The organism is Cellulomonas sp. P1_G12_2 (assembly GCF_056405535.1).
Genome location: NZ_JBFUBX010000001.1, coordinates 732997 through 845513, shown reverse-complemented (window position 1 = coordinate 845513; position 112517 = coordinate 732997). Strand labels below are relative to the sequence as shown.

General features: G+C 72.8%; 111 protein-coding genes and 1 tRNA gene (2 of these 112 only partly in view). 26 read left to right on the top strand and 86 right to left on the bottom strand.

Annotation, left to right across the window (positions count from 1 at the left end; genetic code table 11):
• From AC1DXT_RS04110 to AC1DXT_RS04080, 7 genes are all read right to left on the bottom strand, one after another.
• Nucleotides 1-1125, bottom strand: partial view of a UDP-glucose dehydrogenase family protein gene (locus AC1DXT_RS04110; protein ID WP_477060082.1) — the 5' portion only. It extends 201 nt beyond the left edge of the window; the window shows 1125 of its 1326 coding nt (coding positions 1-1125); the start codon lies at nt 1123-1125; its stop codon lies off the left edge, out of view.
• Nucleotides 1126-1361: 236 nt separating this feature from the next.
• A complete protein-coding gene (locus AC1DXT_RS04105) occupies nt 1362-2612 on the bottom strand; it encodes a hypothetical protein (protein WP_477060081.1) in 1251 nt (416 codons plus the stop codon).
• Nucleotides 2613-2633: 21 nt separating this feature from the next.
• Entirely contained in the window at nt 2634-3713 is a 1080-nt protein-coding gene (locus AC1DXT_RS04100) for a glycosyltransferase (protein WP_477060080.1), read from the bottom strand.
• Nucleotides 3714-3863: 150 nt separating this feature from the next.
• Nucleotides 3864-4622, bottom strand: coding sequence for a glycosyltransferase family 2 protein (locus tag AC1DXT_RS04095; RefSeq protein WP_477060079.1), 759 nt, complete (start codon nt 4620-4622; stop codon nt 3864-3866).
• Entirely contained in the window at nt 4619-5482 is an 864-nt protein-coding gene (locus AC1DXT_RS04090) for a glycosyltransferase family 2 protein (RefSeq protein WP_477060078.1), read from the bottom strand. The genes AC1DXT_RS04095 and AC1DXT_RS04090 overlap by 4 nt, the downstream gene beginning before the upstream one ends.
• A gap of 41 nt (nt 5483-5523) precedes the next feature.
• Nucleotides 5524-6855, bottom strand: a complete 1332-nt coding sequence (locus AC1DXT_RS04085; protein WP_477060077.1) for an O-antigen ligase family protein — start codon at nt 6853-6855, stop codon at nt 5524-5526.
• A gap of 78 nt (nt 6856-6933) precedes the next feature.
• Nucleotides 6934-8412, bottom strand: a complete 1479-nt coding sequence (locus tag AC1DXT_RS04080; RefSeq protein ID WP_477060076.1) for a sugar transferase — start codon at nt 8410-8412, stop codon at nt 6934-6936.
• A 292-nt stretch (nt 8413-8704) separates the two neighbouring features.
• Here AC1DXT_RS04080 and AC1DXT_RS04075 point away from each other — a divergent pair, with 292 nt between their 5' ends.
• The gene (locus AC1DXT_RS04075) at nt 8705-10228 is read left to right on the top strand and encodes a tyrosine-protein kinase domain-containing protein (RefSeq protein WP_477060075.1); all 1524 of its coding nucleotides are present in this window, start codon (nt 8705-8707) and stop codon (nt 10226-10228) included.
• A 369-nt stretch (nt 10229-10597) separates the two neighbouring features.
• On the opposite strand, the gene AC1DXT_RS04070 is transcribed toward AC1DXT_RS04075, so the two are convergent.
• Entirely contained in the window at nt 10598-11119 is a 522-nt protein-coding gene (locus AC1DXT_RS04070) for an LPXTG cell wall anchor domain-containing protein (protein WP_477060074.1), read from the bottom strand.
• A 67-nt stretch (nt 11120-11186) separates the two neighbouring features.
• Nucleotides 11187-13052 (bottom strand): DUF4012 domain-containing protein, encoded by a 1866-nt coding sequence (locus AC1DXT_RS04065; RefSeq protein WP_477060073.1) that lies wholly within the window; start codon nt 13050-13052, stop codon nt 11187-11189.
• Between the two features lie 161 nt (nt 13053-13213).
• On the opposite strand from AC1DXT_RS04065, the gene AC1DXT_RS04060 reads away from it, so the two are divergent.
• Nucleotides 13214-13831: an arsenate reductase/protein-tyrosine-phosphatase family protein gene (locus AC1DXT_RS04060; protein WP_477060072.1), complete on the top strand. Its 618-nt coding sequence runs from the start codon at nt 13214-13216 to the stop codon at nt 13829-13831.
• 55 nt (nt 13832-13886) lie between these two features.
• Here the strand turns inward: AC1DXT_RS04060 and AC1DXT_RS04055 are convergent, their stop codons facing one another.
• The 45 genes from AC1DXT_RS04055 to AC1DXT_RS03835 form a co-directional block, all read right to left on the bottom strand.
• Nucleotides 13887-15386 (bottom strand): NCS2 family permease, encoded by a 1500-nt coding sequence (locus AC1DXT_RS04055; protein ID WP_477060071.1) that lies wholly within the window; start codon nt 15384-15386, stop codon nt 13887-13889.
• A 42-nt stretch (nt 15387-15428) separates the two neighbouring features.
• Nucleotides 15429-16160 carry a CAP domain-containing protein gene (locus AC1DXT_RS04050; protein ID WP_477060070.1) on the bottom strand — a complete coding sequence of 244 codons (732 nt, stop codon included), beginning with the start codon at nt 16158-16160 and terminating at the stop codon, nt 15429-15431.
• A 51-nt stretch (nt 16161-16211) separates the two neighbouring features.
• On the bottom strand, nt 16212-16700 hold the full coding sequence (locus tag AC1DXT_RS04045) for a hypothetical protein (protein ID WP_477060069.1): 489 nt from the start codon (nt 16698-16700) through the stop codon (nt 16212-16214).
• Nucleotides 16697-17059: a response regulator gene (locus AC1DXT_RS04040; RefSeq protein WP_477060068.1), complete on the bottom strand. Its 363-nt coding sequence runs from the start codon at nt 17057-17059 to the stop codon at nt 16697-16699. The genes AC1DXT_RS04045 and AC1DXT_RS04040 overlap by 4 nt, the downstream gene beginning before the upstream one ends.
• The gene (locus AC1DXT_RS04035; RefSeq protein WP_477060067.1) at nt 17056-17541 is read right to left on the bottom strand and encodes a chemotaxis protein CheX; all 486 of its coding nucleotides are present in this window, start codon (nt 17539-17541) and stop codon (nt 17056-17058) included. The genes AC1DXT_RS04040 and AC1DXT_RS04035 overlap by 4 nt, the downstream gene beginning before the upstream one ends.
• Nucleotides 17538-17921: a response regulator gene (locus AC1DXT_RS04030; RefSeq protein ID WP_477060066.1), complete on the bottom strand. Its 384-nt coding sequence runs from the start codon at nt 17919-17921 to the stop codon at nt 17538-17540. Before AC1DXT_RS04030 ends, AC1DXT_RS04035 begins: the two co-directional genes overlap by 4 nt.
• Complete coding sequence (locus AC1DXT_RS04025; protein WP_477060065.1) at nt 17918-18835, bottom strand: CheR family methyltransferase; 918 nt, start codon at nt 18833-18835, stop codon at nt 17918-17920. Before AC1DXT_RS04025 ends, AC1DXT_RS04030 begins: the two co-directional genes overlap by 4 nt.
• On the bottom strand, nt 18826-19947 hold the full coding sequence (locus AC1DXT_RS04020) for a protein-glutamate methylesterase/protein-glutamine glutaminase (protein WP_477060064.1): 1122 nt from the start codon (nt 19945-19947) through the stop codon (nt 18826-18828). The genes AC1DXT_RS04025 and AC1DXT_RS04020 overlap by 10 nt, the downstream gene beginning before the upstream one ends.
• 75 nt (nt 19948-20022) lie before the next feature.
• A complete protein-coding gene (locus tag AC1DXT_RS04015; protein ID WP_477060063.1) occupies nt 20023-21627 on the bottom strand; it encodes a methyl-accepting chemotaxis protein in 1605 nt (534 codons plus the stop codon).
• Entirely contained in the window at nt 21624-22736 is a 1113-nt protein-coding gene (locus AC1DXT_RS04010) for a substrate-binding domain-containing protein (RefSeq protein ID WP_477060062.1), read from the bottom strand. Before AC1DXT_RS04010 ends, AC1DXT_RS04015 begins: the two co-directional genes overlap by 4 nt.
• A gap of 11 nt (nt 22737-22747) precedes the next feature.
• Complete coding sequence (locus tag AC1DXT_RS04005) at nt 22748-24376, bottom strand: methyl-accepting chemotaxis protein (protein ID WP_477060061.1); 1629 nt, start codon at nt 24374-24376, stop codon at nt 22748-22750.
• Between the two features lie 122 nt (nt 24377-24498).
• Nucleotides 24499-24915, bottom strand: a complete 417-nt coding sequence (locus AC1DXT_RS04000) for a chemotaxis protein CheW (RefSeq protein WP_477060060.1) — start codon at nt 24913-24915, stop codon at nt 24499-24501.
• Nucleotides 24912-27209, bottom strand: a complete 2298-nt coding sequence (locus AC1DXT_RS03995; RefSeq protein ID WP_477060059.1) for a chemotaxis protein CheW — start codon at nt 27207-27209, stop codon at nt 24912-24914. The genes AC1DXT_RS04000 and AC1DXT_RS03995 overlap by 4 nt, the downstream gene beginning before the upstream one ends.
• Before the next feature lie 45 nt (nt 27210-27254).
• Complete coding sequence (csrA, locus tag AC1DXT_RS03990; RefSeq protein ID WP_477060058.1) at nt 27255-27527, bottom strand: carbon storage regulator CsrA; 273 nt, start codon at nt 27525-27527, stop codon at nt 27255-27257.
• Nucleotides 27528-27536: 9 nt separating this feature from the next.
• Nucleotides 27537-28625: a hypothetical protein gene (locus AC1DXT_RS03985; RefSeq protein WP_477060057.1), complete on the bottom strand. Its 1089-nt coding sequence runs from the start codon at nt 28623-28625 to the stop codon at nt 27537-27539.
• The gene (locus AC1DXT_RS03980) at nt 28603-30660 is read right to left on the bottom strand and encodes a flagellar biosynthesis protein FlhA (RefSeq protein WP_477060056.1); all 2058 of its coding nucleotides are present in this window, start codon (nt 30658-30660) and stop codon (nt 28603-28605) included. The genes AC1DXT_RS03985 and AC1DXT_RS03980 overlap by 23 nt, the downstream gene beginning before the upstream one ends.
• Nucleotides 30660-31856 (bottom strand): EscU/YscU/HrcU family type III secretion system export apparatus switch protein, encoded by a 1197-nt coding sequence (locus AC1DXT_RS03975; RefSeq protein ID WP_477060055.1) that lies wholly within the window; start codon nt 31854-31856, stop codon nt 30660-30662. Before AC1DXT_RS03975 ends, AC1DXT_RS03980 begins: the two co-directional genes overlap by 1 nt.
• Complete coding sequence (locus AC1DXT_RS03970; RefSeq protein ID WP_477060810.1) at nt 31853-32611, bottom strand: flagellar biosynthetic protein FliR; 759 nt, start codon at nt 32609-32611, stop codon at nt 31853-31855. Before AC1DXT_RS03970 ends, AC1DXT_RS03975 begins: the two co-directional genes overlap by 4 nt.
• A gap of 10 nt (nt 32612-32621) precedes the next feature.
• On the bottom strand, nt 32622-32894 hold the full coding sequence (fliQ, locus tag AC1DXT_RS03965; RefSeq protein WP_056085628.1) for a flagellar biosynthesis protein FliQ: 273 nt from the start codon (nt 32892-32894) through the stop codon (nt 32622-32624).
• 2 nt (nt 32895-32896) lie between these two features.
• The gene (gene fliP / locus AC1DXT_RS03960; RefSeq protein ID WP_477060054.1) at nt 32897-33664 is read right to left on the bottom strand and encodes a flagellar type III secretion system pore protein FliP; all 768 of its coding nucleotides are present in this window, start codon (nt 33662-33664) and stop codon (nt 32897-32899) included.
• On the bottom strand, nt 33616-34113 hold the full coding sequence (locus AC1DXT_RS03955; RefSeq protein ID WP_477060053.1) for a FliO/MopB family protein: 498 nt from the start codon (nt 34111-34113) through the stop codon (nt 33616-33618). The genes fliP and AC1DXT_RS03955 overlap by 49 nt, the downstream gene beginning before the upstream one ends.
• The gene (fliN, locus tag AC1DXT_RS03950; RefSeq protein WP_477060052.1) at nt 34113-34847 is read right to left on the bottom strand and encodes a flagellar motor switch protein FliN; all 735 of its coding nucleotides are present in this window, start codon (nt 34845-34847) and stop codon (nt 34113-34115) included. The genes AC1DXT_RS03955 and fliN overlap by 1 nt, the downstream gene beginning before the upstream one ends.
• Complete coding sequence (locus AC1DXT_RS03945; RefSeq protein WP_477060051.1) at nt 34844-35803, bottom strand: flagellar motor switch protein FliM; 960 nt, start codon at nt 35801-35803, stop codon at nt 34844-34846. The genes fliN and AC1DXT_RS03945 overlap by 4 nt, the downstream gene beginning before the upstream one ends.
• Nucleotides 35804-35947: 144 nt before the next feature.
• Nucleotides 35948-36463: a flagellar basal body-associated FliL family protein gene (locus AC1DXT_RS03940; RefSeq protein ID WP_477060050.1), complete on the bottom strand. Its 516-nt coding sequence runs from the start codon at nt 36461-36463 to the stop codon at nt 35948-35950.
• A 4-nt stretch (nt 36464-36467) separates the two neighbouring features.
• Nucleotides 36468-37379 (bottom strand): OmpA/MotB family protein, encoded by a 912-nt coding sequence (locus AC1DXT_RS03935; protein WP_477060049.1) that lies wholly within the window; start codon nt 37377-37379, stop codon nt 36468-36470.
• Complete coding sequence (locus AC1DXT_RS03930) at nt 37376-38152, bottom strand: motility protein A (protein ID WP_477060048.1); 777 nt, start codon at nt 38150-38152, stop codon at nt 37376-37378. Before AC1DXT_RS03930 ends, AC1DXT_RS03935 begins: the two co-directional genes overlap by 4 nt.
• On the bottom strand, nt 38152-38454 hold the full coding sequence (locus AC1DXT_RS03925; RefSeq protein ID WP_477060047.1) for a flagellar FlbD family protein: 303 nt from the start codon (nt 38452-38454) through the stop codon (nt 38152-38154). Before AC1DXT_RS03925 ends, AC1DXT_RS03930 begins: the two co-directional genes overlap by 1 nt.
• Nucleotides 38455-38599: 145 nt before the next feature.
• Nucleotides 38600-39172 carry a M15 family metallopeptidase gene (locus AC1DXT_RS03920; RefSeq protein ID WP_477060046.1) on the bottom strand — a complete coding sequence of 191 codons (573 nt, stop codon included), beginning with the start codon at nt 39170-39172 and terminating at the stop codon, nt 38600-38602.
• Between the two features lie 26 nt (nt 39173-39198).
• Nucleotides 39199-40377, bottom strand: coding sequence for a flagellar hook protein FlgE (locus AC1DXT_RS03915; RefSeq protein ID WP_477060045.1), 1179 nt, complete (start codon nt 40375-40377; stop codon nt 39199-39201).
• Nucleotides 40378-40398: 21 nt separating this feature from the next.
• Entirely contained in the window at nt 40399-40833 is a 435-nt protein-coding gene (locus AC1DXT_RS03910) for a flagellar hook assembly protein FlgD (protein WP_477060044.1), read from the bottom strand.
• Nucleotides 40834-40870: 37 nt separating this feature from the next.
• Nucleotides 40871-42094, bottom strand: a complete 1224-nt coding sequence (locus tag AC1DXT_RS03905; RefSeq protein ID WP_477060043.1) for a flagellar hook-length control protein FliK — start codon at nt 42092-42094, stop codon at nt 40871-40873.
• Nucleotides 42091-42717, bottom strand: a complete 627-nt coding sequence (locus AC1DXT_RS03900; protein WP_477060042.1) for a C40 family peptidase — start codon at nt 42715-42717, stop codon at nt 42091-42093. Before AC1DXT_RS03900 ends, AC1DXT_RS03905 begins: the two co-directional genes overlap by 4 nt.
• Nucleotides 42714-43148, bottom strand: coding sequence for a flagellar export protein FliJ (fliJ, locus tag AC1DXT_RS03895; protein ID WP_477060041.1), 435 nt, complete (start codon nt 43146-43148; stop codon nt 42714-42716). The genes AC1DXT_RS03900 and fliJ overlap by 4 nt, the downstream gene beginning before the upstream one ends.
• On the bottom strand, nt 43145-44464 hold the full coding sequence (locus tag AC1DXT_RS03890; protein WP_477060040.1) for a FliI/YscN family ATPase: 1320 nt from the start codon (nt 44462-44464) through the stop codon (nt 43145-43147). Before AC1DXT_RS03890 ends, fliJ begins: the two co-directional genes overlap by 4 nt.
• The gene (locus AC1DXT_RS03885; RefSeq protein ID WP_477060039.1) at nt 44461-45129 is read right to left on the bottom strand and encodes a FliH/SctL family protein; all 669 of its coding nucleotides are present in this window, start codon (nt 45127-45129) and stop codon (nt 44461-44463) included. The genes AC1DXT_RS03890 and AC1DXT_RS03885 overlap by 4 nt, the downstream gene beginning before the upstream one ends.
• A complete protein-coding gene (fliG, locus tag AC1DXT_RS03880; protein WP_477060038.1) occupies nt 45122-46123 on the bottom strand; it encodes a flagellar motor switch protein FliG in 1002 nt (333 codons plus the stop codon). The genes AC1DXT_RS03885 and fliG overlap by 8 nt, the downstream gene beginning before the upstream one ends.
• On the bottom strand, nt 46120-47730 hold the full coding sequence (gene fliF, locus AC1DXT_RS03875) for a flagellar basal-body MS-ring/collar protein FliF (protein WP_477060037.1): 1611 nt from the start codon (nt 47728-47730) through the stop codon (nt 46120-46122). Before fliF ends, fliG begins: the two co-directional genes overlap by 4 nt.
• Nucleotides 47730-48038, bottom strand: coding sequence for a flagellar hook-basal body complex protein FliE (gene fliE / locus AC1DXT_RS03870; RefSeq protein WP_477060036.1), 309 nt, complete (start codon nt 48036-48038; stop codon nt 47730-47732). Before fliE ends, fliF begins: the two co-directional genes overlap by 1 nt.
• Before the next feature lie 2 nt (nt 48039-48040).
• Nucleotides 48041-48436, bottom strand: coding sequence for a flagellar basal body rod protein FlgC (flgC, locus tag AC1DXT_RS03865; RefSeq protein ID WP_477060035.1), 396 nt, complete (start codon nt 48434-48436; stop codon nt 48041-48043).
• Nucleotides 48436-48777, bottom strand: a complete 342-nt coding sequence (gene flgB, locus AC1DXT_RS03860; protein ID WP_477060809.1) for a flagellar basal body rod protein FlgB — start codon at nt 48775-48777, stop codon at nt 48436-48438. Before flgB ends, flgC begins: the two co-directional genes overlap by 1 nt.
• A gap of 159 nt (nt 48778-48936) precedes the next feature.
• Nucleotides 48937-49281: a hypothetical protein gene (locus AC1DXT_RS03855; RefSeq protein ID WP_477060034.1), complete on the bottom strand. Its 345-nt coding sequence runs from the start codon at nt 49279-49281 to the stop codon at nt 48937-48939.
• A 1-nt stretch (nt 49282) separates the two neighbouring features.
• A complete protein-coding gene (locus AC1DXT_RS03850) occupies nt 49283-49732 on the bottom strand; it encodes a flagellar export chaperone FliS (RefSeq protein ID WP_477060033.1) in 450 nt (149 codons plus the stop codon).
• 34 nt (nt 49733-49766) lie between these two features.
• Nucleotides 49767-51122, bottom strand: coding sequence for a flagellar filament capping protein FliD (fliD, locus tag AC1DXT_RS03845; protein WP_477060032.1), 1356 nt, complete (start codon nt 51120-51122; stop codon nt 49767-49769).
• A gap of 123 nt (nt 51123-51245) precedes the next feature.
• Nucleotides 51246-52460 (bottom strand): flagellin N-terminal helical domain-containing protein, encoded by a 1215-nt coding sequence (locus AC1DXT_RS03840; protein ID WP_477060031.1) that lies wholly within the window; start codon nt 52458-52460, stop codon nt 51246-51248.
• Between the two features lie 109 nt (nt 52461-52569).
• A complete protein-coding gene (locus AC1DXT_RS03835) occupies nt 52570-53433 on the bottom strand; it encodes a sigma-70 family RNA polymerase sigma factor (RefSeq protein WP_477060030.1) in 864 nt (287 codons plus the stop codon).
• Between the two features lie 412 nt (nt 53434-53845).
• On the opposite strand from AC1DXT_RS03835, the gene flgN reads away from it, so the two are divergent.
• From flgN to AC1DXT_RS03805, 6 genes are all read left to right on the top strand, one after another.
• On the top strand, nt 53846-54325 hold the full coding sequence (gene flgN, locus AC1DXT_RS03830) for a flagellar export chaperone FlgN (RefSeq protein ID WP_477060029.1): 480 nt from the start codon (nt 53846-53848) through the stop codon (nt 54323-54325).
• An 8-nt stretch (nt 54326-54333) separates the two neighbouring features.
• Nucleotides 54334-55791, top strand: coding sequence for a flagellar hook-associated protein FlgK (gene flgK, locus AC1DXT_RS03825; RefSeq protein WP_477060028.1), 1458 nt, complete (start codon nt 54334-54336; stop codon nt 55789-55791).
• Nucleotides 55792-55796: 5 nt separating this feature from the next.
• Nucleotides 55797-56681, top strand: a complete 885-nt coding sequence (gene flgL / locus AC1DXT_RS03820; protein ID WP_477060027.1) for a flagellar hook-associated protein FlgL — start codon at nt 55797-55799, stop codon at nt 56679-56681.
• Complete coding sequence (locus tag AC1DXT_RS03815) at nt 56678-57112, top strand: flagellar assembly protein FliW (RefSeq protein WP_477060026.1); 435 nt, start codon at nt 56678-56680, stop codon at nt 57110-57112. The genes flgL and AC1DXT_RS03815 overlap by 4 nt, the downstream gene beginning before the upstream one ends.
• 76 nt (nt 57113-57188) lie before the next feature.
• A complete protein-coding gene (locus AC1DXT_RS03810; protein WP_477060025.1) occupies nt 57189-58409 on the top strand; it encodes an EAL and HDOD domain-containing protein in 1221 nt (406 codons plus the stop codon).
• Nucleotides 58410-58439: 30 nt separating this feature from the next.
• The gene (locus AC1DXT_RS03805) at nt 58440-58715 is read left to right on the top strand and encodes a DUF2530 domain-containing protein (protein WP_477060024.1); all 276 of its coding nucleotides are present in this window, start codon (nt 58440-58442) and stop codon (nt 58713-58715) included.
• Here AC1DXT_RS03805 and AC1DXT_RS03800 read toward each other — a convergent pair whose 3' ends face one another.
• The 3 genes from AC1DXT_RS03800 to AC1DXT_RS03790 are packed head-to-tail and all read right to left on the bottom strand — an operon-like array spanning nt 58716 to nt 63219.
• Entirely contained in the window at nt 58716-61814 is a 3099-nt protein-coding gene (locus AC1DXT_RS03800; RefSeq protein ID WP_477060023.1) for a sacsin N-terminal ATP-binding-like domain-containing protein, read from the bottom strand.
• Nucleotides 61811-62833, bottom strand: coding sequence for a DUF3027 domain-containing protein (locus AC1DXT_RS03795; RefSeq protein ID WP_477060022.1), 1023 nt, complete (start codon nt 62831-62833; stop codon nt 61811-61813). The genes AC1DXT_RS03800 and AC1DXT_RS03795 overlap by 4 nt, the downstream gene beginning before the upstream one ends.
• Before the next feature lie 2 nt (nt 62834-62835).
• On the bottom strand, nt 62836-63219 hold the full coding sequence (locus tag AC1DXT_RS03790) for a cold-shock protein (protein WP_056085661.1): 384 nt from the start codon (nt 63217-63219) through the stop codon (nt 62836-62838).
• Nucleotides 63220-63337: 118 nt separating this feature from the next.
• On the opposite strand from AC1DXT_RS03790, the gene AC1DXT_RS03785 reads away from it, so the two are divergent.
• Nucleotides 63338-63691: a TraR/DksA family transcriptional regulator gene (locus tag AC1DXT_RS03785; RefSeq protein WP_477060021.1), complete on the top strand. Its 354-nt coding sequence runs from the start codon at nt 63338-63340 to the stop codon at nt 63689-63691.
• Nucleotides 63692-63721: 30 nt separating this feature from the next.
• On the opposite strand, the gene AC1DXT_RS03780 is transcribed toward AC1DXT_RS03785, so the two are convergent.
• Both AC1DXT_RS03780 and AC1DXT_RS03775 read right to left on the bottom strand, forming a co-directional pair.
• Nucleotides 63722-64543, bottom strand: coding sequence for a HEAT repeat domain-containing protein (locus AC1DXT_RS03780; RefSeq protein ID WP_477060020.1), 822 nt, complete (start codon nt 64541-64543; stop codon nt 63722-63724).
• A 75-nt stretch (nt 64544-64618) separates the two neighbouring features.
• Nucleotides 64619-65839, bottom strand: a complete 1221-nt coding sequence (locus AC1DXT_RS03775; RefSeq protein ID WP_477060019.1) for a M20 metallopeptidase family protein — start codon at nt 65837-65839, stop codon at nt 64619-64621.
• Between the two features lie 142 nt (nt 65840-65981).
• Between AC1DXT_RS03775 and AC1DXT_RS03770 the strand changes: the two genes are divergently transcribed.
• From AC1DXT_RS03770 to AC1DXT_RS03755, 4 genes are all read left to right on the top strand, one after another.
• Complete coding sequence (locus tag AC1DXT_RS03770; protein ID WP_477060018.1) at nt 65982-68384, top strand: helicase-associated domain-containing protein; 2403 nt, start codon at nt 65982-65984, stop codon at nt 68382-68384.
• Nucleotides 68381-70042, top strand: a complete 1662-nt coding sequence (locus tag AC1DXT_RS03765) for a DNA repair helicase XPB (protein WP_477060017.1) — start codon at nt 68381-68383, stop codon at nt 70040-70042. Before AC1DXT_RS03770 ends, AC1DXT_RS03765 begins: the two co-directional genes overlap by 4 nt.
• Before the next feature lie 62 nt (nt 70043-70104).
• Nucleotides 70105-72087 carry a TPM domain-containing protein gene (locus tag AC1DXT_RS03760; RefSeq protein ID WP_477060016.1) on the top strand — a complete coding sequence of 661 codons (1983 nt, stop codon included), beginning with the start codon at nt 70105-70107 and terminating at the stop codon, nt 72085-72087.
• A 61-nt stretch (nt 72088-72148) separates the two neighbouring features.
• The gene (locus tag AC1DXT_RS03755; protein WP_477060015.1) at nt 72149-72913 is read left to right on the top strand and encodes a PspA/IM30 family protein; all 765 of its coding nucleotides are present in this window, start codon (nt 72149-72151) and stop codon (nt 72911-72913) included.
• A gap of 55 nt (nt 72914-72968) precedes the next feature.
• Here the strand turns inward: AC1DXT_RS03755 and AC1DXT_RS03750 are convergent, their stop codons facing one another.
• On the bottom strand, nt 72969-73721 hold the full coding sequence (locus AC1DXT_RS03750) for a type 1 glutamine amidotransferase (protein WP_477060014.1): 753 nt from the start codon (nt 73719-73721) through the stop codon (nt 72969-72971).
• 182 nt (nt 73722-73903) lie between these two features.
• On the opposite strand from AC1DXT_RS03750, the gene AC1DXT_RS03745 reads away from it, so the two are divergent.
• The 5 genes from AC1DXT_RS03745 to AC1DXT_RS03725 all read left to right on the top strand — a co-directional run bounded on the left by AC1DXT_RS03745 (nt 73904) and on the right by AC1DXT_RS03725 (nt 78038).
• Nucleotides 73904-74623 (top strand): response regulator transcription factor, encoded by a 720-nt coding sequence (locus tag AC1DXT_RS03745; protein WP_477060013.1) that lies wholly within the window; start codon nt 73904-73906, stop codon nt 74621-74623.
• A complete protein-coding gene (locus tag AC1DXT_RS03740; RefSeq protein ID WP_477060012.1) occupies nt 74620-76152 on the top strand; it encodes a sensor histidine kinase in 1533 nt (510 codons plus the stop codon). The genes AC1DXT_RS03745 and AC1DXT_RS03740 overlap by 4 nt, the downstream gene beginning before the upstream one ends.
• Before the next feature lie 43 nt (nt 76153-76195).
• Nucleotides 76196-77020 (top strand): HD domain-containing protein, encoded by an 825-nt coding sequence (locus AC1DXT_RS03735; protein WP_477060011.1) that lies wholly within the window; start codon nt 76196-76198, stop codon nt 77018-77020.
• Nucleotides 77021-77441: 421 nt separating this feature from the next.
• Nucleotides 77442-77732 carry a WXG100 family type VII secretion target gene (locus AC1DXT_RS03730; RefSeq protein ID WP_477060010.1) on the top strand — a complete coding sequence of 97 codons (291 nt, stop codon included), beginning with the start codon at nt 77442-77444 and terminating at the stop codon, nt 77730-77732.
• Between the two features lie 30 nt (nt 77733-77762).
• Entirely contained in the window at nt 77763-78038 is a 276-nt protein-coding gene (locus AC1DXT_RS03725) for a DUF4031 domain-containing protein (protein ID WP_477060009.1), read from the top strand.
• Between the two features lie 17 nt (nt 78039-78055).
• Here AC1DXT_RS03725 and atzF read toward each other — a convergent pair whose 3' ends face one another.
• The 8 genes from atzF to urtA all read right to left on the bottom strand — a co-directional run bounded on the left by atzF (nt 78056) and on the right by urtA (nt 89277).
• Nucleotides 78056-79822: an allophanate hydrolase gene (atzF, locus tag AC1DXT_RS03720; RefSeq protein WP_477060008.1), complete on the bottom strand. Its 1767-nt coding sequence runs from the start codon at nt 79820-79822 to the stop codon at nt 78056-78058.
• Complete coding sequence (gene uca, locus AC1DXT_RS03715; RefSeq protein ID WP_477060007.1) at nt 79819-83424, bottom strand: urea carboxylase; 3606 nt, start codon at nt 83422-83424, stop codon at nt 79819-79821. Before uca ends, atzF begins: the two co-directional genes overlap by 4 nt.
• A 299-nt stretch (nt 83425-83723) precedes the next feature.
• Nucleotides 83724-84407, bottom strand: coding sequence for a GntR family transcriptional regulator (locus tag AC1DXT_RS03710; protein WP_477060006.1), 684 nt, complete (start codon nt 84405-84407; stop codon nt 83724-83726).
• A 40-nt stretch (nt 84408-84447) separates the two neighbouring features.
• Complete coding sequence (urtE, locus tag AC1DXT_RS03705; protein WP_477060005.1) at nt 84448-85143, bottom strand: urea ABC transporter ATP-binding subunit UrtE; 696 nt, start codon at nt 85141-85143, stop codon at nt 84448-84450.
• Nucleotides 85136-85969: an urea ABC transporter ATP-binding protein UrtD gene (gene urtD, locus AC1DXT_RS03700; protein WP_477060004.1), complete on the bottom strand. Its 834-nt coding sequence runs from the start codon at nt 85967-85969 to the stop codon at nt 85136-85138. Before urtD ends, urtE begins: the two co-directional genes overlap by 8 nt.
• Nucleotides 85966-87054, bottom strand: coding sequence for an urea ABC transporter permease subunit UrtC (urtC, locus tag AC1DXT_RS03695; RefSeq protein WP_477060003.1), 1089 nt, complete (start codon nt 87052-87054; stop codon nt 85966-85968). Before urtC ends, urtD begins: the two co-directional genes overlap by 4 nt.
• Complete coding sequence (gene urtB, locus AC1DXT_RS03690; protein ID WP_477060002.1) at nt 87051-87935, bottom strand: urea ABC transporter permease subunit UrtB; 885 nt, start codon at nt 87933-87935, stop codon at nt 87051-87053. The genes urtC and urtB overlap by 4 nt, the downstream gene beginning before the upstream one ends.
• 82 nt (nt 87936-88017) lie before the next feature.
• Nucleotides 88018-89277, bottom strand: coding sequence for an urea ABC transporter substrate-binding protein (urtA, locus tag AC1DXT_RS03685; protein WP_477060001.1), 1260 nt, complete (start codon nt 89275-89277; stop codon nt 88018-88020).
• Nucleotides 89278-89491: 214 nt separating this feature from the next.
• On the opposite strand from urtA, the gene AC1DXT_RS03680 reads away from it, so the two are divergent.
• Nucleotides 89492-90718, top strand: a complete 1227-nt coding sequence (locus AC1DXT_RS03680) for a pyridoxal phosphate-dependent aminotransferase (RefSeq protein WP_477060000.1) — start codon at nt 89492-89494, stop codon at nt 90716-90718.
• 249 nt (nt 90719-90967) lie between these two features.
• Here AC1DXT_RS03680 and groL read toward each other — a convergent pair whose 3' ends face one another.
• Complete coding sequence (gene groL / locus AC1DXT_RS03675; RefSeq protein ID WP_477059999.1) at nt 90968-92593, bottom strand: chaperonin GroEL; 1626 nt, start codon at nt 92591-92593, stop codon at nt 90968-90970.
• 232 nt (nt 92594-92825) lie between these two features.
• Between groL and AC1DXT_RS03670 the strand changes: the two genes are divergently transcribed.
• A complete protein-coding gene (locus AC1DXT_RS03670; protein ID WP_477059998.1) occupies nt 92826-94319 on the top strand; it encodes a glycoside hydrolase family 15 protein in 1494 nt (497 codons plus the stop codon).
• A gap of 51 nt (nt 94320-94370) precedes the next feature.
• Here AC1DXT_RS03670 and AC1DXT_RS03665 read toward each other — a convergent pair whose 3' ends face one another.
• The 3 genes from AC1DXT_RS03665 to AC1DXT_RS03655 form a co-directional block, all read right to left on the bottom strand.
• Nucleotides 94371-94574 carry a cold-shock protein gene (locus AC1DXT_RS03665; protein ID WP_056085684.1) on the bottom strand — a complete coding sequence of 68 codons (204 nt, stop codon included), beginning with the start codon at nt 94572-94574 and terminating at the stop codon, nt 94371-94373.
• Nucleotides 94575-94700: 126 nt separating this feature from the next.
• Nucleotides 94701-95294, bottom strand: coding sequence for a LytR C-terminal domain-containing protein (locus tag AC1DXT_RS03660; protein WP_477059997.1), 594 nt, complete (start codon nt 95292-95294; stop codon nt 94701-94703).
• A gap of 106 nt (nt 95295-95400) precedes the next feature.
• Complete coding sequence (locus AC1DXT_RS03655) at nt 95401-95715, bottom strand: DUF3263 domain-containing protein (protein ID WP_477060808.1); 315 nt, start codon at nt 95713-95715, stop codon at nt 95401-95403.
• Nucleotides 95716-95878: 163 nt separating this feature from the next.
• On the opposite strand from AC1DXT_RS03655, the gene AC1DXT_RS03650 reads away from it, so the two are divergent.
• Nucleotides 95879-96556, top strand: a complete 678-nt coding sequence (locus AC1DXT_RS03650) for a uracil-DNA glycosylase (RefSeq protein WP_477059996.1) — start codon at nt 95879-95881, stop codon at nt 96554-96556.
• A gap of 6 nt (nt 96557-96562) precedes the next feature.
• On the opposite strand, the gene AC1DXT_RS03645 is transcribed toward AC1DXT_RS03650, so the two are convergent.
• Entirely contained in the window at nt 96563-96967 is a 405-nt protein-coding gene (locus AC1DXT_RS03645; RefSeq protein ID WP_477059995.1) for a hypothetical protein, read from the bottom strand.
• Nucleotides 96968-97151: 184 nt separating this feature from the next.
• On the opposite strand from AC1DXT_RS03645, the gene AC1DXT_RS03640 reads away from it, so the two are divergent.
• Nucleotides 97152-97949 (top strand): SGNH/GDSL hydrolase family protein, encoded by a 798-nt coding sequence (locus AC1DXT_RS03640; RefSeq protein ID WP_477059994.1) that lies wholly within the window; start codon nt 97152-97154, stop codon nt 97947-97949.
• Nucleotides 97950-97953: 4 nt separating this feature from the next.
• Here AC1DXT_RS03640 and AC1DXT_RS03635 read toward each other — a convergent pair whose 3' ends face one another.
• The 4 genes from AC1DXT_RS03635 to AC1DXT_RS03620 form a co-directional block, all read right to left on the bottom strand.
• Nucleotides 97954-98796 (bottom strand): hypothetical protein, encoded by an 843-nt coding sequence (locus AC1DXT_RS03635; RefSeq protein WP_477059993.1) that lies wholly within the window; start codon nt 98794-98796, stop codon nt 97954-97956.
• Nucleotides 98793-99404 (bottom strand): S24/S26 family peptidase, encoded by a 612-nt coding sequence (locus tag AC1DXT_RS03630; protein ID WP_477059992.1) that lies wholly within the window; start codon nt 99402-99404, stop codon nt 98793-98795. The genes AC1DXT_RS03635 and AC1DXT_RS03630 overlap by 4 nt, the downstream gene beginning before the upstream one ends.
• Before the next feature lie 22 nt (nt 99405-99426).
• Nucleotides 99427-99837, bottom strand: coding sequence for a hypothetical protein (locus AC1DXT_RS03625; protein WP_477059991.1), 411 nt, complete (start codon nt 99835-99837; stop codon nt 99427-99429).
• Between the two features lie 209 nt (nt 99838-100046).
• Nucleotides 100047-101219, bottom strand: coding sequence for a sensor histidine kinase (locus AC1DXT_RS03620; RefSeq protein WP_477059990.1), 1173 nt, complete (start codon nt 101217-101219; stop codon nt 100047-100049).
• 112 nt (nt 101220-101331) lie between these two features.
• Here AC1DXT_RS03620 and AC1DXT_RS03615 point away from each other — a divergent pair, with 112 nt between their 5' ends.
• The 3 genes from AC1DXT_RS03615 (at nt 101332) to AC1DXT_RS03605 (ending at nt 104792) form a co-directional block, all read left to right on the top strand.
• Nucleotides 101332-102003, top strand: coding sequence for a response regulator transcription factor (locus tag AC1DXT_RS03615; RefSeq protein ID WP_477059989.1), 672 nt, complete (start codon nt 101332-101334; stop codon nt 102001-102003).
• A 1-nt stretch (nt 102004) separates the two neighbouring features.
• A complete protein-coding gene (locus AC1DXT_RS03610; RefSeq protein ID WP_477059988.1) occupies nt 102005-102595 on the top strand; it encodes a pentapeptide repeat-containing protein in 591 nt (196 codons plus the stop codon).
• Nucleotides 102596-102710: 115 nt separating this feature from the next.
• Nucleotides 102711-104792, top strand: coding sequence for a PhoX family protein (locus tag AC1DXT_RS03605; RefSeq protein ID WP_477059987.1), 2082 nt, complete (start codon nt 102711-102713; stop codon nt 104790-104792).
• A gap of 2 nt (nt 104793-104794) precedes the next feature.
• On the opposite strand, the gene AC1DXT_RS03600 is transcribed toward AC1DXT_RS03605, so the two are convergent.
• Together AC1DXT_RS03600 and AC1DXT_RS03595 are read right to left on the bottom strand one after the other, a co-directional pair.
• A complete protein-coding gene (locus AC1DXT_RS03600) occupies nt 104795-105715 on the bottom strand; it encodes a PfkB family carbohydrate kinase (protein WP_477059986.1) in 921 nt (306 codons plus the stop codon).
• Between the two features lie 237 nt (nt 105716-105952).
• Nucleotides 105953-108184: an esterase-like activity of phytase family protein gene (locus AC1DXT_RS03595; protein ID WP_477059985.1), complete on the bottom strand. Its 2232-nt coding sequence runs from the start codon at nt 108182-108184 to the stop codon at nt 105953-105955.
• 119 nt (nt 108185-108303) lie between these two features.
• Here AC1DXT_RS03595 and AC1DXT_RS03590 point away from each other — a divergent pair, with 119 nt between their 5' ends.
• Nucleotides 108304-109230, top strand: coding sequence for a Ppx/GppA family phosphatase (locus AC1DXT_RS03590; protein ID WP_477059984.1), 927 nt, complete (start codon nt 108304-108306; stop codon nt 109228-109230).
• Nucleotides 109231-109239: 9 nt separating this feature from the next.
• Here the strand turns inward: AC1DXT_RS03590 and AC1DXT_RS03585 are convergent, their stop codons facing one another.
• The 7 genes from AC1DXT_RS03585 to AC1DXT_RS03555 all read right to left on the bottom strand — a co-directional run.
• A complete protein-coding gene (locus AC1DXT_RS03585; RefSeq protein ID WP_477059983.1) occupies nt 109240-109509 on the bottom strand; it encodes a hypothetical protein in 270 nt (89 codons plus the stop codon).
• Nucleotides 109510-109572: 63 nt separating this feature from the next.
• A tRNA-Thr gene (locus AC1DXT_RS03580) sits at nt 109573-109649 on the bottom strand.
• A gap of 57 nt (nt 109650-109706) precedes the next feature.
• A complete protein-coding gene (locus AC1DXT_RS03575) occupies nt 109707-110603 on the bottom strand; it encodes a DsbA family protein (protein WP_477059982.1) in 897 nt (298 codons plus the stop codon).
• Nucleotides 110604-110646: 43 nt separating this feature from the next.
• Nucleotides 110647-111144 carry a hypothetical protein gene (locus AC1DXT_RS03570; protein ID WP_477059981.1) on the bottom strand — a complete coding sequence of 166 codons (498 nt, stop codon included), beginning with the start codon at nt 111142-111144 and terminating at the stop codon, nt 110647-110649.
• Nucleotides 111145-111185: 41 nt separating this feature from the next.
• The gene (locus tag AC1DXT_RS03565; RefSeq protein ID WP_477059980.1) at nt 111186-111602 is read right to left on the bottom strand and encodes a hypothetical protein; all 417 of its coding nucleotides are present in this window, start codon (nt 111600-111602) and stop codon (nt 111186-111188) included.
• Nucleotides 111599-111769: a hypothetical protein gene (locus AC1DXT_RS03560; protein WP_156387817.1), complete on the bottom strand. Its 171-nt coding sequence runs from the start codon at nt 111767-111769 to the stop codon at nt 111599-111601. Before AC1DXT_RS03560 ends, AC1DXT_RS03565 begins: the two co-directional genes overlap by 4 nt.
• Nucleotides 111770-111855: 86 nt before the next feature.
• On the bottom strand, nt 111856-112517 hold the 3' end of the coding sequence (locus AC1DXT_RS03555; protein ID WP_477059979.1) for a serine/threonine-protein kinase. 1042 nt of this gene lie beyond the right edge of the window; only the last 662 of its 1704 coding nucleotides appear in the window; its start codon lies off the right edge, out of view; it ends in the stop codon at nt 111856-111858.

The window sequence follows — 112517 nt, the reverse complement described above, 5'->3', positions numbered from 1 at the left end:
GTGCAGGTCCGGCCACTTGGCGGCGGCGTTGGGGACCGCCTGCGGGTCGGTGACCGTGACATGGGCGCCCTGCAGCTGCATCTGGGCGGCCACCGAGAGGGCCGGCGAGTCGCGCACGTCGTCGGAGTCCGGCTTGAACGCGGCACCGAGCACGGCGACCTTCTTGCCGACGATCGAGCCGTCGCACACCTCACGCGCCAGGTCGACCATCCGGACCCGGCGGCGCATGTTGATGGAGTCGACCTCCCGCAGGAACGACAGCGCGTCGCTCACGCCGAGCTCGCCGGCACGCGCCATGAACGCGCGGATGTCCTTGGGCAGGCACCCGCCGCCGAACCCGAGGCCGGCATTGAGGAAGCGTCGACCGATCCGAGCGTCGTACCCGATCGCGTCCGCCAGCCGCGTCACGTCCGCCCCCGTGGCCTCGCACAGCTCAGCCATGGCGTTGATGAAGGAGATCTTGGTGGCGAGGAACGAGTTGGCCGCGACCTTCACCAGCTGCGCGGTCGCGTAGTCGGTGATCACCAGCGGGGTGTGCTCCGACAGCGGGGTCGCGTAGACCTCGTCGAGGATGTCCTTCGCCTTCGCACCCTCCGGCGTCGGCTCCCCGTCCTCGTCCGTCGGGACCCCGTAGACCAGCCGGTCAGGGTGCAGCGTGTCCTTCACCGCGAAGCCCTCGCGCAGGAACTCCGGGTTCCAGACGAGGATCGCGCCCGTGCCCTGAAGCGACTCCGCGATGGCCTCCGCCGTGCCGACCGGCACCGTCGACTTGCCGGCAACCACGTCCCCTGCCCGCAGGTGCGGACGCAGCGCCTCGACCGCCGAGTTCACGTACGTCAGGTCCGCGCGGAACTCCCCGTGCACCTGCGGGGTACCGACGCAGATGAAGTGGACGTCCGCTCCGTGCGCGTCCGCCATGTCCGTGCTGAAGCTCAGCCGACCCGTCGCGCCCGCCTCGGTGAGCAGCTCCGGCAGGCCCGGCTCGTAGAACGGCGCGCGGCCTTCGCGGAGGGCGTCGATCTTCTTGGTGTCGACGTCGATGCCGATGACGTCGTGGCCGAGCTGGGCCATGCTCGCGGCGTGGACGGCACCGAGGTAGCCGCAACCGATGACAGAGAGGCGCATGTCGTCTCTTCCTGTGGGCGTGGGATCTGTGGGAACTGTATCGGCGGGGCGCACTCCACCGCGGGTGACATGTTGCGAAGGCCGGCGGCCGAACCGCGCCCCGGTTCCCACCTCCGGCGTCGATCTCGGCGTGCCCAGCGGGCCCGTCTACGCCCCCGACGTGACCTGGGCGGGGACCTGGTCCGCGGGCAACGGGAGGTCCTCATCCGACCGAACACGCCAGCTGGCGATGCACCTCATGACTTGCGAGCCCGCGAAGCAGCGCGCAGCTGCGCACCGAGCACCGATGCTTCAGCCAGCACTTCGCCGGCCATCCCTCCTGCGGCACCGAACAGCGCGGCTCCCACCGGAATCGCGACGACCCCGACCGTCAGGCCCAGATAAGCGCTTCGGGCGATCGCGGGGACACGAGAGAGAGCCACCAGCACCAGGCCCCCAACTCCCCTCGAGACGCTGGTCAACGAGATCACCAGGAAGCTGAGCCACACGACGATGTGGGGCACATCGATCGTGCTTGAGAAGAGCACTCCGATCACTACCGGAAACACAGCGACGTAGACGAGAGCGGTGCCGATGCCCACGATCGCCATCACCTGAGTTGCTCGGGTCGCGCGCCGAGTCCGCTCGTCGCGTCGAGATGATGCGCCCACCCAGGGCTGCGCGACGTTCGGCAGCACCTGAAGGCCCGTGAGAACCATCCGTTGGAGTCGCTCGGCGGCTGCGAACACGGCAACGCTCTGGGGGCTGGTCAGCGCGACAAGGGCGACGGGCAGAGCGATGTACACGGAGCTCGCGAGCCGTCCGCTCGTCGCGTGCCCCTGAAAGGCGATGACGCCGAACAGCCGACGCGGCCCGAGCCGAAGTCTGAGCCGAGGCTCACCTCTCGAGGCCCACCTCCCTCCGAGCAGCGGAGCCAAGACGCCTGCAACGCCTATCGACAAGGGATAGGCCCACAGTGGAGCGCCGTTGTTCAGCGAGACCGCAGCAGCGACCGTCAGGCCGACTCGAGGGAGGGTGTCGCAGAGGAGGAGGGCGAAAGGTCGCCCGGTCCCGACAAAGAACCACGTGTTGGCGAGGCCGAGGGCCGAGAACGCTACGGCCGTGGCCGCGGCCTCGGCCTTGAAGTCCGCGGCCAGGGCAAAGGACAAGGCCGCCCCGAGCGTTGCCGCGGGAAGGAGGGCCAGGACGCGCGCCCGCAGCGAGATCTGGAAGGCCGCCAGACGAGCCCGCCCACGCGCCCGCGAGATCATCATCGGCCCGGAGAGTCCGTAGCCCAGCTCGCAGATCACTGCAGCCGCCGACCCGATGGACATCCCGATAGCGATGCTCGACCATCCCGCTGCGCCGAACCGCGATGTCAGTGCGGGGAGGACGACGAGGGGCGCGACCGCCCCCGCGACGCTCACGAGGACGAACCCGAGGGCGCGGAGAGCCATCCTGCGGGAGCGCTCGACCTCGGGCGAAGCGTCGTCGGGCCGCGCCGTCACGCCGTCCTCCGGCCGCACCGGTCAGGCACCGACGAGCCCCATCGAAGAGAACGCCTCGACGTATCGCCGCTCCACGTACTCCTCGAGCGCGGCGCCCGCACCCACGGGCCCGCGAGCAGACGCGGTCCGGATCTCGCCGAGCGCACGCCCGATCGCCGTCGCATCCTCCGGTTCGACCTGCACCAGCCAGGCATCGGCAACGGCTGCGATCTCCCCCAGGGCCTCGGACCGACGGGTGACGACCCAGCGATCCATCGAGAGCCCCTGCCACACCTTGTTGGCGATGACGGACGACGCCTTGGTCGAGCCTCCGAATATGCCCGCCACGACATCGTGCTCCTGCAGCAGCGGACCCAGCTCCCCTTCGGGCACGGGGGGGAGAAAGACGAACCGATCCCGCGCACTCCCGAAGGTGTCGACGAGCTCCTCGATGCGCTTCCTCGTCTCGCCGTCGCCGACGAGCGTCAACTCGACGGGGAACTCGACGTCACGGACCGCGCGCACGAGATGCTCCACACCGTGCAGCGGAATGTAGTTGCCGTAGTAGAGGACGCGCATTCTCTCCCCGAGAACGATCGGCGACCCGGTGCGCGCCCACGCTGGTGCACCTACCGGAAGGGTGAGGACGCGACGTGCCGATGCCCGACCCCGAGCGACGACGTGCTCGCGTCGGAGATCGGTGTCGACCAGCACCCAGTCCGCACCTCGGAGGGCAACGTCGTCGAGGGCCCGGGCAACCATGCGACGGATCGACGCCCCTGAGCTGTCCCCTGCGCGGTCGTCGACCGTCTCCTCCAACCCGACGAAGTTGTCTACGACAAGCTTCGCCCCTCGGATCCTCACGATCAGTACGACGATCGCCGCGTAGCGGATCTGCAGCTCGGCCAGAATCACGTACTTACCGCGTTGCGTCAGCATCCACAGCTGCCGAAAGTCGTCGAGCAAGTCCTTCACGCTTCGCATCCCAGCGAACTTGCGCCCGACGACGGTGCTCACGGCTATGTCGTGACGCGCGAGAAAGTCGCTGATCCGCTGGCTCCTGGGGTACGGGGGGGTAGGCACCCGGAAATACACGATCTGGGGACGCTCGGGGTCCCTCATGGCTTCACGCCTCACGAGGCCACCTCTCACCGTCTCGCTCACTCCTCGCCTGACGCCGAGGTCGCGTGTCGTGCAAGCGTTCGACGACATGCGCTCGCACCGGGCACCTCATCTCACCGCGGAGGGCTGGATCAAGCGCCTCCTCCGCGGTCACCGTAGGTACGCGCGAGCGACCAGGCGCGCCGCCGCTCGCGGATGACGCAGGAAGCTGCGGCGATACCGCTTGAAGATCGTGCGCAAGGCGGCCGCACGGACCGTCCGCGACCCGTGCGAGATGCTGTCGGGCATCCTGCGTACGTCGACGAGCACTTCATCGACGTGGACGAACTCCACGGTGGGGTCTGCCCGAAGGTGCAGCCAGAGATCCCAGTCCTGGAAGCGCCGCAGCTCAGGGTCGAACGCACGTTGGCCACGGAGAAGGGCCGCGTCCACCAAAGCGGTCTGCGTCGAGATCGGGTTCCGATAGAGAAGCTCGGTCCGGACATGACTGACACGGCCCGCCGGCACGACCAGCTCGGCCCCGTCCAGGCCGTGCAGCGAGTGCGAGCAGAACGCAACCACCCGGGAACGCCTGGCCACGGCGGGGAGCAGAGTCTCGACGAATGCTGGACGCCAGGCGTCGTCGCTGTCCTGGAAGGCGATCAGCTCGCCGGTGGAGCGTGCGACGCCGATGTTGCGTGCCGCGGCCGCGCCACCCGAGGTGGCCAAGAAGATCGGCACGACCCGCGCGTCGGCCAGCGCCAGATCCCGCAGGTACTCCGCGGTGCCGTCGGTCGAACCGTCGTCGACGACCACCACCTCAGCGACGGGGACGGTCTGCTCGAGCACAGAACGCACGGCGCGATCAAGCGTGGCCAGGCGGTTCTTCGTCGGGACGACCACGCTGATCCTGGGGATCTCCTCCTTCACGACGCGCTCCGCGTCAGCCGGCGCACCAGCGCACCGGCCGCGTTCGAGGCCCACACGAGGAGGAAACGCGTCCAGATCCCGGTGCGGATGACGGCGTCCGCGACGAGGTTGCCGTTCGACTGATGCTTTGCGTAGAACATCGCCATGCTGCGGTGGAAGTGAAAGTTGAGCCGGAGGGGACGCGCCCCTCCCACTGCTCCGCCCTTCAGGTGCAGGGCCGTGACCCGTCCGTCGTAGACGACCCGCCAGCCCGCGGAGCGGAATCGCACGCACCAGTCGAGGTCCTCGCCGTACATCCAGAAGGCTTCGTCGAGGAGCCCGACCTGGTCCATCGCGCTCCTCCGCACGAGCATGAAGGCACCGTTCACCGCGTCGACATCACCGAGCCCGTCGGGTTCGACGTCCGGCGCCACATATCCGCTTCCGCGACGACCTACTGCACGGAGCATGAAGTAGCGAAGGGCCGTGAGCGGTTCGGGAACGTTGCGCTTCGCGGCGTGGTCGAGAGATCCGTCGGCCAAGACGAGTCGGCACCCGATGACGCCGATGTCCGGAGACTCGTCAAGCACGCGCACGAGGTGCTGGAGAGTCCCAGCGGCCAGCTCGGCGTCAGGGTTGAGCAGGAGGACGTACTCGTCGCGCACCGTTCGCAGCACCACGTTGTTGGCGACCGAGAAACCCGGGTTGTCGGGCCGCAGGTGGAGATCAACCTCGGGGTGATCGTGCGCGACCCGCGCGGCCGTGTCGTCCGGTGACCCGTTGTCCACCACATGGATCGACGCAACGGTCGATCCTCCGTGAAGCTGAACGGACCGTATGCAGCCCAGGACCATGTCCGCCTGCCCGAAGGCGACGACCACGACGGCCACTCGACCGGCAGCTGGCGCCGCAGGGGCCGCACTCACCGGGTGACCTCAAGGACGCGAGCTGCGGGCATCGCAGGCTCAGCGTCCCGGGCCTCGTCTGCCGATCCGGACCGGCTGGGTGGCGCTACCGCCTGGCGCGGTTGCACCCTCAGCGCGACACCGAGCGCGATACCGCCCAGCGCAGCGGGCCAGGCGTACACGTCGAACAGGCATGCCTGGACGGCAACAGCCAGCAGGACAAGTCGGCCGGCCATGGCTCCCGGGCGCACCATCGCAGCGAGCAGCAGAAAGACGAACGCGGCCGTGGCTACCAGCCCGAAGTCGTTCCACAGCGTGAGGTAGCTGTTGTCGAAGACGTTGGCGAGCCCATCCCCGACGCGGTACTGGGTGAAGAACTCCGTCGTCGCCCCGGGCCCATGTCCCGCGACGAACGTCGCGAGACTCTCGGTGATGCTGTCCCAGGCCGCGTCGATCCGCACGGTCCTTGCGCCCGCAGACGCCAGGGACTCCGATGACGTGAGCCGGTAGACCACCGTCTCGACGACGCTCCGGGCAACGTCCGGAAGCGCCTGGACGGCGACAACCGCAGCGAGAAGCGCCGCGCACACTGCCAGGATGCCTCGCATGCTCGTCTTGCGCCGGGTGACCAGGTACCCGACCACGACTGCGATCGCGGCCCCGAGCCACGCGCTGCGGGCGCCGCTGAGGACCAGGCCCGCGACGTTCGCCGCTGCAAAGATCCACGAACGCCGCTGCCCGTCGAACAGCGCCACCACGAGCATCACCATGCAGAACCCGCCGTAGACGATGGGGTGCGACATGATCGTGGCCGAGCGGCCGGGGAACGTTCCGTAGTCGAGTGCCGGGATGAGGGACTGGACCGGGTTGATCCCGGTGACGCGCTCAACCGCGGCCAGACCTGCGAGCACCACGCTGACGCCGAGGAGGACGTTGACGGCGCGCGTCAGTGACTGCGGGTGTGCCTGTGCGTCTGCCGCCGCACCCCAGGCGATGAACAGGGTCGCCACGAGGGGGAAGGCGACCGTGAAGAAGTTCCCGAAGCCGCTCCAACCGAGAAGGGTGGCCGCCCCGAGGGCGAGCACAGCAAAGACTCCCGCTGAGCTCCAGGGGGCGGGTGCGCCCCGCGCCACGATTCTTCGCACGGCGCCAGAGGCAACGACGACCGTCGCGGAGACGATCACCCAGTCGACGACGCGGCCGGGGACGTCGACCATCACCTTTGCCGGAACGAGGAACAAGGTCGTGAACAGGACGACCATCGAGACGGACGGCACGAGCCCGGCGGCTACCAGAACAGCGAAGCCGATCACGAGCAGAGCGACGAGCGGTGCGGTCGCGGCGACCACACCGCCGCAGAGCGCGGCGACGATCCCCAGTACCCACCACCCGGTGCCGTCCTCACCCAGTCGTCGCGACCCGCGATCTCAATAGGCACCACCCGACGAGACAACGACCTTGACCGTCCGCACGAGGATGAGCAGATCGCTGAACAGCGTCCAGTTCTCCACGTAGTTGACGTCGAGGCGGATCCCGTCCTCGGGCGAGAGCCCCGACCGGCCCGAGACCTGCCACAGCCCGGTGAGCCCCGGCTTGACCAGCAGTCGGCGGTGGGCGGTGCGGTCGTACTGCGCGACCTCCGCGTCGATCTGCGGGCGCGGACCGACCAGGCTCATGTCGCCGATGAGGACGTTGAACAGCTGCGGGAGCTCGTCGAGCGAGTACTTGCGCAGCACGCGCCCGACCGGCGTCACCCGYGGGTCGTTCTTGGGCTTGTAGAACAACCCGACGGACTCGATGCCCTGCTCGGCGAGGATCTCGACGAGCCGCTTGTCCGCCCCCGCTTCCATGGTTCGGAACTTGAAGATGCGGAACCGACGGCCGTCCTTGCCGATCCGCTCCTGCCGGTAGAGGACCGGGCCCGGGCTGGTGACCCGGACGAGGATCGCGACCACCGCGAGCACCGGCAGCAGGACGATGGTGATCGCTGCGGCGAGGGTCCAGTCGTACAACGACTTGGCGATGTACTTGGCGCCCGTGAATCGCACCTCGTCGACGTACATCAGCGGCAGGCCGCTGACCGGCTGCATGAGGACGCGCGGCCCAGCCACGTCGACCAGCGAGAGCGTCAGCGCAAGGTCGATCCCCTTGCCCTCGAGGTCCCAGCCGAGCTGCCGCACCGTGTCGGCGGTGATCGCGTCGGCACCGGTGACCGCGACCGCAGACGCGCCCACGCGCTCGGCGATCTCAGCGGCTCGGTTCATCCCCCCGAGCACGGGGACTCCGCCGATGAGCTCACCCTCGATGATCTCGCCGGTGGGAACGCAGACTCCGAGTACGGCGAACCCGACGCGCGGGTTCTTGTGAAGCTCGGCGATCAGCCCGGCGGCCTTGTCGCGGTGCCCGATGACGAGGATCCCGGACTTGTAGCCGCCCGCATCGCGCCGGGTGTGCACCCAGTGTCGCCACCATGCCCGACCGGCGAGGATGAGGCCCAGCCCGAGCGGTGCGGCGAAGCCCAGGTACCCACGGCCGATCTCCATGCGCAGGAGGTAGGCGACGACGGCGACGGAGGCGAACAGGCGCCAGGTCACGTTGAAGACGCGCGAGAACTCGGTCGGCCCGCTGCCGAGCACCCGCCGGTCGCGTGTGCGTCCTACCGCCAGGGCAGCAAGCCAAGCCAGGGCGAGCGCGACGGAGACCGAGAGGTAGGACGGCGAGAACTCGCCGGAGACGGAGGCGAGCCCGGTGTGGTCGAACCGCACGACGTAGGCGACGACGACGGCGACCATCACGGCGGCCGCGTCTGTCACCCAGAGGCGAACCGCGAGATCGCGCCACCGGGGATTGGTGACGATGGTCGGCACGACCGCCGAGCGCCCGAGCTGCTGCGGCACAAATGGCACAGCTCGGCTCGTCGCGGGCGCTGACGCGTCCGGTTTCATCACATTTCCCCCCGATGTCCGTTTTCGCAGCGCTGAGCGCCGATGAAAACGAGTAGGTCGAATCGTACATCGGCATGTCGGGGTCACCATTCGAGGAACAGTGCATATAGGAGGACCGGCCCGCGCTCAGCGCTTTTCACCCGAAGATCCGCGTGATCACGGGCTATGAGAGACTGGCGCCCGCGTATTGACGAGCAGGGGAGAACGGGCAGTGGAGCTTCAGGATTATTGGGTCATTCTGCGCAAGCGATGGATGTCCATCGTTGTGCTGGCCGCCCTCGGAGTCGGTGCCGCTTTCGCGTGGTCGCTGGTCACCAAGCCGCTCTACGAAGCCACCACCCAGCTCTACGTCTCGGTCAAGTCCGGCGACTCCTCCAGCGACCTCCTGCAGGGTGCCAACTTCACGCGCCAGCAGGTGACGTCGTACACACAGCTGGTCACCAGCCCGCTCGTCCTGCAGCCGGTCATCGAAGAGCTGGGCCTGGACGCGCGCACGGAGACCCTGTCGTCGCGTGTCAGCGCCAGCTCCCCGCTCAACACGTCCCTCATCGACGTCACGGTGACCGACGAGAACCCTGCGATCGCCGCGGCCACGGCCGATGCGATCGGCAAGCAGTTCAAGACCGTGATCGCCGACCTCGAGACGCCCAGCGGTGGCGGTGCATCGGCGGTCAAGATCTCGATCGTCCGCGACGCGGTCTCCCCCGAGGGCCCCTCATCCCCGAACCTCAAGCTCAACGTCGCGCTCGGCCTGCTCGTGGGCCTGGTGATCGGTGTCGGCATCGCGGTCCTCCGCGAGGTACTGAACACCCGTGTCCGCTCCGACGCCGACGTCGCCCGCGTCACCGACGTCTCCGTCATCGGCATCATCCCGAACGACGAGGATGCCCCCGAGCACCCCTTGATCGTGCAGAGCAGCCCGCACAGCCAGCGCTCCGAGGCGTTCCGGCGGCTGCGCACGAACCTGCAGTTCCTCGACATCGCCGACCGCCCGCAGTCGATCGTCATCACCTCGTCGCTGCCCGGCGAGGGCAAGTCGACGACGTCGATCAACGTAGCCATCACGCTGGCCGACGCCGRCACGCGGGTCGCGCTGATCGACGCCGACCTGCGCCGTCCGTCCGTGGCCAAGTACATGGGGCTCGAGGGCAACGTCGGACTCACCACGGTGCTCATCGGCCGCGCCAGCGTCGAGGATGTCATCCAGCCCTGGGGCAACGGCTTCCTGCACGTGCTGCCGGCCGGCCAGATCCCGCCCAACCCCAGCGAGCTGCTCGGGTCGCTGGCCATGGCGCACCTGCTGGACAAGCTGACCTCGCAGTACGACGTTGTCATCGTCGACACCGCTCCCCTGCTGCCCGTCACCGACGCGGCGATCCTGTCCAAGCTCACGGGCGGCGCACTGCTCGTCGTGGGTGCGGACAAGCTGCACCGCAGCCAGCTGGCTGAGTCCGTGGGCGCACTGGAGACGGTTGGTGCCCGCATCCTCGGCATCGTGGTCAACCGCCAGAAGCGCAAGCAGAGCGACCAGTACGCGTACTACGACTACACGCCCACTCCGGCCACGTCCGCCGACTCGGGCCGGACCAGCCGCAAGAAGCGCAAGACGCCGTCGACCGGCCGCACCCAGCAGGTGCAGGAGTCGACGTCGCCGACCGCCGTCACCGGGCCCACCACGCTCTGGCCTGGAGACTCGCTGAGCGAGACACAGCTGCAGGACTTCCGCCGTCAGCAGGCGCAGAACGCTCCGGCCCAGCACCAGCGCCCCGGGAGCTGACCCACAAGCACCGTCACGACGGCCTCGGACCTCAACGGTCCGGGGCCGTCGTCATGCGTGGCGGGCCTCGACAGCCGCCGGGGGACGTTCGAGGTCCGTGATGCCGACTGGAACGCCTGCGTGAGCGAAGCCCGGCCGCTCGGCACACCACCGCCCGACGTCAGCCATGCGGCGGTCCTCCAGGCGTCGCACCGGAAGGCCTTCCAGCCGCTGTTCTGCCGACTGCACAGGCAGCGGGAGCGGTGCCCTGCGGCCGCTACCTCAGTACGGGATCTCGGGCCCGCAGTCGGGGGCGCGCAAGAGCGCTCCCGGACGCACGAGAGCCCCGCACCATCCGGTGCGGGGCTCTCGTGTGAGGTGCTAGGCCATTCAGGCCGCGGCGCCAGCCTGACGACGGCGGGCGACGACGACGCCACCGGCGCCGACGAGGACCAGCGCACCGGCGCCCAGGGCGATCGGCAGCGCGTTCGAACCGGTCGAGCTCAGGCTGCCAGCGGCGCCCGCAGCGGCAGCGACCGAGACGGTCTGGGTGCTGATGACGGCGCCCGAGGCGGTGTCCGTGGCAACCACCGTGAAGGTGCCGGCCTGGCTGAGCGTGACGGTGAAGACCGCGGTGCCCGAGGCGTTGGTGACCTTGGACAGCGACTTCGTCCCGGCGATGGTGATCGACGAGTCCGGCAGCGACGCCGGGTTGCTCGTGACGGTCAGCGTCACCGAGGCGCCGGCGGGGCCGGTCACCGTGACGGTGAAGCTCTCACCGGCGGCGGGCGTCGTGTCCGACACGGTGCCCTTGTTGGAGAAGTCGCCAGCGCCATAAGAGAAGGCGGCGGACGGGACGAGCGCGAGTGCCACGGCAGCAACAGCGACCAGAGCGGTGCGACGAATCTTCATTGTGTGTGTCCCCCCGGACGGTCGTGTTACAGGTGTGTCGAGATGTGACTAGAGGCAACCGTACCCGCTAGTTCACGCACGCGGAACCCACGATTACCTCACCCTTTTGGCGGGCGGTCGGGGTCGATCGGATATGCACGTTTCCGGCTTGTTTCTTGCCGGTCACGATCTGCATGTCCAGCGTCCCACTCTCGCCCGGTTTGAGCGTAAATGTGCGGGCCCCGACACCCAGATCGTCGTGGACCTGAGCATTCACACCCTGCGGATCAGGTTTCACCCGAACCGATTCGATACCGCCGCCGTCGGGAGCGTAGATAAGGAGGTTTGTCCTAATTTCTCCCAGCGGCACAATGTTGTCCAGCCCCACCAGGTACGGGGGCAGCGCGGCAGCGTCGGCCGGTGCGTCGTAGGTCAGCGTGACCACGGCGTGCACGATCTGCGAGCCGTCCGGGCGGCACGTCGTGGCCTCCGCGTCGATGCTGAGGTCCAGGTAGTAGCCCACCTTCGCCTGCGTGCCGTCGTTGAGGTAGACGCCGATCACGGCGGAGTCGCCGTCCACCCCGCGGAGGGCTCCACCAAGCACGGTGGGGGCGAGTCGATCCTGCTCGTCCTCGTCGGCCGACCACACCATGAGGCGGCCCTGGCGAGCGGCCTCCGCCAACGCGTCCATGACCGCGGGGGTGTCTCCCTGGCCCCCCACCACGGCGGCGAAGACCGAGCGGGAGGTGTCCGAGAAGAAGGAGTCCTGGTCCTTGTTGTCCTCGAGGTCGAGATAGACCTGGTTGAGGAGCCGCTGCGCGGCGTCCTCGCCGTCGAGCGTGGAGCCGTCGGAGAGGGTGACGGGGCCGGTCGCCTTCAGGACCAGGCCCAGCGCGACCGGATCCATCGAGAGGACGCCGTCGATCGTGCCCCCGACCTCCTGCTCCCAGATCGCCTTGGCCAGTGCCCCGGTGCGGGGAAAGTCCGGCGTGAACGTGACGTCGCGCATGTCGGTGCCCAGCAGCGGACCGAAGAGCGCGTACTCCGCGTCAGTCAGGGGCAGTGCCGGCTCGGGCAGTCCGCTGAGCGAGCTGCCCGCTCGCTCTTCGACCACCGTGACCGCGCCGCCCTCGGCGTGCAGGTGCAGGACCGAGCCGGGGATGCCGCCGGTGGCGCGCTGCTCGGCGTTGTTCTGGACGAGCACCAGGTAGTCGCGCGGGCCGTCGGCGCCCATCATCGCGGGCACCAGCAGTGCCGCGCGGGCTGCAGTCGCCGTGGTCACCGCGACGTCGGCCACCTGGTCGCGCAGGGTCTCGACGGGCTCCGCGACGAGGGCGAGCAGCGCGGACGTGTCGAGGTCGTCCAGCTGCTGGGCCGTGATCTGCACGGCGTCGTCGGCCGCGACGATGGCGGGGGCGGCCTCCTGCAGGGGCGCCAGGTCCACCCGCCCGTCGACCGGGGCGAGCGCCGTGGGGTCCACGAGCGTCGTGGCCTGCATGAGCGACGGCAGCGCGTTCTGGGCGAGGTCGTCGACCGCACCCGCCACCGTCTGGACCGCGCGCACGTTCTGCCCGGCCCACGGCAGTGAGCGCGCGAGGGTCCAGACGGGTCCCGTGGTCGAGCGCGCGGCCGTCGACGAGTGCGCCTGCAGCTGCACCAGGGTCTTGTCGGCCGCCGCCGAGTCGCCCGCGCGCACCTGCTCCTGGAGCTCCTGCACGTCGCCCCGCGCCTCCTCGAGGGCGTCGGCGGCGCGCAGCGCGTCGGTGACCAGCCAGACGCCGAGCCCGATCACGACGGCGAGCGCGAGCCCGCACCCGACGAGCACGCGCTTGAGCACCCGTCGACGCCGCGCGCGGGCGTACGAGGTGCGCCGGCGGCGGACCGTCTCCGGGTGCTGCGGCGCCTCCGGGACGGGCTGCGCGTTCCAGCCGTCCCCCCATCCCGGGTGCGTCACGACGTCTCTCTCCCCCTGGCCCACCCGCCGCCCGGGAGGGCGACCGCGGTCGGAATCGTACCGGCGCGTCCTGAGTCCCCTTGTCGGAGCGGGTGGAAACTCTGCGCCGATCGGGTCACTCGATGCCGGGATGTGCGCCCGGGGACCGCAAGATGGTCCCCATGACCCCCTCTGACCTGGCCGGGCCCTTGCGCGTCCTCGTCGTCTGCACCGGCAACATCTGCCGGTCGCCGGCGGCGGAGCGGCTGCTGGCCGCCGGACTCGGTGCGGCGTACCGCGGCCGCGACGCCACCGGCGGGCTGGCGCCGGCGATCGAGGTCGGCTCGGCCGGCACTGGCGCGATGGTCGGCCACCCGATGACCGACGAGATCGCGGCCCTCGTGGCGGCGCAGGGTGTCGACCCCCGCAACTTCGAGGCGCGGCAGCTGGTGGCCGGCATGGTGCAGCAGGCCGACCTGGTGCTCGCACTGACGCGGCGGCACCGGTCCGCCATCGTCGAGCTGGTCCCCGCCGCCGTGCGCCGCACGTTCACGCTGCGGGAGCTGGCCCGGCTGGCCGCGGACGTCGACCCCGCGACGCTCCCCGGCTCCAACGCGACCACGGCCGACCGCCTGCGGGCGCTCATCCCGGTCGCCGCGGCCCGCCGCGGCCTGTCGGCGCACCGACCGGCCGACGACGACGTGGTCGACCCCTACCGTGGCGACGCGGCGCTCTACGAGAAGTCGTTCGGGCAGCTGCTGCCCGCCGTCGAGACGATCGTGGCCGCCGTCCGACGCTGAGCGGACGCACGAGGGGCCGGGTCCGTCACGGACCCGGCCCCTCGCACGTGAGCTGTCAGATGCCGAACGCAGCCTTGATCGGGCCGATGAGGAAGTAGGCGACGAACAGGGCCGACGCCAGCCACATGAACGTGTGGATCTCGCGGACCTTGCCGACGGCCAGCTTGATCACGACGAACGTGATGATGCCCGCACCGATGCCGGCCGTGATCGAGTACGAGAACGGCATGATGATGATGGTGAGGAACGCCGGGATGGCGACCTCCCAGTTGCGCCAGTTGATGCCGGCGATCTGGGTGACCATGAGGAAGCCGACGACGACGAGCGCCGGGGTGGCCGCCTCGAACGGGACCAGCGCGACCAGCGGCGACAGGAACGTGGCCAGCAGGAACGCGATGCCCGTGACGACCGCCGCCAGCCCGGTGCGCGCACCGTCGCCGACGCCCGACGCGGACTCGATGTAGCTCGTGTTGGACGAGACGCTGCCCGCACCGCCGGCCGCCGCGGCGATCGAGTCGACGATGAGGATCTGCTTGGTCTTCGGCGGGTTGCCGTCCTTGTCGAGCAGGCCGGCCTCGCCGCCGACGGCGACCATGGTGCCCATCGTGTCGAAGAAGTCGGCCAGCAGCAGCGAGAACACCAGCAGGATGACCGCGACCAGGCCGATGGACTCGATGGAGCCGAACAGCGAGAACTGGCCGACCAGCGAGAAGTCCGGCTTCGCGAAGATGCCGCCCTCGGGCCAGTGCGGGACCTCGAGCGACCAACCGGCGGGGTTGACCACGGCCCCGGTCTCGTCGGTCTTGCTCCCGATGTTGCCGACCAGCTCGATGACGAACGCCAGCGCGCTCGCGGAGACGATCGAGATGAGGATGGCGCCCCGGACCTTGCGGACCATGAGGATGATGGCGAGCAGCAGCCCGAACACGAACACCAGGAGCGGCCAGCTGGCCAGGGAGCCGGCGATGCCGAGCTCCACCGGGGTGGCCATGCTGGCGGGGATCCGCACGAAGCCGGCGTCGACCAGGCCGATGAAGGCGATGAACAGGCCGATGCCGACGCTGATGGCGGTCTTCAGCTCCAGCGGGACGGCGCGGAACACAGCCTCGCGGAAGCCGGTGAGCACCAGGACCAGGATGATCAGGCCCTCGAGGACCACCAGGCCCATCGCGTCCTGCCAGGACATGCCCGGCAGCGAGGCGATGGAGTAGGCGACGACGGCGTTCAGGCCGAGCCCGGCCGCGAGCGCCAGGGGGAAGTTGGCGACGACGCCCATGAGGATCGACATCACGCCGGCGACCAGCGCGGTCGTCGCCGCCACGGCTGCCAGGTTCGGGGCGTCGCCGCCGCCGAGGAACAGGCCGTCGCCGGACTGGACGGTCCCGATGATCAGCGGGTTGAGCACGATGATGTAGCACATCGTGAAGAAGGTGACGAGACCACCACGGATCTCGGTACCGATGGTCGAACCGCGCTCGGTGATCTTGAAGTAGCGGTCGACGGCGTTCGTCGGGGGCGCAGGACGCTCTGTCTGCGTGGAGGGGGTCGAAGACATGCGCGCAGTGTGGCAGAACTGTGTGACCCGGATGTTGCGTACTCAGCCCAGGAACACCTGCGCGCAGAGCTGACCCTTCGGGCTCGGGGTACAGGCGACGCCGATCTGCGTGTACGTCGGGTTGAGGATGTTCGCGCGGTGCCCCTCGGACCCCATCCACCCCGCGACCACGGCCAGCGGCGTCGGGTAGCCGAGGGCCAGGTTCTCCCCGACGGCACGTGCCGCGCACGCCTCCAGCACGGGCTCCAGCGGGTCGTGCTCGAACCGGTCCTCGGCCACGAGCAGGGCGGTGCGCGCCGCGGCCTGCTCCGTCCCGCACGCCGAGACGGCCAGAGGTGCCAGGCCGGCGGCGGTGCGCTCTGCGTTGGTGCGCGTGACGATCTCGTCGCTGATCGTCGGGGCCGGGGCTGCGGCGGGCGCCTGCGACGCCGCGGGCGGTGTGGCGGCCGTCGGGGCTGCCCCAGGTGGGGTTGCCGGCGGGGTGGTTGCCGGCGCGGTGGCCGTCGGCGCGCTGGTGGTCGGCTCGGTGCTCGTCGGGGCCCGGGCGCCCGACCGCGTGGCCGGGTCGTCGTCCCGCAACGTCAGCAGCGCGGCGAAGTCCCCCGGCGCGACCGGGTCCGGGGCCGAGCTCAGGGCGATCGGCATCGTCACGAGCGCGAGCGTGCTCAGCAGGACCAACGCGGAGCGGCGGGGCCAGCGACGGCCACCGGCACGACGTTCCCGCAGGTCCCGGCGGTTCCAACGCTCACGCGGGACGGGCGTGAAGGGATGCACCCGAGGGACGCTATCGGCTTCCGGACAGATCGGACAGTCCGTGCCGGGTCCTCACAGGACCAGGAGGGAGAACCTGCCGGCTCCGTAGCCCGCCACCTCGACGTCCAGGTCGGTGCGACGCACGTACGCGAGCACCCAGGTGGCGACGTCGGCCGGCAGCGGATGACGGGGCTCGTAGAGCACGTCGAGCCGGACGTGCGGCGCACCCTCGGCGTTGAACAGCGACGCCATGACGTTGAGCACCTCGCCCGCGTTCTCGGACAGCGCCGGCGGCAGGACGCCCTCCGTCACGGCGTCGGCGGCCACCCGCACGGGCACCAGCCCGAGCGCCGCACCCATGTACGCCGCGAGCGGCAGGTCGAGCAGGACGAGCGCGGACAGGGCGCGCCGGTTGTCGACGTAGACGCCCACGAGCGTGCCGTCGCCGTCCTTCGGGTCGAGCATCGCTCCCCCGGTCGCCACCTGCACGTCGCGGCCGATGAGCCCCTCGACCAGCTCGCGGACGTGCTTCGCGGACGGCAGCGGTGTCTGGGCGCTCATGCCAGCACCGGGTCGATGACCGCGCGGAACGCCTCGGGCGTGAACGGCTTGGCGATGAGGAACAGGGCGCCCGCCGACTCGGCCTGCGCCCGCATCTCCGGAGAGCCCTCGGACGTGACGAAGCCGAACGGCGTCCCGAACCCCTCCGCACGCAGCCGGCGCAGCAGGTCGATGCCGTTCATATTCGGCATGTTCCAGTCCGACAGGACGACGTCGGGCTCGTCGGCCCGGATGGCCTCGAGGGCCTCGGCGCCGTCGGCCGCCTCGCGGACGTCCCACTCGTAGCCGGCCTGGCGCAGCGTGCGGATGACGATCTGCCGCATCACGCGGCTGTCGTCGGTGACGAGGACTCGGATCATGAGAGTCGGGTTCCTTCCGGGAGAGCGGGCTGGGCGAACGCCCACACGGCGACGACCAACGGGTGGCCGCGCCAGGACAGCGGGAGCTCCTGCACGAGCCGTGCGCCGGGCACGGCCGGAGCGCTGGGCGCCACCTGCGGCAGGCCGAGGCTGCCCTGCAGCGGCAGGAGCGACTTCACGTTGCCGCCGACGACGTTGGCCACCTCGCCGAACGCGTCGACCAGGTCGAGCGACGTGACGACCTCGTCGTCGCCCATGCCCAGGAGGGCCCGCGTGAGGTCGCTCGCCGTGGCGCCGGACGTCGTCAGCTCGGCGCGGCCCGGCCACGGGCCGTGCAGGTCCACCCACGCGACCACGCCGTCCTCGATCTCCGGCAGCTCACCGGGCCACGGCTGCAGCAGACCGACGTCGCCGTCGACCATGGCGGCGAAGACCTCCTGCGCGATGGCGAGGACCTGGTCGTGCTCGACGAGCGTGGTCATGCGGGCTCCTCGACCGCGACGAGCCCGAGCAGGTCGAGCTTCCCGCGGATGGCGTCGGGCGTGAACGGCTTGATGAGGTACTCGTGGGCGCCCGCGGCGAGCGCGCGCACGATCTGGCCCTGCTCGCTCTCGGTGGTCACCATCATCAGCGTGATGCTGCGCCACGCGGGGTTGGCGCGGACCTCGGAGACGAACGTGAGCCCGTCCATCACGGGCATGTTCCAGTCGATGCACGCGAGCTCCACGTGGAGGCCGTCCTCGAGCAGGTCGAGCGCCGCACGGCCGTGCTCGGCCTCGTACGTCTCGAAGCCGAGAGGGTGCAAGGCCCCGGACACGATGCGTCGCATCGTGCGCGAGTCGTCGATCACGAGCGCTCTCATCGTGGTGCTCCTCGGGTCAGCACGGGGGCCGGGACGGCGGGTGTGGGGGCGGACCACGTCGCGGTCCGGGGTTGCGGGATGCCGAGCGGGTCGGGCACAGGTCGGACGGGGCGGTAGATCGAGCCGGCACCGGCGGGCATCCGGACCCAGTCGTCGTCGACGCCGATGGTCGTCTCGGCGGCGCCCAGCAGCAGCGCGCCGTCGGGGCGCAGCACCTGCCGGAGGCGACGCAGGATCGCGCGCTTGGTGGGCAGGTCGAAGTAGATGAGCACGTTGCGCAGGAACACCACGTCGAACGGACCACCGGCCGGGGGCGCGTCGAGCAGGTTGTGCGCGCGGAACGTCACGTGCGTGCGCAGCTGCGGGGCCACCTCCCACCCGGCACCCGCTCGCGCGAAGTGCCGCACGAGCATCGGCGCCGGCAACCCCCGGTTGACCTCGAGCTGGCTGTAGTGGCCCTCCCGCGCGCGGGTGAGCACCTGCTCCGACAGGTCCGTCGCGACGATCTCGAACGAGGCGGTCGACGGCAGGCAGTCCGCGAGGGTCATCGCGATCGAGTACGGCTCCTGGCCGGTCGAGCACGCGGCGGACCACACCCGCAAGCGCGTGGCCGGCCCGCGGGTGGCGACCACCGCCGGCACGACGGTCGAGCGCAGCGCCCCGAACGGGGTCGAGTCGCGGAACCAGGACGTCTCGTTGGTGGTCAGCGCCTCGACCACGCGGACGAGGTCGGCCTCCCGGCCGCCGCCGCGGACGCGCATCACATAGGCGTCGACGTCGACGATCCCCTCCTCGCGCGCCAGCGGCAGCAGCCGGCTCTCCACGAGGTACTCCTTGCCGGGTGCCAGCTGGATGGCGCTGCGCCGCCGCACGAGGTCGGCGACGAACGAGAAGGACTCCGGGGTCAGACCCACCGAGAGCTCCTCTCACCGGCGTGGGCCTCGGCGAGCACGCGCTCGATCGTCGGGGCCACATCCAGCAGCGGGAGGATGCGGTGCGCGAACCCCGCGGTCGCGACCGCACCGGGCATCCCCCACACGACGCTCGTCGGCTCGTCCTGCACCAGGACGGTGCCTCCCGCACCGACGACGTCCTCGCACCCGGTGCGACCGTCCGCGCCCATGCCGGTGAGCACGACGGCGAGCAGGTCGCCGCCGATCGCGCGCACCGCGGAGCGGAACAGGACGTCGACCGACGGGCGGCAGTAGTTCACCGGCGGTCCGTCCGTGAGCACGGTCCGCAGGACGTCGCCGCGGCGGTGGAGCTCGAGGTGGCGGTCGCCGGGGGCGACGTGCACCGTGCCCGGACGCAGCTCCGTGCCGTCCTCGGCCTCGACCACGCGCGCGGGCCCGAGCCTGTCGAGCCGGGCGGCCAGCTGCCGGGTGAACACCGGGGGCATGTGCTGGACCACGAGCACCGGCACCGACGGCGGCGTCGTCAGGGCGGCGACCAGCTTGGACAGCGCCTCCGGGCCACCCGTCGACGAGCCGATGACGACCGCGCGGACGGCGTGCGAGGCCGGTTCCGGACGCACAGCGACGCGCGTCCGTGCGGGCGTCGGCAGCACCGCGGGGCGCGCGGCCGTCGTCGTCGCCCCCAGCGGGCCGCGGCTGCGGACCGGCCCGACGAGGGCCTTGATCTTGGGGATCAGGTTGTCGGCGACCTGCGCGAGCGACTCCTGGACGCTGCCGACGTTCGCCGGCTTGGTCACGTAGTCCTGGGCGCCCGCGACGAGCGCGTCGAGCGTGGCCGACGCGCCGCGCTCGGTGAGCGTGGAGAACATGACGATCGGCATCCGGTGTCCCGAGCGTCGCAGCGCGCGGACCGCCTCGATGCCGTCCATCTCCGGCATCTCGATGTCCATGGTCACCAGGTCCGGTGCCAGCTGGGCCACCTTCGCCTGGGCCAGCTTCCCGTTGGCCGCGACCCCGACGACCTCGATCTCCGGGTCTCTCGACAGCGCGTCGGTGACGAGTCGGCGGACGACGACCGAGTCGTCGACCACCAGCACGCGGATCCTCGTCACGGTTCCTCCAGGGTCGGGCACCGGGATTCCGGTGTCGTGCTGCCTATCGGCGTGGGCGCGGGCGTTGTGAGCGGGTCAGAAGGTGAACGCGGACACGCGGTCGCGCAGGCGGTGCGACAGGACCGCGAGCTCGTCGACCTGTCCGCCGACCTCCACGAGCACGTCGGTGCTGCTCTGGGCCGCGGACGCCACACCCGTGATGTTCACGGCGATCTCCCCGGAGCCGGTCGCGGCCTCGGCCACACCGCGCGACATCTCGTTCGTCGTCGCCGTCTGCTCCTCGACCGCGGACGCGATAGTCAGCTGGAAGTCGTTGATGGACGTGACGATGGCGCTGATCTCCGCGATCGCGGACACCGCACCGGCCGTCTCCTGCTGGATGGCCTCGACCCGGCGCGCGATGTCCTCGGTGGCGCGGGCCGTCTCCGACGCGAGCTCCTTGACCTCCCCCGCGACGACGGCGAACCCCTTGCCCGCCGCCCCGGCGCGCGCGGCCTCGATGGTGGCGTTGAGGGCCAGCAGGTTGGTCTGCGCGGCGATGCTGGTGATCGTCTTGACCACGTTGCCGATCTGCTGGCTGGACTCACCGAGCCGGGCGACCTGCTGGTTGGTGGCCTCGGCCACGCCGGTCGCCTTGTGCGCCACCTTGGCGGCCTCGGTCGCGTTCTGCGCGATCTCCCGGATGGAGGCACCCATCTGCTCGGCGCCCGCCGCCACCGCCTGGACGTTGCGGCTGACCTGCTCGGCCGCTGCGGCGACCACCCCGGCCTGCGCGCTGGTCTCCTGCGCCGCACCGGCCACGCGCCCGTTGGACTCGGTGAGCTGCTCGGCAGAGGCCGCGACACCGGCCGCCGTCTCGACGACGCCCGCGAGCGTGGCCCGCAGCGACGTCTGGGCGCGGGTGAGCGAGGCGGCCATCCGGCCGGTCTCGTCGCCCGACTCGACGGGCGAGACGACCGTGAGGTCGCCGTCCGCCATGGCGTCGAGGGACGCCTGGACGCTCCGGACGGCGCGCGTGATCCGCCGGGTGACCGCCGCGGCGAGCGCCCCGGAGAACAGGGCGCCGAGCACGAACGCGATCGCGAGCACCAGGATCGTCTGGTCGACCTCGGCCTGGCCGGCGGCGAGGATCTCGTCGACCTGCGCGTCCACCTGGCCCTGCGCGAGCGCGAGCGGGCGGCCGGCGGCGTCGGGGTCCGCGGCCGCGCTGGCCCGGATCGCCGCGGCGAGACCGACCTGGTCACCGGCCTGCACGAACGGCACCAGGGTGGCGTCGCGGTACGCGACCCAGGCGTCCCAGCGGGTGACGAAGTCGGACCACTGCGCGGTCTCGGCCTGCGGGAACTCCTCGATCACGGCGATCTGTCGCGCGACGTCGCCGTCCACCCAGTCCGACGACGTGAGCAGCTGGGTGCGGACCGCGGGGTCGGTCGCCTCGACCGCCCGGTGCACCAGCAGGTGGCTGCGCGCCTGCGCGGTCCGCAGCTCCGCCATCGCGGACTGCAGCCGACCAGTGAGCGCGGACATGTCCTGCAGGTGCTCGCCCGCACGGTAGAGCGCGACCGCACCGGCGCCGCCGACCAGCCCGAACATGGTGCCCAGCACCACCAGGGCCGTCGCGATCTTGGCGCCGATGGGCCGGTCCCAGAACCAGCGGGCGCGCGTACGGGTCGTCGTCACTTGGATCCTCCAGCGGGCGGGGTGCCCAGCTCGTCCTGCGAGTAGTAGCCGCCGTCCACGAGGACCTCGCGGTAGTTGTCGAGCGTGACCAGCTGCGGGGCCAGCAGATAGGACGGGACCACCTGCACGCCGTTGTCGTACGACGTCGTGTCGTTCACCTCGGGCTCGTCGCCGGCCAGCAGGGCGCGCACCATCTGCACGGCCACCTCCGCCAGCTGCTGGGTGTCCTTGTAGACGGTCGAGTACTGCTCGCCCGCGACGATGGAGCGCACCGACGCCAGCTCGGCGTCCTGGCCCGGGACCACCGGCAGCGCCGGTCCGTCCCCGCCGTAGCCGAGTCCCGAGCGCGCCGCATCGAGCACCGCGATCGCGATGCCGTCGTTGGGGGCCAGGATCCCGTCGAGGTGCAGGCCGCCCAGGTACGGACCGGTCAGCGTCTGCAGGCGTGCCGCCGCGGTCTCACCCTTCCACCCGGGCGTCCCCACGGTGGCGAAGTCGGTCTGGCCCGAGGGCACGACGAGCACGCCGGAGTCGAGGTACGGCTGCAGCACCGACATGGCGCCCTGGTAGAAGACCGTGGCGTTGTTGTCGTCGGGCGAGCCCGCGAAGATCTCGATCGCCCACGGACCGGGGGCGGACGTCCGGGCGCCCGACGCGTCGATCGCGCCGAGGCCGGTCAGCAGGGCGTTCGCCTGGAGGACGCCGACGCTCCAGTTGTCGAACGAGGCGTAGTAGCCGACGTCCGGGCTGTCCCGGATGAGCCGGTCGTAGGACAGGATCGCGATCCCGGCCGACGCCGCCTGGGACAGCACCCCGCGCAGCTTGCTGCCGTCGACGGCACCGACCACCAGGGCGTCCGCCCCGGCGTCGATCATCGCGGTGAGCTGCGCGATCTGGGTGTCCACGCTGTCGTCGGCGTACTGCAGGGAGACGTCGTAGCCGAGCGACGTGAACTGCGCCTCCAGGTTCTCGCCGTCACCGATCCAGCGCTCCTGCACGGTGGTCGGCATCGCGACCCCGACCAGCTGGGTCTCGTCGTCGGCACCGGGTCCGGCGCAGCCGGTCGCGAGGAGGCCGACCGCCACGAGGGCGGCCGCGGTGCGCTTCATCGACGCGCCCATCAGAACTGGAACGCCGAGACGCGGGTGCGCAGGTCGTGGGACAGGCGGGCGAGCTCGCCGACCGCCTGACCCATCTGACCGAGCACCTCCGAGGACGACGCCGCCGACGCCGCGACCCCACCGATGTTSAYCGCGATCTCCCCCGASCCCGTCGCCGCCTCCGCGACCCCCCGCGACATCTCGTTCGTCGTCGCCGTCTGCTCCTCCACCGCCGAGGCGATCGTCAGCTGATAGTCGTTGATCGAGGCGATGATCGCCGCGATCTGCCCGATCGCCGCCACCGCCCCCGTGGTGTCCGCCTGRATSGCCTCCACCCGCCGCGCGATGTCCTCCGTCGCCCGAGCCGTCTCCGAGGCCAGCTCCTTGACCTCCCCGGCCACCACCGCGAACCCCTTGCCCGCCTCACCCGCACGCGCCGCCTCGATCGTGGCGTTCAACGCCAACAAGTTCGTCTGCTCCGCGATGCTCGTGATCGTCTTGACCACATTCCCGATCTGCTGGCTGGACTCCCCCAACCGCGCCACCTGATCGTTCGCCGACTCCGCCGCCGACGTCGCCTGACCCGCCACCTTCGCCGCCAGGTTCGCGTTCTGCGCGATCTCCCGGATCGAAGCACCCATCTGCTCCGCACCCGCCGCCACCGCCTGCACGTTGCGCGACACCTGCTCCGCAGCCGCAGCCACCACACCCGCCTGCGCCGACGTCTCATCCGACCCCGCCGCCACCTGACCCGACGACGCCGACAGCTCCTCCGCCGCCGCCGCCACCGTCTCCGACGTCTCCACCACACCGGCCAGGGTCCGCTGGAGCGAGTCCTGCGCGATGGTCAGTGAGGTGGCCATGCGGCCGATCTCGTCGCGGCTGTGCACGTCGGCACGCACGGTCACGTCGCCGCGGGCCAGCGCCTCGAGCGACCCCTGGACCCGCTGCACGGACTTGCGGATCGCCCCGGCGACCACGGCACCCAGGGCCGTGCACCCGATGATCGCCAGCAGCAGCGTCACGATGAGCACGGTCGAGGCCGTGTCCGCCTCGGCGCGCGCCTCGTCGGCGATGCCCTGTGCGTACTCGTCGCCGGCAGCTGCCGCGGCGTCGAGCGCGTCGACGTAGGTGGACTTCAGGGGTTCGGTGACCTCGTTCAGCACCTGCTCGTAGAGCGCGCTGTCGCCACTGGTCGCGGCCGGGACCAGCTGCTCGTCCCGGGCGGTGCGCCAGGCGTCGAAGCCCGAGCGGAAGTCGGCCCACGTGGGCACCACGTCGCCGCCCGCCGCCTCGAACTCCGCGATGGCCGCGTCGATCTCGGCGTCGTTGTCCACCTGCTCCTGGAGCCAGTGCTCCTGGGCCTCCGGGCTGCGCGTCGCGCCGAGCTGGGCGACGATCATGCGGGCCTTGAGCTGGTCCTGGTGGACCGTGCTCAGCGGCGCCATGATCGTCGTCACGGTCGTCGAGAGCTCTTCGGTCTGGGCCGCCATCTGCTCCATCGTGATCAGCGCGTAGACGCCGGATCCCGCGGACGTGAGCGCGAAGATCGCGGTCAGGGCGAGGATCTTGGTCCGGACCGACCGGTCGGCGAACCACGCGCCACGGCGCGTCGTCCGGCCCTCGGCCGCAGGCTGGGTCGTCGACATGGGGTGCCTCTCTTCGTGCGAGACCCCTGGTGGGCCTGCACCCCGCCGATCGGTCGGCACGCCCCCGCGGTAAGCAGTCAGCCGGGTGAAGACCCGGACAAACAGGTTGCTCCGAGCACGCGTCAGGCGGCGGCGGCCTGATCCACGTCGAGCACCAGCAGCAGGCCGCCCTCGAGCTTGTGGGCGCCGAGGATGAGCGGGCGCAGGGCGGCGTCGAGCGTGTCGGGCGGCGTCTCGAACGAGCCCGGGCCTACCTCGACCACGTCCCCGATCTCGTCGACCAGCAGGCTCACCGGCTCCCCGTCCACCTGGACGACGACCATCATCGGCTCCGCCAGGTCGGCGCGACCGGACAGACCCAGCCGGGTGCGCAGGTCGATGGTGAGGACCACCTGACCGCGCAAGTTCACCAGGCCGGCCACCGTGGGCGGCGCCAGCGGCACCCGCGTCCGGGCGTGCGAGCGCAGCGCCTCCTGCACGCGCACCACGTCGATCCCGTAGAGGCTGCCGTCGAGAGTGAACGTCACGTACTGGCTCATCGTGCGGCTCCCACCAGGTCGGGGTGCCCGGGGAGCCCGGCGAGCCCGTCGAGCTCGTCGGACGTCGGCGGGGTGTCGTAGAAGGCGTGGTCCGCCGCCAGGATGGCCGTGCGGACGTCGAGCAGCTCGGTGACCCGGTCGCCCAGGACCGTCGAGCCGACCAGGCCGTGGTCCTCGATGTCCGAGTGGCGCGCGACGTCGTCGTCGACGATGTCGACGATCTCGTGCACGACCAGGCCGACGCTGCGCCCGGCGCGGCTGTAGACGACGACCAGCAGCTCCTCGCCCAGCTCGTCGCCGTAGCCCCCGAGCACCCGGTCGAGGCGGGCCAGCGGCAGGATCGTGCCGCGGTACTGGACCACCTCACGTCCCCCGACGAGCTCCACCTGCGCGGCCTGGACGTGCTCCAGGCGGGCCACCGACGCGAGCGGCATGGCCACCCGGCGACCCCCGCCGATGCCGACGACCAGCACCTGCTCCATCGGCATGGCGCGGGCGGCAGCCTCCTGCGCGCGACGGGCCGCCTCGCTGCTCACCTGCTCCAGCTCGCCGACCAGCGCACGGCGCGCGATCGCCTGTACGTCGAGGATGAGCGCGACGCGCCCGTCCCCGAGCACGGTGGCCCCCGCGTACCCGCCGATCGACTTCAGGCGCGCCGACAGCGGCTTGACCACGATCTCCTCGGTGTTCAGCACCCGGTCCACCAGCAGGCCGAAGCGCTGGTGGTCGGCCTGCACGACCGCGATGACGCTCGACCCCTCGGCGGGACCGTCCGCGTCGACCCCGAGCACCGACGCGAGCGACACCAGCGGCAGCAGCTCGCCGCGCAGCCGGTAGACCGGCGCGGCGTGCACGTACTCGATCCCGGAGCCCGAACGCTGCCCGTCGAGCGCGACGAGCTCGAGCAGGTTGACCTGCGGCACCGCGTACAGGTCCCCGGCGCACTCCACCGTGAGCGCAGGCATGATCGCCAGCGTCAGCGGGATGCGCAGGCGCCACACGGTGCCGGAGCCGACGGTCGAGTCCACGTCGACGGTGCCGCCGATCGCCTCGACCTTGGTGCGCACGACGTCCATCCCGACCCCGCGGCCGGACACGTTCGTGACCGCCTCGGCGGTGGAGAAGCCGGGCAGGAAGAGCAGCTGGAGCAGCTCGGCGTTGCTGACCGTCGAGAGCTGGTCGGGGGTGCGCAGACCCTTCTCGACGGCCTTCGCCGCGACCCGCTCGGGGTCGATGCCCCGGCCGTCGTCGGCGACCTCGACCACGACCTGCCCGCCCGCGTGGTACGCCCGCAGCGACAGCACGCCCCGGGCGGGCTTGCCGGCCGCGACGCGCTGCCCGGACGGCTCGATGCCGTGGTCGACCGCGTTGCGCACCAGGTGGGTCAGCGGGTCCTTGACCGCCTCCAGCAGGCTGCGGTCCAGCTCGGTGTCGCCACCGGTCATCTCCAGCTGGACCTCGCGGCCGCACGCGGCGGCCAGGTCCCGCACGATGCGCGGCATCTTGGACCACACGTGCTCGATGGGCTGCATCCGCGTCTTCATGACGCCCTCCTGCAGCTCACCGGCGATGAGGTTGAGGCGCTGCGCCGAGCGCGCGAGGTCGACGTCGTCGGTCCCGGACGAGAGGCGGGTGATCTGGTTGCGGGCGAGGACGAGCTCGCCCACCTGACGCATGAGCGCGTCGAGCAGCTCGACGTCCACGCGGATGGAGGTGTCGGCGGCGCTGCGCAGCGCACCGACCTCCTCGCGGAGGTGCTCGGCGACGGGTGCGGCCGGCTGGGTGGGGACGACGGGGGCGCCAGGGGTCCGCTCGACGATCACTCCCGGCGCGGGCGCGAGGAGGGGCTCGACGACGGGCTCGTCGACGGGCTCGTCGACGACCGCGGGCTCGGCCGGTGCCGGTGTGCGTCCGTCGCGGACCGCCTCGACGGACTCGATGACGGCGTCGACGCTCACGTCACCCTCGGTGCCGTCCGCCTCGATCGCGGCGAGGATCTCGCGCACGACGTCCGTGAGGCGCAGGAGCACGTCGGTGGTCGGCTGGTCCATGGACCGGCGTCCGTCGCGGAGCTCGACCAGCAGGTTCTCGCCGGCGTGCGCGACGCGCTCGAGGCGCCCGAACGCGAGGAACCCGCTGGTGCCCTTGATGGTGTGGATGGTCCGGAAGATGCTGCTCAGCAGCGGACGAGACCCGGGCGACTCCTCGAGCGCCACGAGGTCGCGGTCCAGCTGGTCGAGGTTCTCGTAGCTCTCGACCAGGAACTCACGGACGATCTCGTCGACGTCCTCCACGGTGCCCTCCAGCCCGCCGAGGACCCAGCGTCCCGGCGTCCGACCTCATCGGTCGGAGGGCGAGGTTCCTGAGGGGTCCGGCTGGGCCGGGGCGGGTGACACCAGGCGCCGCAGCGCCGCGGCCGTCCGGTCGTCCGCCGCGACCGCGTCCACGTTGGCGGCGGTGAGCGCGTCGAGCACCTCGGCCCGGTGCACGCGCACGTGCCGCGGGGCGTCGATCCCGATGCGCACGCCGTCGCTGCGGACCTCGATGACCGTGACGACGATGTCGTCACCGATCACGAGCCGTTCCCCCACGCGACGGCTGAGCACGAGCATGCGGTGACCCTACCCCGCGATCCCTCGTGCGCCGCGAGGCGCGTCGCCCGCAGGTCCGAGGGCCTGTCCGAGCGCCGCGGCCCAGGCCACGGTGGTTGCGGGCACGCCGTCGACCCAGGCGACCGGCACGCCCAGGTCCAGCACGGTGCCGGGCTGGGCCGTGTCGAAGAGGCCGCGCACGGCGACCGCGTCGACACCGCGCTCGCCACCCACCTGGGTCAGCCACGTCGCAGCGTCGACCGTCTTGGTCCGCGCGTCGACCACGGCCCACACCTGGTCGGCGCGGGCAGCGCGCAGGAGTGCGGCGGCATCGACCCGGTCCGCGGGGTCGGGTCCCACGGCGATCGCGACGATCCCCGGGTGCGGTGCGCGTGTCGCCCGCTCGCGCCAGGTGGACAGCTCGTGGGCGCCCGCGGCCCGCGCCAGGCCGGTGGAGGTGGCCGCGCGCGCACCGGTGGCGACCACGGCAGACCGCTCGAGGCGCAGCCGCTCGGCGAGCAGGAGAGCCACGGCGTCGGCGTCCTCCTGGGCGCCGACGATCGCGATCACCTGCCCGGGCCCGCGCGGGGCGACCGGGGCGGCGGGCACGCGGGCGAGCACCGAGGGGAGCGTCAGCGGCTCGCCGACGAGCAGCCGGTCCGGCACGCCCAGTCCGCGCAGGGCGACCCGCAGCGGGTCCTCGGGGGCCGGCGCCGGGATCTCGATGTCAGCCGGCTCCGGAGCTCCGGCCATGGACCGCATCTGGTCCAGGATCGCCGCGAACGACGGGTCGCCCGTCGAGACGGTGGGACCCGTGGGGCCGGGGTCGACCTCGACGGTCGAACCGTCCGGCAGGGCGTCGGACGCGTCGGCCGCCGCGAGCAGGGCCTCGATGCCCGCCGCCGGCGCCGCAGGTCCGCGCCGGGCGCGAGGGCGCGCCGGCGGCGGCTCGGGCACGTCGACCGTGAGCTCGAACCGCTCCCGCGCGAAGAAGCCCGCCACGCCGCCGCTGCGCACCCGCTCGGCGCTGATGATCCGCGCCCCGGGGCCCAGCTCGTCGCGCACCTGCGCCATGAGCCTCGCCAGGTCACCGCCCTCAAGCAGCAATCGCGTGGCCACCGCTCACCGCCCCGACGGTCTCCACCAGGGCGCCGACACCCGTGACCTCGGCGTACGAGAGCACGGGCAGGCGCGGCAGGCCCATCGCGACCAGGCGACGCAGCGCGGGCCGGATGGCGGGCGCGCAGGCCAGCACGACCGTCCGGCCGTCCTGCTCGGCGATCGCCACCGCGTCGCGCAGCTGCGCCAGCACCGACTCGAGCCGGGCCGGGTCGACCAGCAGGTGCGTGCCCTGCTCCGACGGCCGCAGCGACTCGACCAGCTGCTGCTCGAGCACGGCGTCCAGCGTGATCGCGCGCAGCGAACCGTCCTGCACGTACAGCGAACCGAGCGCCGGGCCCAGCGCCGCGCGGGCGGCCTCGACCAGGCCCTCGGGCTCGGTGCTGACGCGCGCGCGCAGGGTCAGCGACTCGTAGATCCGGCCCAAGTCGCGGATCGGCACCTCCTCGGCCAGCAGGCCCTGGAGCACCCGCTGCACCTCGCCCAGGCTCAGCAGGGTGGGGATGAGCTCCTCGACCACCGACGGGTTGACGCGCTTGACGCCCTCGGTGAGCACGCGCACGTCCTCGCGGCCCAGGAGCCGGGCGGCGTGCTGGCTGATGAGCGCGCCCAGGTGGGTGATGAGCACGGAGACCCGGTCGACGACCGTCGCGCCGGACATCTCCGCCGCGTGCCGCAGCTCGGCCGGGATCCACTTGCCGGGCAGGCCGAAGACCGGCTCGTGCACGGTGGTGCCGGGCAGCGACCCGAGGTCGTCTCCGAGCGCGAGCATCCGCCCCGCGGGCGCCTCGCCCCGGCCGACCTCCACCCCCGCGATGCGCACCACGTAGGTGGACCGCGGCAGGTCGACGCTGTCCCGCGTGCGCACCGGCGGCACGACGATCCCCAGCTCCAGGGCGGTCTTGCGCCGCAGGCCACGGACGCGGGCGAGCAGGTCCTGGTCCGGTCCGGAGCCGACGAGGTCGACCAGGTCCGGCGCCAGCAGGATCTCGAGGGTGTGCACGCGCATCTGCTCGATGAGCTGCTCGGGGCTGTCGCTGGCCGGCGCCGTCGCGGCGGTGACCGCACCCGCCTGCTCGGCGGCCGACTCCTTGGCCTCGGTGGCGCGGGACCGCTGCGCCACGAGCAGGAGCGCTGCGCCCACCAGGAGGAACGGCACCTTCGGCATGCCCGGCAGCAGGGCCAGCGCGATGGCGCCGACACCCGCGATCACCAGCGCGGTCCGGGACTGGCCCAGCTGCTTCGCGGCCGCGGTGCCCATGTCCCCCTCGGCCGTGGCGCGCGTTACCACGATGCCGGTGGACACCGACAGCAGGAGCGCGGGGATCTGGGTGACCAGGCCGTCGCCGATGGTCAGCAGGCTGAACCGCTGCAGCGACTCCGCCGGGCTCATGCCCATCTGGAGCATCCCGATGGCGAACCCGCCCACCAGGTTGATGACCGTGATGATGATGCCGGCGATCGCGTCGCCCTTGACGAACTTGGACCCGCCGTCCATGGCGCCGTAGAAGTCCGCCTCCGCCGCGACGTCCGCCCGACGCTGCCGCGCCGTGTCCTCGTCGATGAGGCCCGAGTTCAGGTCGGCGTCGATGGCCATCTGCTTGCCCGGCATGGCGTCGAGCGTGAACCGCGCCCCGACCTCCGCCACGCGCCCGGCGCCGTTGGTGATGACGACGAACTGGATGACCACGAGGATCAGGAAGATCACCAGGCCGATGACGAGCGAGCCGCCGACGACGATGTGCCCGAACGCGTCGATGACCTGGCCCGCGTACCCGTCCCGGAGCACCAGCCGGGTCGAGGCCACGTTGAGCCCCAGCCGGAACAGGGTGAACACCAGGATCAGCGACGGGAACACCGAGAAGTCCAGCGGTCGCTTGACGTACATGCTGGTGAGCAGGATGACCAGCGACACGGTGATGTTGATCGCGATGAGCACGTCGAGCAGGGCGGCGGGGAGCGGCACCACCAGCATCAGGACGATGCCCACCACACCGGCGGGCACGGCCATCTGGGAGACGGAGCGGTTCTTCATCAGGACCCTTGCTTCTCGGACGAGGAGGCGGACGGGGCCGGCGGGCGGGGTGCCCGGGCCGGCCGGCGGGCGGCGCGGGCCGCGGACCGGTGGTCGGTGGTGTCGTCGGCGGGCAGCGTGGAGCCGCCGGGGACGCGGTGCTGGCCGGCGCCGGCGCCACGACGGCGCAGGGCCATCACGAACGCGAGCACCCGGGCGACCGCGGTGAACAGGTGCGCGGGGACCTCCTGGCCCAGCTCGCACGCGGCGTGCAGGGCGCGGGCCAGCGCGATGTCCTCGACCATCGGCACCCGGCGCTCGGTCGCCTCGGCGCGGATGCGGGCCGCGACAGCGCCGGCCCCCTTGGCGACGACCTTGGGTGCTCCCGAGCCGGGCTCGTAGCGCAGCGCGACCGCGACGTGCGTCGGGTTGACCAGCACGACGTCGGCGGTGGCGACCTCCGACATCATCCGGTTACGGCTCATCGAGAGCTGCTTGGACCGGATAGCGCCCTTGAGCATGGGGTCCCCCTCGGTGCGCTTGTTCTCCTCCTTGAGCTCCTGGAGGGTCATCCGCGTCTGCTTCCGGTTGCGCCGCATCACCACCACCACGTCGGCGACCGCCAGCAGGATGCCCGCGGCGATTCCGGTCCGCAGGAGCGAGGCGGTGCCGTCGCCGGCCACGCCGAGCAGGTGCGACAGGGGCAGCTGGCCGGAGGCCATCAGCGTGGGCACCAGCGCCTGCAGCCCGACCAGGAGCACGAGCGCGACGGCGCCGGTCTTGAGCAGGGTCTGGGCGCCCTGCCACCAGGCCTGCGCGCCGACCAGCCGCTTGGCGGCGTTCACGGGCTTGAACTGGTCCACGTGGATGGTGAACCGGCGCGGGTGGACCCCGCCCTGCGCCATGCCCACCGCCACCGTGACGAGCACCAGCACGACGAACAGGGGGGCGAGTGTGGTCAGCAGCGAGCGCAGCGCGTCGTCGAGCACCTGCACGGCACCCGCGGCGGTGGGGTTCCGCGCCACGTCGCGGACCGCCGCCAGCTGGTCGAGCGCGGCAGCCTGGCCCCGGGTGACCACCATCGGCAGCGTGAGGACGGCGGCGCCCATCCCGATCCAGGCCGAGAGGTCCTGCGACCGCCCGAGCTTGCCCTTGCGGTGCACCTCCTTCATGCGCTGCGCGGTGGCCTTCTCGCTGCGCTCGCCGCTCTCGCTCACCGCGCCACCCCCAGCATCGCCTCGACCGAGCGCCCGGTCAGGCCCTCGACCACCGCGGGCAGCGCGAGGAACGCGAACGCGCCGAACGACAGGGTGAGCAAGATCTTCAGCGGGAAGCCCATCGCGAACGCGTTGAGCGCGGGCGCGACCCGGGTGAGCAGGCCGAGGCCCACGTCCGCGAGGAAGAGCACCACGAGCAGGGGTCCGGCGATCTGCATCGCCCCGACGAACATCTGCGACAGGCCGGTGGTCACCGACTCGCCGAGCGCGCTCAGGTCGAGCACCGCACCCAGCGGCAGCGCGTCGAACGTGCGGACCAGACCCGCGAGCACCACCTGGTACCCGTCGGTGACGAACAGCAGGACGACGGCGGCCATCTGGTACAGCCGCTGGAACTGGGCGCCGCTGGTCATGCTCATCGGGTCGAACGCGGCCGCCATCTGGAAACCACCGAACAGGTCGATCAGCGTGCCGGCCGACTGCACGGCCGAGAACGCGAGCATCACGAGGAACCCGAACGCGGCACCGACCACCGCCTGCATCACGAGGGAGCCGACGAAGGCACCGGTCCCGTCGGCCGCCACGGGTTCGAGCCGCGGCGTGATCGCCAGCGCGAGCGCGAGGGCGAGGGTCACCTTGACGATGCTGGGCACCGCGCGCTGCGAGAACGGCGGGGCGATGACGAGGAACGCGACGATGCGCACGCCGGCGAGCATGGTCGTCTGCAGGCCCGCGAGCGGCAGGGCGACGGAGATCGGGTCCACGTCAGCCGCCGACGAGCATCGGGATGCGCGCGAACAGGTCGTGGGTGAACGCGACCAGCTCCGAGATCATCCAGTGCCCGCAGACGATGAGCGCGATCCCCGCGGCGACGGCCTTGGGCACGAAGCTGAGCGTGACCTCCTGGATCTGGGTCACCGACTGCACCAGCGACACGATGAACCCGACCACCAGGGCGGTGACGAGCACCGGTGCGGAGAGCTTCGCGGCGAGCACCAGGGCGTCGATGCCGACGTCGAGGACGGCGTTGGTGTCCATCGCTACCCCGCCCCGGTGTACGAGCCCACGAGAGCCGTGACCACCAGGCCCCAGCCGTCGACGAGCACGAAGAGCAGCAGCTTGAACGGCAGGGCGATCATCACCGGGGGCAGCATCATCATGCCCATCGACATCAGCGACGCCGAGACCACCAGGTCGATGACCAGGAACGGCACGAAGATGACGAAGCCCATGATGAACGCCGAGCGCAGCTCGGAGAGCAGGAACGCGGGGACCAGGGTGCCGAACGGGACCGCGGACGGGTCCTCCGGGTTCTCCAGCCCCGCCGCGCGGGTGAGCAGGGCGAGGTCCTCCTCGCGCGTGTGCTCCAGCATGAACTCCTGGAGCGGGGCCTTGCCGACGTCGACCGCCTCGGTGAACGTCGCGTCCCCCGCGAGATAGGGCTGCACCCCGAGCTCGTTCACGTCGGAGATCACGGGCGCCATGATGAACAGGCTGAGGAAGAGCGCCAGTCCCGCCAGCACCTGGTTGGGCGGCACGCCTTGCAGGCCGAGGGCGTTCCGGGTGAAGGACAGGACGACGAAGATCTTGGTGAAGCTCGTGGTCATCAGCAGCACCGCGGGCGCCACCGAGAGCAGGGTGATCGCGAGCAGCACGACGATCGAGCTGCTCGGCGCGCCGTTCACACCGTTGACCGCGACCGTGACCGTGTCGCCCAGCGCGGGGATACCGGGCGGCGTAGGCGGCGTGGGGGCGAAGATCATCGGCGCACCGTGCGGTCCTGCAGCGTGCGGACGGCCTGACGCCACGTCTCCGGCGCGAGGATCGAGCCCTGCAGCGTCGACGTCGCGGGGGCCTGCTCGAGGGCGGCGGGCTCCGGGGACGCGGTCTCCAGCGACGGCGCCGGGCGTGGCGAGGGGACGCGGCCGGTCGCCGAGAGCGCGGACGCCACCCAGTCGCGGCGCGGACCGGTCTGCTCGGCCACCGGCTCCGGCGGGAGCTCGACCACGGGGCCCAGCTCGGTGAGCAGAGTGACCTGCTGGTCGCCGTACCCCAGCAGCAACCGGCGGTTGCCCACCGCGACGACCGCGACACCCGTGTGCCGGCCGACCGACTGGCGGCCGACGAGCTTGACGACGTGCTCGCGCGACGACCGCTGCGGCTGACCGCCGCCGAACCGGCGGCCGATGAACCAGATGAGCCCGACCACGCAGGTCAGGGCCAGCAGCACCCGCAGCACGAGCATCGTCGAGACCATCAGACAGCCGGCTCCGTACCCGGCACGATCTCCGTCACGCGGATGCCGTAGGCCTCGTCGACGACGACGACCTCCCCGCGCGCGACGAGCCGGCCGTTGACCAGGACGTCGGCGGGGCTGCCCGCGGTGCGGTCCAGCTCCAGCACGGCGCCGGGCGCGAGCTCGAGCACCTGGCGCACGGGCAGGCGGGTGCGGCCGATCTCGGCCGTCAGGGTCATCTCGACGTCGTAGAGCATGCGCAGGTTGGCGCGCGGGGTCGTCGCGGTGGCGGTGGGCGCGGTCACACGGGGGCCGCGGACGCGCAGCGCGAACCAGGCGACCGGCACGCCCGCCTGCTGGAGGGCGACGACGTGGGTGTCCGGGCCGAGCACACCCGCCACCGGCTCGGACCTGCCGGGCTCGAGCACGCCGGCGCCGAGCACCTCGGCGGCGGCCTCGAGCGCGGGACGCAGCGCGTCGGCGAGCGCGAGGGGCGTCCCCGCGGCTGCGCCGGACACCAGGGCGTCCTCGATGACGTCCGCCGCGACCAGGGCCAGCTCGGCGCTGGGCGAGCCGACGAACGAGGCGACCAGGGCGGTCGCGCCCGTCGGGACCTCGGTGTGGTCCGCCGGCACCGCGACGAGCGCCACGGCGGACGGGACCAGCGCGGCGGCGGCGGACGCTGCCGCGAGCGCGGTCGCGGCGGCGTCGACGTCGGCCGCGCTGCGAGCCGTCGGGACTTCGGTGAGGTTCATGCGGGGTTCTCCTCGACGGTGACGACGCGGCAGGCGAGCCGGGACCCGTGGCTGCCGGCGGCGGCCTGGGCGAGCACGACCCCGTCGACGACCACGTCCAGCGGCTCGGTCGACGGGTGGGACAGGGGCAGCACGTCCCCCACCGCGAGGTGGACGACGTCGCGCGGGTGGATGACCACGGGGCGGAAGCGGACGGCGACCTCGACGGGCACGTCCTGCACGGCGCGCTCGAGGTCGACGTGGGCGAGCGCGGCGGCCCGGCGCTCGTCCTCGGAGCGGGCGACGGGGCCGTCCGCGGCGCGCAGGGTGGCGAGCATGGTGTCGGCCGGGAGCATGAGGGTCAGGGCGTCCTCGCGCTCGCCGAGGCGCAGGGTGAAGGACGCGACGAGGACCGTGTCGGAGGCCCCGGCGGCCTGCACGAACTGCGGGTTGTACTGCACGCCGCGCACGGTCACCCCCAGCGGCGCCAACCCGGCGAACGCGTACTCGAGGTCGCTGAGCGAGTGCTGGAGCAGGTCCCGCACGAGCGTGAGCTCGATCTCGGTGAGCTCGCGGCCCTCCCGGTCGTCGCCGCGCCCGTCGCCGCCGAACAGGTAGTCGATCCACACCATCGTCGCGGCGACCGGGAGCTGGAGCATCGCCGTCTGCCGGGTCTGGGTGATCGTGCAGAGCACCATCGCGGTGGGCGTCGGCAGGCGGTTGACGTACTCGTCGTACGTGCTCAGCGACAGCTGGTCAAGCGTGAGGTGGGTCAGGGTGCGCAGGCGGGCGGTGAGCTGGTTGCCGAACTGCCGGCCGAACCGCTCGAACGCCATCTCCAGGTGCCGGGCGTGCTCTCGCGGGAGCGTGAGCGGACGACGGAAGTCGTAGGGCTCGGGCTCTGCGGCGCGACTGCGGCGCACGGCCGACGCAGAAGCTGTCGCCGAGCGCGCGGGCATCGTGTCCTGGACCGTCACGTGCTGCCCATCGGCGGGCGCGCACAGCTTGTGAGCGGTTGTCGCTGGATCTTCTCCGCACCGACCCGTCCTGGGTCGGGATGTGGTGCTGTGCGGAGCGGTGTGGCGCCCTCCATGGCGCCCCGGGTTGCCGGCTGTGCCGGCCTACTGCGTGACGTAGTTCGTCAGGTAGACGTCCATCACCTCGCCCTCGTAGGCCTCGGCGAGCTGGTGCGCCAGCTCGGCGGTCAGGGCGTCGCGCGTCGCCGGGTCGGAGACCTCGGCGACGGTGCGGCCCGAGAACAGGGCGATGGCCAGGTCGAGTGCCCGCGCGGTGTCCGGGGCCTCCTCGCCGGCCTCCTCCGTGAGCTGCAGCGCGAGGCCGAGGCGCAGGTAGTGGCCCTCGGCCAGGTTGAGGCTCACCGGCTCCACCGTGAGGACAGCACCCGGCACCGGCGCCGGCTCGGCGGCAGGCTCGCCGCCGCCGCCCTTGCCCAGCAGGAGGTACGCGGCGGCACCCCCGGCCAGCAGCACCACGGCGCCGACGACGAGGAGGAGCTTCTTCCTGGACTTCTTCGCGGGCGCCTCGGCCTGGACCGCGGGGGTCGACGAGGCCGACCCTCCGCCGATCTTCTTGCCGCCGATCTTGGCTCCGGAGACCACTCGCTGCTCGATGGGCATGGCGCTATCCCTTCGCGGTCAGGGCGGGGATGAGCGCGCGCACCTGCTCGGGTGCGGCGCTCAGGATGACGAGGTCGACGCGGCGGTTCTGCACGAGGGCCTCGGCCGACCCGTCGGCGACGAGCGGGCGGGTGTCGCCGAAGCCGATCGCCATGATCCGGCCGCCGGGCATGCCGTCGCGCTCGACGAGGTGCCGCAGCACCTGGGTCGCGCGGTCGGTCGAGAGCTCCCAGTTGGTGGCGTAGCGGCCGGACACCGGGATCACGTTGGCGTGGCCCTCGACGGAGATCTGCTCCCCGAGGCCCACCAGCGACGGCGCCGCCACGTCCAGCACCCGGCGGGCGGTCTCCGTCATCTCGGCGCTCGCGGCGGCGAAGAAGACGTCGTCGGCGACCAGGCCGAGCACCAGCCCGCGCTCGTCGATCCGGAACCGGACGGTGCCGTCGAGCCCGTTGGCCGCCAGGTTCGCGGCGATCGTCGCCTGCAGCTCCTGCAGGTGGGCGGCCTCCTTCTCGGCCGCCGCCAGCACCGCGGGGTCCACCGACGCGGTCGTGGTCGGCTGCGGCACGGGCTCGGCGCCCTGCATCCCGAGGCCGTTGTCGGCGCTCACCATGCCGGCGGTGCCGGCGGCAGGGCTGGTCTCCGGGACGATGCTCGTGCCGTCCATGGTGCCCGCGCTGCCGTCGAGCACCGACGGGGACGTCGTCGTGTCCTGGAAGCCCGCGGAGAGGCTGTCCCGCAGGGCGACGTACTTGTCCTGGTCCACCTGGCTGATGGCGAACAGGACGATGAACAGGGCCATCAGCACGGTGATCATGTCCGAGTAGCTGATCAGCCAGCGCTCGTGGTTGACGTGCTCCTCCTCGTGGCCGCCACCGCGCCTCGACCGGCCCCGATGGGCGGTGGTGGCACTCACGCGGCGGCCTTGGCGGACTTGGCGGGCGAGTCCTCGGGCAGCAGGCTGCGCAGCCGCTCGCCGACCAGGCGCGGGTTCGCACCCGCCTGCACGGCGAGCAGGCCCTCGAGCGTGACCTCCATCTGGGCGCACTCCAGGTCGGAGATGCGGCGGATCCGCGCCCCGAGCGGGAGCCAGACGACGTTCGCGGACAGGATCCCCCAGAGCGTCGCGACGAAGGCGGCGGCGATGGAGTGCCCCAGCTCGGCCGGCTTGGACAGGTTCTCCAGCACGTGCACCAGCGAGATGACCGTGCCGATGATCCCGATGGTGGGCGCGTACCCGCCCATGTCCACGAAGTACTTGGCGTGCACCCGGTCCCGCGTCCGCTTGGTCGAGATCTTGTCCTCGAGGATCGTGCGCAGGTCGTCCGGATCGGTGCCGTCGATCGCCGCCTGCAGGCCGCCGCGCAGGAACGGGTCGTCGATCGTGCGCGTCGCGTCCTCCAGGGCGAGCAGACCCTCGCGTCGCGCGCGGTCGGCCAGCTCGACCACGGTGTCCACGGTGGCGGCCGGGTCCGGTGCCTTGCTGCGCAGCGCGCGCGGCACGGCGGCGAACGACCCGACGACGTCCTTGATGGTGTGCCCGGCGATGCCGACGCCGACGGTCCCCACCCAGACGAGCAGCAGGGGGGCGGGCAGGAAGATCGACATCGGGTCCGCACCCTCGAGGAACAGCGCCCCGAAGATGGCAGCGAACGCGATGCCGATGCCGATCAGGCCGGCGGGGTCCATCAGCCGCTCCTCGGTCGGAAGGGGACGGGCGGCGCGAACGTGCCGCCCGGGGCGGGCTCGTCGTCGTCGGGCTCGGACGGAAGATCCGGCACCAGCTCCATGCGCGGCTGGACCTGGATCTCCTGGGCGCGGGCGAGGATCTGCGCGCGCTGTTCCTGGATGCGGTCGATGACCTCGGGCATCGACTCGGCGACGATGTACTTGGTGCCGTCGATGAGGGTGAGGATCGTGTCCGGCGCGCTGTCGATGCGCTGGATGAGGTCGGGGTTCACCCCGAACTGCCCTCCGGCAAGGCGCGTCACGACAATCACGGCGATACCCGTCCCTGGTCACCTGCTCCTGCAGCCGCTGATGCCGCTGCTCGGTCCCGTCCGTGGGCCCGCATGACCTTCCGATCGACCGGCACCGCGGGGATCTGAGGAGTCTTCTCCGACGGCTGTCGGACACCTACGGGGTGTAGGCCCAGTGCCACGGCTCGCGCGGGGTGTCCTCGACGAAGCCGTGCTCCGCCCCGTGCGCCCGCATCCACGCCTGCGCGACGGAGCCGAGGTCGAGGTCGACGGCCATCCCCCAGCCGTGGTCGCTGGTGCCCGGCGCGGCCGCGAGACCGCCCTCGCTGTACAGACCCTTGCGCTGCGCGACGTCGACCTGCCCCGCGTACGAGCGGTACGAGTCGGAGATGCCGACGGTCACCCCGTCGGCCGCCGCTGCGGAGATCAGGCCGGTGAGCGCCTGCGCGGCGGGTGCCCAGAGCCGGTGGCCCGTGGAGCCGACCTCCTGCAGGGCCGACGCGGGGATCTTCCCGTTGCCGTACGCGGCGAGCTCGGCCGGGACGCCGTCGCCGTTGAGCCGGGCCGCGGTCGGCACCGGTGTCGTGCGGGCGACCTCCTGGGCGAGCGCGTCGGCGAACGACGTGCCCGTCGTCGCGCCAGCGGCGGTGGTCGCGCGGACCACCACCGGCGGTGCCACGAGTGCCTGGATCTGCGCCATGCGCTGCGCGATCGCGGCGATCCCCTGCATGAGCCTGCCCCTCCCCGGACGAACCGTCAGCGCTTGAGGTTGACGAGCTCCTGCAGCACCTCGTCGGAGGTGGTGATGACCCGCGAGTTCGCCTGGAACCCGCGCTGCGCGATGATCAGCGAGGTGAACTCGGCGGACAGGTCGACGTTCGACATCTCGAGCGACCCACCGGCCAGCGACCCGCGGCCGCCCGTGCCGGCGGCGCCGACCTGCGGGTCACCGGAGTTCACCGACGTGCGGAACAGCGAGCCGCCGGCCTTCTCCAGACCCGACGGGTTGGTGAACGAGCCGAGCGCCAGGCGGCCGATCGTCTGCTTGAGTCCGTTGCTGAACGAGCCGGTGATGGTGCCGTCGGCGCCGAGCGCGAAGCTCTGCAACGTGCCGGCGGCCTGCCCGTCCTGCGTCTTCGCCTTGACGGTGTCCAGCCCTGCGAACCCGGACAGGCCGGAGATGTCGACCGCGACGCCGCCGACCGTGAGGGTGGTGGGCGTGGTCAGCGAGCCGTCGGCCGCGAACGTCAGGGCGCCCGGCGTGGCCGTCGCGGTGCCGTCCGTGGCGGACAGGGACCAGCCGGTGGCGGACTTGGTGAACGTGAGGGCCAGCTCGCGCTCGTTGCCGACCGCGTCGAACACGCCCACCGTGCGCTCCAGGACGGTGCCGACCGCGGCGTCCGCGTCGAGGTTGCCCTCGTAGGTGGCCGACGTCGTCGCGACCGCGGGCATGATCGCGCCCGCCGGGACCCGCAGGTCGGAGAGCGGGCCGTTGGTGTCGACGACACCGTTGACCGCGGCCCAGCCCTGCACCAGCGCACCCTCGCCGGGGAGCACCATCTGGCCCGTCGCGTCGAAGTCGAACGAGCCGGCGCGCGTGTAGTACGTCTCGGCGCCCTTGCGGACGATGAAGAACCCGTCGCCCTGGATCATCATGTCGGTGCTGCGCCCGGTGATCTGGGACGCCCCCTGCGTGAAGTTGGTGGTGATGCCCGCGACGCGCACACCCAGGCCGACCTGCGCCGGGTTGGTGCCGCCCGTGCCCGCCTGGGCGCCGCCCGCGTTCTGCAGGACCTGGCTGAGCGTGTCCTGGAACTGGGTCTGCGACGACTTGAAGCCGGTGGTGTTGACGTTGGCGATGTTGTTGCCGGTGACGTCGAGCATGGTCTGGTGGCTGCGGAGGCCACTGATGCCGGAGAAGAGCGAGCGGAGCATGTCAGGTTCCCTTCGAGAACGTCAGGCGGGGGTGGGCTTGGTGACGGACGAGACGGCGTCGAGCGCGACGGTCTGGTCGCCCACCGTCACTGTGGGCACGGAGCCGGCGTAGGAGACGCCGGAGACCGTGCCGGTGTGACCGCCGCCGTCGGCGTCGGCCCAGGTGACCTGCTGCCCCACCAGGGAGGCGGCAGCCATGCGCATCTGGAGCGCGAAGGACTCGCGCGAGGTGTCGGAGAGCTCGACGAGCTTCTCCATGGTGGTGAGCTGGGTGGTCTGCGCCATGAGCTGCGACGAGTCCATGGGGCTGCTCGGGTCCTGGTTGCGCAGCTGCGCGACCAGCAGGTCGAGGAACGCCTGCTTGTCCAGCTCACCGTTGCCGGCGGTGCTGGAGCCGGCGGTGCCGGTGCCGGTCGCGGCACGTGCCGCGCCGAACGACGAGACGTCGATGGACATGCTTCCTCCGGGGTGCTGGGGGACGGTCGGGTGGGTGTCAGGCGAGGAGGTCGAGCCCTCGGGACGGTGGTCGGTCGGGCGCCGCCGGCACCGGGGTGCCGGGCTCGTGGGCCGGCACCCGCGCCCGCTGCCAGGGCAGCGCACCGCGTGCGTCCGGCTCGCGACCGTCGGACCGCCCGCCCTCGGGGCCCACGTCGACGGTGAGCCCGCTCGCCGCGAGGTCCCGGCGCAGGTCGGACAGGGCACCGCGCAGCGCCTCGCGGGACGCCTCGGTGGCACCCACCAGCTCGACGCGGACCGACTCCGGCCCGATGTGGGCGACGATCCGCACCGGTCCGAGGTTCTCCGGGTCGACCGGGACGGTGAGGATGTGCCGCCCGTGGCTGAGCCCGCCGGGACCGGTGAGGGCGGTGAGCCGTGCGCCGAGCTGCTCGGCGAGCGGCGGGGGGGTCGGCTGGGCCGGCACGGCGGGCATGGTCGGGGCGGTCGGGGTGGTGGGCGCGGGGGCGGTAGGCGCGACGACGGCCGCCGTCGGGACCGCGGTCGGGGTCGGGCTCGCGACCGTCGGCTGGTCCGCCGCGGGCACGGGGGGCGTCGTGCCGGCCGGGGTCGTCGGGCGGGCGACCTGGTCGTCGGACACCGACGCCGGCGCCTGCGCGGGGCCGGCCGCGGGGCGGTCGATGCCTGCGGCCACCCTGTCGACGCCGGCCGCGGTCGGCAGGGGCGGGTCCACCGGGACCGTCGGTGCGACCGCGGTCTGACCGGCGGGAGCGGCGGTCGGGAGGGACGGGGTGGCCGGTGACTGGACGGTGGTGGGCACGGCGGCGGCGGGGTCCACGGCGACCGGGGCGGTCGGCGGCACGACCACGGGCGCGGGAACCGCGGCGGCGGTCGGCGCGACCAAGGCGGAGGCGTCGGTCACGACGGCCGGAGCGGCGGCCGGGACGTCGGTCGCGGTCGTGGTGCCGGTCGCCCCGGCGGCGGCCGCCGCGGCGATCTCGTCGTCCACCGCACCGGCATCGGTCTCGGTGGTGGCACGGTCGCGCGTCGCCGGCGAGCCCGGCCGCACGGTCGTCGGCTCCGCGGTCTCGTCCGACGACCGGTCGTCGGCGCGCGCGGTCGACCGGTCGCGGGTGCCCGGGGCGTCGGCCCGCGCGGACACCTGCTCGAGCACCTGGGCGAAGTCGCCCTGCGGCGCGGTCGCGCCGGTGCGGGCGGGTCGCGGGGCGGCCGGCGGCAGTGCCGTGAGGGCGGCGGTCATGCGGTGGCGCCCAGTCCGGCGAGCGCCTGGAGTGCGGCACGCTGCGCGGCGGCGACCGCCGTACGGCTGTCCGTGGTCGCGGTCGCTGCGGCTCCGGCCTGCGGCAGGATGCGGCGGATAGCCGTCGGCTCCGTGTAGACGTCGCGGACGATCACCGCCTTGCCGGGCTTGGGGGCGTCGATCATCTTGCCGTCTCCCACGTAGATCCCGATGTGGCTGCCGCCCCCGAAGACGACGAGGTCCCCGGGCAGCGCCTGGTCGAGCGACGGGACCGCGGTCCCGAGGGTCATCTGCTCGCGGGCGACCCGCGGCACGTCCGTCACGCCGATGTCGGCGAGCGCGCGCTGCACCAGCCCGGAGCAGTCGAGGCCGCCCTCGTCGAGCGACTCCCCGCCCCACACGTACGGCACGCCGAGGTACGTCGTGGCCGCGGAGACGAGATCCTGGCCGGTAGGTGCCGCCGTGGTCGGCGTGGTGGTCTGCACGGCCGCGGCCGCGGTGAGCGCGGCGTCGAACGAGATGCTCGCCGTCGGCCTCGCGACCGTCGCGGTGGGTGCCGGTCCCTCGACCACCTGGCGCAGCTCCCCGATCCGGGCCTGCACGGCCATGATCCCGGCGGTCATGCGTCCGTCCCCCGGTCCTCGGCGGCGCGTCGACCGGCAACCTCGTCGAGCACCTTCTGCTCCGCGCGCGCCTCCTCGGCACGCTCCGCCTCGTCGTGCCGCTCCTCGAGCCGCTCGAGCGCCCGCACGCGCTGGCGCGCATCGGTCCAGGTCTGCGCGCGGTCGTCGGTCGCGGACTCGGCCTGCACCACCTCGACGCGCCTCTCGACGAGCAGCGCCCCGAGCGCGGCCCGACCGGCAACCGCCGCGTGCCAGGCGAGGCGGTCGCCCACGGCGGGCATGGTCGACCCCGAGAGGCGCTCGGCCGTCTCCCGTGCGCGGCGCTCGGCGGACGCCTGCTCGCGGCGCGCCTGGGCCAGCTCGGAGGCTGCCTGGTCCTCGGCGAGGGCGCGCAGGCGCAGCAGCCCGGCCAGCGGGAACGCGCGGGTCACGACAGGTCCCCGAGGGCGTGCACGAGCGCAGCCAGGTGCGCCCACGACTGCTCGGCCGGGGCGGACTCGTCCATGCCCTGGCACAGGAACGCGTCGATGGACCGCCCGTGCGTGACGGCCGCGTCGACGAGCGGGTTGGAGCCCGCCACGTAGGCGCCGACATCGAGGAGGTCCTGCGCCTGGCGGCGCGCGGCCATCACGGCGCGCAGCCGGCGGGCGAGCAGCTGGCGCTCGGTCGAGGAGACCCGCGACGCGACGCGACTGATCGACGCGAGCGCGTCGACGCTCGGGAAGTGGCCGGCGACGGCCAGGCGGCGGTCGAGGACCACGTGCCCGTCGAGGATCGAGCGGGCGGCGTCGGCGATCGGCTCGTTGTGGTCGTCCCCGTCGACGAGGACCGTGTACAGCCCGGTGACCGAGCCGGTCGCTCCGGTGCCGGCACGCTCGAGCAGCTGGGCGAGCAGGGCGAACGTGCTCGGCGGGTACCCGCGGGTGGCGGGCGGCTCGCCGACCGACAGCCCGATCTCGCGCTGCGCCATGGCGACGCGGGTGAGCGAGTCCATCATCAGCACGGCGTGCGCCCCGCCGTCGCGCAGGTGCTCCGCGATCCGGGTGGCGACGAACGCGGACCGGAGCCGCACCAGCGGCGGCTCGTCGGAGGTCGCGACGACGACGACGCTGCGCGCCAGCCCCTCCGGGCCGAGGTCGTCCTCGAGGAACTCACGCACCTCACGGCCGCGCTCCCCCACCAGCGCGATCACCGACACCTCGGCGTCCGTGCCGCGCGCGATCATCGACAGCAGGCTGGACTTGCCGACGCCCGACCCGGCGAACAGACCGAGCCGCTGGCCGCGACCCACGGTGACCAGCGTGTCGAGCACGCGGACGCCGAGGTCCAGCGGGGTGTCGACGCGGGCGCGGTCCAGCGGGTGCGGCGCGCTGCCGTCCACCGGGACCCACGCGTCGGCGCGCAGCGGACCCTTACCGTCGATCGGCCGTCCGAGCCCGTCCAGCACCCGTCCCAGGAGCCCTGCGCCGACGGGCACCTGCAACGCGGTGCCCAGCGGGCGGACCGGCATGCCGGCGCGCATGCCCCGGGTGGCACCCAAGGGCATGCACCGCACGATGCCGCCGGTGGTGGCCACGACCTCGGCCAGCACGGGGTCGTCGTCGCCCAGCCGGACCAGCTCCCCCACCGCAGCGCCTGTGCCGGCCACCTCGATCGACAGGCCCACGACCCCGCGCACCGTCCCGACGACCTCCGGCGCGACCGCGTCGAGCGCGTCGTCCCAGCGGCTGCGCAGCGCGGTCGTCATGCGACGTCCTGCGAGAGAGCGGCGGCCGCGCGGCCCAGCGCCGCGCCGATGCGCGCGTCGAGGTACCCGTCGGCGTGCTTGGCCACGGCGTCGCCGGGTGCGAGTGCTGCGTCGGCCACGAGCTCCACGCCCGGGGGCACCTCGTCGGCACCGGCGGCGCGCAGGGCGTCGAGGTCGCGCGGGTGCAGGTGGACGCTCACCGGCTCGGGTGTGATCGGGCGCCCCAGGACCCGGGTCAGCGCCGCGGTCGCGGAGCGCTCTGCGTCGTCCAGCTCGACGCCCAGCACGGCCCGGGCCAGCTCCAGGGCACCCGCGTGCAGGAGCGCCTCAGCCTCCGCGAGCACGGGCGCGGTGCGCGCCTGGGCCGCGGCCGCGGCTGCCGCGAGCACGTCGAGCGCGTGCGCCAGCGCAGCGGACGCCTCCGCGTCGGCCACGGCACGCGCGGCGGTGACCCGGGCGGCCTCCACCGCAGCGGTCGCGGCTGCCTCGCGGGCTCCGGCGGCGAACCCGGCCGCGAACCCCGCCGCACGGGAGGCCTCACGGACCGCGACGTTCACCGCCGGCGCGTCGAGGACCGCGGGCCGGAAGGCGGTGGCGACGCCGGCCTGCGAGCGCGCCTGCGAGGCGGGCGTGCCGAGGGGCACGAACGACAGCTGCTCACGCAACGAACTCGTCCTCCCCGTCGCGGCGGATGACGATCTGCCCGCTCTCCTCGAGCCGGCGGATGGCCTGCACGATCCCGGCGCGGGCGTCCTCCACCTGCGACAGACGGACCGGACCGAGCAGGTCGATCTCCTCGACCAGGTTCTCGCGGGCACGCTCGGACAGGTTGCGCAGCACGGTGTCGCGCACCTCGACCGAGACGCCCTTGAGCGCCACGGAGAGCTCGGACGTCTCCACCTGACGCAGGACCAGCTGCATCGCGCGGTCCTCGAGCAGGACGATGTCGCCGAAGACGAACATCCGGCTGCGGACCTCCTCGGCCAGCGCCTCGTCGCGGCTGGACAGCCCCTCGAGGATCAGCTTCTCCGTGGTGGGGTCGGCGCGGTTGATGATCTCGACGAGCGGCTGCACGCCACCGACGGGAGCCAGCTCGCGCGGCGCCAGCACGGTCGAGGCCTTGCGCTGGAGCGAGTCGGCGATCACGGCGACCACGTCGGGCGACGCCCGCTCCATGAGCGCGATGCGGTGCGCGACCTCGCCCTGCAGGTCCGGCTCGAGGCCGGCGAGGATCGCCGACGCGTGCTCGGGACGCAGGTGGGCCAGCACGAGGGCGATCGCCTGGGGGTGCTCACCGGACAGCAGCGAGATCACCTGGCGGGCGTCGGCCTGCTGGAGGAACTCGAACGGCTGCCCGGCCATGCTCGTCTGGAGCCGCTCCATCACCCCGGCGGCCTGGTCGGCGCCGAGCGAGGCCTCGAGCAGGTGCTGCGCGAGGCCCATCCCACCGCCGACCCCGGGGCCGATGACGGACGCGGCGTAGAACTCCTCGAGCACCTCGTCGGCCATGGCCTGGTCGACGCGGTCCAGCCGCATGATCTCCGCGGTCAGCTCCTCGATCTCCGCGACGTCCAGCTGCGCCATCACGCGCGCCGCACGGTCGCGACCGAGCTGCACCAGGAGCATCGCCGCCTTCTGCGACCCCGTCAGCGTGCTCATCGGCCACGTCCCGACGACGAGCCGGAGCCCACGAGCCAGCCACGCAGCAGGTCGGCGACCTCGTCCGGCTGGTCGTCTGCGAGTGCACCGATCTCCGCGCGCTTGACCGCGACGGGGTCGGGGGCGAGCTGCCGCGGGCCGGCCGGGAGTGCCGGCAGCTCGTCGGCGGACACGCCCTCGATCCCGAGCGGGTCGTGCGGGCCGGGACCGAGCGGGATCTCGCCCAGGTCGATCGCCGTCCGCCGGGACCTGCCGGACCGCCGCGCCACGGCGATCACCACGATGATGACGAGCAGCAGGGCGGCACCCGCGATCGCGCCCTGCCGGACGAAGGACTTGCTGGCGGCTGCCTCGGCCTCGGCGTCCGCCGCGGCGAGAGCCTCCTCGGCCGACTCCGCCTGCGACGTGTCGAACGCCATGCTCTGCACCGCGATCGTGTCGCCGCGCTCCGTGTCGATGCCCGCGGCGGCCGCGACCATCTGCGAGAGGTCCGCCATGTCGATCCCTGCGACGGCCTCGGTGTCCACCGCGACCGCCACGGACTGGCGCTCGACGGCGCCCGGCGCCGCCGTGGTGACCTCGGTGCTCTTGTTCACCGCGTTGGTGACGTCCTCGGTGGTCGACGTGTACGTGCCCGTCCCGGAGGCGCCCTCCGGCACCGCGATGTTGTCGGGTCCCAGCACGCCAGTGGCCGTTCCCCCGGAGCCGGTGTAGTCCTCCGTGGTGGTGGACGACGCGAGCGGCGGCGTCCCCTCGCTGGCGGAGAACTGCTCCACGGTCCGCTGGGTCTCGTCGTAGTCCAGCTCGGCGGTCACCGTGACCGCGGAGTGCCCCGCGCCGACCACCTGGTCGAGCAGTGCCTGGACGGCGCCGCGCACCCGCTCCTCGTACTCGTTCGTCTGCCGGCCCGCGAGCCCGCCCCCGGTGGCGCCCGTGCCCACGGCGGAGAGCACCTGGCCGGTGGAGTCGACGACGGCGACGTCGGTGGGCTCCATGCCCTCGATCCCCGCGGACACCAGGTGGACGATCGACTGCACCTGGTCGGCGCCGAGCGTGGCACCGGCCCGGGTCCGGACGAACACCGACGCCGTCGGGTCCGCCTTCTCGGAGACGAACACCGAGTCCTCGGGCATGGCCAGCCGCACGGTCGCCGCGTCGACGCCGTCGATCGCACCGATCGTCTTGGCCAGCTCGCCCTCGAGCGCGCGCTGGTAGGTCTTCTGCTGCTGGAACTCCGAGGAGGTCATCGGCATCTCGTCGAGCAGCGAATACCCGCCGCCGTCCGCGTTGGTGGGCAGGCCGGCCGCGGCGAGCTTGATGCGCTGGTTGTAGAGCTGGTCGGCCGGCACCATCACCGTGGAGCCGCCGTCGGTCAGCTGGTAGGAGACGCCCGCGGACTCGAGCTCGTCGACGACCGCGCTGGCGTCCGCCCCCGAGAGGCTGGTGAACAGCGGGCTCATGGTCGGCTTGGAGAGCCAGCTGCTCAGCGCCACGGCACCGAGCACGAGCACCGCCACGCCGATGATGACGAGCGTGCGCTGGGCCAGCGAGAACTCCTTGACGGCCGCCGACATCCGGCTCATCGCCGCCTGCATCTGCGCGGGCATCAGCCCTGCATCCGCATGATCTCGGAGAACGCCTCGACGGCCTTGTTGCGCACCGCGGCGGTCAGCTCGATCGCCGTCGACGCCTCGGCCGCGGCGATCGTGTAGTCGTGGATGTCGTCGAGGTCACCGGTCACGGCCTGCACGGCGAGGTTGTTCGACGTCGCCTGCAGGCCCTGGAGCTGGTCGATCGAGCCGAGCACCGAGGCGAACCCGGCGCCCGACGCGGGGTCGGCCGCCGTGGTCGCGGCCGTGGGCCCGACGAAGGATGTGGGGGTGACCGCGGACACCGCGGTGACGGGGAAGCTCATGCTCATCGTCCGATCTGGAGGGCCGCTGCGTAGGTCTCCTTGGCGCGGTCCACCACGGCGGCGTTCGCCTGGTAGCCGCGCTGAGCCATGATCAGCTGGGTCATCTGGCTCGACATGTCGATGTCCGGGTAGCGCACGTAGCCCGCGTCGTCGGCCAGCGGGTTGTCGGGCTCGTACACGAGCCGGCCCTCCGCGGAGCCCTCGACGATGCCGGCCACCTGGACGCCTGCCTGGTCACCCTGCATCTCCTGGGCGACCACGTACTTCTGCCGGAACGCGTCCTCGCTGGTGGCCCGGACCGTGCTGACGTTCGCCAGGTTGTCACTGACCGCGTCGAGCCACTTGCGGTGGACCGTCAGGCCGGTGCCCGCGATGCCGATCGCGCCGAAGATCGTCATCAGCTGGTCCGCATCGCGGCGCGCACCGACGAGAACTGGCCGGAGATCGCCTGGGTCGCCAGCTGGTAGCGCAGGTTGGTGTCGACGTTGAGCAGCGTCTCGGTGTCGAGGTTGACGTTGTTGCCGTCCTCGCGCGTGGGCTCCAACGACCGGGCGACCTGCGCCGTGACCGCGCCGCTGCCATGCCGGACCGCTTGGCTCAGCTCGTCCTCGAAGGAGACACGCTGGGCCTGGTAGCCGGGCGTCTGGATGTTCGCGACGTTGTTCGCGATGACGCGCTGGCGCAGTGCGAGACCGTCGAGCGCGCTGTTGAGCGCGACGGAGCTCACGGAGTCGAACATGCCCATGACGGACCCACCTCACCGACGAGGAGACGAGGTCGGCCGATCCGTGGCCTGCTGTGCGAGCGATCCGTGCTCACTGTCCCCATCGGCCGCGACGCCGGGGTGTGGAGGACTTCCTGCAACCCGATCGGGCTTCACCCGTTCGGGTGCGGGGGCTCAGGCCTCGGCGTCGACGTAGACGGCGGCGGCATCCGCCGGACGGCCCTGCAGGGCACGCGTCGCGGCGATCTGGCGGCGGCTGCGCGTCATGGCCTCGGCCGTGCGCCGGGCGGTGTCGAGCTGGCGGTCGAGGAGCGCCTGCGCGCGGACGTGCAGGGCGGCCGGCAGCGGACCGAGATCGCCGCGGGGGTGCCACTCGGCGGCGCGGGCGACCTCACCCACGCTGGCGAGGTGGGCGTCGCGGAGCGCGGCCTCGGCGGTCGCGAGATCCAGCTCCAGCTCGTCGAGGGCGTCCGACCAGGCGGCGACCCAGAGGTCGGTGCCCGACGTGACGGTGGCCATGTCAGCCGACGCCGAGGAGCCTGGCACCCATCGCGGCATCGGTCGTCGCGACGGGAACCGTCATGGCAGCCGGGGCCGCTGCCCGCGTGAGCTCGTCCGCGGCGGCGTGCCACGCGTCGGCCAGCGGGAGCACCAGGTCCCGGCACGCCCGCGCCCGGTCGGCGTCGCCGTGGGCGCTGGCACCGATGAGCTCGGCCAGGAGGTACCGGTAGATCGCCATGAGCTGCTCGCCGCCCTCCCAGCCCTCCGGCTGCAGGCTGACCATGAGCTCGGCCACGATCTCCTGCGCGTGCTGCAGGTGCGCGCTGCCCTGCACCCGGTCGCCGGACTGCAGCGCCTCGACGCCGCGGTCGACGTCCAGCAGCATGCGGTCGTACAGCATGGTGAGCAGGCGGGCGGGGCCGACGGTCTCGACCGCGGAGGTCACGTACCGGGAGCGGACGCTGTGCATGAGAGGTGCCCTTCGATCGGTCGGACGGTCGGGGTCAGCTCGAGGCCGACAGGGACGCGAGCTGGCTGGACAGCCACGACGACTGCGACTGCAGGCCCGAGAGGGTGACCTCGAGGGCGGAGTAGGTCTTCTGCAGGGACTCGCGTCGCAGGGCCAGCCGCGTGTCCCAGTTCTCGATCTGCTTGCCGAGGTCGGTGACGACGCCCTGCTGGCCCGTGATCTTGAGCGTCAGCGAGCCGTCGATCGAGTCGCTGGCACCGTCGGCCACGTCCGCGACGCGCTGGGCGAGGCCCGCGACGACCTTCTGCGTCGCCTCCGGGTCCTTGGCCAGCGCGGCGGAGAACTTCGCGGAGTCGAAGGTGAACGTGCCGTCGCGGTTCACCGTGATCCCGACGGTGGACGGCGACACACCGTCGACGGCGTAGGACGCGGCGGTGGCCAGCTGCTGCTGGAGCCCGCGCACCGCACTGTCCCCGGAGAACATTCCGCCGGTGACCGTGGTACGGCCGTCGCTGGCCGTCGCGGTGGTGGTCGCGGTCCGCGACGAGATCTCCGAGAGCACCACCCCGAGCGAGCCGACGAGGCCCGAGGCCAGCGCCGTGAGCGCCGCCGTGTCGGTGGCGACCGTGAGGGTGACCGGGTCGGTCTCGACCTTGGAGACCGTGATGCTCGTGCCAGCCAGCACGTCGGAGAACGTGTTGGTGGCGGAGGTCGCCTGCTGCGCGGCCCCGCTGCCGGGCCAGAGCGTGATCTTCGCGTCCTGCGCGGTGCGGGTGGGCGTGAGCCCGACCGACGTCGCGGTGCCCGCCTCGACCTCCGCCTTGGTCCCGGCGTAGATCGTGAACGCGGCGCTGGCTCCGGTGGACGTCCCGGAGAGCTGTAGCCGGGTGTCGCCACCCACGGTCACGGCGACCGCGGAGACGCCCGCGGCCGACGACGAGATGGCCCGGGCCGTCGCCGCGGCGTCCGTGCCGACGGCGATCTCGGTGAGCGTTCCGTCCGCCTTCTTGAAGGTGAGGGTCGACGCACCGCCGGTGAACCTCGCCAGGTCGGCCGGGCTCGTGAGCGAGACCTGTCCCTGGGCGACGGCGTCGACCGTGAAGCTGAGCGCGGTGGGCGTTGCGCCCGTCGTGGTGGTCGCGGTGACCGAGGCGGCCGACGTGGTGGCCTTCGTGGCGTCCCAGGAGACGGCCTTCGCGGCCTTCGTCGCGGACTCGGCGAGCGAGGCGACCTTGGTGTTCAGGGCCTGCAGCGCGGTCACGAGCGACGTGGTGGAGCTCTGCTTCGACTTCAGCAGGGTCTGGGGGGCGGCCTCCGCGGACATCAGGCTGTTGATCAGGTCGGTCGTCTGCAGACCGCTGACCAGTCCGTCGATGCCGAGCGCTGCCATGGGCCGTCTCTCCTGGTGCGAGCTGATATCAGGTGGTGCACCGGTGGCGGGCGGCTATCGCCAGCCCGCCACCGGTGGGTCGAACCCTGGGCCGCAGGGGATCACCCGCGGCCCAGGTCAGGATCACCGCAGGAGCGAGAGGACGCCCTGGGGGATCTGGTTGGCCTGCGCGAGCATCGCCGTGCCGGCCTGCGACAGGATCTGCGCGCGGGTGAAGGACACCATCTCCGAGGCCATGTCCGTGTCGCGGATCCGGCTCTCCGACGCGGACAGGTTCTCCACCGAGACGTTGATGTTCTTGATGGTGTGCTCGAGGCGGTTCTGCATCGCACCGAGGTTGGCGCGAGCAGTGGAGACGCCCTTGATCTTGTCGTCGATCAGCTTGATCGACGCCTGGGCGTTGGTCGCGCTGTCGAACTTGAGACCGACCGTCGAGGTCGCACCGGCGGTGCCGGCGGCGGTGAACCCCGCGCCCGCGCCGTCGGGGTCGGCGATGCCGACCGCTCCGCCGTTGTTGGCGGAGACCACGATGCCGGTGCCGGCGCCGTTGGCGTCCTTCACGACCGAGACCGTGAAGTTGGCCGCGAAGGCGGCGTCGCTCCGGAGAGCCCCGGCGTACTCGTCGACCGACTGGAAGCCGGCGGCCGAGCCGTCAGCCGTGGCGTCGAGCGTGCCCGTGGTGATCGTGGTAGCGACGCCACCCTGGGTCACCGTGAAGGTCGCGGGCGTCGTGGCCAGGGCGGTAACACCCGCAGCCGCGATGTCGAACTGCGTGCCGGACGTCGCGAGCGCACCGGTCTTGAGGTCGGCCGAGAGCGACTTGATGTTGGCGCCGGACAGGTCGACCACGATCTGGGAGTTGGTGTCGCCGTCCGCACCCACCTGGAAGGTGAGCTTGCCCGAGCCCGCGCCGGCGGAGCCGTCGAGGAGCTTGGTGCCGTTGAAGTTCGTCGAGTTCCCGATCCGGTCCAGCTCGGAGACGAGGCTCGTCGCCTCCGTCGTGATGTTGGCGCGAGCGTCCGCGTTGTTGGAGTCGTTACCGGCCTGGACGGCCAGGTCGCGAACCCGCTGCAGGATCGCGTGCACCTCGGTGAGGGAGCCCTCAGCGGTCTGCACGACCGAGATGCCGTCCTGGGCGTTGCGGGCGGCGACCTTGAGGCCACCGACCTGCGAGCGCAGGCCCTCGGAGATCGCCAGGCCGGCCGCGTCGTCCGCAGCGCGGTTGATGCGGAAGCCGGACGAGAGCTTCTCGAGCGACTTGCTCAGGTCGTTCTGCGTGTTGGACAGGTTGCGGTACGAGTTGACTGCCGCGATGTTCTGGTTGATCGAGAGACCCATCGTGATCTTCCTCCTTGAGTCGGGTCCGAACAGCCCCTCCATGGGCTTGGTCTGCCCATCGGCTGCGATCCGCCGGTCTGAGGAGTTTTCTGCGACGAGTTCGTCGAGGTCAGGCGGACACGGCCGGCAGTGCCGCGACGGCGGAGCGCTGCACCGGCACGACGCCGGGCGCCGCGGTCGGGGTGGCCGCCATGGCCGCGCGGGCGGCGATCGCGGCGAAGTACGAGTGGCGGCGACGCTCGGCCACGCCGTCCGGACGCTCGCCGGCAGCAACGAGGTCGGGCTCGAGGTTGGCGTTCAGCCCGTCGCGCAGCAGGCTCAGCGCCTCGGTGCGCAGCTGGCTGATGCGGGACTGGGTGACGCCCAGCTCGTCGGCCAGCTCGGCGACGGAGCGGTCCTGGAGGAAGATGCCCTCGACCACGACGCGCAGCCGCTCGGGAAGCGTGTGCACCGCGGCGCGCAGCCAGTGCAGGCGCTCCGCGGTGAGCAGGGCCTCCTCCGGGTTGGGCGCGTCGTCGCGGACCATGTCCGTGATGGCGGGGTCGGCGGCGTCGATGCTCAGCACGCGGCGAGCGGTCTCCTGCGTGGCGCGGTCGACCGCAGCCACGTCGGTGCCCATGGCACCGGCCAGCTCGGTGCGGCTCGGGGCGCGGCCCAGGGTGGCGGTGAGTCGCTCGGAGGTGGAGGCCAGCTCACGGACCCGCTGCCGGGCTCCGCGCGACGCCCAGTCCATGGACCGCAGCTCGTCGAGCAGCGCGCCCTTGATCCGCAGCGACGCGTACCGCGCGAACGGGACCCCCGTCGTCGGGTCGTAGGCCCGCGCCGCCATGACGAGCGCGAGGCTGCCGGCGGAGGCGAGCTCGTCCCGGGACACGCTGGGCGGGACGCGGTGCAGCAGCTCGCTCACGGCGTACCCGACGAGGGGCAGGTTCGCGAGGACGAGGTCGTCGACGGCGGCGGCGGAGATGGTCACCGAGTCTCGCTCGGTCGCCCGGGGCGACGTCTTTAGGCATCGGGCGCCACCAACATGTGAGCACGCTGTGAGGCCGTCTGAATCGTTTTCCACGGGAATCCCCGTGATCATGCGGCACTCACCCGCTGGGTGCTATCACCTCACGGCGCGGACTGTGATGCAGATCACAGTCACGACCACGTGACCATAGTCCTAGGCCAAAAGTCGGACGATCGTCCAGTTGGGAACCGTTTCGACGCCGGCTGTGTCATGGGCATCGAGCCGTGGTGTCATGGGCGCAGTGTCACATATCCGGGCACTTGTGGCAGAACTCGTCACCTCGGAACCGTCACGATGCGGGGGTGACCGTCCGATAGGTGGCTTCAGAAGCACCGTGGCCCCTCACGCCCCGGAAGAGAGGAGGTCGAGCTCGATGGCACTGACCCGGTTGTCCGACGTGCTCTGGCGCGAGCGGACCCTGTTGGAGCTGCTCCTGTTCAAGCTGGAGGAGGAGCAGATGATCCTGTCCAGCGGTCGTAGCCGCTGGCTCGGGCACGCCACGCGCGAGGTGGAGAGCGTCCTCGACGAGATCCGCACCGCCGAGCTCGGCCGCGCCGCAGAGGCCGACGCCGTCGCCGGCATGCTCGGGCTCGCGCCCGGCTCCAGCCTCGCCGAGCTCGCGGACCACGCCCCCGCGCCGTGGGACGAGCTCCTGCGCGCTCACCGCGACGCGTTCGCCTCGCTCACCACCGAGATCTCGATGCTCGCTGACGGCAACCGCGAGCTGCTCGCCATGTCCCACCGCGCCACCCAGGAGACGCTCCTGTCCCTCCAGGAGGTGCACACGTACGACGGGTCCGGACACGCCGCCGGCGCCGCACCCACCGCCCAGCTCGTCGACCGATCTCTGTAAGGGGACCCGTGAGCACCTTCTCCGGTCTCGGCACCGCGCTCAGCTCGCTCATCGCGCAGCGGCAGGCGCTCGACGTCGCTGGTCAGAACATCGCCAACGCCAACACCGTCGGCTACACCCGTCAGCGCGCGACTCTCGCGGCTCTCCCTGCGGCGACCGTGCCGTCGATGTTCTCGACCTCGGACGGCACCGGCGAGGGCACCCGCGTCTCGGGCATCGACCGGCTCGCCGACATGTTCCTCGACGCCCGCCTGCGCACGCAGACGTCGGGCGCCTCGTACCTGTCCGCCCGTGCAGAGGCGTACACCGCGCTGGAGTCCAGCGTCGGCGAGCCGGGCACGACCGGCCTGTCCAGCCAGCTGTCCACCTTCTGGGGTGCGTGGCACGACGTCGCCAACACGCCCGACAAGGGGTCGGCCAAGGCGGTGCTCCTCGAGGACGCGAAGGCGGTCGTCGACCGGATCGGCACCCTGTACACGGCCGCCCGGACGCAGTGGACGCAGGCCCGGTCCACCACGGTCGCACTCGTCGGCCAGGTGAACACCACCGCGGAGAGCGTCGCCGACCTCAACGGCCGGATCCTCTCCATCACCAACAGCGGCGGCACCGCTCACGAGCTCGCCGACCAGCGCGACCAGCTGGTCACCTCGCTGTCCTCGCTCGTCGGCGCCGCCATCTCCGTGCGACCCGACGGACAGGTCGACGTGCTCGTCGGCGGCAACGCGCTCGTGTCGGGGAACCGTGCGCAGGCGCTGGCCGTGCAGGGAGCCACCAGCTTCGCGCAGGCCACCGGCGACGCCACCTCGGTCCCGCCCGTCGACGGCCAGGCCGTCACGGTGGTCTGGGCCGCACACCCGACGCGCTCCGCGGGGCTCGACGGCGGCCGCGTGGCCGGCCTGCTCTCGGTCCTCGCCCCGACGGACGGCTCCGGCACCGGCGGCATCCTCACGGAGGCGGCCGCGCGATACGACGCGCTGGCGACGACGATCGCGACCCAGGTCAACGCGCTGCACTCCACCGCGGTGACCTCGGGCACCAAGGTCCCCGGCGGCGACTTCTTCACGTTCGCGGCCGGACGCCCGCCCGCGCTCGGGCTCACCGTGGCGATCACCGACCCCGCCGGCGTCGCGGTCGCCGCTCCCGGCGGCGGCGCGCTCGACGGCTCGATCGGTGACAAGATCGCGCAGCTGGCCGCGGACCCGCTGGGCCCCGACGCCACCTGGAGCGCCTCGGTGGTCGAGCTCGGCGTCCGCACCGCGTCGGCGGGCTCGCGTGCGAAGGTGGCGGAGTCTTCCCGCGCGACCGCCGCCGCGCAGCAGCTCGCCCAGGCGAGCGTCGACACCGACGAGGAGACCGTGAACATGCTCGCGTACCAGCGCGCGTACGAGGGTGCGGCACGCGTGCTCACCGCCATCGACGAGATGCTGGACACCCTCATCAACCGCACCGGCCTCGTGGGGAGGTAGTCGCAGTGATCGCTCGTGTGACCCATCAGACGGTCCAGCGCCAGACGCTGGCCAACCTCCAGGGCAACCTGTCCGCGATGGCGACGCTGCAGGCGCAGATGTCCAGCGGCAAGAAGATCAGCGTGCCGTCCGACGACCCGGCGGGGGCGTCGGACATGCTCCGGCTGCGCGGCGACCAGCGGGCGGTCACCCAGCACGCCCGCAACGCCTCCGACGGCGACTCGTGGCTGACCACCGTGGACTCGGCGCTGGGCTCGTCGCTCGCCGCCCTGCGCCGCGCGCGCGACCTCACGATCCAGGGCGGCGACGGTGCGCTCGGCGCGACGTCCCGCGAAGCGCTGGCCGCGGAGCTCGAGGGGGTCCGCGACACGCTGCTCGACCAGGCCAACTCCACGTACGTGGGCCGCTCCGTGTTCGCGGGCACGTCCGACGCCGGACAGGCCTTCGGCCCGGGCTACGCCTTCACGGGCAGCCCCACCGCGCTGCCCGTCGAGCGGCGGATCGGCCCGAACAACACGGTCCGCGTCGACTCCGACGGTGCAGCGGTGTTCGGCGCCGGCAGCGGCTCGGTGTTCGCGCTGCTGGACACCGTCGCCGCGACGCTGCGGTCCGGCGGCGACCCGACCACGCACCTCGACGCCATCGACTCCCGCATGGAGGCGATGCTCACCGAGGTCTCGTCGGTCGGTGCCCGGCACGCGCAGGTCATCGCCGCGACGAGCTCGCTCAAGGACCAGGAGCTCACCGTGAAGTCGCAGCTCTCCGGCATCGAGGACATCGATCTCGCCGAGGTGATCCTCGAGCTGCAGATGCAGGAGGTCGCCTACCAGGGTGCGCTCGGCGCCGCGAGCAAGGTCCTGCAGCCCTCGCTCCTGGACTTCCTGCGATGAGCACGTCCACGGTCCGCGTCGCCGGCAGCGGCGACGGCTCGGTCGACGTCCCCGGGCTCCTGGAGCTCTCGACGCCGCTGCTCGGGCTGCCGGGGCACGTCCGGTACTCCCTCGAGGCGCTCGACGAGCACGGCGTGCTGTTCGCGCTGCGCAGCGTCCCGGCCGACGAGTCCGACGCCCCCGTGCGCCTGTTCGTCGTGAGCCCTGTGGCGCACTTCCCGGACTACGTACCGACGATCGACGCCGACGCGCTCCCCTGGGACGCAGACGCGGAGCACACGGCCGTGCTCGCCGTGGTCCACCCCGGGCAGGGTGCGCAGGACGGTCCGACCGTCAACCTGCTGGCCCCGATCGTCGTCGACACCCGCTCCGGGCGTGCCGCCCAGGTGGTGCTCGACGGGGACTGGCCGCTGCGCGCACCCGTCGGCTGAGCCGACTCGCCCCGACGCCTCAGGTCCGCGCACCCGCGTCCGATGGGTGGATCGACGGACATCACCGGGGAGAGACATGAGCGTGCTGAACGACTACGACCGCCTCACGCGCGGTGCCACCCTGCTGCGCCAGCCGATCGTGCACCCGGACCGCTCGGTGTTCGGGTACGCGGTGCGGGCCGAGGTGCACGACGCCGACGGAGCGCTGATCCCGGAGGGTCTGGTCGAGGACCAGGCCGACGAGGCGTACGCCACCCTGGATCCCGCGACGATCGCCGGCGACCACCCCCTGATGCTCCGCGCGACCACCGGACTGCTCCTGGGCCGGGTCCCCGCGCCCGCGGCCTCCGCCGGGATCGCCTTCGAGATCCCCGCGCCGCTGGCGGGGCTGCCGGACACCGTCGAACGGCTCATCGAGCTGCGCCTGCTCGGCTACGGCCTGGCGGTCGGCGACTACACCGGCACGGTCGCGCAGGACGCGCTGCTCCCCTTCGTCGACGTGGTCAAGGTCCACATGGGACGCTCGCAGGACCGGCTCCTGCAGCTGGTCCGTCGCGCCCACGAGCACCCCGACATCCGCGTCATCGGGGAGCGCGTCGCCTCGAACGAGTCGATCGCGTTCGCCTTCGACCTCGGCGTCGACCTCCTGCAGGGCCCCATGTTCGAGCGTCGCGCGGAGGGCACGGGTCGCGACTTCCGGGCCGGCGAGATCCAGTGCCTGACCCTGGTCCGCCTCCTCTCGGCCGAGTCGCCCGACCACGAGGCGATCGTCCACACCGTCGAGTCGGACCCTGAGCTGAGCATGCGGGTGCTGGCCATGGTCAACTCGAGCGCGACCGGGGTGCGCCGCCACATCGACTCGGTGCGGCACGCCGTCGTCCTCCTGGGCCCGCGGCAGCTGAGCGCACTGGCCATGGCCTCTCTGGTCGACGCGCGCCCGGCGACGGTCGGCGCGCTCTGGTCGATCCTCGCTCGCGCGCTGACGTGCGGAACCCTGACGGGCTCCGACGCGGGGTACACCGTCGGGCTCCTCTCCGCGGTCGCCGCGCAGGAGCACCTGTCCGTGGACTCGCTCGTGGAGCGCTCGGGCGTGTCCGAGCAGATCGCGCACGCCCTGCGCGACCAGACCGGGGTGTACGGGCCGGTGCTGGCGGCCGTGATGGCGCACGAGGAGAACGACACCGAGGGTGTCGCCGCGACAGGGCTCGTGCCCCGTGACGTGGCACAGGCACACCTGACCGCCGTGTCCGAGGCGTACGCGACCGCGACGGCGCTCGCGGTCTCGCCGACCGCCTGACGCCCCGGCGCGGGCGACTACGCTTCTGACGTGCCCTCGCCGTTCGCCACCCTGCTGCACCCGACCCGCACCACTCCCCCTCCGGTCGCCATCGACCTCGAGCGGGTGGTTCTCGTGGGCACCGGGATCTGGGTGCTGGCGCTGCTGGTGACCGGGGTCCTCGCACTCACGGGCGAGGTCGAGTGGGACATCGTGTGGGTCTGCGCCACGGGGGTCGCCCTCGGCCTGCTCGGGGCCGACTGGGCCCGCCGGCACCGGCCCGTTCCCCCAGCGGCACCGGCCGACGAGCCGCCCGCTCAGGACTAGTCAGGGCCCGATCGGGTCGTCGAGCACGGTCCCGATCACCAGCTCCGCCGCGCGCTCCGGCGCCACGAGGACCGCCTCGATCGCGTGCCGCGCCGACCAGCGCCCGCCCGCCTGCGCCAACCCGGCAGCCAGTCCCGCCGCGTGCACGGCACGGACCACCGCGTGCGCACCCTCGCCGGTCACCCACCAGTCCACCGGCGCTCCGTCGACCGTCAGCTCCTCGTGCTCCCACCACGTGGCCGGGGCGTCGTCCAGGAGCGCGGAGACCTCCGCCGGCACGGGCTGCTCCACGCAGCGGTCCGCGTCGTCGATCTCGCCGGCCGCCAGCTCCGTGGCCAGCGGCAGATCCAGCAGCGCCGCCAGGGCGTCCGCGTGCGCCCGGGTGGCCGGCACCATGGCCGCCACGTCCGTGCGCTGCCACCACATGGGCTGCTCGGCGACGGCCGCGTCGTCGGCGTGCACCACCGCCACCTGCGCCGGGGCGACGAGCGCCGGGATCCGCTCCGCCGGACGCGCCTGCGGTCCCCCGTCCGAGCGTGCGGCCGCTGCCGCGATACCCCGCCACAGGGCCACCGCGGTCCGCTCGTCCACAGGGGAGCCGGGGTGCCCGAGCGCGTCGAGCACCCGCACCCACGCGTCGGCACCGAGCTCGTCGAATCGGCCCACGCCGCCCAGCGCCCGCTGGATCCCCGCGTCGAGCCCCCGCAGCACGTCCGGCACCGCCGGCAGCACGTCCCGGAGGGTCGGCTCCGTCTCGTCGCTGTCGATCGCGAAGATGCCGTCGAGCCGGTCCGGCCCCCGCTCGCGCAGCCACCAGGCGGTGTACGAGGACGCGGTCGCCCCGCGCTCGCCGCGCACCCGGTCCAGCAGCGCACGCCGCAGTGCGGGGACGGAGGCGAGCCGCGCGAGGACGTCGGACCAGCGACCCTCCTCGACCGCGTCCAGGTCGGCCACCGCGTCGACGTCGCCCACGTACTCGCCGCCGCCGAGCGTCGTGGACAGGTGCGCGAGGTAGTCGGGCCAGGCGTCGAGCGACTGCGCGGCAAGGCTGGCGTCGTCGGTGCCGTCCGGGTCGATCGCGGCGGGCTCGGCCACCACGTCGGCCACGTGCACCACCGCGAGGTCGTCGCGCACCCCGACGGCGACGAGGGTCGCGGCGCCCCAGCGCTCCACCGCCTCGAGGGTCACGGGCGCCAGCACGCGCGGGTCCAGCAGGTCGGCCGCGGGCCCGTCCGGGAGCACCAGGCCGTGGGCGGGTGTCGGCTCACCGTCGACGGCGGGGAGCGTCAGGAGGCCCAGCCAGGGCGCGTGCCCGGTGCCGGGGTCGGCGTCGCCGATCGCGGCGCGCACGACGGCCAGGACCGCGTCGGTGACCTCGTCGGCCAGCGCGAGGTCGTCGTCGTCGGCCTGCTCCAGCACGGCCGCCCGCAGCGCGGGATGCTCCAGGAGCCCGCGCGCGTCCGGTGCGTCCGCGCCCAGCCGACCGAGCAGCGGGTGCGAGGCCGCGGCGTCGACCACGCGCAGGCCCCAGCGCCCCAGCGTGCGCAGCGCGTCGGTGCCCACCGCGTCGACCTCCGCCGGGTCGAGCAGGGTCAGGCCGCGCGCGCCCCGCACCACGCGACCGTCGGCGAGGGGCACCGGCAGCGCCCCGAGGGCCTCCCGGGCGCGGGCGTCGTCCGCCAGCGGGTCCAGTGCCCCGTACAGCTCGGCCCACGTGCCGTCGTCGACCGCGGGCAGCTCCTCCACCACGTCGGCGAGGTTGCGCTCCTCCACACCGAGCGCCCGCGCCTGACCCTCCCGACCGACCGGCACGACGACCAGCCCGGCGACCCTCCGCCCCAGCGCCGCCATGGCACGCGGGTGGTTGCTGGCGCCGTCGGCGAGCATCACGGCGCGGTCGGGGGCGACGAGCGGGTGGGGGCTGTCGTCGACCGACCCCGCGGCGCGGCGCAGCAGGGGCGTCCGCGCGAGCCGCTCGACGACCAGGTCCCGCAGCGTTCCGTCGAGGGCGCCCTCCGCCAGCCCGGTCGGCACCAGGGCCAGCGGGTCGTGGTCGGCCTCGGCCCGCTCGTGCGCCAGCCGCGCGTACGCGGTCGCGGCGTGCTCGAGCACCGTGTCCGCCAGCCGGCCGGGCGCCACGTGCCGCCGCGTGGGGTCCAGCGGGAGGGTGGCGACGAGCAGCGCGGGGATGCTGCACGGCTCGTCGGTGGGTGTGGGGGCGTGCACGACGGCCGGCCAGCTCACACCCTTCACGCGCGGCACCGCCCACGTGACCCGCCACGTGCGCGCGCTGCGCTCCTCGACCGGGCGGTCGGCGACGACCTCGAGGGGCAGGTCCCCCTCGGCCGCCACGACCACCCAGCGGTCCTCGACGTCCGCGAACCGGCGCGAGGGGGCGTCCGAGGTGTGGTCCTCGACCACGATCTCCACCAGTCCCGGCAGGGCCAGGAGCAGCGGGTCGCCGACCTCGCGCAGCAGCGCGCGGACCTCGTCGGCCGCGACCTCGTCCCGCAGCTGCAGGACCACCGCGGTGTCGTACCCCGCGGGTGGGCGTCCGTCCGCGGGGAGCGGGAGGCGCAGGGCCGGGAGCGAGCCGTCGCGCCGGCGGACCTCCTCGGCGAGCGCCGGGACGTCCGCGGAGGCCTCGCTCAGCAGCTCCGCGGTGTCGCGGGCGGAGAACCGCACGCCGCCCGTCGTCGACAGCAGGGAGACCTCGTCGGCCACCGCACGGACGGCCGCGAAGCCGACGCCGTACCGGCCCACCATGCCCTCGTGGCTGTCGCGCTTCGACGACGCCCGCATGGACGACAGCGACGCCACACCGTCGGCGTCGAGCGGGCTGCCCGTGTTGGCGGCGACCAGCGCGGTGGTGCCGTCGTCCGCGTGCGCGAGACGCAGGAGCAGCCGGCCGGGGACGTCCGCGCGGGTGGCGGCGTCGGCCGCGTTCTGCGCCAGCTCGACCAGGACCCGGTCGCGGTAGTAGCCGCGGGCGTGGTCCTCCTCGGTGTTGGCGTCCTCGCGCAGTCGAGCCGGCGAGGCGCGCCACGCCCCCAGGACGGCCGCGCGGAGGGCAGCCGTCCCGAAGGCGTCGGTGGTCACGGCTCCGGGTCGGGGCGTGCGGCGGGCTGGTCCGCGGCGGCCGCGTCGGGGTCGACGGCCGCGTCGGGCTCGGGGGCGGTGTCGGGCTCGTCGGCCGGCTCCGCGACTTCGGCTTCGGTGGCGTCCACCGCGTCGACCGCGTCGACCTCGACAGGGGCGTCGACGGTGTCGTCATCGACCGTTGCCTCGACGGCGTCGTCGGCGACCGGGGCGTCGATCGTCTCCTCGGGCGCCGACGCCTGCGGGGCGGCCTGTGCGGCGGAGGACTGCGCGAGGTTGACCAGCTCCAGGCTGAGCTCGTCGATCAGCGGGTCGGCGGCGGGCCAGTCGGTCGGCGGGGCCTCGGAGTCGGTCTCGGAGTGCGCACCGCAGCCGTGGTCGACGCTCACCACGGTGCCGTCGTCGGGCGACCACTGGTTGGCGCACACACCGAACACGGTGCCGAGCGAGCCCTGGATCGGGACCAGGAACCCGCAGCTGCCGCACGCCGCGGCGGACGCCAGCGAGCCGGCACTCGTCGGACCGTGCGGGCCGCGGTACCAGCGCTCGGCGGCCTCGTCGCGACCCTGCGGCGAGAGCACCCGCACGCGGGCGAGCGCGAGCTCGTCGATCGCCACGTCGTCGAGCTCGGGGTCCCCGGTCGGGGTCCAGCCGGGCTCGAGGCGCGGGTCGTCGGCCTTGAAGGGCAGCACGTCGCCGGGTCCGATGTCGCCCGGGCGGATGCGCTCGGACCACGGCAGCCAGGCCTGGCCGAGCACGGCGTCGGGACCGGGCAGCAGCTCGGCCTCGCAGACCGTGGCCGTGCGACCGCGCGGCACGCGGGCGACCGTGACGGTCCACTCCCAGCCGCGGTAGCCACGGGCGGCGGAGGCGAACCGGTGCGACACCAGCCGCTCCCCCTCGATGACGAGGCCGAGGTACTCGCCGACGTCGGAGGGGTCCTCCGCGAGGCCGATCGCGACCTCGCGCGCCAGGTCGACGGCGGATCCGAGGACCGCGTCCTTGGTAGCTGCAGCCATGCTCAGGCCTCGATGTCGTCCGCGACGGCGCGCAGGAGCGAGGCGTACTGCTCCCCCCGCGCCTTCTCGGGGTAGCGGCCACGACGCAGGTCGTTGCCGACTCGGTCGAGGACCTTGATGAGGTCCTCGATGATGACGGCCATGTCGTCTGCGGGCTTGCGCGCCGCCTTGGCGACAGAGGGCACCGGGTCCAGCAGCTTGACGGACAGGGCCTGCGGGCCGCGGCGGCCGTCGGCGACGCCGAAGTCGACCTTCGCGCCGGGCTTCGGAGCCGTGACGCCCTCGGGCAGCGCGGAGGCGTGCAGGAAGACCTCGCCGCCGTCGTCGCTGGCGATGAACCCGAAGCCGCGCTCGGTGTCGAACCACTTGACCTTGCCGGTTGGCACGGTGAACCCCGTTCATGAGAAGAAGACGTACTGGCCACAAGGTTACCGGCCACGGCACCCGAAAATCCCCGTGCGCCGGTCGCGGAAGCCTGACCGGCCGCGCCGCGTTGCGGTGAGGATGACCCCGACCTCCCCGCGCGACCGGCTCGACGGGCTGCGCGCCGCGACCGTCGAGCGCCTCGCCGCGCTCGAGGGCGAGCACCGCGCGGTCGTCGACGCCTCACGCGACAGCAACGCGGACGACGAGCACGACCCGGAGGGCGCGACGATCGCGTTCGAGCGGGCCCAGGTCGACGCCCTCGCGCGCGACGCCGTCGAACGGCTCACCTCGATCGACGCGGCGCTCGCGCGGCTCGACGACGGGACGTACGGCATCTGCACGGTGTGCGGGGAGCCGATTGCACCGGCCCGGCTCGAGGCACGACCCACCGCGACGACGTGCGTGGGCTGCGCCGGTGCCGCCCCGCGCTGATCTGGCTGCGAAGGTCCGGCTGACCCGGTCTCAGTCGACGTCGAGGAGCTCGGCGTCGAGCAGCCCTGCGTCGACCGCGAGCGCCGCGCTGGTGCGGAGCTCGGCGAGCGCCAGCTCGTCGCCCTCGAGCCGGGATCGGACCGCGTCGTAGATCTCGCGCGCTCGGTGGGGTGCGATGTCGAGCATCTGCGTCATGCACCGCCACCACACCAGCTGCGCGTCGCCGTGGAACCCGTGGGCCCGGAGCCGCAGCAGCGCAGCGACCCCGTCGAGGACGTCCTCGCCGGGGCCGGTCGGGTCGGTGAGGCGGCGCGCGCAGTCCGCCACGCTCGCACCCGCCTGGTCGTCCCACCGCGACTGGTGGCGCAGGGTCAGGGCGTGCAGCGTCGGGTCGCCCAGGGCACCCGCGGCGACCATCGCGAGTCGGTGGACGGACCCGTCGGCGCGGCTGAGCCCGGCCCGCACGTACGGCACCGCCCGCTCGTCCCGCCGGAGCGCCAGCCCCACGAGCGCCTGGTGACGCGTGGCGACGTCGATGTCGTCGAGCCGGTCGGCGAGCGCGTCGCGCAGCTCGGGTGTGTCGACCTGCTGCCACTGCTGGCCGAGCGCGAAGCACGCCCAGTCCCGCACGTCGGGGTCGAGGTCCGCGGTCAGCCCGATCGCCGTCGCGAGCAGCTCGGCGCCCGGTTCGTCCTCGGTGAGGTAGGGCAGCTGGGCCGCCACCGCCTTGCGGACGGCCGCGCTGTCGTGACCGACGAGCGCGACGACCACTCCCGCGTCCGGCGGGCCCGCTGCCCCGATGGCGTCGCACAGATCGGCCGCGTCGACGACGGTGACGATCCTGAGTGCCATGGCGAGAGTCTGGGGGACAGAAGGTCCGTGCGTGTCCCCTTTCGCCGCCCTACCGGGTGAGCCTGATCGACTCCGCTACGCGCCCGCCGCCAGCCGGTCCATCGCGAGCGCCGCCAGCACGGCCGGGCCGACCGCCAGCGACTCCTCGGCGAACCGTGCGTGCGCGGAGTGGTTGTACGCCGCCGTCGCCGGGTCCTCGCCGACGGGTGTGGCACCGAGCGCGAGGTACGCACCCGGCACCTGCTGCAGCACGTAGGAGAAGTCCTCCGCGCCGGAGAGCGGCTGCGGCATCGTCAGGTACGCCTGCTCGCCGAAGAGTCCGCGGACCACGCCCGCGGCCCGGTCGACCTCGACGGGCGTGTTCGAGGTGACGGGGTATCCGCGCTGGTAGTCGACGGTGGCGGTCAGCCCGTGCGCCGCGGCGATCCCCTCCACCACCCGCGTCAGCCGCTCGGGCACCGCCCCGTGCGTGGTCTCGGAGAAGGTGCGGACCGTCGCCTCGAGTACCGCGGTCGACGGGATCACGTTGTCGGTGGTGCCGGCCGCGATCCTGCCCACCGTGACGACGACGGGGTCGAACACGTTGAACTGCCGGGTGACCATGGCCTGGAGCGCCAGGACGATCTCGGCCGCGACCGGCACGGGGTCGGCCGCGAGGTGCGGCATCGACCCGTGACCGCCCCGCCCGTGGACGGTGACGTGCACGGTGTCGGCGGCGGCCAGCGCGGTGCCGTACCTCGACGCGACCAGGCCGCTGGGCAGCACGGACGACAGGACGTGCAGGCCGTACGCGGCGACGACCCGTGACCCCGCCGCGTCCAGCACGCCCTCGTCGATCATCAGCCGCGCACCGTGGTCTCCCTCCTCGCCGGGCTGGAACATGAGGACGACGTCGCCGGCGATCTCGTCGCGACGGGAGGCCAGCAACCGCGCCGCACCGACGAGCCCCGCCACGTGCAGGTCGTGGCCGCACGCGTGCATGACCCCGTCGCGCTCGGAGGCGAACGGCTCACCCGAGGCCTCGGTGACCGGCAGCGCGTCCATGTCCCCGCGCAGCAGGACGGCGGGGCCGGGCCGCCCGCCGCGCAGGACCGCGACGACGGACCTGAGGCCGGCGCCGGTGCTCACCTCCAGCCCGAGCGGGGCGATCGCGTCCAGGACGAGCTGCTGGGTCACCGGGAGGTCGAGGCCGATCTCGGGGCTGCGGTGCAGGGCGCGCCGCAGCTCGACGAGCGACGGGAGCTGCGCCTCGGCGTCGGACCGGAGGCCGGCCAGCAGGTCGGAGGAGAGGGGCACGGGTGGACCTCCACGGGTGGGCTGCGAGGTGCGGGCCGTCCGAGAGTGCCAGACCCGGTCGGTCTCCCGAGCGGCACCGCGCCCGTTACCCACCAGTAGCCGAGGCCTCCGTACCCCACGCACGGCACGTAAGGTTGTGCGGATGCCCACCTTCACCGGTTATCTGCGGGAACGCAGCGACGACGAGCTCGTCGCGCTCCTGCGCAGCCGACCGGACCTGGCGTCGCCGTCGCCCGCGACCCTGTCGTCGTTGGCGGTCCGCGCCACCAGCCGGTCGAGCCTCGAGCGCGCGCTCGCCGCGGTCGACGCCAGCGTGCTGCAGGTCCTGGAAGCGGTCGTCGCCCTGTCCGAGCCCGGTCCCGTCACCGCGGCCGACCTGCCCCGCGCGATCGGCGCGACCGACGACGCGGGTGTCGCGCTGGTGGAGCGCGCCCTCCGCCTGGCGATCGTCAGCACCCTGGTCTACCCGGACTCCGAAGCCGCTGACGCCCTGCTGCCCTCCCCCGGGCTCGCCGAGATCCTCGGCCCGTACCCGGCCGGGCTCGCGCCGACGGACGCGGGGAGCCGGCGCGGGACACCCCCGGAGCCCGTCGGCCTCAACGACCTGCCGACGCTCCTCGACACCGCCCCCGCGGGCGCCCGCCCCGTGCTCGACGCCCTCCTCTGGGGCCCGCCGGTGGGGCTCGCGCCCTCGAACAGCACCGCGGCCGCCGCCGCCGTCGACTGGCTCGTCCGCCGCCACCTGCTCCTGGCCGGCGACTCCCGGCACGTCGTCATGCCCCGCGCAGTCGCGCTCGCCCTGCGCGGCGGCCGCACCCACGCCGCGCCCGTGTTCCCCCCGCCGCTGCCCGGCGACGTCCCGCACCGCAGCCACGCCCTGGTCGCGGCCGAGTCCGCGGCGGCCGGGGAGAAGATCGTGCTCCTGGTGGCCCGCCTGGTCCGGCTCTGGGAGCACACGCCCCCCGGGGTGCTGCGCGGCGGTGGCCTGGGCGTCCGCGAGCTCCGGCGGGTCGCGATGGCCCTCGAGACCGACGAGACCGAGGCCGCCTTCGTCATCGAGCTCGCCGGGGCCGCGGCCTTCATCGCCGACGACGGCGAGGACAACCCGTCGTTCGCCCCGACCGTGGCGGTCGACGAGTGGGCCGTCCGCGACGTCCCCGACCGCTGGGCCGCGCTGGCGCGCACGTGGCGGGCGACGCTGCGCACCCCGTGGCTCGTCGGCGGGCGAGACGAGCGCGGCGGCGTCCGTGCGGCGCTCGACCCCGAGCTCCAGCGCACCTGGGCCCCACGGCTGCGCCGGTCGGTGCTCGACGTCCTCGCCGAGACCCCGCCCGGCACCGCCCTCGACGCCGCGCACGTGGTCGCCGTCCTGCGCTGGCGGACCCCGCGGTCCGTGCCGCCGTCCGCCGCGGTCCAGGCGGTGCTCGTCGAGGCCGGCCGCCTCGGCATCCTCGGCGCGGGCGCGCTGTCCGACGCCGGGCGCGCCCTGCTCCTGGAGACCGCCCCGCTGGTCGGGGCGGACGCGGCCGACCCCGCCGACGCGCTCGCCGCCGCCCTGCCTCCCGCGGTCGGCGACATCCTGCTCCAGGGCGACCTCACCGGCGTCGTCCCCGGCCGGCCCAGCCCGGAGCTCGAGGACCTGCTGGACCGGACCGCGCACGTCGAGTCCCGCGGCGGCGCGCTCACGGTGCGGTTCACGCCCGACTCCGTCCGTCGCGCGCTCGACGCCGGCTCCACCGCCGACGGGCTGCTCGCCGAGCTGGCGTCGCACAGCCGCTCGGGCGTCCCGCAACCCCTCGAGTACCTGGTCCGGGACGCGGCTCGACGCCACGGTCGGCTCAGGGTCGGCTCGGCGTCCGGCTACGTGCGCGCCGACGACCCCTCACTCCTGGCCGGCCTGGTGGAAGACCCGCGGCTGGCGTCGCTCGGCCTGATCCGGCTGGCACCGACCGTCCTCGCTTCCCAGGCGCCTGCTCGCGAGCTGGTCGAGGCCCTGCGCGCGCACGGGCTCGCGCCGGTCGCGGAAGGGCCGGACGGCGAGGTCCTGCACGTCGTCTCGGCGGTGCGCCGGGTCGGGCGTCGCGCCACCGCGGGCGCCCGCCGGCGCGCGTCCGACACGGCGCCCAGCGGCGCCCGGGAGGTCCTGAGCGACGACCGCCTGCTCGCCCTCGTGCCGCAGCTGCGGCGGGCCGAGCAGGAGCGCAAGGCCGACGAGGTCGAGCGGCTGCCCGGGGCGATCCTGCCGCCACCGGTCCGACGCCCGGCCGAGCCCGCTCCGCCGCCCCCCGCACGGGCCGCGGGAACAGCCGACCCTGTGGATGCGTTGGTGCTGCTGCGCGAGGCGGCGGCCGAGAAGGCCGAGGTGTGGGTCGAGCTGGTGGGCTCGCACGGTGTGCCGCAGCGGCGCCTGCTCCGGCCTCTGCGGGTCGAGGGCGGCCGGCTGCGGGCGATCGACACCGCACGCGAGTCCGAGCTCACCGTCGCGGTGCACCGGATCGCGAGCGTCACGCGCGCCACCGAAGACGATCGTCAGGAGACTTCGTGACCAACGGCCCCCTCATCGTGCAGAGCGACAAGACGCTGCTGCTCGAGGTCGACCACGACCAGGCGGAGGCCTGCCGGCGCGCGATCGCCCCGTTCGCGGAGCTGGAGCGCGCCCCGGAGCACGTGCACACGTACCGGCTGACCCCTCTGGGCCTGTGGAACGCGCGCGCCGCGGGTCACGACGCCGAGCAGGTGGTGGACGTCCTGCTCGAGTACTCCCGCTACCCCGTGCCGCACGCCCTGCTGGTCGACGTCGCGGACATCATGTCCCGCTACGGGCGCCTGCAGCTGATCCAGGACCCGGTGCACGGCCTGATCCTGCACGCCCTGGACCCCGCGGTCCTGGTCGAGGTGGTCCGCTCCAAGCGCACGGCCGGGCTGCTCGGCGCGCGCATCGACGCGACCGACGTCGTCGTCCACCCCTCCGAGCGCGGCCACCTCAAGCAGGTCCTGCTCAAGCTCGGCTGGCCGGCCGAGGACCTGGCCGGGTACGTGAACGGCGAGGCGCACCAGATCGACCTCGTGCAGGACGACTGGCACCTGCGCCCGTACCAGCAGCAGGCCGTCGACGGCTTCTTCCACGGGGGCTCCGGCGTCGTGGTCCTGCCCTGCGGCGCCGGCAAGACGCTCGTGGGCGCCGGCGCGATGGCCCGCTCGTCGACGACCACGCTCATCCTGGTGACCAACACCGTGAGCGCCCGGCAGTGGCGCGACGAGCTGATCAAGCGCACGTCGCTCACCGAGGACGAGATCGGCGAGTACTCGGGTGCCCGCAAGGAGGTCCGCCCGGTCACCATCGCGACGTACCAGGTGCTCACCACCAAGCGGAAGGGCGTCTACACGCACCTCGAGCTGCTCGACGCCCGCGACTGGGGACTGGTCGTCTACGACGAGGTCCACCTGCTCCCGGCGCCGATCTTCCGGATGACCGCGGACCTGCAGGCGCGCCGACGGCTCGGGCTGACCGCCACCCTGGTGCGCGAGGACGGCCGCGAGGACGAGGTGTTCAGCCTCATCGGCCCCAAGCGGTTCGACGCCCCCTGGAAGGACATCGAGGCACAGGGCTACATCGCGCCCGCCGACTGCGTCGAGGTCCGCCTGACCCTCCCCGACGCCGACCGCATGGCCTACGCGGTCGCCGAGCCGGAGGAGCGGTACCGGCTGGCCGCGACGGCCAAGGGGAAGAACCGCGTGGTCGAGCAGCTGGTCGCCAAGCACGAGGGCGACCCGACGCTGGTGATCGGCCAGTACCTGGACCAGCTCCACACGCTCGCGGAGCACCTGAACGCCGACCTCATCACCGGCGAGACCACGGTGCACGAGCGCCAGCGGCTGTTCGACGCGTTCCGCTCGGGCGAGATCACCAAGCTCGTGGTCAGCAAGGTGGCCAACTTCTCGATCGACCTGCCCGAGGCGTCCGTGGCCATCCAGGTGTCCGGCTCGTTCGGCTCCCGGCAGGAGGAGGCGCAGCGGCTCGGCCGGATCATGCGGCCCAAGGGTGACGGCCGCACCGCGCACTTCTACACGGTCGTCGCCCGCGACACCGTGGACCAGGACTTCGCCGCCCACCGGCAGCGGTTCCTGGCCGAGCAGGGCTACGCGTACTCGATCGTCGACGCCGAGGACCTGGACCCCGCCACGGAGTCCGAGCGCGACTGACCGGGAACCGTCCACGGGCGTGAGCCGTTGCGGCGGGTAGTACCCACCGGAAGGATCAGTGCGTGCCCGCCCTGCGACGTCGCCTGTCCGTGCTCGTCCCGCTGCTGCTCGGAGCCCCCCTCCTGATCGGCGCCGGGCCTCTGCCGACGGTCGGCCCGCTGTCCCTCACGGGGGAGATCACGGACCAGGTCGGCGCGCTCGACGGCAGCGAGTCCGAGGTCCAGGCGGCGCTCGACCGGCTGGCGCAGGACACCTCGCTGCAGCTGTACGTCGTCTACGTCTCCGACTTCAGCGGCGCCGACCCCGTCGAGTGGGCCCAGGCGACCGCCGAGAGGTCAGGCCTCGGAGCGCAGGACGTCATCCTGGCCGTCGCCACCGAGGCACGGCGGTACGCGCTGGCCCCGGAGTCGGTCGAGGGCCTGTCCAGCTCCCAGGTCGAGGCGGCCAGTGCGGCGGCCGAGGACGCGCTGCGGGACGACGACTGGGCCGGCGCCGCCGTCGCGACCGCCGACACCCTGCGCGAGGAGGCCACCGGCTCCGGCTCGTCGGGCGGCGGTGGTGGGGGCTTCGGCACCGTGCTCGTCATCGGCCTGGTCGTCATCGCCGCACTGTTCGGCGTCTCCTGGCTCCGGTCCCGCCGACGCCAGGCCGCCGGGGTCGCGGCGCCGGGTGCACCGGCCCCCGCCGACGAGCTAGCGGCGCTCCCGACCGCCGAGCTGGACCGCCGGTCCGCGTCCGCGCTGGTGGCCGTCGACGACGCGGTCAAGGCCTCGGACGAGGAGCTCGGGTTCGCGCAGGCCCAGTTCGGACCCGATGCGACCGGTGAGTTCGAGACCGTCCTGGCCGACGCGAAGGCGCAGGTCACCGAGGCCTTCCGGCTGCGCCAGACACTCGACGACAACGTCCCCGACACCGAGCCCCAGGTGCGCGAGACCGCCACCCGCATCCTGCAGACCTGCGCCGCGGTGTCCGCGATGCTCGACGCGCAGAAAGCCGGCTTCGACCACCTGCGCGACCTCGAGGCCCACGTCGAGCAGGCCCTGGAGTCCCACGCCCGCTCGGCGGCCGCTCTGCGCCAGCGGCTCGACCCGGCACGCGTCACGGTCACGACGCTGGCCGCGACCTACCCGCCGGTGACGCTCGCCTCGGTGTCCCGCAATCCCGACCAGGCGCAGCAGCTCCTCGACGAGATCGACACCATCGTCGGCCGGGGCGAGGAGGCGGTGGGCAGCGGCCAGCGGGGCACCGCGGTCGGGTACGCGCGCGCCGCGGAGGAGGCCCTGAGCCAGGTGTCGACGCTGCTGGACGCGGTCGACCGCGCCGGGCCGGAGCTCGCCGTGATCGGCTCGCGCATCGACGCCGCGATCGCCTCGATCACCGCCGACCTCGCCGACGTGGACCGGCTCGCCCGCGACAAGCCCGAGGTCGCCGCACCCGCGCAGACGGCCCGCACCGCGGTCGAGGCCGCACGTGCCGCCCGCGCCGGCACCGGAGACCCGCTCGCGGCGATGCGCGCGATCACCGACGCCGAGGCCGCGCTCGACGCGGCCCTGGCGCCCACCCGGGACGCCGAGGAGCAGGACCGCCGCGCGCAGCGGCAGCTCGACGACCTCCTCGGCCGGCTCGAGTCCACCCTGCGCGCCACCGGCGACTTCCTCAGCACGCGCCGCGGGGCCGTCGGTCCCGAGGCACGGACCCGGCTCGCGGAGGCCGAGCGTCTCCGCCTGGTCGCCCTCGACCAGCGGCCGGTGGATGCCTCGGCGGCGCTCGCCACGGCGCAGCGCGCCGAGCAGCTGGCGCGTGAGGCGGCGGACCTCGCACAGCAGGACGTCGAGCGGGCCGACCAGCTGCAGGTCGGCGGCGGACAGCTGGGCGGCAGGGGCGGCGGGCTGAACGGCGTGGGCGGGATGGTGCTCGGCGGCATCCTGCTCGACAGCGTCCTTCGCGGCGGCGGCGGCTTCGGTGGCGGCGGCGGCTGGGGCGGCGGCGGTGGAGGAGGCGGTGGCGGCGGCTTCGGCGACGGTGGGTTCGGGGGCGGTTTCTGAGCAGCGATGGGCACGACGGCCGGGACTGTCCGGTCGACACGGACGACGAGAGGCACGAGCGATGACCGAGAAGCAGAGCGTGTTCGGGCGGATCACCCAGCTGGCCCGCGCCAACATCAACGCGCTCATCGACCAGGCCGAGGACCCGCAGAAGATGCTGGACCAGCTGGTGCGCGACTACACCAGCTCGATCGGGGAGGCCGAGCGGGCGATCGCCCAGACCATCGGCAACCTGCGCCTGGCCGAGCAGGACTACAACGAGGACGTCTCCGCGGCGCGCGAGTGGGGCAGCAAGGCGCTCGCCGCGTCCAGCCGCGCCGACCAGTACCGCTCCGCCGGGGACACCGCGAACGCCGACAAGTTCGACAACCTCGCCAAGATCGCGCTCGGCAAGCAGCTCACCGCGGAGGGCGAGGTCCGCGAGGCGGAGCCGATCATCGCGTCGCAGCGGGAGACCGTCGAGAAGCTGAAGTCCGGCCTCGCGATGATGAAGGACAAGCTCGGCCAGCTGAAGTCCCGCCGCGACACCCTCGTGGCCCGGCAGAAGTCCGCCGAGGCGCAGCAGACGGTGCAGACCGCGATCAGCTCGATCAACGTGCTGGACCCGACCAGCGAGATCGCGCGGTTCGAGGACAAGGTGCGTCGCGAGGAGGCACTGGCCCTCGGTCAGGCGGAGATCGCCGCGTCGTCCCTCGACTCGCAGTTCTCGGAGCTCGAGGCGTCCTCCGAGCAGATCGAGGTCGAGGCGCGGCTTGCCGCTCTCAAGGCCGGCAACGCACCGCAGCAGCTGGGCACCACCCGGGTCACCCCGGAGATCGAGGCCTGACGCACGACGAGAGCGCCCGACCCCTGCGTCAGGGGTCGGGCGTTCTGCTGTCGGGTCAGGCGGAGACGGGCTCCTGCGCCGTCGCGCGCACGTGCGCCGCGAACGACTCGGCGAGGGTCCGGCCGACGGCCTCGACCTCGCCCTGGCGGGCGGTGTAGGCGGCGAGCACGGCCTCGGTGTCGACGTCGTCGTGCCCGTCGGCCCAGCCGCGCAGCGTGTCCGCACCGGCCTCGGGATGGAACTGCACACCCCACGCGGAGCCGATCCGGAACGCCTGGTACGGGTACATGGCGGAGGACGCCAGCCACACCGCGCCACGGGGCAGGTCCACGACCGCGTCCGCGTGCATGCTCGGCTGCGGCGTGCTGTACCGGCCGTCGGCCAGCGCCGCGACGTCGCCGACGACGGCGTCGCCGGTCGCCTCGGGTCGCCAGCGCACGTCGACGATGCCGGCCTCGCGCCCGGGAGGGGCCGCCACCTGCACGCGACCGCCGCGGGCAGCGGCCAGCAGCTGGGCGCCGAGGCAGATGCCGAGCGTCGGGACGCCCTGGGCGCTCGCGTCGGCCAGCAGCACGCGCAGCGCGGGGAGCCACGGGGCTGTGGCGTCGTCGTAGGCGGACATGTGGCCGCCGAGCACGACGAGACCGTCGCCGACCTCGTCGGCCGCGGGAACGCTCTCACCGGCGAAGGCCGCAACGACGCGCACGTCGACGTCCAGCCACTCGCCGAAGCGGTCGAGCGGGACGTCGGGGGAGCTCTGGATCACGGTGACGACCGGTCGGGGGCCACCGGAGAAGGGGAGGGTCACGCGCAGACGGTACCCCTGCACTACCGGAATCCTGCAAGAAACGACCGTCCGGTCTGTCCCGGTCTGTCCCGGTCGGCCACCTTTGCCGACCGGATGAACCTGTCACGCGTGCGCGTCATCGCACTCGAACCAACCCCGCATTCACCCAGCGAACTCCCAGGATCCGGGCGGAGAATCGGAGGATGTCCACACCCCCGGAGGCACGTCTGCTCGTCGTCGACGACGAGCCGAACATCCGCGAGCTGCTCGCCACGTCGCTGCGGTTCGCCGGCTTCGAGGTGTTCGCGGCCGCCGACGGAGGCTCCGCGCTGCGCCTCGCCCGCGAGGTGGAGCCCGACCTGGTGGTGCTCGACGTCATGCTCCCCGACATGGACGGGTTCACGGTCACCCGCCGCCTGCGGGAGAAGGGCCAGCACGTCCCCGTCCTGTTCCTCACCGCCCGCGACGACACGGCCGACAAGGTCCAGGGCCTGACGGTGGGCGGCGACGACTACGTCACCAAGCCGTTCAGCCTGGAGGAGGTCGTCGCCCGGATCCGCGCGGTCCTGCGGCGCACCCGGCCGGGTCTCGACGACGACGGCAGCGTGCTGCGGTACGCGGACCTCGAGCTCGACGAGGACTCCCACGAGGTGGTCCGCGCCGGCCATCCCGTCGACCTGTCCCCCACCGAGTTCAAGCTGCTGCGCTACCTCATGCTCAACCCCGGCCGCGTGCTGTCGAAGTCGCAGATCCTCGACCACGTCTGGCAGTACGACTGGGGCGGCGACGCCAACATCGTCGAGTCCTACATCTCCTACCTGCGCCGCAAGATCGACCAGATCGACGGTGCGGACGGCACCCGGCTGCCCCCGCTCATCCACACCAAGCGCGGCGTGGGCTACCTGCTGCGCGAGTCGACGTGAGCACGGACACGACAACCACCGACCCTGCGCCCGCGTCGGCGTCCGCCGAGGCCACACCCGGTCCGCGGCCGCTGGCCACGCTCCGGGACCGCTGGGCGGGCGTCCCGCTGGTCACCCGCCTCGTCGGCATCGTCACGGTCCTGCTCGCGTTCGGGCTGGTGCTCGCCGGGGCGACCAGCGCGGCGCTGCTCGAGGGCACGCTCGTGGGCCAGGTCGACAAGAAGCTGCAGACCGAGGGCACGCAGGTGGCCGAGCAGCGGCTCAGCCAGCTCGACCTCACCGGCAACCCGTTCTACACGCCCAGCGACTACTACCTGCGCTACGCGGTGGACAACGACGAGCTGCCGATCCTCTCGGAGACGACCCGCGACCAGTACGGCACGCCGAAGGTGCCGTCCCTGAGCATCGACCAGGCGACCGCCCGCCACGGCGACCCGTTCACCGTCCCCTCCACGCAGCCGGGCTCGCAGTGGCGCGTCGTCGCGTATAACTTCTCGATGCGCGACGGGAGCGTCGGCACCGCGGTCATCGCGCTCCCGCTCGGGGACATCCAGCGCACCGTGAAGCACATGACCCTCGTCCTGCTGCTCAGCGGCCTCGGGATCGTCCTGCTCGGTGCCGCGGCCGGCGCGTGGGCGGTCCGACGCTCGCTGAAGCCGCTGCGCGAGATCGAGACGACGGCCGCGGCGATCGCCGCCGGGGACCTGTCGCAGCGCGTCGCCCCGGGTCCCGAGCACACCGAGGTCGGACGGCTCAGCGCCGCACTGAACGGCATGCTCGCGCAGATCGAGCTGGCGTTCGGTGCTCAGAGCGCCTCCGAGGCCCGCATGCGCCGGTTCGTCGCCGACGCCTCCCACGAGCTCCGCACCCCCCTGGCCACCATCCGCGGCTACGGCGAGCTGTACCGGATGGGCGCCCTGACCACGACCGACCAGGTGGACGACACCCTGCGCCGCATCGAGCAGTCGGCGATCCGGATGGGTGCGCTCGTCGAGGACCTGCTCGCGCTCGCGCGCGTCGACGAGGGCCGCCCCATGCACACGGGACCCGTGGACCTCACCGTGCTCGCCGCCGACGCGGTCAGCGACCTGCACGCCCTCGACCCGTCCCGGCCCACCCGGCTGGTCCCGCTGGTCGACGGCGCCGCGGGTGCGCCCTGCATCGTGGACGGCGAGGAGTCGCGGCTACGGCAGGTGCTGGCCAACCTCGTCGGCAACGCGGTCCAGCACACCCCGCCCGGCACCCCCGTCGAGATCGCCGTCGGGACCCTACCGACCGGCGAGGGCGCGTTCGAGGTGCGCGACCACGGCCCGGGCATCGACCCGGAGCACGCCGCCCGGGTGTTCGAGCGGTTCTACCGGGTGGACGCAAGCCGAGGGCGCGACTCCGGTGGCGCGGGCCTCGGCATGGCCATCGTCGCCGCGATCGTCGACGCGCACGGCGGGTCGGTGCACCTGGAGCAGACACCCGGAGGGGGGACGACGGTCCGTGTCACGCTGCCGGCCCCGACCCCCGAGTCACAGCCCTGAGGGCTACCATGGCGGGTTCCTACCGTCGGATGAAGGCTGATTCATGGGCGTCCATGACGCACCGCAGTGGTTGTTGTCCGCGTTCGTACGCAGCGCCGTCGGCGCCGGCGCCACCGCCTCGACCGAGCAGATCCGCGACGCCGGCCAGGCGCTGGTGGACCGATGGGGCTCGCCCGGACGGTCGTTCCACAACCTGAAGCACCTGGTCGACGTGCTGAGCCGGGTCGACGAGCTGGTCGAGGAGACCCACCAGCCCGACGTCGTGCGACTGGCGGCCTGGTACCACGGCGCCATCTTCGACGCCGCCGACCGCAAGGCCTACGCCAACCGCGGCGGCGAGGACGAGATCGCCAGCGCGCGGCTCGCCTTCGACGAGCTGATCGCCCTCGGCGTGCCGGAGCCGCGCGCCCAGCGCGTGCACGACCTGGTCGTCGCCCTGGTCCGGCACGCCCCCAACCCGTCGGACTTCGACTGCGCGGTGCTCTGCGACGCGGACCTCGCGATGCTCGCCACCGAGCCGCAGAAGTACAAGGCCTACGTCCACGACATCCGCACCGAGTACGCGCACCTGCCGGTCGAGGACTACCTGCGCGCCCGCGTCCGGATCCTGCACAAGCTCCTGGCCCGCCCGTCCCTGTTCGTCAGCCCGCTCGGGGCCGCCTGGGAGGAGCCGGCACGGCAGAACCTGTCCGGCGAGCTGCAGCGGCTGGAGAAGGAGCTCCGCGCGATCGACGCGGAGGCTGCGTCCGCCGCCGCGGAGGCCGCGGCCGCGAGCACTGCCGCCTCGGACAGTGCCTCGAGCGCGTCCTCGAACGCTTCCGCGACCGCCGAGCGCGGCACCGAGGACTCGAACGCGGCTCGCTCCTGACCGTGCCGCGTGGCGGGCGCCGCGAGTGCGTCCTCGCACGTCACCGCGAACACCGAGGACTCGAGCGCGGCGCGCTCCTGACCGCCGCCTGATCGTGCTGCGCCCCGGGGTGCTGCGCGACGTCGTCGAGCGCCTCGCCGGGCGGGCCGCGTAGTACGCTGTGGGAGCGCTCTCGCGTGCCTCCGTTCTGCTGGTCCTTGGTCGGGCTGCGAATGTGTGTGACTGGGAGCTGGTCGGTCCCGGACCGGGGTGCAGCGGCACCCCGGCCGGGGACGGACCGCGGGCGCCCGTCGAGCCGCCCACAGCCCGCCGCTGCGCGCCCTCTCCCCCGGCTTGCGCTCTCCCGGCCCACCCGGCCCCCCTCCCTCCTAGCGTCCTCGACCAGGAGCCGGGACCACCCGGCGTGGACGACGGAGGTCGCATGAGCAGGTACGAGGTCGACAGCGCACAGGTCGCGACGGCGGCGGCGAGCGTCCAGGCGCGTGCGGGCGCGATCCGCAGCGAGGTCGCCGCGATGCACCGCCAGCTCGCTGACCTGCAGGGCTCGTGGCGGGGCGCCGCAGCGACCGCGTTCTCCGGCGTGCTGGCCGACTGGTCGGCCACGGAGGCACGGCTCGACGCGTCGCTGGAGCAGATCGTGGCCGCGATGCAGTCGGCGGCGCGCACCTACGCGGAGGCCGAGTCGCAGGCGTCCCGGCTGTTCAGCGTGTGAGGACCGCCCTCCCGTGCCTACGCTCGGGCCGTGACGGTGCTGGTGGACCCCCCGATGTGGCCGAACCACGGCATGCTCTGGGGCCATCTGGTCAGCGACTCGTCGTTGGAGGAGCTGCACGCCTTCGCGGCCCGGGCGGGGATCCCGCCGCGAGGGTTCGACCTCGACCACTACGACGTGCCGGACCAGCGGATCGAGGAGCTGGTGGCGCTCGGCGCCGAGCTGGTGAGCGCCAAGGAGCTGATCCGGCGGCTGCGGGCATCGGGGCTGCGGGTGCCCGCCCGGGACCGCGGTCGGCACCGGTAGGCCGCGGGCGGAGCTCCTCAGAGTCCCTGCCGCAGGGCCTCCACCCAGCCACCGGTCGCCGTGATGTCGGCCCCGGCGGTGCCCGCCTCGGCGGTGCAGCCGAAGCCGACCACCCAGGACCCGTCCTCGAGCTCGACCTGGCCCAGCATCATCGGCGAGGGCAGCCCGGCGAGCATGCTGCCGAGCGCGCCCGCCGAGAGTCGCCACACCTCTCCCGCGATCGGTGCACCCGCGCCGGGTCCCACGCGCAGCAGGCCGGGCTTGCGGGGCTGGGTGTCGAGGGCGACCAGGCGGTAGGCGTCCGAGGTCCGGACCGGCCGGCCGAACCGGGCGCCGAGCTCCTCCAGCTCACGGTTCAGGGGCTGGCCGCGCAGGTGGGCGCCGACGACGAGGACGTCGACGCCGGCCTCGACCAGCGGGGCGCTCTCGACTCCCAGCATCCGCGCCGCGAGGTCCACGGCCAGCTGGTCGTCGAACGCGCGCGACACCAGCGTGACCCCGAACGGTCCCCCGTCCGCGGTGCCGGCGGGGATCGCGACGGCGGCCATGTCGAGGAGGTTGACGAAGTTCGTGTAGGTGCCGAGCCGGCGGTTGATGGCCATCGGGTCCGCCTGCACCGCCGCGATGGTCGGGTGCTCGGTGGTCGTCGGCAGCAGGAGCAGGTCGCAGCCGTCCAGCACCGCGTCGGCCTCCACCTTGGCGACCGCCAGCCGGGCCCGGTCGCGGACGTACGCGTGGGCGGGGGTGTCGCGGCCGGCCAGGATGATCGAGCGCACCGTCGGGTCGGCGTCGGGTGCGTCGGCGAGGAACGCGCCCACCGCCTCGTACCGCTCGGCCACGATCGCGCCGTCGTAGAGCAGCCGGGCGGCGGACAGCATGCCGGAGATGTCCACGCGCCTGACCTGCGCACCGACGGCCCGGACGGCGACCACCGCGGCGTCGAACGCTGCTCGCCAGCCGGGCGAGAGCGATGCGAGGTCCTCGTCGCGCGGCACGGCGACCACCGGCACCGAACGCAGTCCCAGCCGCACGCCCGCCGGCCAGGGGCGACGCACGGGATCCAGCGGGTCGGCACCGGTCATCGTGCGGGTGGCCAGCACGCCGAGCTCCAGGTCGCGGGTGAACGTGGTGACCACGTCGTAGTTCCGGCAGGCCGGCACCACCCCTGTCGTCGGCACGAGACCGAGGGTCGTCTTGATGCCGACCAGGCCCCCGAAGGCCGCCGGCACGCGGCCGGACCCGGCGGTGTCGGTACCGATCCCGATGTCGGCGATGCCGAGCGCGACCGCGACGGCCGACCCGGAGCTGGACCCCCCGGAGACGCGCTCGGGCAGGGTCGCGTGCCGGACCGCGCCGTAGGGGCTGCGGACTCCGACCAGCCCGGTGGCGAACTGGTCGAGGTTGGTCTTTCCGAGCACGACGGCACCCGCGTCGACCAGGGCCTGGATCGCGGGCGCGGTGACGGTCGCGGGCCCCGGCCTGCCTGCGGGCTCCGTGGCGTAGGACGGGCACGCGGCCGTCGTCGGGACCCCCGCGACGTCGATGTTGTCCTTGACCGCCACCGTGCGCCCTGCGAGCGGGAGCACGGCACCGGCTGCGCGGCGGGCATCGATCTCCCGGGCGGCGTCGAGCGCCACGGCTTCCGGGAGGAGAGTGATCCAGACCTCCGGCCGGTCGACCTCGGCGATCCGGGCGTAGGCGGCGCGGACGCGTGCCTCGGCCACCCCGACAGCTGTCGACACCCGCATCTCGCTCGCCACGCCGTCCATCGTCGTCCCCGTCACGCACCCACCGCCAAGATCGCGAGCGGCGCGCCGGGGCCGACGTGCTGACCCGGCTGGACGAGCACCTTGAGGACCGTGCCGTCCGACGGGGCGACCACGCCGAGCTCGAGCTTCATGGCCTCGAGCGCGACGATCAGGTCGCCCTCCTTGACCTGCTCACCGGCCTGGGCCTCGATCCGCCAGACGCTGCCGACCATCGGCGCCTCGACCAGCACGCACCCGTCGAGCAGCTCGATCTCGCCCGGTCCCGCGGCGACGTCACCGGCGTGCGCAGGCTCCCCGTCGTCGGTGGAGTCGAGCTCGCCCGCGAGCGCCCAGGCGGCGCGCTCGTCGGCGAAGGCGGCTGCCTGGCGGGCCTGGAACTCGGCGATGTCGTCGGCGTGCTCCGCCAGGAGCTCCAGGTGCTCGCGGTAGGAGAACGTGCCGTGCTCGACCTCGACGTCCAGGCGCCCGGCGGCGAACGCGTCACGCTGGGCCAGCAGCTCGTCGGCCGCGACCGGGTGCCAGACGACCCGGTCGAAGAACCGGAGCAACCAGGGCTTGCCGGGTTCGAAGACCCCGCGCTGCCGGTGCCCGGACCAGATGGGCACGGTCCGGCCGACCAGCTGGTAGCCGCCGGGCGAGTCCATGCCGTAGACGCACAGGTACTGGCCGCCGAGGCCGACGGTGTCCGCGGCGGTCCAGGTGCGCGCCGGGTTGTACTTGGTGGTCATCAGGCGGTGCCGCGGGTCCAGCGGGACGGCCAGCGGGGCGCCGAGGTAGACGTCCCCGAGGCCGAGCACCAGGTACTCGGCGGCCATCATCGTGGCGAACACGTCGTCGGTGGAGGGCAGGCCGTTGACCCGGCGGACGAACTCGATGTTCGACGGCAGCCACGGTGCCTCCGGGCGGACTCCGGCCTGGTAGCGGGCGACCGCCTCGGCGATCACCGGGTCGTCGAACGACAGCGGCAGGTGGATGCGGCGGCTCGGCACGACGAGGTCCTCCGTGGCGGGCAGCGACGCCTCGAGCCCGACCAGGACGTCGACGAGCGCGTGCACCGAGATCACCGACGGGTCGACGTGCACGTGCAGGCTGCGGACTCCGGGGGTGATGTCGATGACGCCCGGGGTGCCCGACAGAGCCTCGCCCAGGGCGTGCACGCGCATCCGCAGACCGAGGTCGAGCACCATCGGGCCGTACTCGACGAGCACGTTGTCGTCGCCACCGCGCAGGTAGACCACGTCGGGCGTGCCCGGGACCCGGGCGAGGACGCCGTCGTCGCCGTCGGGACCCGTGAGCACGTCAGGCCCGAGGTGCGCGGACGCGCGGAGGGCGTCGTCGGTGCGCAGGGCGTCCGCGGTCGCGTCGGGAACGGGCACCAGCCGGACGGTGTCGCCGGGCCGGATCTGGCCCATCTTCCAGCGGTGCCCGACCACCACGGTCAGCGGGCAGGCGAACCCGCCGAGGCTGGGGCCGTCGGGGCCGAGCAGGATCGGGGTGTCGCCGGAGACGTTCAGGGCGCCCACCGAGTACGGGTTGTCGTGCAGGTTCGACGGGTGCAGGCCCGCCTCGCCGCCGTCGGGTCGCGCCCACTGCGGCTTCGGGCCGGTCAGCCGGATGCCCGTGCGGTTGGCGTGCGTCTGCACCTGCCACGTGGAGGCGTAGAACATCTCCATGTCCGCGGGCGTGAAGTACGCCGGCGCCGGCTGCGGTCCCTCCTGGACCGCCACCTCCCACTCGTGCACCAGCTGCGGCCGGACGTCCTCCGGCACGACCACCGGATCGGGTCCGTCGGGGACGCCCGGCACGAGCGTGTCGCCGACGACGAGCGCCCGGCCGGTGTACCCGCCGAAGCCGCCCATGGAGAAGGTCGACGCCGAGCCGAGGTAGAGCGGCACGTCCAGCCCACCACGCAGCAGGACGTAGGTGCGCAGGCCCGCATCGAACGGAGCCCCGACGTCGAGCACGGCGCCGGCGGGGACGGTCACGGGCTCCCACTGCGGCACCGCGAGGCCGTCGACCGTCACGGGCGCCGGCGCGCCGGTCACGCAGACGACGGTCTCGTGGCTGAACCGCAGGCGCGGGCCGGTCAGCGTGCACTCCAGCCCGGGCGCACCCTCGGGGTTGCCCAGCGCGCGGTTGCCCAGCCGGAACGAGAGGTCGTCCATGGGCCCCGAGGGCGAGATGCCGACGTCCCAGAACCCGAGCCTGCCCGGCCAGTCCTGCACGGTCGTCATCACGCCCGGCCGGACGACGTCGATGTACGGCTCGTCGTCGGTGACGCCCGCGAGCGTGCCCGTGGTGTGCTCCGCGGCCAGCACGTCGGGCTGCCGGACCGCCTCGCGCAGGAGAGGAAGGTTCGTCTGCACCCCGGTGAACCGGGTGGCCGCGAGCGCGCGGGCCGACGCCGCGAACGCAGCCGGACGGTCCGCCGCGTGCACGATCACCTTGGCCAGCATCGGGTCGTAGTGGCTGGTGACCTGCTGCCCGGTCTCGGCCCACGCGTCGACGCGCACCCCGGGGTCGTCGGGGTAGATCACCTCCGTGAGCAGACCGGCGCTCGGCTGGTAGTCCTTGCGCGGGTCCTCCGCGTAGACCCGGACCTCGACGGCGTGGCCCTGGATCGCCGGGCCGTCGTCCGGGACCTCGTCCAGGAACGAGACGTCGCCCTGGGCCAGCTGCAGCATCCAGGCCACCAGGTCGACGCGCGTCACGGCCTCGGTCACCGGGTGCTCGACCTGCAGACGCGTGTTGACCTCGAGGAACGACGCCTCGCCGCGGTCCACGTCGTACACGTACTCGACCGTCCCCGCCGACCGGTACGCCACGGACGCCGTCAGCGCGCGGGCCGACTCGTGCAGCATCGACCGGACGTCGTCGGGAAGGGCCGGCGCCGGTGCCTCCTCGACCACCTTCTGGTTGCGCCGCTGCAGCGAGCAGTCGCGGTCGCCCAGGCTGACCACGCGGCCCAGCCCGTCGCCGAACACCTGCACCTCCAGGTGCCGCGCGCGGGACACGAACCGCTCGAGGAACACCCCGGCGCTGCCGAAGCTCGCCGCCGCCAGGCGCTGCACGCGGTCGAACGCGGCCACCAGCTGGTCGGCGTCGGCACAGGCCTGCATGCCGATCCCCCCGCCACCGCCCACGGCCTTGACCATGACGGGATAGCCGACGACGGACGCGGCCGTGAGCGCCTCCTCGACCGACCCCAGCAGCCCGCTGCCCGCGACCAGTGGAACGCCCGCCGCGGCCGCCGCCTCGCGCGCCCGGTGCTTGTCGCCGAACACCGACAGCTGCGCGGGCGTCGGCCCGACGAACGCGAGCCCCGCTGCCTCGACCTCCCGCGCGAACTGCGCGTTCTCGGACAGGAACCCGTACCCGGGGTGGATCGCACCGGCGCCGCTCTCGGCCGCCGCGTGCAGCACGAGCTCAGGCCGCAAGTAGCTCTCGCCGGCCGCCGCGGGGCCCAGACGCACCGCGACGTCCGCCAGCCGCACGTGCGGGGCAGCCGCGTCGGCGTCCGAGTAGACCGCGACCGTCTTGAGCCCGAGCTCGCGCGCACTGCGCAGGATGCGGACGGCGATCTCGCCGCGGTTGGCCACGAGCAGGGTGTCGAACACGGCGTCCCCCGGGAGCGGTCGGGCCGGGCCCACGGAGGCGTCCGGCGCAGGGTGTATACACCCCGGTATCCGGCACGCTACGGAGACCGTGTTTCCCGGCCCACGCCCCCGCGTAAACGGTGCGTTACACCTGCTCCCGAGCGTGGCGCGGTGGCAGCCACCCCTGCAGCGTCCGCACGTTCGAGCGCCGGGACGACCGATCGTGCGGACCCAACAGCTGGTCGACGCAGTGTCCGCACCGTCGAGCGCCGGGACGGCCGAACCTGCGGACGTCGCGGCGGGCGGGGGGCAGCGGGCCGTCAGCCTGCGAGAGCCATCCGAGTCATCGACTGGGTCGCACGCTGCATGACGACCTCGAGCGACTCCCCCACGTGCTTGTGCAGGGCGGTCAGTGCCGCGGGCAGCTCGCGGGCGAGGACGAGGGTCATGATCTCGAGGTGCTCGTCGATGGTCGCGGTGATGCGGTCGGGCTCCACGAAGTCGTGCATGCGCACCGCACGGATCTTCTGGTTCACGGTGACCAGGGCACCGGTGAGCTGGGTGTTCCCCGACGACCGGGAGAGCACCTGGTGGAACCCCTCGTCGAAGAGCACGAAGCTGGCGTCCGGCTCGGGCGGGGCGTCGCGCAGCTCCGCCCACTTGTCGCGCTCGGCGCGGAGCAGCTCCTCGTCGTGCCGGACCTGCGGGTTCTCGATGGCCCGGGCGATCCCGCGCAGCTCGAGGGTGATCCGCAGTTCGTACAGGTTGCGCAGGTCCTCCAGGCTGGGCACGACGACGGCGTACCCGAAGTCGGTGCGCTCCACGAGACCGTCGGAGAGCAGTCGCGACAGCGCCTCGCGCACCGGGGTGCGCGAGACCTCGAACTGCTTGCCGAGCTTGGGCTCCGTCAGCCGCTCCCGCGGCGAGACCCGTCCGTTGAGGATCTCGTCGCGCAGCTGCTGGTAGACCACGTCCCGCAAGGAGCGGGGATCCTCCGTGCTCATGGTCACGAAGCGTAGACCTCGAACGGGACCGCACCGACGCTCACAGGGCCATCGCCGCCCGCACGTCGGCCTCCTGGTCGGCCCCGCCCGCACCCGAGCGTGTCACCCGGCCCGACTCCAGCACGTAGTACTGACCGGCAGCCGCCAGGGCGAACCCGACGTGCTGCTCGACCAGCAGCACGGACAGCCCGCCGGTCCGCGTGAGGGTGCCGATGGCGTCCTCGATCTCCTGGACGACGGACGGCTGGATGCCCTCGGTCGGCTCGTCGAGGATCAGGACGCGCGGACCCGTGAGCAGCGCGCGAGCGATGGCGAGCTGCTGGCGCTGGCCGCCGGAGAGGAGGCCGGCCCGCCGCCCGAGCAGGTCGCGCAGCGCCGGGAACAGGTCGAGCGCGTCGTCCATGCGGGCCGACGCCGCCGGACCGGCGCCGTCGGCGACGAGCTGGAGGTTCTCGCGTGCGGTGAGCTGCCCGAACGACTGCTGGCCCTGCGGCACGTACGCGAGCCCGCGGCGGACGCGCTGGTGCGGCCGCAGCCTCGACACGTCCTCGCCGAACAGCGTCACCCGGCCGCTCCGTACCGGCAGCAGCCCGACGGCCGCCCGCAGCAGTGTCGTCTTGCCGGCGCCGTTGTGGCCCATGATCGCGGTCACCCCGCCGTCGGCCACGGTGACGTCGACCCCGTGCACCACGGACGTGCGCCCGTACCCGACGTGCACCCCGGTGAGCTCAAGCATCAGCGACCCCCGTCCCACGGACCCCGGCGCCGCGGCCCAGGTACACCTCGACGACCCTCGGGTCCGCCTGCACCTGCGCCACCGTCCCCTCGCTGAGCACCGACCCCTGGTGGAGCACGGTCACCGACGACGCGAAGCTGCGCAGGAACTCCATGTCGTGCTCGACGACGACCACCGTGCGCTGCGCCCCGATCCGCTGGAGCAGCAGCCCGGTCTCCTCGCGCTCGGCCTGGCTCATGCCCGCCACGGGCTCGTCGAGCAGCAGCAGACGGGCGTCCTGCACCAGGAGCATCCCTATCTCCAGCCACTGCTTCTGCCCGTGCGCGAGCACCCCCGCGGGCTGGTCGCGCTGGTGCGTCAGCCCCACCGTCTCGAGCGCCGCCTCGACGGCCTCGGGGATCCCGGTCCGTCGCCGCAGCATGACCCGAGCCTTCCGCGACGACCCCGCCGCGATGTCGAGGTTCTGCAGCACGGTGAGCTCGTCGAACACGCTGGCCGTCTGGAACGTCCGGCCCACCCCGGCGCGCGCGACCTGGTGCGACGGCTTGCCGACGAGCTCCACTCCCCCGAACCGGATGGACCCGGTCGCCGGCGCCAGCCCCGTGATGGCGTCGACGATCGTGGTCTTGCCGGCCCCGTTCGGGCCGATGAGGAACCGCAGGTCCCCCTGCGTCACGGTGAGGTCGACGCCCGCCACGGCGACGAACCCGTCGAACACCACGCGCAGGTCGCGGATCTCGAGGTAGTCGTGCCGGAACCGGGACTCGTCGGCGGCGATCACCTGCTCGAGCGCGTCGGGGTCCAGCGACCCTGTCTCGTCGGTCATGTGGGTGTCCCGGCGGTCTCGAGGGTGGCGGGTGCAGGGTCGGGAACGGGTTCCGGCGGCTTCGCCCGGCGGCGGAACAGGCGACCGACCGTCGCGAGCCCGTTGGGCAGGAACGCGACGACGAGGATGAACAGCGCGCCCTGGAAGTAGATCCAGAACGACGGGAAGGACTCGGACAACGAGGTCTCCGCCCACGAGACGCCGATCGCGCCGAGCACCGGACCGAGCAGGGTGGCGCGCCCGCCGATCGCGACCCCGACCAGGAACCCGATCGAGGGCACGACGCCGACGTCGGCCGGCGAGATGATCCCGACGATCGGGGTGAACAGCGCCCCGCCGATCGCGGCGAAGCAGGCGGCGATCGCGTAGGCGACCACCTTGACCAGGGCGGGGTCGTAGCCGAGGAACCGGACGCGGTTCTCCTGGTCGCGCACCGCCACGAGCAGCTCGCCGTAGCGGGAGTTCATGACCAGCCGCACGATCGCGACCATGGCCAGCAGGACGCCCGCGGCGATGAAGTAGAGCATCCGCTTGTTCACGGGGTCGGCGAGCGTGAACCCGAAGAACGACTGGAACCCGTTGAGCCCGTTGGTTCCGCCGGTGACCTTCTGCTGGCCGACCAGCAGGATGGCGAACGCGGCCGCGAGAGCCTGCGACAGGATCGCGAAGTAGGCGCCCCGGACCCGCCGCTTGAACACCGCGAGGCCGAGCAGGGTGGCCACGAGGGCGGGCAGGACCAGGATCGCGAGGATCGTGACGACCGGGTCCCGGAACGGCTCCCACCAGGCCGGCACCGTGCCGTCGCCGTAGAGGAGCATGAAGTCGGGGACCCCGCCCGGGCCGGCGTCGGACAGCTTGAGGTGCATGGCCATGAGGTAGCCACCGAGGCCGAAGAACACGCCCTGCCCGAGCACCAGCATCCCGCCGCGCCCCCAGGCCAGCCCGATGCCGACCGCGACCATGGCGAGGCAGCAGAACTTGGCCAGCAGGTTGAGGCGGAAGTCGGAGAGCAGCGCCGGGGCGACGCCGAAGAGCACCACCGCGGCGAGGACGAGGCCGCCCCAGACCCGGACGCGGGGGCTCATGCGAGGCTCCGCGTCCGCACCGAGACGAGCCCCTGCGGCCTGACCTGCAAGAACGCGACGATCACGACGAACAGCAGCACCTTGGCCAGGCTCGCGGTCGTCGAGTACTCGAAGCCCGCCGAGAGCAGTCCGAGCCCGAACGCCGCGATCACCGCGCCCTTGAGCTGGCCGATGCCGCCGACCACCACCACGAGGAAGGCGTCGACGATGTAGTTGGTGCCCACGGTCGGACCGACCGACCCGAGCAGGGTGAGCGCGACGCCCGCGACGCCGGCCACGCCGGACCCGATGAAGAAGGTCAGCCGGTCGGTGGCCCGCGTCGAGATCCCCGACGTCTCGGCGAGGTCGCGGTTCTGCACGGTGGCCCGGATGCGCCGGCCGAGCGGGCTCAGCTTGAGCAGGAGCGCGAGGGCGACCACGCAGAGGATCGCGAGCGCCAGGATGAACAGTCGGGTCTTCGGGATCCCCACCCCGAGGATCGGGACGGCCCCGGACAGCCAGGCCGGTGCGCGGACGTCGACGTTGGGGGCGCCGAAGACGTCCCGCGCGAGCTGCTGCAGGACGAGCGCCACACCGAACGTGACCAGGAGCGTGTCCAGCGGCCGCGTGTACATCCGCGAGATGAGCGTGATCTCCAGGATCAGCCCGAGCAGGCCGCCGACGAGGAACCCGATCACCAGCGAGACCAGCAGGGACACCCCCGCGTCGGCGATCACCTTCTGCACGACGAACGCCGTGTACGCGCCGGCCATCATGAACTCGCCGTGCGCCATGTTGATGACGCCCATCTGACCGAACGTCAGCGCCAGGCCGAGCGCCGCGAGCAGCAGCACCGACCCCAGGCTGAGGCCCGCGAAGAGCTGTGAGACGAGGGCATCCATCCGGACCCGCCTTCCTGTCCGTGCGAGGGGGCGGTGGCCCGGCGTCACAGAGGAGCCGCCGGGCCACCGCGTCAGGGGTGGGTCAGGACAGGCCCTCGGCCCAGTCGTAGCCCTCGAGGAACGGGTCCGGCTCGATGGGGCCGTCCGACGACCACTCGGTGTAGATGAGCCCGTCGGGGCCGATCTTGCCGATGAGCGCGGTCTTGGCGATGTGGTGGTTGTCGCCGTTCACGGTCACTGTGCCCTCGGGGGCGTCGAACGTCACGCCGCCGGCCGCCTCCTGGATGTCCGCGACGTCGAACGACTCGGCCTTCTCGACCATGCCCTTCCACAGGTAGAGCGACGTGTACGCGGCCTCCATCGGGTCGGACGTCACGCGCTCGTCGCCGAACTTGGCCTTGAACGCCTCGACGAACGTCGCGTTCTCCGGGCTGTCGACCGTCTGGTAGTAGTTCCACGCGGTGAGCTGGCCGACGATGTTGTCGATGCCGATGCCCCCGACCTCCTCCTCGGCGATGGACACCGAGACGACGGGAAGCGTGTCGGCGGCCAGGCCGACGTTCTTGTACTCCTTGAAGAACGCGACGTTGGAGTCACCGTTCAGCGTGTTGAACACTGCGTCCGCGCCGGAGCCCTTGAGCTTGTTCACGATCGTCGCGAAGTCGGTGTGCCCGAGCGGGGCGTACTCCTCGCCGACGATCTCGACGTCGTTGGCGCCGGCCCACGCGATGATCTCCTTGTTGGCCGTGCGTGGGAACACGTAGTCGGAGCCGACCAGGAAGATCTTCGACTTGCCCTGCTCCTTGAGGTAGTCCATCCCGGGTAGGATCTGCTGGTTGGTCGTCGCGCCCGTGTAGAAGATGTTGGGCGACGCCTCCAGGCCCTCGTACTGGACGGGGTAGAACAGCAGCGAGTCCTTGGCCTCGAAGACGGGGAGCATGGCCTTGCGCGACGAGGACGTCCAGCCGCCGAACACCGCGGCGACGCAGTCGGACGAGATGAGCTTCTCGGCCTTCTCCGCGAAGACGGTCGGCTCCGAGGCCCCGTCCTCCGCGACGATCTCGAGCTGCTTGCCCAGGACCCCGCCGTCGGCGTTGATCTCCTCGGCGGCCAGGTCGAGGGAGTCGCGGACGGTCTGCTCGGAGATCGCCATGGTGCCGGACAGCGAGTTGAGGAAGCCGATCTTGACGGTGTCGCCGGACGTGTCGACGCACGAGGACGAGGACGCCGAGCCGTCCGCCCCGGGGTCGTCGGAGGTGCGGGCGCCACAGCCGGCGACGCCGAGGGCGACGGCCAGGGCGGCCGCCGGGAGGGCGAGTGCGCGCGTGCGAGATCTGGTCAACGGAGGGGCCTTTCGCTGGGGAAGAGCTCACGGGCAGATCCGGACTCGGGCTGGGGCAGTGCGTGACACCGCGCTGTGTCCCGTGCTGTATACATCCCTGTGCCCATGGGTGACGAACCTAGGGACGGGGTGTTTCGGGCAGCGACGAGCCCCCGTAAACGGTCTGTTTCGGACCGGTCCCGGTTCAGTCACGAGCCGGCGATACGCTCGATAGATGCCGCACCTGCGCCCGCTGGACCAGTCGTCGAAGCTCAAGAACGTGCTCTACGAGATCCGGGGGTCGGCCCTGGACGAGGTCGTCCGGCTCGAGGCCGAGGGCCACACGATCCTGCGGCTCAACACCGGCAACCCGGCCGCGTTCGGGTTCGAGGCGCCGCACCAGATCGTCCGCGACGTGATCGCCGCCATCCCCCACGCGCACGGGTACACCGACTCGCGCGGCATCCTCAGTGCCCGCCGCGCGGTGGTCACCCGGTACGAGACCGAGCCCGGCTTCCCCGAGATCGACGTCGACGACGTCTACCTGGGCAACGGCGTGTCCGAGCTCATCACGATGGTCATGCAGGCCCTGCTCGACGAGGGCGACGAGGTGCTCATCCCCTCCCCCGACTACCCCCTGTGGACCGCGATGACCTCGCTGTCCGACGGCGTGCCCGTGCACTACCGCTGCGACGAGTCCGCCGGCTGGGAGCCCGACCTGGAGCACCTGCGCTCCCTGGTCACCCCGCGGACCAAGGCGATCGTCGTCATCAACCCGAACAACCCGACCGGCGCGGTCTACTCGCGCACCGTGCTGGAGGGCATCGCGGCGATCGCCCGGGAGCACAGCCTCCTGCTGCTCGCCGACGAGATCTACGACCGCATCCTCTTCGACGGCGCGCAGCACATCCCGATGGCGACGGTCGCCCCGGACCTGCTCTGCCTGACGTTCAACGGCCTGTCCAAGACGTACCGCGTGGCCGGGTACCGGTCCGGCTGGCTGGTCGTCACCGGCCCACGCGAGCACGCCACCGGGTTCCTCGAGGGCATCACCCTGCTCGCGTCCACCCGCCTGTGCCCGAACGTCCCCGCCCAGCACGCGGTCCAGGCCGCCCTCGGCGGGATCCAGAGCATCGACGCCCTCATCGCGCCCGGAGGCCGGCTGCACGAGCAGCGCGACGTGGCGTACCGCGGGCTGACCTCGATCCCCGGCGTCGACTGCGTCCGCCCCGACGGCGCCCTCTACCTGTTCCCGCGCCTGGACCCGGACGTCCACGAGATCCGCGACGACGCCCGCCTGGTCTACGACCTGCTGGTGAGCGAGCACATCCTGCTGGTCCAGGGCACCGGCTTCAACTGGCCCACCCCGGACCACCTGCGCATCGTCACGCTCCCGGAGGCCCGGGTCCTGGCGGAGGCGATCGAGCGGATGGGCAACTTCCTCTCCAGCTACCGCCAGTAGCTCCGCCAGCGCCACCGCACCGGCGCAACCCACGCCGCCGGCGCGAGATCGTGGGTCCGGTGCGAGATCGAGGGTGCGAACCGTCGACGTCGTGCCAATCCCACGATCTCGCGCATCCGGACCCGCACCCTCAGGTGGGGCGGGCTGGGCAGGGGTGGCGTGGTGGGGCGGGACGCACTGAGGGCCGGTCACCCGCGGGTGACCGGCCCTCAGGCCGTACTAGGTGGTACTCAGCGCATCAGCTGCGGATCAGAACCCGCCGCCGAAGTCCTCGCCGCCACCGCCGGCCGGCGCGTTGTTGCGCTCCGGCTTGTCGGCCACGACGGCCTCGGTGGTGAGGAACAGCGCGGCGATGGACGCCGCGTTCTGCAGCGCGGAGCGCGTGACCTTCACCGGGTCGTTGACGCCCGCGGCGAGCAGGTCCTCGTACGTGTTGGTCGCGGCGTTGAGGCCGTGACCCACGGGGAGGTTGCGCACCTTCTCGACGACGACGCCACCCTCGAGACCGGCGTTGATCGCGATCTGCTTGAGGGGAGCCTCGATCGCGAGCTTCACGATCGCGGCACCGGTCGCCTCGTCGCCCTCGAGCTTGAGGCCCTCGAACGCGGTCTTGCCGGCCTGGATGAGCGCCACGCCACCACCGGCGACGATGCCCTCCTCGACGGCCGCCTTGGCGTTGCGCACGGCGTCCTCGATGCGGTGCTTGCGCTCCTTGAGCTCGACCTCGGTGGCCGCGCCCGCCTTGATGACGGCGACGCCACCGGCGAGCTTGGCGAGGCGCTCCTGCAGCTTCTCGCGGTCGTAGTCCGAGTCGGAGTTCTCGATCTCGGCACGGATCTGCGAGACGCGGCCCTGGATCTGGGCGGCGTCGCCGGAGCCCTCGACGATGGTGGTCTCGTCCTTGGTGACGACGATCTTGCGCGCCGTGCCGAGGACCTCGAGGCCCACCGTGTCGAGCTTGAGACCGACGGTCTCGGAGACGACCTGGCCACCGGTGAGGATGGCCATGTCCTGCAGCATCGCCTTGCGGCGGTCGCCGAAGCCGGGAGCCTTGACGGCGACCGACTTGAACAGGCCGCGGATCTTGTTGACGACGAGCGTGGCCAGGGCCTCGCCCTCGACGTCCTCGGCGACGATGAACAGCGGCTTGCCGGCCTGGATGACCTTCTCCAGCAGCGGCAGCAGGTCCTTGACGTTCGAGATCTTCGACTCGACGAGCAGCACGTAGGCGTCCTCGAGGACGGCCTCCTGGCGCTCCGGGTCGGTCACGAAGTACGCCGACAGGAAGCCCTTGTCGAAGCGCATGCCCTCGGTGAGCTCGAGCTCGAGGCCCAGCGCGCTGGACTCCTCGACGGTGATGACGCCTTCCTTGCCGACCTTGTCGAGCGCCTCGGCGATCAGGTCGCCGATCGCCTGGTCGCCGGCGGAGATCGCGGCCGTGGCGGCGATCTGCTCCTTGGTCTCGACCTCCTTGGCCTGCGCGAGCAGGGCGGCCGTGACGGCCTCGACGGCCTTCTCGATGCCCTTCTTCAGCGCGATCGGGTTGGCGCCGGCCGCGACGTTGCGCAGGCCCTCGCGCACGAGCGCCTGGGCGAGCACGGTGGCGGTGGTGGTGCCGTCGCCCGCGACGTCGTCCGTCTTCTTGGCGACCTCCTTGACGAGCTCCGCACCGATCTTCTCGAAGGGGTCCTCGAGGTCGATCTCCTTGGCGATGGAGACGCCGTCGTTGGTGATCGTGGGGGCGCCCCACTTCTTGTCCAGGACGACGTTGCGGCCCTTCGGGCCGAGGGTGACCTTGACGGTGTCGGCGAGGATGTTGAGTCCCCGCTCGATGCCGCGGCGGGCCTCCTCGTTGAAGGCAATGATCTTGGCCATGGGGCTGTGATCCTTCACTGGGTTCGGGTCGGCCGAGGGTGCCCGCGACGGACGGGCACGTCACCCGCGGTCTTGTCCCGCGTGCGACGGCCCTCACCGGACGGCCGTGGTGATTCTGTCACTCTCCACCGGAGAGTGCTAAGTCCAATGGTTAGCACTCGACCCCCGAGAGTGCAAGCAGCGTTCACTGAGAGCGGCACCTCAGGAACCGCGTCAGGGCTATCGTGCGCGTGTGCAGGATCACGACGAGGACGTCGACACCGGCGGTCGGCGTACCGCGGGCGAGATCGTCGCGCCCGCGCACACGTCGCACCGCGGCCGGCACACGGACCGGTCTCGCCGCACGGGCGGCATCCTCGCGACGGCTCTCGTCGTCGCGGCCACCACCACGTTCGTCGCCACGGCGCCCGCCGGGGCGCGGGCGGTCGAGACCCCGGCTCCACCAGCCGCCGCGCCCGCCGCGGAGTACGCGTCGATCCCRCTGTACCACGAGGGCCTGACCACTCTCGCGGGCGATCTCCGGGTGCCCCTGGCGGTCGGCACCGATGCGACGTTCCTGGCCGGCACCCACGTCGTCGACCCCGCCGCGTCGACCCTCGCGCGCGTGGTCACCGGGGAGGCCCCGGCCGGGCACGGCGCCACCATCCGCGCGGCCGTCTCGGTCGCCGGCCGGCAGCGCGCCTGGCTCGCGTCCGGCACCGTCCCCGGTGTCGGGGGACCGTACGAGGACATGGCCCGCGCGGCACTGCTGGACCTGCACGCGCTCATGCTCCCGGACGGCGCCGCCGTCGCGGCCTGGTCGGAGAAGTGGCGCTACGTGTGGCCGCGCGACGCCTCGTTCGTCGCCGTGGCGCTGGCCCGGACCGGCCACGTGGACGACGCCCTCGAGATCCTCTGCTTCCTCGACCGGGTGCAGTCGCAGGACGGCTCCTTCCAGGCGCGGTACCTGCCCGACGGCTCGGGGCCGCCCGACGACCGCGGCGTGCAGACCGACGGCACCGGGTGGGCGCTGTGGGCCGCCGGCCTGGTCCTCGCGGAGATCACCGACCCCGCCGACCGCGCCGCTGCTGCCGAGGAGCTCCGCCCGATGCTCGTGCGCTCCACCCGGCACGCGATCGAGCTCGTCGGCGGCGACGGCCTTCCGCCCGCGTCACCGGACTACTGGGAGGTGCCCGAGGACGCGCTCACGCTCGGCACGGTCGCGCCGCTGGTCGCGGGACTGCAGCAGGCGTCGACGGTCCTCCCGCTGACGGACGACGACGCGCTGGCCCGGTCCGCGCTCGACGCCGCGATCCGCTCCAAGGTGGCAGTGATCCGCGCGTTCGGTCCGACCGGGTTCGCGCGGTACGCGGACGGCGAGCACGCGGACGCCGCGAGCGCCTTCCTGCTGCCACCGTTCCTCACCACCGCGGTTCCGGGTGCCGACGAGGCGTGGCGGGCGTCGGCCGTGGCGATGGTCCGCCCCGCGAACGGCTTGGCGCCTGGCGCCGGGTGGCGCGACGACGGCGTCTCCTGGACGCCGCAGACGTCGCTCTACGCGTGGGTGGCCGCGGAGAGCGGTGACGCCGACCTGGCCGACGGCTGGCTCACGTTCCTGGACACCCATCGCACGCCCTCGGGCTCGCTGCCCGAGAAGGTGCTGGCCGACGGCTCCCCCGCGGCGGTCGCACCCCTGGGCTGGAGCGCGGCCTGCGTGCTGCTGGCGCTCGACGCCCTCGAGGGGTGACACGCCGACGGGCCGCCCGCCGGTGAGGCGCGCGGCCCGTCCACGTCGGGGTCAGAGGCCGCGGACCTGCTCGGCCTGCGGCCCCTTGGTGCCCTGCCCGACCTCGAACTCGACGTCCTGGCCCTCCTCGAGGGACCGGTAGCCGTCCGACTGGATCGCGCTGAAATGCACGAAGAGGTCCTGGCCTCCCCCTGTCGGGGTGATGAAGCCGTACCCCTTCTCCGCGTTGAACCACTTCACGATGCCCTGGGCCATGCCGTACTCCTCGTAGCTCCTCGACGCCTCGAGCCGGGCGCTCCGCCGGCGCCCGGTGCGCGTGAGCCTAGTGGCCGCGCTCCCGCGCCGACCAGGGTCGTCTCGGGGTCCGTGCGAGCGGCCGGATCAGGCGTCCGGGTCGGTGACGAGGACGACGGAGATGCCGGTCCCGGCGTCCGCCGCGGAGAGCACGGGGGCGCCCAGGCCGAGCGTGTCGGCGACGAGCTGCGCGGTCGCCACCTGGTCCTCGGTGGCGTAGTACACGACCGAGTCGTCGGTCGTCGCCTCCGTGTTGCCGGTGGTGACGGCCGTGAACCCGGCGGTCGTGAGCTTCTCGGCCTGCGCCGCAGCGAGGCCGCCGATGCTGGCGGCGTTGAGCACCACGATCGGCGTGTCCATCACGGGGGTCGGCGCGGCAGGCTCCTCCACCGGCTGGGTCTCCGTGTCCGTGGGCGTCTCGCCCTCGGTCGCGGTGTCGGAGGGCGTCGTCTCCTCCGCCTCCGGGGACGTCGAGGTGCCCGGGAGGGACGGGAGGTTGCCGTCGCGCGCCATGAAGTTCACCACGGCGAAGGCGAGCACCGGCGTGAGGACCAGGACGACCAGGAACGGCCACCACCTGCTCCACGCCGAGCGGGGGGCGCGATGCACGCCTCGGGGGACGTCAGGGTTCGACGGGACGTCGAACTCGTCCTCGGGATAGGAGTACTCCGCCTTGCTCACGGCGGACAGGCTAACGGCTCAGGCCATGGGGACGGGTCCACCTGGGGCAGGACGTGGGCCGTGTCACGTGCAGGGACGCGGACGCCGGCACGCAAAGACGGGTGGATCAGGCGTCGCCGAGGCGGCGAGCGGTGCGTGCCCGCTGGCGCGAGGACCGCATGCGGCGCAGGCGCTTGATGAGCATCGGGTCGTGCGCGAGGGCCGCCGGGTCGTCGATCAGGGCGTTGAGCACCTGGTAGTACCGCGTGGCCGACATGTCGAAGAGCTCGCGGATGGCCGACTCCTTGGCGCCCGCGTACTTCCACCACTGCCGCTCGAACGCGAGGACCTGCTCGTCGCGCTCGGAGAGCTCCGCCGGACGGGGATCGTGGACACTGCTGGGTGCCGGGATGTGACCGACGGCGATCGTCGCGGCGTCCATGCGTCCTCCTGTGCTCTCGCGGGGCTCGGTCCGCACCCGGGGGTGCTGACCGACAGCCGTCATCGTACGACCGTAATGACACACGTGTCATTCCCGTCGGCGCGTCGTCGCCCGTGCGCCGCGCGAGTCGTCGGCCGTGCGTCGGATCGGTAACCTCGCGGGCGTGACCGCCGCGCCGCTGGACCAGCTCGTCGCCCCCGACTGGGCCGTCGCCCTCGCCCCCGTCGAGCCCCAGCTCCGTGCGGCGGGACAGTTCCTGCGCGACGAGGTCGCCGCCGGGCGCAGCTACCTGCCGGCCGGCGACGCCGTGCTGCGGGCGTTCCGGCGGCCCCTCGCGGAGGTCCGCGTGCTCGTCGTCGGGCAGGACCCCTACCCGACGCCGGGCCACCCGATGGGCCTGTCCTTCTCGGTGCAGCCGGACGTCCGGCCCCTGCCGCGGTCGCTGACAAACATCTTCACCGAGCTGGTCGCGGACGTCGGCGTGGCACCCCCGACCAGCGGAGACCTGTCCCCGTGGGCCGACCAGGGCGTGATGCTCCTCAACAGGGTGCTCACGGTCCGTCCGGGGGCGCCCGCGTCGCACAGGCGGCACGGGTGGGAGGCGGTGACCGACCGTGCCATCGCCGTCCTCGTCGAGCGCGGCGGCCCCCTCGTCGCCGTGCTCTGGGGCCGCGACGCCCAGTCGCTCAAGCCCGCGCTCGGGTCCGTGCCGACGGTCGAGAGCGTGCACCCCAGCCCGCTGTCCGCGAGCCGCGGGTTCTTCGGGTCCCGCCCGTTCTCCCGCGTGAACCAGCTGCTCGTGTCGCAGGGTGCGCAGCCCGTCGACTGGTCGCTGACCTGACGGCCCTCACAGGTCGTCGACGATCCCCCAGGACGCGGCGGTCAACGAGTACGCGGTCCAGACGTCCGGGTCCAGCTGGTCCACCATGCCCGCTACCAGGACCACGTGGGACCTGTGCTGCACCTGGTCGGCGTCGCGGTACACGATCACCGCCTCCGCGCCGGCACACTCCGGAGGCACCCGGTCGAAGCGCGCCCCGGCGAGCGAGTACGAGCCCGTCCTCGGGCTGATCTCGACCTCGTATCCCCAGGTCACAGCTGAGGTGTCGCACCCCGAGGCCCCGGGCCCGGCCACTGCCTGGTCGGCGAAGCGTGCGGAGGCCACCATGCTCGCGACGGCCAGCGCGACCAGCGATCCCGCCCAGAACAGCCGCTCGGACGACGGGCCGACGCGTCTTCGGGTCGACGTCATGACGCTCCCCTCCGTGGGCGCGGTCCTGCGCGTGGAGGCGTCGCCAGCATCCTGCTCGTCGCCGGCGTCACGGCGGTGCCGTCGTGACGCGCCAGTCCCCGAGGCCGGGACCTGGTCCTCACCCGGCCCATCGACCGGCACGACGCGGGGTTGAGGAGTTCGCGTGCGCGGGCACAATGTCCCGGTGAGCATCCAGACCCCGCCCTGGTCCCGGTACGTGGCGATCGGTGACTCGTTCACCGAGGGGCTGTGGGACTCCCCCGACGGCCCCGAGGCTCCGCAGCGCGGGTGGGCGGACCTGCTCGCCTCGCACTTGTCGGACCGTCGCACCGCTGCGGGCGAGTCACCCCTCCAGTACGCGAACCTCGCCATCCGCGGGCGGCTGCTGCGGCCGATCCTCGTCGAGCAGGTGCCCGCTGCTCTCGAGCTGAAGCCCGACCTGGTGAGCCTCGTCGGTGGCGGCAACGACATCCTGCGGCCCTCGGCCGACATCGACCGGCTGGCCCGGAACCTCGAGGCGGGCGTCGTCCGGCTGCGCGAGGAGGGGGTCGACGTGCTGCTCGGCACCGGGGTCGACGCCGCCGACAGCCCGCTGGTGAAGGCGACGCGCAGCCGGGTCGGCATCTACAACGCGCTCATCTGGTCGATGGCCCGACGCCACGGTGCCTACGTGGTGGACCTGTGGGGCATGCGCTCGCTGCGCGACTGGCGGATGTGGGCCGACGACCGGATCCACCTGACCACCGACGGACACGCCCGCGTGGCGCAGGGGGCGCTGGTGGGGCTGGGTCTGGAGCCCGACGACCCCGCCTGGGACGACCCGCTCACCCCTCTGCCGCCGACCCCGCGGATGCAGAAGGCGCGCGAGGACGCCGCCTGGGTGCGCGAGCACGTCTACCCCTGGGCGACGCGTCGGTTGCGCGGCAAGTCCTCGGGCGACGAGCGTGTGCCGAAGCGGCCGGAGCTGTCACCCCTGAACTGACCGCTCAGGGGATCTGGCAGACGATCCCCGACTGCCCCGCACGGTTCTCGACGAACGCGGCGTACAGGCCCGGCGATGCGCCGATGTTGGCCGCCAGCCGGCCGCTGAGCTGCGGCAGCGCCGAGCAGCTCGACGTCACCTGGGCACCGTTGTTGGCCGTCGTGATCCCGGCGGTGGACCAGGTCCACCAGGCCGGCGCCCCCGGGATCGTCACCGTGAACGAGATGTACTGGGAGTTGGAGATGCCCGGGGCCTTGAAGTCGATGCTGAAGTTGCCCTGGCCCGAGCCGTCGCTGCCCCAGTAGTTCGACGAGGCCGCACCGTCGATGGCGCACGGCTTCGTGGCGTCCAGCGTGCCGTTGGCGTTCCGGACCTGGCACACGTTCACCGGGCCCGCCGGCGGCGTGTAGGTCCACGTCGCCGGGACCTGCCAGCCGCCGATCGTCACGTGCACCTTGAGCCCGGCAGCAGGCGTGAAGGTGCCGGTCGCAGCAGTCAGCGTCGCCGTCGCGGTGGTCACGGTGCCTGTGGCCTCCAGCCGGCGCGCGGCGGGCCACGTGGTGACGGTGGGGTCGTACACGGTGACGACGAGTGCCCTGCCGGAGCAGCCGGCGGTGTCGACGTTGCTCAGCACGACGCTCGACGTGGTGCCCGAGGTGGCGCCGTTGGTGACCGCCACCGTCTGCGAGGTGCAGCGGCTCTGGCTGGTCATGAAGGGCTTGAGGCGCGTGGTGAGGGTCAGTGCCGAGGCCTGCGCGAGGGAGGCGCCGACGAGGGCGAGCAGCAGCGCCCCGACGACGGCGACGAGCGCGTGGCGGCGGCGGATCCGCGGCAGCCGGCGGCTCACGGTCGCCCCCCCACGACGGCCACGGGGACGTTCTCCTGCGCGGTGCCGACGGCGTCGTCGGTGTCGACGGCCTCGTCGGTGTCGACGGGCTCATCGGTTCCGGTCTCGTCGTCCTCGTTGCGGGGCCACACGAGGATGGCCAGGGCGATGACGATCAGGGAGAGCCAGACGTACGGGGTCGCGAAGACCCTGGCGAACATGCCCAGCTTCGGGACGTGCAGCTCGGCGATGCCCAGGACGTCGGCGTCGGTGGGCGTGAAGGGGTCGATCCAGCTGTTGTTGTCGCCCTGCGCCTGCCAGCCGGCCTCGCCGTCGCCCGCCACGAGCCGGTGGATGACGCGACCGCCGCCCAGCTCCGGCGGCTGGTACACCACGATGTCGCCGACCGCGGGTGCGCCGCAGCGCGCGACGACGAGGTCACCCGTGTAGTACGTCGGCTCCATCGAGTGCCCCGAGACGATGGTCAGGGTGGTGCACCCGCCGAGGCTCGTCGGCCAGAGCAGCCACGCGACGGCGGCGATGCCCACCCAGAACGCGACCGAGACGGCAGCGCGCCACACCCGACGCGCGAGGGCGTCGGGTGTGGCGGGCGTGTCCGTCTCGGTCACGACGAGCTGCTCGGCGGCACGATCAGCTGAAGATCGTGACGGCGACCTTGCTGATGTTGGCGGGCGTGGCCGTGGTGAGCGCGATCGTCGCGACACCGGTGGTGACGTTCGCGGCGGTCGTCTCCTGGACGACGGTGCCGGTCGAGTCGAGCAGCGCGACCTTGTACTTCGCCAGGGCCGTGGTGCAGGCCGCGTCGAAGCTGGTCAGCGTGATCGAGGCCGACTTGTACTCGCTGGCCGAGATCACCGGCGTGGTGAACGCGACGGCGATGGCCGTCGTCTGGCAGCCCGCCACGTCCTTGACGCCGGCCTGCAGCTGGGGGGTGCCGTTCAGCGTCAGCTGCGAGGCGGAGGCGAGCGACAGACCGGCGACGCCCAGGACGGCGAGCGCGACGGCGATGCCCTTGCGGGACTTCGAGGACTTGGTGGCCATGGTGATCTCCTGATCAGGGTGGGTGCCGGGCTTCGGCAGCTCACCGAGACCCGCTCACGAGGACCCGCCCCTCAGGCGGTCGACGCGAACGTAGGTGTCATCGACATGGTCACCCGTCCATGTCTGGGTGGCAGCACCTGGGGGGCCCGGGATGCCCGTTTCTTTCACCCTGGGCGTTTGCGACGGACCTCCCAAGCTGGACACGCGACCTACTGCGCGCCGGCCCCCAGGGGCAGCCAGGCCTGGAGGCGTGCGCCCTTCTCCTGGCCGGGCAGGAGAGCCAGGCGACCGCCGACGAGGCTCAGTCGCGTCCCGAGACGCGCGGTGCCCGAGGGCGTCCCGGCGACGGCCGGGTCGTACAGCTCCCCGTCGTTCTCGACGCTTACGTGCAGCACACCGTCGGTGACGTCCAGCTCGACGACGAGGGAGGACGCCGGCCCGTGCTTGAGCGCGTTCGTCAGCCCCTCCTCGACCACCCGGACCGCGAGCAGCCGCTCGCTGACCGTCAGGGCGGACGCGGTGGGGTCGTCGAGCGTCCGGACCGCGTCGCTCACCGTCAGGCGGGTCGCGATGCTGGCCGGGATGCGGCCGAGCAGCGCGCGCAGGGCCGGCACGAGCCCGAGCTCGAGCCGGTCGGGGTAGAGCAGCCGGCTCATCTCGCGCACGTCGGTCTCGCGTGCCTCGTCGAGCTCGGTGCGCACCCACGCCAGCGAGTCGAGGTCGTCGTCGTCCAGACCGTGGTTCGTCCCCCGCGAGATGACGTCCGCGAGGCGGGCGTCGACGAGCACGAGCTTGGACTGGAGCGTGCCGTGCAGGCCCTCGGCGACCGCCCGCCGGACGCGGATCTCCTCCTGCTCGAGCGCCTTGATCGCCACCTCGACGTGCACCGCGTTCCGGGTGGCGGCCCGGGTGCGGATCCGGGCGGACCGGCGCGTGGCCATGGCCCACATCCCGATCCCCCCGGAGATCGCCCCGAGGATGAAGCCGCTGAGGACCTCCGCGTCGCGCGCAGGGTCGGCGACGTCGGTGTGGACCCCGAGCGCCACCTGGACGACGAACCGGACGGCGGCTGCCAGGGCCGCCGCGACCGCGACGAACGCGACCATCCACCACACGCGGGTGGCGCGGTGCGCCTTGAGGGCGGCGAGCACCACCACCAGGACGACCACCGCGGTGGCGTTCGCGGTCAGACGCGCCCACACCGAGACGTACGCCCACGCAGGGACGTACTCCGCGTAGACGTACGCGGACTGCAGGGCTGCCCCGACGCCGTATCCCAGCGCGATGATCGCGGTGCCGCGCAGCAGCGTGATCTGGTCCCGGCGGTCGTCTCCCCGTCGGGTCGCGATGACCGCCGCTGAGTCGCTCGACGACGTCGTCATGGGGCGGTTGCTCCGTTCGCCGTCGTCGGCACGCCCGCGTGAGCGTGTGATCTTCATCGTCGCCCGGCGCGTGGTCGCGCGTCGAACCCAGCCGCAGACGATACTGGCGCGGATGAGTGATCCCAGCACCAACCCCTTGCGCATCGCGGTCGTCGAGGACCAGCCTCTCTTCCGGTCGATGCTCGAGCACACCCTGTCCGGCACGCCCGGCCTGCACGTGGTCGCCGCCCTGGGCACCGCGACCGAAGCCGCGCGCATCCTGCGGCCGGGCCTCGTCGACTGCGTGATCCTCGACATCGACCTGCCCGACGGCAACGGCATCTCGCTGGGCGTCACGCTGCGACGCCGGATGCCGACGCTGGGCATCCTGCTCCTGTCCGCGCACGACGCGATGGACCTTCTCCTGGACCTGCCCGCCGACGTCGCGGCCGGCTGGGGCTACCTGTCGAAGACCTCGTCGACGAGCGAGGCGGTGCTGGTCAACGCGGTGCGGGCGGCAGCTCAGGGCGAGACGGTGCTCGATCCCTCCCTGATCGCGCGCATGACTCCGCGGGCCGGCTCCGCCGTCGCGCGGCTCACCGACCGGCAGTACGAGGTGCTCCGCCTGCTGGCGTCGGGCCTGTCCAACGCCGGCATCGGTGACCGCCTGGGCATCACCGAGAAGTCTGTACAGAACCACGTCAACGGGATGTACGCGACGCTCGGCATCGACGCCGACCCGCAGCGCAACCCGCGCGTGAGCGCCGCGCTGCGGCTGCTCGAGGAGACCGGCCCGGCCGTCTGAGATGGCCCCGACCACCGTGATCCGGGGCGAGGACTGGTACGCCCGCGACCTGTCCGGCCAGGAGTTCCGCGACGTCGAGTTCCTGGACCTGGACCTCACCGAGGCGTTCGGCGTCGGCGCCGTGTTCGAGGACTGCGTGTTCCGGAACGCCAAGCTCAACGCCTCCGTGCACACCGACGCGGCGTTCGTGAACTGCACCTTCCACCGCTCGAACTTCTTCGACGTGCGGTTCGAGCGGTGCAAGCTGATCGGGTCGAAGTTCGACGGCTGCACGTGGGACATCGCCAAGGTCGAGGGCGGCAACTGGTCGTTCGTCGGCCTGCCCGGTGCGGACCTGCGCTCGGCGACGTTCACCGGGGTGCGCCTGCGCGAGGCCGACCTCACCGGGGTCCGCGCGGTGGGCGGCACCCTGCGCGACTGCGACCTCGCCGGCGCCTCGCTGCACCGGGCCGACCTGACCGGGTGCGACCTGCGTGGAAGCGACCTGACGGGGATCGACCCCGCCACCGTCACGCTGGACCGCGCGATCATCACGCTGCCGCAGGCCGTCACGATCGTCGAGGCGATGGGCCTGGACCTGCGGGTGGAGTGACCCGGGACGTCGTTCCCAGACGTTCACCTCGTCGTCACCCGGTGTCCGTTCTGCCTGATCCGCCCGCCCGGCACGGTGGGAGCACCACTGCGCACGGCGACGGAGGGCTCCCTCGATGACCACGACCGACGACCAGGAGACCGGCCGCGGGATCCCCCGACGGCTCCTGCTGCCCATGGCCGGGCGCACCGCAGGCAAGCGGTCCCCCGTGACCTGCCACCTCAAGTGCGCCGACGCCTGCTTCCACCCGGTGCCGAACACGAGCGAGAACGCGTACTTCCGGGACATCGCGAGCGCGAGCCTGACGCGGCGGTCCGTGCTGTGGGGTGCGGTCGCCGCCGGAGGTGCGATCGTCGTCGGCTCCGCGCTCGGGGATGCCCAGCCCGCCGCCGCGTGGGGGCGGCCGAACCCGCGGCTGCCGTTCGCGCCGATCGCCCCCGTGCCCGCGGCCGTCGACTCGTTCGTCGTGCCGGAGGGGTATCGGTGGTCGCCGATCATCCGCTGGGGCGACCCGCTCTTCTCCCCGCGTGACGCGTTCGACCCGAACCACCAGACCGCGCAGCGCCAGGAGCGGCAGTTCGGCTACAACAACGACTACCTGGACATCATCGAGGGGCCGCAGGGCTACAGCGCGATCCTCGTGGCCAACCAGGAATACACGAACGAGAGCATCATGTTCCCCCCGGCGACGACGCCGGAGGAGCTCGACGAGCAGCGCCGCACCGCGATCGCCGCCCACGGCATGGCGATCGTCCAGCTGTACCGGACCCGCAGGCGCAAGCCGTGGACGTACGCCGTCGGTGCGCCGCTCAACCGCCGGATCACCGGGAACACCCCGTTCACGTTCAGCGGTCCGGCCGCCGGATCGGCGCTGCTGCGCACGGTCGAGGACCCGACCGGGACGACCGCGCGCGGGACCCTCGGCAACTGCGCCGGCGGGACCACGCCGTGGGGCACCGTGCTGTCCGGCGAGGAGAACTTCAACGGCTACTTCCGCACGGCCGGCACCAGCGCGGCGGACCTGCGCTACGGCCTCGCCGACAAGCCGACGACGCGCGGCTGGGAGTCGGTCGACCCGCGGTTCGACGCACGGAACCCGGGCTACGAGAACGAGCCCAACCGGTTCGGGTACATCGTCGAGGTCGACCCGCAGGACCCCTACAGCCCGCCCGTCAAGCACACCGCGCTCGGCCGGTTCAAGCACGAGGGCGCCAACGTCGTCATCGGCCGCACCGGCCGCGCGGTCGCGTACATGGGCGACGACGAGCGGTTCGACTACCTCTACAAGTTCGTCTCGACGGACCGCTACAAGCCCGGGTCGAGCCAGCGCAGCCGGCGGCACAACAAGACGCTGCTGACCGCCGGCAGCCTCTACGTCGCCCGGTTCTCCGGCGACTCCCCGGCCGCGGAGATCACCGGCACCGGCGCGCTCCCGTCGGACGGTGCGTTCGACGGGACCGGCGAGTGGATCCCGCTGGTGATCGACGGGGTCAGCCACGTCCCCGGGTTCAGCACCGAGCAGGTCCTGGTCAACACCCGGCTGGCCGCGGACGCCGCCGGCGCCACGAAGATGGACCGCTGCGAGGACGTCGAGCCCCACCCGACGTCCGGCCGGGTCTACGTGGTGTGCACCAACAACACCGACCGCGGGAAGCCCGGCAAGGAGGGTGCGGTCGAGCCGAACCCTCGGACCACCAACCGCGACGGCCACGTCATCGAGATCACCGAGGCGGGCAACGACGCGGCCGCCACCAGCTTCGGCTGGAGCATCCTCCTGCACTGCGGCGACCCCGCGACGAACACGTCGACCTATTTCGCCGGGTTCCCGGCCGACCGGGTCTCGCCCATCTCGTGCCCGGACAACGTCACCTTCGACTCGGCCGGAAACATGTGGCTCGCCACCGACGGCGCACCCGGCGTCATCGGGTACTGCGACGGCCTGTTCAAGGTGCCGCTCGAGGGACCGGAGCGCGGCCGCGTCCAGCAGTTCCTCTCGGTCCCGGCCGAGGCCGAGACCTGCGGACCGGTGGTGCGCGACGCCGACGACATGGTCTACGTGGCCGTCCAGCACCCTGGCGAGAACGGGTCGTGGGCCCAGCAGCACTCCCTGTTCCCCGACTACGCGGCGCCGGGCTCGCTGGCCGGTGGCCGGTGGGGCGGGCCGCGGCCCAGCGTCGTGCAGGTCTGGAAGGCCTGAGGTCAGGCGCCGGCTGACGCGAGCTCGTCCGCGGTGGGGGGAACCGCACCGAGGCGGGCGACCGTCAGCGCGGCGGCCTGCACCGAGCGCGCCAGCACCTGCTCGACGACCGGTGCGCCGGAGCGGAGCCAGCGCATGCTCGAGTCGGCGTCGAGGGTCAGCGCGCTGTCGATGAGCGTCGACATGAAGGCGTCGCCCCCGCCCACACCGGCCTCGGCGTAGAGCACGGAGATGCCCGGCACGTCGACGACCCCGCGCGCCGTCACGGCCGTGGCGCCGCGCGGACCCCGGGTCAGCACGGCCAGGTCGGGACCGCGGGCGATCCAGTCGCGCAGGACGTCGACCGGGTCGTCGTCGGGGTAGAGGAACATGAGATCGCTCTCACTCGCCTTCACGATGCCGGCCAGCTCGACGAACTCGAGCGTGCGCCGCCGGGCGTCCTCGCGGGCGCCCACCAAGGTCGGCTCGATCTTCGGGTCGAACGTGATCAGCGACCGCCCGTGCGCGCGGGTCACCAGGTCGAGCACCGTGCCGGCGCCCGGCTCGATGTAGGCCGCGACCGACCCGGCGTGCACGCAGCGAGCCGTCGAGTCCCCGGGGTCCGCCGCGGGCGCCCACTGGATCCGGAAGTCGTGCCGCGCCGAGCCGTCGACGCGGAGCACCGCGCGGGCCACGGACGAGCTCGCCTGGGTCACGGACGAGTCGGAGAGCCCGACGCCCGACGCCGTCAGGTACGCGGTGATGTCGTCGCCGCGCTCGTCGCGCCCGATCGCGGTGTGCAGCAGGGTGTCCCGGCCCAGCCGGGCGAGCCCGACGGCGATGTTGCCGGCACTCCCGCCCACGCGCTCGCGGATGGTCATGCCGTCGTCGTGCACGTCGATCAGGGCCTCGCCGATCACCAGGACGTCGTGTCGTGGGTTCATCGCATCCTCAGTTCACCGCATCGGGGGTGGGGTCTCGCGGGGCACCCCGAGGCCCGGGAGCCAAGCTCGAACCGGGGCCTCGGGACGCTCGCTTTCGAGAGTGACACACGTGTCGTTTCCGCCAGATTTCCCGGAGACGAACGTTTGGTGCGCACGCCGAATTCACCCGTTCGGGCCGCACGACGAGGGCCGGCCCCGGAGAAGGTCTCCCCGGAGCCGGCCCTCGTGCGGCGGGCGTCAGCCCACGGCGGCCGCCGCGATGTCGGGGTTGTCGCTGAACAGCCCGTCCATCCCGGCCCTGACGAACACGCGGATCTCCCCGGCCAGGTCACCGACGGCGTTCGGGTCCGCGCTGCTGCGGAACTCGGCCGGCAGGAACTGGTTCTCCCGGCGGAACGTCCACCCGTGGACCTCCAGGCCCGCCTTGTGGGCGTCCCGGATGACCGACGTGGGCGTCCCGAGCGTCGCGTCGGCGTTGCGCGGGATCATCACGTCCTTGCACAGGCCCACCCCGTCGGCGTAGGCGGCGACCTGCCGCAGACCCGTGCGCGTCACGAGGTCCGCGTAGGTGCGCCGGTCACCGGCGGCGACCAGGTCGTACGGCGCACCCGAGCAGTCAACGAGCTGGGCCAGCCGGACCTTGGTCAGCCGGTCGAGCTCGCGCAGGTTGCCGGTCTCGAAGCTCTGGATGATCACCGGCGACCGCTTCTCGTTCAGCCCGTTCGCCGTGAGCTGGGCGAGCAGGGGCTCCTCGAGCGACAGCCCGATCGAGTCGAAGTACGTCGGGTGCTTGGTCTCCGGGTACACCCCGACCGGCTGCCCGTCGCAGCTGACCGAGTGCCGAGCGAGGTCGAGGACCTCGTCGAACGTCGGGACCTCGTAGAGGCCGTCGAACGCGGTGTTGGCGGGCCGCACGGCGGGGAGCCGCTCCTTGGCCCGCAGGGTCTTCAGCTCGGCGAGCGTGAAGTCCTCCGTGAACCAGCCGGTGACGCTGCGCCCGTCGATCGTCCTGGTGGCACGGCGGCCGGCGAACTCGGTGCGAGCAGCGACGTCGGTGGTCCCGCTGATCTCGTTCTCGTGCCGGGCGACGAGCACACCGTCCTTCGTCGAGACCAGGTCGGGCTCGATGTAGTCCGCGCACTGCTGGATCGCCAGCTCGTACGACGCGAGCGTGTGCTCCGGGCGGTAGCCGCTGGCACCGCGGTGGCCGACCACCGTGACCTCACCGGCCTTCGGCGCCCGCACCTGCCGCAGGTCGACGAGGGCCAGCTCCGTGTCGTCCGGGGTACCCGCGATCCGTGCCGCGTTGCCCGGGTAGTTGTTGTCGTTCGCGATGAGCAGCCGGCCGTCGCGCAGCTGCACGACCGTCTCGAACGACTGCACCGGCAACGAGAACGGGTCGTCCGTGCCGTACCCGTCGCCCGCGCCCAGGTGGTCCGGGTTGGCGATCTTCAGTGCGTCGAGCACCAGCGTCTTGCGCACGTAGCCGTCGGCGTCGGTCCGGTCCAGGTCGATCCGGTAGACCCGCTTCATCACCGCCGCGGCGCCCTGGAAGTCGTCGCGCTCGATGACGAGCAGCTCGCGCGTGCCGGTGAGGAACGCGTCCCCGATGACGTTCGCGTCCTGGTGCGTCTGGTACGCCCAGGTCCGGCCGGTGTAGGCCCCGGCGGACGTGTCGAACTCGTAGATCGTCCGGCGGCGCTGCTGCGCGTCGTCGACGAACGCGCCCTCGGTGATCGGGTATAGGAACCGGCCGTCACGCGACCCGGCCATCGCCTCGAACCCGCGGCTGGCCCGGACGTTCGGCGTCTCCCCCACCTGCAGGTACGGGTTCTGCGGTGACTTGCCGCCGACGAACGGCACGGGAGCGGCCAGGAGCTTGCCGGTCGCGTCGACGTGCAGCAGGAACGGACCGAACTCCTCGCCGATCCAGAAGCTGCCGTCCTTCGCCCGCACGACGGACTCGACGTCGAAGTCCGCCCCGGTCAGCAGGCGGTCGGGCGTGGCGTCGTTGACGATCGGGAAGTCGATCCGGTGGTCCGGGTCGCTCAGGGAGACGAACTCCCCGACGCCGATCTCCCCGGACCCGCCCCGGGCCGTCTGCCACTGCGGGGTCACGTGGTAGATCCGCAGGAGGAAGTCGGCGGAGTTGGCCTTGGTGCCGAACCCGTTGTCGGGCAGCGCCCAGAACGTGCCGTCACCGGCGTCGACCATCCCGGAGAACCCGGGGATCACCTGGCCGGCGAACGGGCCCTGGCGACCGTTGGCGGGCGTGGCGAGCGCCCCCGACGGCGGTCCGGGGGCGAGGAAGTCGGCGGACAGGGTCGCGCGCGCGACGAGGGTCGGCTGGACGACCGTGTGCCGGCCGCGATCGGTGCCAGCGTGATCACCGGCCGTGGCCGAGGTCGGGGCGAGGAGGGCGACGGTCAGGGCCGCCGCGAGGACAGAGAGTGCTGCGGTGCGTCTCATGAGTTCGATGCAACTCCTCGTCGGCGACCGGCGCGCGACATACCGGACAGTTCCGGATGACCAGGGTGTGAACCTCCTGTGACTGCGCTGGGCGGCCCGGCGGCCGTAACGTGCGACCCATGCGACTCGGAGTGCTGGACGTCGGATCGAACACCGTGCACCTGCTCGTGGTCGACGCCCACCGCGGCGGCCCACCGCTCGCGCAGTCGTCGCACCGCTCCGTGCTGCGTCTCATGCGCTACCTGGAGCCGTCGGGTGCCATCAGCCCCGACGGTGTCCGGGCGGTGGTCGACGCGGTCGCCGACGCGGTGGCTGCGGGCGCGACCGCCGGGATCGACGAGCTGCTCCCGTTCGCGACGTCGGCCCTGCGCGAGGCCGCCAACGGCGCCGAGGTGCTCGACCTGGTGGAGGCGACGACGGGTGTCCGGCTGCAGGTGCTCACGGGGGATGACGAGGCGCGCTCGACGTTCCTGGCGGTACGCCGCTGGTTCGGCTGGTCGGCGGGCGAGATTCTGCTGCTCGACATCGGCGGTGGTTCGCTGGAGCTGGCCGCCGGGGGAAGCGAGGACCCGGACGTAGCCCTCTCCCTGCCCCTCGGGGCGGGTCGCTCGACGGTGTCGTTCCTGCACGACGACCCCCCGACGGCCGAGCAGGTGGCCGCTCTGCGCGCGCACGTCCGGGCGCAGCTGAACCAGGCCCGCGCGCACTTCGCCGGCCGACCCGACCCGGCGCACGTGGTCGGGTCGTCCAAGACGATCCGCTCGCTCGCCCGGCTGGCGGGCTCGCTCGCGGACGGCGTGGGACCGCAGGACCGACGGCTGCTGCGCCGGTCCGGCCTCGACGACTGGGTCCCCCGGCTCGCCCGCATCCCCGCGGACTCCCGGCCGGCCCTGCCCGGCATCACGGCCGACCGGACGTTCCAGATCGTCGCGGGCGGGATCGTGCTCTCCGAGACCATGCGGGCGTTCGGGGTCGACGAGCTCGAGGTGTCGCCCTGGGCCCTGCGGGAGGGACTGATCCTCCAGTACCTCGAACGACTGTCCTGAGGCGGCCGGTCACGCCGACCGGAGGGACCCGCCCACGGCACGCGCCGGCCCGAGCAGACGCAGCACCGAGGTCCCGTACTCGTCGTGGTGCTCGACGCTCACGGACAGGACGCGGCCCTGCTGCCGGCGTCGCGCCCAGTCGACGACGTCGTCGACGTCCTCGGCGTCCATCAGCCGCCACTGCTCGCTGTCGTCCCTGCCCGTCCCGAACTCGACCACGTAGACCGGCTCGGCGATCGACATCGACCGGGAGGTGGACCGTCCTCGTTCCGCGCGCATGGGGACGATGCTGCTCGGTGCAGGTGAACAGCCGGAGACCGCGGGACGACCGCGGCGTGGCGATGGAGCCCCCTATCGGATTCGAACCGATGACCCCCTGTTTACAAGACAGGTGCTCTGGCCGACTGAGCTAAGGAGGCGGGCGGGCCCAGGATAACCGGGCGCTCCCCGTGAGGAGCGCCCGGTGATCCGAAAGGTCAGGACTTGGCGGCCTCGACCGCCTGCTTGAGCGCACCGGGCGTCTGCCACCCGCTGAAGTCCGTGCCGTTGATGAGCACGGCCGGCGTCGAGAGCTTCGGCAGGTCGATGCCGGCCTGGTTGGTCGCGGCCGCGACCCACGGGGCGAACGTCCGCCACGTGCCCTCGACGGCGTCCTCGTCCTGGGTGGCGAACGTGCCGTCCTCCGTGTCGGTGAACGTCGCGGTGACCTCCGCCGGGACACCGACCGACTCCGCGACCTCGGCGATCTCGGCGTCGGTGCGACCCGAGGTGCCCTCCGCCGGCTGGTCCTCGAAGAGCGCCGTGACGAACGCGGTGAGCTGCTCGGGGGCCTGGTCCGCCACGATCGCCGTCGCGTTGGCCGTGCGGGTCGAGTACGAGCTGCCCGCGGACAGCCGGTCGAGGATCGAGATCGGGTGGTACGTGACGGTCACGCCGCCCTCCTCGATCATCGCGTCCAGGTCAGCCGCGTTGGTGGCGTCGAACTGGCCGCAGTAGGGGCACATGTAGTCGAAGTAGATGGTCAGGTCGACGTCGCCGTCGCCGACCGAGCCGACGCCGTCGGCGCTGACCGGGATGCCGCCCTTGTCGTTGGCGGGAGCCGGGGAGGTCACGTCGGCCAGCAGGGGTGCGACGACGTTCTCGGCACCCTGGCCGTAGACGACGTCGGAGTTGGCGGCCTCGTTGGCCTTGTTCTGGTTGACGATCGTGAACGCGACGGCGACGAGCGCGACGACGGCGACCGCGAGACCGGTGATCGCGAGGATCCGGTTCCGCTTGGCCTTGCGCTCCTGCTCCTTGCGCATCTGGGCGGCCTTGGCGCGGGCTTCGTCGCGCCGCACCGCCTTGGTGGGACGGGGCTCGTTGGTGGGCATGGGTGCTCCTGGTGGGACGGGGGGTGACAGCGGGCGGGTGGGGTCAGGCCACCGCGGGAGGACCCCGCCTGGCGATGCTGCCGACGAGCACCCGGTCGGTCCACGCCGGGACCACGGGCTGGAGCACGGAGCGGACCCGCGCTGCCACGGGGAGGGGTCGAGCGCCGCGCAGCCCGCCCCGCAGGGCACGGCCGACGAGCCGGCGGACCTGCCGGGCCGCGCGGACCAGCAGGGCGGACAGCCCGACGCCGCACACCGTGAGCAGGAGGTACAGGGCCGCGACGGGCACGGCCACGCTGAGCAGCACGACGGCACCCTGCGACATCGCGCCCAGGCCGTAGGCGCCGTCCGGGCAGTCCGCGGCGTCGCGGAGCACCGACAGGCGCAGCCCGAGCGGGCCGAGGACTCCCCCGGCGCTCACGCAGTCGTGCAGCAGCACCCGGCCCTCGGCGGCGACCGCGGCGGCCAGCCCGGCGAACGCGAGCGCGCCCACGAGGGACAGGCGCGCGAGGGCCCGGTGCGGCCCTCGACGCGCGATCATGCGGCACAGCGTAGGGGGCTCGGCTGGGTATCCGGGCCTCGTCAGGACGGACGCGGCCGTCGGACCACCTCGATGTCGAACCCGAACGACCGCTTCCAGTCCTGCGCCAGCCGCCCACCGGCCCGCCGCACGATCCCCCGCAGCCACCACTCGTCGGGGTCGATCCGCGGGAACGCGTGCTCGACCAGGAGCGGGCGGAACCGGGCGTCGACCGCCTCGACCCGGCGCCGCAGGAGTGCCAGCTCCGGACGGTCGGCCAGCGACGGGTCGGTCAGCGCCGCCTGGAGCGTGGTGCGGGACATCGCCTCGTTGGCGTAGGCGAACTCGTCGCCCCGGTATCCGTGCTCGCACTCGGCGACGAAGCTCGACCAGCGTTCGAGGACCGCGGCCGGGGTGTCGTCGCGCCACACGCCACGAGCCCGGACGACCGCGGTGAAGGCGTCGTCGAACGCGGTCACTTGGCGATCTCGCGCAGGAAGTACTCGTAGCCCTCGTCGGGTCGGAAGTACGCCACGATCACGTCGCCCCGGTAGACGCCGAGCGATCCTGTCCGGTGGTCGAACCGGACCAGGTCGCCGTTGCTGCGGCGCCCTGTGACGACGTCGACCTCTGCCTCCAGCGACATGCCTGCGTTCCTCCCCGGTCCATCGAGCCTTCACCCAAGAGGGTGACGCGACGGCGCGCCAGAAGGGTCCCGCATGGCGAGACGGCTCAGGGCAGGACGGGGGTGGGCAGCGGGGCCCAGGTGATCGTGCTGCCGCTGAAGATCTGGGCGAGGAAGACCGCGGAGGCCGCCAGCAGGACCACGGTCGCGACGAGCGCGCCGGTGCGGCCCGGCGCCACGACGGCGAGCACCCGGCGGGCACCGATGCGGGTCATCAGCGACAGCGGACCCCACCAGACGACGGCCGCGCCGACCAGGACGATCGAGCCGACGAGGATCGCCGCCGTCAGGCCCTGGGGCTCCTGCCCGGACGGCGAGTCGCCGATCACCCAGCGGCCGTCGCCGATGAGCCACCAGGACAGGCCGAGCAGGATGACGACGACGCTGGCCCCGACCACGAGCGACGGGATCAGCCCGACGAGCGAGCGCAGCAGGTGCCACGGCACGGTGGCCGCGGCGACGGCCCGGTCGGAGCGGCGCACCCCGGCGCGCTCCCGGCGCCCGTACATGGCCTCGACGGTGGACCCGGCGGTCCGCACGACCACCACCAGCACCGCGAACACGATGAGCGTCACGCCCGGGTACAGGGCGCCGGCCGAGCCCAGCAGCAGCGCGGCCGCCAGGAGCGTGCCCCACCGACGACGGGCGGGCGGTCGTTCGTAGCCCGAGCCCTCGGGTTGAGGCTCCTCGGACGCGTCGAGGTCGTCGT

What these genes read in the sequence shown, in the direction of transcription:
- AC1DXT_RS04100 (WP_477060080.1), bottom strand. Translation starts at nt 3,713, where the DNA reads ATGAGGGACCCCGAGCGTCCCCAGATCGTGTATTTCCGGGTGCCTACC.
- AC1DXT_RS04070 (WP_477060074.1), bottom strand. Translation starts at nt 11,119, where the DNA reads ATGAAGATTCGTCGCACCGCTCTGGTCGCTGTTGCTGCCGTGGCACTC.
- AC1DXT_RS04060 (WP_477060072.1), top strand. Translation starts at nt 13,214, where the DNA reads ATGACCCCCTCTGACCTGGCCGGGCCCTTGCGCGTCCTCGTCGTCTGC.
- AC1DXT_RS04055 (WP_477060071.1), bottom strand. Translation starts at nt 15,386, where the DNA reads ATGTCTTCGACCCCCTCCACGCAGACAGAGCGTCCTGCGCCCCCGACG.
- AC1DXT_RS04045 (WP_477060069.1), bottom strand. Translation starts at nt 16,700, where the DNA reads ATGAGCGCCCAGACACCGCTGCCGTCCGCGAAGCACGTCCGCGAGCTG.
- AC1DXT_RS04040 (WP_477060068.1), bottom strand. Translation starts at nt 17,059, where the DNA reads ATGATCCGAGTCCTCGTCACCGACGACAGCCGCGTGATGCGGCAGATC.
- AC1DXT_RS04035 (WP_477060067.1), bottom strand. Translation starts at nt 17,541, where the DNA reads ATGACCACGCTCGTCGAGCACGACCAGGTCCTCGCCATCGCGCAGGAG.
- AC1DXT_RS04030 (WP_477060066.1), bottom strand. Translation starts at nt 17,921, where the DNA reads ATGAGAGCGCTCGTGATCGACGACTCGCGCACGATGCGACGCATCGTG.
- AC1DXT_RS04010 (WP_477060062.1), bottom strand. Translation starts at nt 22,736, where the DNA reads ATGAAGCGCACCGCGGCCGCCCTCGTGGCGGTCGGCCTCCTCGCGACC.
- AC1DXT_RS04000 (WP_477060060.1), bottom strand. Translation starts at nt 24,915, where the DNA reads ATGAGCCAGTACGTGACGTTCACTCTCGACGGCAGCCTCTACGGGATC.
- csrA (WP_477060058.1), bottom strand. Translation starts at nt 27,527, where the DNA reads ATGCTCGTGCTCAGCCGTCGCGTGGGGGAACGGCTCGTGATCGGTGAC.
- AC1DXT_RS03980 (WP_477060056.1), bottom strand. Translation starts at nt 30,660, where the DNA reads ATGAAGAACCGCTCCGTCTCCCAGATGGCCGTGCCCGCCGGTGTGGTG.
- fliQ (WP_056085628.1), bottom strand. Translation starts at nt 32,894, where the DNA reads ATGGACACCAACGCCGTCCTCGACGTCGGCATCGACGCCCTGGTGCTC.
- AC1DXT_RS03955 (WP_477060053.1), bottom strand. Translation starts at nt 34,113, where the DNA reads ATGGTCTCGACGATGCTCGTGCTGCGGGTGCTGCTGGCCCTGACCTGC.
- fliN (WP_477060052.1), bottom strand. Translation starts at nt 34,847, where the DNA reads ATGAACCTCACCGAAGTCCCGACGGCTCGCAGCGCGGCCGACGTCGAC.
- AC1DXT_RS03940 (WP_477060050.1), bottom strand. Translation starts at nt 36,463, where the DNA reads ATGCCCATCGAGCAGCGAGTGGTCTCCGGAGCCAAGATCGGCGGCAAG.
- AC1DXT_RS03930 (WP_477060048.1), bottom strand. Translation starts at nt 38,152, where the DNA reads ATGGACCCCGCCGGCCTGATCGGCATCGGCATCGCGTTCGCTGCCATC.
- AC1DXT_RS03920 (WP_477060046.1), bottom strand. Translation starts at nt 39,172, where the DNA reads ATGCAGGGGATCGCCGCGATCGCGCAGCGCATGGCGCAGATCCAGGCA.
- AC1DXT_RS03915 (WP_477060045.1), bottom strand. Translation starts at nt 40,377, where the DNA reads ATGCTCCGCTCGCTCTTCTCCGGCATCAGTGGCCTCCGCAGCCACCAG.
- AC1DXT_RS03910 (WP_477060044.1), bottom strand. Translation starts at nt 40,833, where the DNA reads ATGTCCATCGACGTCTCGTCGTTCGGCGCGGCACGTGCCGCGACCGGC.
- AC1DXT_RS03905 (WP_477060043.1), bottom strand. Translation starts at nt 42,094, where the DNA reads ATGACCGCCGCCCTCACGGCACTGCCGCCGGCCGCCCCGCGACCCGCC.
- AC1DXT_RS03900 (WP_477060042.1), bottom strand. Translation starts at nt 42,717, where the DNA reads ATGACCGCCGGGATCATGGCCGTGCAGGCCCGGATCGGGGAGCTGCGC.
- AC1DXT_RS03890 (WP_477060040.1), bottom strand. Translation starts at nt 44,464, where the DNA reads ATGACGACCGCGCTGCGCAGCCGCTGGGACGACGCGCTCGACGCGGTC.
- fliG (WP_477060038.1), bottom strand. Translation starts at nt 46,123, where the DNA reads ATGAGCACGCTGACGGGGTCGCAGAAGGCGGCGATGCTCCTGGTGCAG.
- fliF (WP_477060037.1), bottom strand. Translation starts at nt 47,730, where the DNA reads ATGCCCGCGCAGATGCAGGCGGCGATGAGCCGGATGTCGGCGGCCGTC.
- fliE (WP_477060036.1), bottom strand. Translation starts at nt 48,038, where the DNA reads ATGAGCTTCCCCGTCACCGCGGTGTCCGCGGTCACCCCCACATCCTTC.
- flgC (WP_477060035.1), bottom strand. Translation starts at nt 48,436, where the DNA reads ATGACGATCTTCGGCGCGATCGGCATCGCGGGCACCGGCCTGACGGTC.
- flgB (WP_477060809.1), bottom strand. Translation starts at nt 48,777, where the DNA reads ATGTTCGACTCCGTGAGCTCCGTCGCGCTCAACAGCGCGCTCGACGGT.
- AC1DXT_RS03855 (WP_477060034.1), bottom strand. Translation starts at nt 49,281, where the DNA reads ATGGCCACCGTCACGTCGGGCACCGACCTCTGGGTCGCCGCCTGGTCG.
- AC1DXT_RS03850 (WP_477060033.1), bottom strand. Translation starts at nt 49,732, where the DNA reads ATGCACAGCGTCCGCTCCCGGTACGTGACCTCCGCGGTCGAGACCGTC.
- fliD (WP_477060032.1), bottom strand. Translation starts at nt 51,122, where the DNA reads ATGGCAGCGCTCGGCATCGACGGACTGGTCAGCGGTCTGCAGACGACC.
- AC1DXT_RS03840 (WP_477060031.1), bottom strand. Translation starts at nt 52,460, where the DNA reads ATGGGTCTCTCGATCAACCAGAACATCGCGGCAGTCAACTCGTACCGC.
- flgN (WP_477060029.1), top strand. Translation starts at nt 53,846, where the DNA reads ATGGCACTGACCCGGTTGTCCGACGTGCTCTGGCGCGAGCGGACCCTG.
- AC1DXT_RS03815 (WP_477060026.1), top strand. Translation starts at nt 56,678, where the DNA reads ATGAGCACGTCCACGGTCCGCGTCGCCGGCAGCGGCGACGGCTCGGTC.
- AC1DXT_RS03810 (WP_477060025.1), top strand. Translation starts at nt 57,189, where the DNA reads ATGAGCGTGCTGAACGACTACGACCGCCTCACGCGCGGTGCCACCCTG.
- AC1DXT_RS03795 (WP_477060022.1), bottom strand. Translation starts at nt 62,833, where the DNA reads ATGGCTGCAGCTACCAAGGACGCGGTCCTCGGATCCGCCGTCGACCTG.
- AC1DXT_RS03785 (WP_477060021.1), top strand. Translation starts at nt 63,338, where the DNA reads ATGACCCCGACCTCCCCGCGCGACCGGCTCGACGGGCTGCGCGCCGCG.
- AC1DXT_RS03780 (WP_477060020.1), bottom strand. Translation starts at nt 64,543, where the DNA reads ATGGCACTCAGGATCGTCACCGTCGTCGACGCGGCCGATCTGTGCGAC.
- AC1DXT_RS03770 (WP_477060018.1), top strand. Translation starts at nt 65,982, where the DNA reads ATGCCCACCTTCACCGGTTATCTGCGGGAACGCAGCGACGACGAGCTC.
- AC1DXT_RS03755 (WP_477060015.1), top strand. Translation starts at nt 72,149, where the DNA reads ATGACCGAGAAGCAGAGCGTGTTCGGGCGGATCACCCAGCTGGCCCGC.
- AC1DXT_RS03745 (WP_477060013.1), top strand. Translation starts at nt 73,904, where the DNA reads ATGTCCACACCCCCGGAGGCACGTCTGCTCGTCGTCGACGACGAGCCG.
- AC1DXT_RS03735 (WP_477060011.1), top strand. Translation starts at nt 76,196, where the DNA reads ATGGGCGTCCATGACGCACCGCAGTGGTTGTTGTCCGCGTTCGTACGC.
- AC1DXT_RS03730 (WP_477060010.1), top strand. Translation starts at nt 77,442, where the DNA reads ATGAGCAGGTACGAGGTCGACAGCGCACAGGTCGCGACGGCGGCGGCG.
- AC1DXT_RS03710 (WP_477060006.1), bottom strand. Translation starts at nt 84,407, where the DNA reads ATGAGCACGGAGGATCCCCGCTCCTTGCGGGACGTGGTCTACCAGCAG.
- urtE (WP_477060005.1), bottom strand. Translation starts at nt 85,143, where the DNA reads ATGCTTGAGCTCACCGGGGTGCACGTCGGGTACGGGCGCACGTCCGTG.
- urtD (WP_477060004.1), bottom strand. Translation starts at nt 85,969, where the DNA reads ATGACCGACGAGACAGGGTCGCTGGACCCCGACGCGCTCGAGCAGGTG.
- urtC (WP_477060003.1), bottom strand. Translation starts at nt 87,054, where the DNA reads ATGAGCCCCCGCGTCCGGGTCTGGGGCGGCCTCGTCCTCGCCGCGGTG.
- urtB (WP_477060002.1), bottom strand. Translation starts at nt 87,935, where the DNA reads ATGGATGCCCTCGTCTCACAGCTCTTCGCGGGCCTCAGCCTGGGGTCG.
- AC1DXT_RS03680 (WP_477060000.1), top strand. Translation starts at nt 89,492, where the DNA reads ATGCCGCACCTGCGCCCGCTGGACCAGTCGTCGAAGCTCAAGAACGTG.
- groL (WP_477059999.1), bottom strand. Translation starts at nt 92,593, where the DNA reads ATGGCCAAGATCATTGCCTTCAACGAGGAGGCCCGCCGCGGCATCGAG.
- AC1DXT_RS03665 (WP_056085684.1), bottom strand. Translation starts at nt 94,574, where the DNA reads ATGGCCCAGGGCATCGTGAAGTGGTTCAACGCGGAGAAGGGGTACGGC.
- AC1DXT_RS03655 (WP_477060808.1), bottom strand. Translation starts at nt 95,715, where the DNA reads ATGGACGCCGCGACGATCGCCGTCGGTCACATCCCGGCACCCAGCAGT.
- AC1DXT_RS03645 (WP_477059995.1), bottom strand. Translation starts at nt 96,967, where the DNA reads ATGACGTCGACCCGAAGACGCGTCGGCCCGTCGTCCGAGCGGCTGTTC.
- AC1DXT_RS03625 (WP_477059991.1), bottom strand. Translation starts at nt 99,837, where the DNA reads ATGGCCACCAAGTCCTCGAAGTCCCGCAAGGGCATCGCCGTCGCGCTC.
- AC1DXT_RS03620 (WP_477059990.1), bottom strand. Translation starts at nt 101,219, where the DNA reads ATGACGACGTCGTCGAGCGACTCAGCGGCGGTCATCGCGACCCGACGG.
- AC1DXT_RS03615 (WP_477059989.1), top strand. Translation starts at nt 101,332, where the DNA reads ATGAGTGATCCCAGCACCAACCCCTTGCGCATCGCGGTCGTCGAGGAC.
- AC1DXT_RS03610 (WP_477059988.1), top strand. Translation starts at nt 102,005, where the DNA reads ATGGCCCCGACCACCGTGATCCGGGGCGAGGACTGGTACGCCCGCGAC.
- AC1DXT_RS03605 (WP_477059987.1), top strand. Translation starts at nt 102,711, where the DNA reads ATGACCACGACCGACGACCAGGAGACCGGCCGCGGGATCCCCCGACGG.
- AC1DXT_RS03600 (WP_477059986.1), bottom strand. Translation starts at nt 105,715, where the DNA reads ATGAACCCACGACACGACGTCCTGGTGATCGGCGAGGCCCTGATCGAC.
- AC1DXT_RS03595 (WP_477059985.1), bottom strand. Translation starts at nt 108,184, where the DNA reads ATGAGACGCACCGCAGCACTCTCTGTCCTCGCGGCGGCCCTGACCGTC.
- AC1DXT_RS03590 (WP_477059984.1), top strand. Translation starts at nt 108,304, where the DNA reads ATGCGACTCGGAGTGCTGGACGTCGGATCGAACACCGTGCACCTGCTC.
- AC1DXT_RS03585 (WP_477059983.1), bottom strand. Translation starts at nt 109,509, where the DNA reads ATGCGCGCGGAACGAGGACGGTCCACCTCCCGGTCGATGTCGATCGCC.
- AC1DXT_RS03575 (WP_477059982.1), bottom strand. Translation starts at nt 110,603, where the DNA reads ATGCCCACCAACGAGCCCCGTCCCACCAAGGCGGTGCGGCGCGACGAA.
- AC1DXT_RS03570 (WP_477059981.1), bottom strand. Translation starts at nt 111,144, where the DNA reads ATGATCGCGCGTCGAGGGCCGCACCGGGCCCTCGCGCGCCTGTCCCTC.
- AC1DXT_RS03560 (WP_156387817.1), bottom strand. Translation starts at nt 111,769, where the DNA reads ATGTCGCTGGAGGCAGAGGTCGACGTCGTCACAGGGCGCCGCAGCAAC.